The following is a 115,343-nucleotide window of genomic DNA, read 5'->3' on the forward strand; positions in this document are numbered from 1 at the left end:
AGATCAGGTGAAAAAGCTACTCCGAATGTAGGACACGCAATGTTCCTGAAAGACATTCCTATGGGATCTGTAGTTCACAACGTTGAGCTCAACCCAGGAAAGGGAGGAATCCTCGCGAGAAGCGCAGGTTCTTATGCTCAGCTGACAGCGAGAGATAAAGAATACGCAGTTCTGAAATTGCCATCAGGAGAAACAAGAATGGTTTCCATTCACAGCCTGGCAACAATCGGTTCTGTTGGTAACTCTGATCACACGCTTGTTGTTTCTGGTAAAGCCGGTCGCAGCAGATGGTTGGGTCGCAGGCCAAGAGTTAGAGGTGTTGCAATGAACCCAGTAGATCACCCAATGGGTGGTGGTGAAGGCCGTGCCTCAGGTGGTCACCCACGCTCTAGAAAAGGTCTTGCAGCTAAAGGTTTGAAAACCCGTAGCAGAACCAAGAAGTCGAATAAGTACATCATTGAGAGAAGAAAGAAATAATATAGATCATGTCTAGATCACTAAAGAAACCACCATTTGTACACTACAAGCTAAATCAGCGAGTAGAAGACGCACAGACATCCGGAAAGAAGTCCGTGATCAAAACCTGGTCAAGAGCTTCCACCATTACCCCGGATTTTGTAGGACTGACTATTGGCGTTCACAACGGTCGCCAATTCGTACCAGTTTTCGTTACCGAAAACATGGTGGGTCACAAATTGGGAGAGTTTTCTCCAACCAGGACCTTTAGAGGACACGCTGGTAAAAAAGACAAAGGAAAGAGATAAGATAAACCATTATTGAGTCATGGGTGCCAGAAAAAGATTGAGAGCTGAGAAGCTCAAAGAAGAAAGAAAAAACATTGCATTTGCCAAGTTGAATAACTGCCCAACTTCTCCTCGCAAGATGAGATTGGTAGCAGATATCATCCGCGGTAAAGATGTATTCGAAGCTTTGAACATTTTGCGCTTCAGCAAACAAGACGCTTCTTATCGCCTCGAGAAACTTCTCCGCTCGGCTATTGCCAACTGGGAAGCGAAGAACGAAGGTGAGCGTCCAGAGGATTCGGAGCTCGTTGTGAAGCTTGTGAAAGTGGACAGCGCCCGAATGCTGAAACGCCTTCAGCCGGCACCCCAGGGAAGGGCTCACCGGATTAGAAAAAGATCGAACCACGTAACAATAGTTGTAGACAGCGCTAAATAAATTTAGAATGGGACAAAAGACCAATCCAATAGGAAATAGACTCGGTTTCATCAGAGGATGGGATTCGAACTGGTACGGAGGAAGAAACTACACAGATAAGATTGTAGAAGACGATAAAATCCGTGCTTACCTGAATGCCCGTCTGAACCGTGCAAGCATTGCAAAAATCATTATTGAGCGCACACTCAAGCTTGTTACTGTAACGATCAATACCGCACGCCCAGGTGTGATCATCGGTAAAGGTGGGTCTGAAGTAGACAAATTGAAAGAGGAGTTGAAAAAACTCACTAACAAAGAGGTTCAGATTAACATCTTTGAGATCAAGCGCCCGGAGCTCGATGCGAGACTGGTAGCAGATAGCATTGCTCGCCAACTGGAAGCGAGAATCTCTTTCCGAAGAGCATGCAAAATGGCTATGGCCGGAAGCATGAGAATGGGAGCAGAAGGAATTAAGATCCAGATTGCAGGTCGTCTCAACGGAGCAGATATGGCTCGTACTGAGAGTTACAAAGACGGAAGAGTGCCATTGCACACATTCCGCGCTGACATCGACTACGCTATTTCGGAAGCGCACACGACCTACGGACGTATTGGCGTGAAAGTATGGATCATGAGAGGAGAGATTTACGGTAAGAGAGATCTTTCTCCGACTGCAGGACAGCAGAAGCAACGTGGTGGTGGAAGAAAACCTCGCGGAGGAAGAAGAAAATAAAAATAGGACAACGATTATAAAAGCTTAGAAAAATGCTACAGCCAAAAAGGACGAAATTCAGAAAGATGCAGAAGGGCCGCATCAAAGGCCTGGCACATCGCGGTTCGCGTATTGCATTTGGATCTTTCGGCATCAAAACAATGGAAGAAGGTTTTATTACCTCTCGCCAGATTGAGGCTGCACGTATCGCTTTGAACAGATACATGAAAAGGGAAGGTAAAGTTTGGATCCGCATTTTTCCAGACAAGCCGATCACCTCAAAGCCGGCAGAAGTGCGTATGGGTAAGGGTAAAGGTGCTCCAAGTCATTGGGTAGCTCCTGTGAAGCCAGGCCGCATCATGTTCGAAGCTTCAGGTGTACCATTGGAAGTTGCTAAAGAAGCACTCCGTTTGGCATCGCAAAAGCTTCCGGTAAAAACAAAATTTGTAGTTCGTCCAGATTACATCGAATAATAGAATCCGAATATGAAACCAGCAGAACTTAAAGAACTTTCGGAGAGCGATCTTCAGGATAAACTGTCAGAGCAGCGTGCTGCTATGGCCAAGTTGAAGTTCAACAACGCTGTTTCGGGAGTTGAAAACCCGATGCAGATCAGAACCGCCCGAAGAGATGTCGCGCGAATTTTGACAGAGATCAACGCCAGAAAAGTTAACAACGAAAAGGCTGAAAAGTAATTTTTGAGCAATGGAAAAACGCAATCTTAGAAAAGAGAGAATTGGTGTGGTGACCAGTAACAAAATGAATCGCTCGATAGTCGTATCCGTGGAGCGTAAGGAAAAGCACCAGAAGTACGGAAAGTTCTTGAAAAAGACAAAGCGATTTATTGCACACGATGAGGAAGACTCGTGCAATATTGGCGATACCGTAAGAATTATGGAAACCCGTCCATTGAGCAAAAGAAAGTGCTGGCGACTGGTTGAAATTTTGGAAAAAGCCAAGTAATTAAGAGGCTGTAAAATAATAATGCCATGGTACAACAAGAAAGCAGATTAAAAGTAGCAGACAACAGCGGGGCAAAAGAAGTGCTTTGCATCCGCGTGCTGGGCGGAACCAAAAGACGCTACGCCTCTATAGGTGACAAAATTGTAGTGTCCGTTAAGGATGCTATGCCAAGCGGAAACGTGAAGAAAGGAACAGTTTCAACTGCAGTTGTGGTTAGAACAAAAAAAGAAGTGCGCAGAGCAGACGGAAGTTATATCCGCTTTGATGACAACGCTGCAGTACTGTTGAATGCCGCTGGAGAAATGCGTGGTACACGTATTTTCGGACCTGTAGCCAGAGAGCTCAGAGAGAAAGCGTTTATGAGAATCGTTTCATTGGCACCTGAGGTGCTGTAAATAGAAATTAGCGATGCGAAAGAAATTTCATATCAGAAAAGGAGATCAGGTAAGAGTCATTGCCGGTAACCACAAAGGCCAGGAAGGCAAAGTGGTGGAAGTCCTCACTAAGAAGGACCGTGCCATTGTGGAAGGCGTGAACATGATTTCCAAGCACGTAAAGCCCAGTGCTACTAATCCGCAAGGTGGTATCACCAAAACGGAAGCAGGACTACACGTGTCTAACTTAATGGTAATTGATAACCAGGGTAACGCAACTCGCGTGGGAAGAAAACCAGGTGAGAACGGAAAGCTGACGCGTTACTCAAAAAAATCAGGGGAGGAAATTAAGTAATGAGCTATCAACCAAGACTCCGCAAACAGTACGAAGAGGAAATTAGAGCAGGCCTCGAAAAAGAATTTGAGTACAAGAGCCCTATGCAGGTGCCAAAAATCGAGAAGATTTGCATCAATCAGGGACTTGGAAAAGCTGTGGCCGACAAGAAAATGATTGATACAGCAGTTGAAGAACTGACAATCATCTCCGGTCAGAAAGCTGTGCCAACTTACTCTAAGAAGGATATCTCTAACTTCAAGTTGAGAAAAGGGATGCCAATTGGAGCAAGAGTAACACTTCGCGGTGAGAAGATGTACGAATTCCTCGATCGTTTGATCGCTGTTGCACTTCCTCGTACTCGAGATTTTCGCGGTGTGAAAGCATCTGGATTTGACGGAAGAGGGAACTTCACATTCGGTGTGAAAGAGCAAATCATCTTCCCTGAAATCGATTTGGATAAAGTGAAAAATATAACGGGAATGGACATCACCATTGTTACCTCGGCTCCGACCAACGAAGAAGCCAAGGCATTGCTGACAAGTTTCGGATTTCCATTCACCAAAAAATAAAAGAAGACATGGCAAAAGAATCAATGAAAGCCAGAGAGCGCAAAAGACAGCGCATGGTTGAAAAATATGCCGAAAAGCGCAAGCAACTGAAAGAAGAAGGAGACTGGGAAGCACTACAAAAGCTCCCAAAGAATTCATCTAAAGTGCGCCTTCACAACCGCTGTCAACTGACAGGTCGTCCTCGCGGTTACATGCGTCAGTTTGGAGTTTCTCGAGTTACTTTCAGAGAGATGGCGCTGAACGGATTGATTCCTGGCGTCAAAAAAGCCAGCTGGTAAACAAGTAGAATAGAAAGAGAATAATTTATATACATCATGTTTAGCGATCCGATAGCAGATTATTTGACCAGAATCAGAAACGCCCAAATGGCAGGCCATAGGGTAGTGGATATTCCTGGATCAAACCTCAAAAGAGACATCACAAAGATTCTCTTTGACAAAGGATATATCCTTAACTATAAGTTTGAGGATGACAACAAACAGGGAATTATCAAAATTGCCCTTAAGTATCATCCTAAAACCAAGAAGCCGGCAATTACTCGCCTTCAAAGAGTGAGTACTCCGGGTCTGAGAAAATACAGAGGATCAGACAGCCTTCCACGAGTGCTTAATGGCCTCGGTGTTTCCATCATCTCTACATCTAGCGGTGTGATGACTGATAAAGAAGCAAAGGAGTTGAAGGTAGGTGGTGAAGTTCTCTGCTACGTTTACTAAATCATTGAAAAAGCAAGTAAAATGTCTAGAGTAGGTAAAGCACTGATAACACTTGGCGACAAGATTGAAGTTTCAGTAAAAGACAACATCGTTACTGTGAAGGGTCCTAAAGGAGAATCTCAGCAAGAGATTAGCCCAGACATCACTGTGAAAGTAGAAGATAACGAGCTGACTCTCGAGCGCGCCAACGAATCTCAGGAATTGAAAGCAAAACACGGACTCTATCGTGCTTTGATCGCTAACATGGTAGAAGGCGTTTCTGAAGGTTACAAAAAGCAATTGGAGCTTGTTGGGGTAGGATACCGCGCCAAGGTTCAGGGACAACTCCTGGAGCTTGCACTTGGTTACTCACACCCGATTGTGTTTGAGATGCCAAAAGAAATCAAAGTTGACGCCCAAACTGAGAAAGGTAAAAACCCTACTATCACGCTTGAGTCACACGACAAACAAGTGATTGGGCAGGTTGCCGCAAAAATCCGATCTTTGCGCAAACCTGAGCCATACAAAGGTAAAGGTGTACGTTATGCGGGTGAATACATTAGAAGAAAAGCAGGTAAATCTGCAGCAAAATAATAGTTGAGAGATGACAGCACAAAAAGTTGAAAGACGCAGCAAAATCAAAAGGAGAGTTCGCAAGAAAGTTCTTGGAACTTCCGAACGTCCGAGACTGTCGGTTTACCGAAGCAATAAGCAGATTTATGCTCAGGTAATTGACGACTCAAAAGGTGTTACACTGGCTTCAGCTTCTTCGCTGGCCTTTGATGAAAAGGACCGTGGAAACAAAGCAGGCCAGTCTACTGCAGTAGGTAAAGCAATTGCCGAAAAAGCAAAAGCAGCTGGGGTAGAAACAGTAGTCTTTGACCGCAACGGATATTTGTACCACGGAAGAGTTAAATCTTTGGCAGAAGCTGCCCGCGAAGGTGGTCTCAAATTTTAATAAGCAATTACGATGGCGAAAGAAAATAAAATGATCAAATCTACAGACGTTGAACTGAAGGACCGTTTGGTAGCCGTAAACCGTGTGACGAAAGTGACAAAAGGTGGACGTACCTTCACCTTCTCGGCAATTGTTGTAGTTGGAAACGAAAACGGGGTAGTAGGACACGGCCTCGGAAAAGCAAAAGAAGTGGCAGAAGCCATTGCCAAAGGAATTGACGATGCCAAGAAAAACCTGGTTGAGGTGCCAATCCTTCACGGAACTATTCCTCACACTCAAAGAGGAAAGTATGCAGGAGCCAGAGTTTTGCTACGTCCAGCCTCTCATGGTACTGGAGTAATTGCCGGAGGTGCAATGCGTGCTGTGCTCGAAAGTGTTGGGATTACCGATGTACTTGCAAAGTCACTCGGTTCTTCAAACCCGCACAACGTTGTGAAAGCAACTATGCAAGCGCTCAATGATCTTAGAGATGCCAGAGAGATTGCAGACTTGCGTGGAATTAGTGTGTCAAAAGTATTTAACGGATAAAAACACAGCCATGGCTAAAGTATTAGTTACTCAAGTACGTAGCGTAATCAACCAACCTTTGCGTCAAAAAAAGACGATCCAGGCACTTGGTTTGAGAAAATTGAACGTACCTGTTGAGAAAGAATTGACACCGCAGATCCAGGGGATGATCAATAAGGTGAACCACCTGGTAAAGGTGGAAAAGAAGTAAGAAAAGTCATCAATCAGATAACTAAAAAGACATGAACTTAAGCAGCTTGAAGCCCGCAGATGGTGCTGTAAAAAAAGGCAAGCGAATTGGTCGCGGTGAAGGATCCGGAAAAGGCGGAACTTCAACTCGTGGACACAAAGGAGCGAAGTCAAGATCAGGTTACAAATCCAAAATCGGATTTGAAGGTGGTCAAATGCCTTTGCAGCGTAGAGTGCCAAAATTTGGTTTTAAAAACCGTAACCGAGTAGAGTATAAAGGGGTAAACCTCGACACTATTCAGGAATTGGCTGATCGCAAAAAGATCACCGACATTACTCCTGAGATTTTGGTTGAGAATGGAATTGCTCGCAAGAAGGATTTGGTAAAAATTCTTGGACGTGGTGAACTGAAAACCAAAGTCAATGTAACCTGCCATGCTTTTTCTGGCTCAGCCAAAAAAGCAATTGAAGATTTGGGCGGTGAGACAAAAACACTTTAACTAATCCCACTTTACTCTGCATTATGAAAGACTTTATCCAAAAACTGAAAGATATCTGGGCACACGAGGAACTGAGAAAGAAAATCTTGATCACCCTCGGGCTGATCCTGATTTATCGAGTTGGTTCGTTCATCGTGCTTCCAGGCGTGAACTCCGCTGCTCTTGCTAGCAACTCGCAAGCTGGTGGCGGTGGACTCATGGATTTGCTATCACTGTTTACGGGTGGAGCTTTTACCAGAGCCTCAATTTTTGCACTCGGAATTATGCCCTACATCTCGGCTTCCATCATCATGCAGTTGATGGGAATTGCCGTGCCGGCCATTCAAAAGATGCAAAAAGAAGGAGAAAGTGGAAGAAAGAAAATTAACCAATACACGCGTTTCCTGACGATTGCGATCACTTTGGTGCAAGCGCCAGGTTACCTCGCTTCTACAGTTGTAGGTGTTGATGGAGCGGTGCCAAATCCAGATGGCTTTTGGTGGTTCTCTGCAGTGACAATTCTCACTTGCAGTACACTTTTCATCATGTGGTTGGGTGAGAAAATTACAGATAAAGGAGTTGGAAACGGAATTTCGCTTCTGATCATGATCGGTATCATTGCGACATTGCCGCAAGCACTGATCCAGGAAGCTACAAGAACTTCGTTCTACTTCTACATCATCGAAATTGCTGCATTGCTTGTAGTAATTGGAGCTTCAGTTCTTTTGGTAATGGGTGTGAGAAGAGTGCCAGTGAACTCAGCGAGAATGAATATGGGACCAGGCAATATGCCGGCAGGAGAGTCTGCCAGATCATACATTCCGTTGCGAGTGAACAGTGCAGGTGTGATGCCAATCATCTTTGCCCAGGCAATTATGTTTGTGCCTCTTTACTTGCAGAATACTGATACATTCCGCGATAGCGCGGTGATGGCATCTCTTTCTGATTTTAATGGACTTTGGTACAATATCATCTTTGCATTGATGATCATTGTCTTTACATATTTCTATACTGCAATCACAGTGAACCCAAATCAGATTGCAGATGACTTGAAAAGAAACGGAAACTTTGTGCCCGGAGTGAAGCCTGGAAGGCCGACTGCAGAGTTTTTGGATAATATTTTATCAAGAATTACGCTTCCGGGGTCGATATTTCTGGCATTTTTAGCAATTTTGCCGGCCATTGTAATGTCGCTTGGATTGACATCGACTCAGTCCTTTGCAATATTCTTTGGAGGTACTTCACTACTGATCATGGTAGGTGTGGTACTGGACACGTTGCAGCAAATCGATAGTTACTTGCTTTCAAGACACTACGATGGATTGATGAAATCCGGAAAAATGAGAGGAAGAACGTCTTCCTCCGTTAGTGGAATAGCTGGATAAGAAGAAGGGATAGCGCGGAATGGCGAAAGTTTATTACAAGACGCGAGAAGAGATAGAGCAAATAAGAGAAAGTTCTTTACTTGTTGGTAAAACGCTGGCTGAGGTAGCCAAATTAATCAGGCCCGGAGTTACAACTCTGGAACTTGATAAGGTTGCCGAAGAGTTTATTAGAGATCACAATGCAGAGCCTGGATTTAAAGGTTATGGTGGTTTTCCAAATTCTTTGTGTACCTCAGTGAATGATGAAGTTGTCCACGGAATACCTAGTGATAAACCACTTGAAAGTGGTGATATCGTTTCCGTTGATTGCGGAGTGTTGTTGAATGGTTTCTACGGTGATGTTGCATATACATTCCCAGTAGGTGAAATCTCTGAAGAAGTGAGGAAGTTACTTGAAGTAACTAAGGAATCGCTTTTGAAAGGAGTTGAAGTAGCTATCGAAGGCAACAGGCTTGGAGATATAGGCTACACTATTCAGTCTTATGCAGAAGAGCATGGCTATGGAGTCGTTAGAGAGTTGGTTGGACACGGATTGGGACGAGAATTGCACGAAGCCCCAGAAGTACCCAATTACGGTAGGCAGGGAAATGGCATGAAGCTAAAAGAAGGTTTGGTGATTGCTGTTGAGCCGATGATCAATATGGGGAAAAGAAGAGTGAAGCAGTCATTGGATGGATGGACCATCAAAACTGCAGACGGCAAACCATCGGCTCATTACGAACACAACATAGCCGTTGGAAAAGAGAAGGCGGAAGTTTTATCAACGTATGAATTTGTTGAAGAAGTTTTAAAAACGAGAGTATAAATTAAGTATGGCGAAACAAGCGTCAATAGAACAAGACGGAACTATTTTAGAGGCACTTTCGAACGCAATGTTCAAAGTGGAACTCGAGAATGGACACACCATTGTAGCCCACATTTCTGGTAAGATGAGAATGCACTACATCAAGATTTTGCCAGGGGATAAAGTGAAAGTGGAAATGTCTCCATACGATTTGACAAAAGGAAGAATTACTTACCGATATAAATAAGTAACCATGAAAGTTAGAGCATCAATTAAAAAGCGTTCTGCAGATTGCAAGATCGTGAGAAGAAAGGGTCGCTTGTACGTGATTAACAAGAAGAACCCAAAATTTAAACAACGTCAAGGATAAAAAGATGTCACTTGCGCAGTGATTGCGCAGTGCTTAAAAAATAAGTTATGGCGAGAATAGCAGGAATCGATTTACCGAGAAACAAACGCGGAGTAATCGGATTAACTTACATCTACGGAATCGGACGCAGCAGAGCTCAAGAGATCCTCGAGTCTGCAGGTGTTGACGAGAACAAAAAAGTAGAAGAATGGAACGATGACGAGTTGACCAAGATCAGAGAGACTATCTCTGCAATCAAGGTTGAAGGTGCGTTGCGTTCGGAAATGCAGTCTGATATTAAGCGTTTGATGGACATTGGTAGCTACCGTGGCATTCGTCACAGAAGTGGATTGCCACTTCGCGGACAGCGTACCAAAAACAACAGCCGTACCAGAAAAGGACGTAGAAAAACAGTTGCTAACAAGAAAAAGGTTACCAAGTAATCGGTAGTATAATCATATTGCGATATGGCGAAGAATATTAAGAAACAAAAGAAGAAAAACGTCAAAGTGGAAGCAGTGGGCGAAGCTCACATCCAGGCGTCTTTCAACAATATCATCATCTCTGTGTGCAATGCACAAGGCCAGGTAATTTCATGGTCATCTGCAGGTAAGCAGGGATTTAGAGGATCGAAGAAAAACACACCTTACGCAGCTCAGGTAGCTGCAGAAGAATGTGCAAGAGAAGCCTATGATCTTGGACTTAGAAAGATTAAAGTATACGTTAAAGGACCAGGATCAGGACGTGAATCTGCTATTCGAACTTTGCACAACAACGGTGTGGAAGTAACTGAGATCATCGATGTAACGCCAATGCCGCACAACGGTTGCCGCCCTCCAAAGAAACGTAGGGTATAATCACATTTTTTAAAGAAGAAACAACAGTTTAAAATGGCAAGATATACAGGACCAAAGTCTAAGATTGCGAGAAGGTTTAAAGAACCTATTTTCGGCCCGGATAAAGTTTTGGAGAAAAAGAACTATCCTCCTGGGCAACACGGTAACGATCGCAGAAGGTCAAAGCAATCTGAATATTCAATGCAATTGGCTGAAAAGCAAAAAGCAAAATACACTTACGGTATTTTGGAGCGCCAATTTGAGAATATGTTCAAGAAAGCGAACTCAAAAACTGGTATTACCGGTGAAGTGCTTTTGCAGATGTGCGAAATGCGACTCGATAACGTAGTCTTTCGCCTTGGCTTAGCTCCTACCAGAAGAGCAGCTCGCCAGTTGGTGAACCACCGTCACGTACTAGTGAACGGTAAGCTCACTAACATCCCTTCTTTCCACGTAAGAGTTGGAGACGAAGTGGCAATCAGAGAGCGCTCAAAGTCTTTGGAAGTAGTGACAAGCTCACTCTCTCAAAGCAGCAATAAACACGATTGGCTCGACTTTGACAAACAAGAGATGAAAGGTGTGATTTTGGCTTCTCCTGAAAGAGAACAAATCCCAGAAAACATCAAAGAACAGTTGATTGTCGAGTTGTACTCTAAATAATATTTACCCACACTGATATGGCAATTTTAGATTTTCAAAAGCCTGATAAAGTAATAATGATTGATTCGGACGACTTTCACGGTCAGTTCGAATTCCGTCCACTCGAGCCCGGTTTCGGGATTACCGTTGGTAATGCACTGAGAAGGATCCTCCTTTCCTCTTTGGAAGGATTTGCCATCACTTCAGTGAAAATCGAAGGCGTTGATCACGAATTCAGCACCATTAAAGGTGTGATTGAAGATGTTACCGAGATCGTGTTGAACCTAAAACAAGTGCGTTTTAAGCAGCAGATCGAAGGTACAGATAGTGAGAAAGTAGCCGTAACTATCGGTGGACAGGATACCTGGACCGCTGGAGATATCGGTAAATTCACTTCTGCTTTTCAGGTGCTCAACCCAGACCACGTGATTTGCAACATGGATTCTTCTGTGAAGCTCAACATCGAGTTGAATATTGGAAAAGGTCGTGGATACGTGCCTGCTGAAGAAAACAAAACTAGCAACGCTCCGGTAGGAACAATCTTTATTGATTCGATTTTTACTCCGATCAGAAACGTTCGCTACAACATTGAAAACTTCAGGGTAGAGCAGAAAACGGATTACGAAAAGCTCCTCATCGAAATTTCAGGTGACGGTTCAATTTCTCCGAAAGATGCACTTCAAGAGGCTGCGAAAATTCTTATCCACCACTTCATGCTTTTCTCTGATGAGAGGATTACTCTCGACAATGAGGAGAAGGCAGAAACGGAAGAGTTTGATGAGTCTTCTCTCCACATGAGACAGCTTCTCAAAACGAAACTCGTTGACATGGATCTTTCTGTGAGAGCACTCAACTGCCTCAAAGCAGCGGACATCGAATCGCTTGGAGATTTGGTTTCTTACAATAAAAACGACCTGCTCAAGTTCAGAAACTTCGGTAAGAAGTCACTCACTGAGCTAGAGGATTTGGTTGAAAATAAAGGATTGTCATTCGGAATGAATGTGTCCAAATACAAACTTGATAAAGAGTAATTTTAAAGGAATAGGAGAACTCTCTTATTTTAGAACACCTATAGAGCAATGAGACACGGGAAGAAATTTAATCACCTGAGTAGAAAACCAGCGCACCGAAAAGCAATGTTGTCGAACATGGCTTGTTCGCTGATCCAGCACAAGAGAATCAACACTACGGTTGCCAAAGCCAAGGCGTTGAGAAAGTATGTTGAGCCGTTGATCACCAAGTCAAAGCTCGATACCACTCACTCTAGAAGAACGGTATTCACTTATCTCAAAAGCAAAGATGCTGTAACTGAACTGTTCCGCGAAGTGGCTCCTAAGGTTGCTGATCGTCCGGGTGGATTTACCAGAATCATTCGCACTGGGTTCAGACTTGGAGATGCTGCTGAAATGTGCATGATCGAGTTGGTAGACTTCAACGACATCTACACTCAGGAAGAGAAGAAAAAGACGAGAAGAAGCCGAAGAGGTGGAGCGAAGAAGAAATCAACGTCAGGTTCTGCTGAGGATAAAGCGACTTCAGAAAAATCTGAGGAAACTCCGAAAGCTGAAAGCAAAGAGGCCAAAGCAGAAACTAAGACTGCTGAGAAGCCAGCTGAGGAAAAGAAAGAAGCTCCTAAAGCTGAATCTAAACCAGAAGCAAAAGCTGCAGCTCCTAAAGAAGAGAAAGCTGCAGAACCAAAAGCTGAAGATAAAAAGGAAGACGACTCTAAGAAGTCTGAACCGAAAGCAGATGCATCCAAAGAAGAGAAGAAGGATGACAAAAAAGACGATAAGAAAGGTGAATAAATTGATTCTCCAAACACGAAATAAAAGGGATGACTCGCTAGAGTTGTCCCTTTTTTTATGTCCAAACTCCCAATGTGAATTGGACGTGAATAAATTGTCCATTGCCGCTCCTTGCGGGAAATTTTAAGAATTATCTTTGCGTCATGAACGAAAAACACCACCACACACCAGCCGTTTTAGTTCTTCAGGATGGAACTGTTTTTAATGGCTATGCTGCCGGAGCCATTGGCACAACTACCGGAGAAATCGCATTCAATACCGGTATGACCGGCTATCAGGAGATCTTCACAGACCCTTCGTACTACCGCCAGGTTTTGGTGATGGCTACAGCCCACATCGGAAACTACGGTGTGCACACCGATGAAATCGAATCGGACAGCATCAAGATTGCCGGATTGGTAACCAAGAATTACTCGGCCATTTTTAGCCGTGCAAGTGGAGAGTGCTCACTAAACGATTACTTCCTGAGGGATGGTGTCGTTGCAATTTGCAATGTGGATACGCGTGCACTCGTTCGCCACATTCGTCAGAAAGGTGCCATGAACTGCATCATCTCCTCAGAGACTACAGATATCGACAAACTAAAAGATCAGCTCAAAGAAACACCTTCTATGGAAGGTCTGGAGCTTTCTTCTAAAGTAACCTGTAAAGAGGCTTACGAGTTTGGCGATCCAGCTGCTAAGTATCGCGTGGCCGCATTTGACTATGGGACGAAGACCAACATCTTGAGGATGGTAGCAGAACGCGATGCATTCGTCAAGGTTTTCCCGATGAAGGCGACTACTGAAGAAGTGAAGGCCTGGAACCCCGATGGCATTATGTTTTCAAATGGACCTGGTGATCCGGCTTCTATGGCAGACGAGATCAAAGTGGTTGGTGAGTTGATCGATTCTGGAATCCCCTGTTTTGGAATCTGCCTGGGACATCAGCTAATGTCTTTGAGTCAGGGTCTCAAAACTGAAAAAATGTTCAATGGGCACAGAGGAATTAATCACCCAATTAAAAACCTCGAAACTGGTAAGTGCGAGATCACTTCGCAAAATCACGGGTTTGTGGTGAGCAAGTCGTCTGCAGAAGATAGTGACAAGGTGGAGATCACTCACGAACACCTCAATGACCATTCTGTAGCCGGAATCAAGGTGAAAGGTAAAAATGCATTCAGTGTGCAGTACCACCCTGAAGCTGCAGCAGGACCTCACGATTCGCGCTACCTCTTCGATCAATTTATCGAAATGATCGCTTCTCAAACCAAAGAAAAAGTAAGCTAAGAAATGAGTTATATCGCGAAGATCCAGGGACGTCAAATTTTAGACTCCCGTGGAAATCCCACCGTAGAGGTTGACGTTTACACTGAGCAAGGAATAATGGGTAGAGCTGCAGTTCCATCGGGAGCGAGCACAGGAGTTCACGAAGCAGTGGAGCTTCGGGATGGTGACGCTGGACGATACATGGGCAAAGGCGTGATGCGTGCAGTTGATAATATCAACACGACTTTGGATGAAGAGCTCAACGGTGCTTCGATCTTTGAGCAAAACCTGATCGATCGTGCAATGGTTGGGATTGACGGAAGCGACAATAAATCCAATCTCGGGGCAAATGCCATTCTCGGTGTTTCATTGGCTGTGTCCAAAGCCGCTGCTGATACGCTTGGACTTCCACTTTACCGTTACCTCGGAGGAGTGAATGCCAATACGCTTCCAGTACCGATGATGAATATTCTCAATGGTGGATCGCATGCAGACAACGCAATTGACATTCAGGAATTCATGATTATGCCGGTTGGAGCTCAATCATTTTCTGAAGGTTTGAGAATGGGTACTGAGGTTTTTCACACCCTCAAAAAAGTACTGAAAGACAACGGCCACTCAACGAATGTTGGTGACGAAGGAGGGTTTGCGCCAGCTCTAAAGTCGAATGACGAGGCGATCGAATTTGTTTTGACAGCAATCGAAAAAGCGGGCTACAAACCAGGTGAAGACATTCTGATCGCACTTGACGCTGCGAGCTCTGAGTTTTACAACAAGGAGGAAAAAAAATATCATTTCGCTTCAACAGGCGAAAAGCTGACTTCTTCAGAGATGGTGAATTTCTGGAAGGAGTGGGTTGAAAAGTACCCGATTGCTTCAATTGAAGACGGACTCGATGAAGACGACTGGACCGGTTGGCAAGAGCTAACGAAGGCAATAGGCGACAAATGCCAGCTCGTTGGTGACGACCTTTTTGTGACAAACGTGAACAGACTTCAGAGAGGAATCAATGAAGGAATTGCAAATTCCATTTTGATCAAGTTCAACCAAATTGGAACGCTCACTGAAACGATTGACGCGGTAAACCTCGGCAAAGCTCATCAGTATACATCGGTGATCAGTCATCGCTCTGGAGAAACTGCTGATACTACAATTGCAGACCTGGCAGTAGCGCTCAACACAGGCCAGATCAAGACCGGCTCGGCTTCGCGTTCAGACAGGATTGCAAAGTATAACCAGCTTCTTCGAATCGAAGAGCAACTTGGTAAAATGGCTTACTATCCAGGGAAAAACTTCCGATTCGGAAGATAGTTCTGATTCGAACTACTGCTTTACCACTTGTTCCACGAAAAGGAGATTGCCTTTCTTGTCGAATCCACGTACGATGTAGAGACCGGCATTGAGCGATCCAATTTGTAGTTCAGTCCTTGTTGAATCCAGATTCTTGAAATTTCCGATGATCTTGCCCGAAAGATCACTAAATGTTACCACAGAGAGCGTACTTTCAAATTGCACAGTCAACTTGTCGAAAGTGGGATTTGGAAAAATTTCGACCTTGTTTTCGAGGCTGTTTTCTGCAATGCTGGTTAATCCTGTTCGAAATGCCCAGGCATAATCACCGCGTTCTAGGTTTTCAAAATCCAGCCAACCAAATCCATCTGTGCTGGAGCCGGCAGTTTGAGTGGAGTAGCTTTCTACTTCCTCCCACGGTTCTGCAGGGCTGGAGCGGTGAACAACGATTAAGCTATCCTCTGTTCTTCCGCTCTGGAAAAGTGTTTCGAAAAAAGAAGGGTCGATGAACTTGTTGTTTCCAGAGTTGCCGTAAAATTCAATCCTACCACTAGCTACGAGCGACTCAGGAAAGAAGCCATCAATTCTCCAAAAGCGATCGGTGCTGATGTGAAACTCCACTTGAGACTGCTCGGGCTCCGGGGCAACAAAATGATTTTCAACGCGCATCCACAGAGAGTCTCCTGCAGCAAGTTCGTCAACGTCAGCGCGAAATTCTGCATCCGAGAAAGTATCGATTCCCGTATCTCCAATGTGCTTTTCTTCAGCCAAAATGGCCAGACTGATCTTATGATTGAAGTTCAGGAAAACACGGGCTGGCTCAATTGAAGTGTTGATTGTAGTTGTTGTGTACTCACCGTCAGTAATGATCTCAACGGTTTCAGTGTTTCTCTCGTTGTCCATCACAGTCACTGCCAGTGGCACTCCCTGATAGAACTCAGGAGCAAAGTGAAGTTTCTGAGAAATGTGGAGCCCAATTTCCCAACTTTCACCAGCGCTGCTGACCACTGCAGAATCAATAGAAAATTCGGGATAGCCGGGTGCAAAAATCCATCTATCAAAAAACTCAACGATATTAGCATCGGTGTAAGAATCGAAAAAATCGCGCATGTTTTCACTTGAAACATCGGAGTAGGCGTACTCTTCCATAAAGTCTGAACTGGCTTCGAAGAAGTCTTCATCGCCCATGTAGACTCTCAGGGCGTTTGCCACATCGGCTCCTTTGTTGTAAACATGACTTCCGTAAGTGTATTCGTGAGGTATCCCTGAAATGGCGCGGTGCTCTCCACCATCTTGTGTGTGGGCAAAGAGCAAGACATTTCGATGGTTCGACTTTATATATTCAGTGTATTCGGCCTCACCGTAAACATCTTCCAAAAAGACAGCTTCACTGAACGAAGCCATGCCTTCGTTGATCCACATGTCTTCGGCAGTTCTGCAAGTCACCAGATTTCCCCACCAGTTGTGAGCAAACTCGTGAGCCATGAGCGTTTCGTAAGCGAGGCTTCCATCCGCAAAACTCAATGGATAGGCAATGTTTGTTGCATGCTCCATGGCACCACCCGTGAACGGTACGAAAACGTATCCAATGCGATTCCACATGTAAGGCCCGTAACGATTTGTAAAAGATTGAAGGTTCGCCTCGAGGTTCACAAAAGAGTTGGTCACGTTCGCAGCATTCGATTCTGGCGCTGCGAGCATTGCGGGCACTTCATCACCATAAAAATCTGTCAGCAGCTGATTGATTTCGCTGTAGTTGCCAACGGCAATAGAAGCTAGGTAAGAAGGAATTTCGTCATCCATGCTCCAGGTGGTGAGCAAACTATCCTGCCCGACCGATTCAGAGCTGATTTTTTCACCATTGCAAATGGCTGTTTTTCCCTGATCAGTCAGTACGGAAAAAGTGAAAGTAGATCGTTCCACAAAATTATCGAAGCAAGGGAACCAGGCCCTGCCGTAGTTGTGGGGATCAGCTGCGAATCCAACACCGAGATTGAACGCGAAGTTGCTGCTCCAGTAAAAGCCGCCCCAACCTGATGCGTCTTGCTGCGGTTGGCCCTGATAGAAGACCTCTACCTGGCTTTGTTCACCTGCCGACAAATTCTCGGAGAGATCAATTCCCAAAAGGGGAGACTCGTAGTTAAAATCGGCCAACTCTCCATCGAGTAATATTGAGTCTACAGTGAAACCGAGCAAATCAAGATTGAGCCAGTTGACCCCATCAATTACGGCTTCGAACTCGATGAGAGCTGAAGCTTTGAGCGTTTGCTCGCTGAAGTTGGTAAAGTCTAAATCAAGGTGAATTGACTTAAGGTCTATCGTATCGCTCCTGAGAATGTCCGCCTGGGAAGTCGCCATCGATTTGTGGGCATGTTGGTGGCTGCAATTTGCCGAGCTCTGAGCGAAAGCGCTGTTTGTTAATACTGTAAGTAATAAGACTGAGAGAGAGCGAAAAATTGATTCCATAACTTATTTTGCGAATATTTGAAATGCTAAAAGACCGGTAGAATACTGCGATCAAGCACAAGTTAGTGATTTTTCATTATGGAAATTGCTCAGTAGATCCCTCTTAAATTTGCCTGTTTGATAAGGGTTCTGCTGAATATTTATGTCAAAAATGATCGTTCGATTAGGGTATTTATTTTTGCCCTTGTAAAACATTCGATTGGAAAGCTAACTTTTCACTTTAGAAGCAGGTGAAAACTCAGGTTAGCAAGAACAACATCATTTTGAGTTTTTACAGTCTGAAATCCAGTTTATGAAACCATCAACAGAGTTATTCGATCTTATTCACTCGCTAACAAAATCAGAGAAGCGATTTTTCAAGCTTTCTTCTTCGTTGCAGAGCGGTGAGAAAAACTATCTGAAGATTTTTGATGCAATAGACAATCAAGACTCTTATGACGAAGAGGCTATTAAAAAGGACTTTGAGGGAGAGACCTTCATCAAACACCTGCCTTCAGAAAAGAATCACCTCTACAAGCTTATTCTGAAAAGCCTGAGAGCCTACCATTCAGATGACAGCATTAGCTCAATCCTCAAGCAGGAGATAAAAAATATCGAGATTCTTTACAAAAAGGCACTTTTTAAGGAGTGCAACAAGTTTTTGATGAGAGCTAAAAAACAAGCCATTGCACATGAGAAGTTTTATTTTCTCTTTGAATTGATCAGTTGGGAAAAAATGCTCCTGGAAGAAGCTTATGAGGATGGACAGTTCACAAAAGATTTGGATACGCTAATCAAGGAAGAACAAGAAGTGATTGAGAAACTTAGAAACCTTGCGGCCTATCACGTCCTTTACTCGAAAATCAATTATGTTTTCCGCAGTGGCGGATATGTACGAGATGAGGAGGACAAAAATCTGGTGGACGAAATTGCTCAACACCCACTGATTGTAGGGAAAAATACAGCCATCTCACGAAGGGCTGCCACAATTTGTTACTACACACAGGGCTTTTGTCATCTTGCCAATGCAGAGTATGAAGAAGCCTACAAGAAATTTATGAGGGTAAAGGAAATCCTCGATGACAATCCAAAGGTGAAATCTGATCTCAGCAAACGATACACACGAACGCTTAGCAACATTCTCACTTGCCTCATTGATAAAAAGGATTATGAGAAGGCGACTTCGATGATCGAGACCATGCGGAATATTCCCAATGAGAACTCCTCATTCAAGAGCACAGATATTCTTGTGAATATTTTCAAAACTACTTCAATCGCTGAGCTTCAGGTGTGTCTTTTCACCGGCAACACCAAGCAGGGTCTGAAAGTGATTCAGTCGATTATGAACGGCCTCGAAGAGTACGAAGGCAAGCTGCACAAGGAGCAACAACTAAAGTTCTATCACTACATCGCCTATGTTTACTTTGTAGCCGGGGAATACAACCAGTCACTGTTTTGGATCAACAAAGTGCTCAACGATAAGGAGAACACGCTTCGTCAGGATATTTATTCTTACGCTCGTCTGTTTAATTTGGTCTTGCACTATGAACTCAAGAACTACGATCTTCTCGAGTACATTACCAAAGCAACTCAGCGTTACCTACACAAGCGTCAGCGTGACTACGAGTTGGAAAAAGTGGTGTTGGACAATATGAAGAAGTTGATTCGTACCAACAATGTGATCGACAAGAAGGCTGTGTTCTCTGATTTCCAGAAACAGCTTTCGGAACTTATTCAACGTCCTGAGGACATGATCGTGTTTAAGTATTTCGACTTTAGAATTTGGCTTACGAGCAAAATCAACAATTCTACTTTTGCGGAGACGATTAAAAAGAAAGAGTTGGCAGCTTAATTTGGCATCAGATAAGAAACGCAATAAAGAAAGCCACTCCGGTTTCAAACTGGAGTGGCTTTCTTTTTGAATAAAGTTTGATTCTATTTCTTCTCAAGAACGATGAACTCTGTTCTTCGGTTTTCCTGATGTTTTGCTTCTGAACAAGCGTAACGACCTTCAGAACAATCGCAATCGTTTTTCAACTCTCTTTCGCCCATCCCTTCCGAGAGCAATCGGCTTCTGTCGATTCCTTTTGCAATCAGATAGCGCACAACAGCACTCGCTCTTCTTTGAGAGAGGTCATCGTTGTATTCCATTGTTCCACGGCAGTCGCAGTGCGATCGAATTTCGATTCGAAGTCCTGGGTTGTCTTTTAGCTTTTTCACGAGTTGATTCAAATAAGGTTTGGCATCCTCGCGCACAACAGCCTTATCGAAATCCCAGTAGATGTTAGGAACTGCATAGGGGTAATTGTCGAACTTTGCTGATTTATCATCACTTTTTGTAGTGTCGTCCTCATCCGCATCGTCCTCTCCTGAGTCCGATTTATCATCACCGTCATTTTCATTGTCTGCAGTGTCATCATCGCCATCATCAGGGTCAGAAACAATCAACTCTTCCATTTCCAGAACTACCTGAAGTTTTTCATCTTCAGTGATGTCTTTAGTGGAAACGTTGGTACTCACATTGAAATAATCGTCTTTGAGAGCAGTGATTTTGTAATCTTTACCTTGTTTAAGTTCCATTTTGAACTTGCCTTCTGAATCTGTCTTGAGCGTATCCGTAGTCCCGTCAGTGATGTTTTCAATGATCACTGTCGCGTTCTTGAGCGGCTGCATAGATTCTTTGTCGTTCACAAGCCCTTCAACAAAAATGTCCGGATCAAAAATCATGAAGGAATAGATGCGGTCCTGTTTGTCGCGATTAGAACTCAAGTAACCGGTTTGTCCATCTTCGTTAAATACAATCCCAAAATCATCGTAAGCACTGTTGATTGGGTAATCCATGTGAATTGGCGCACTCCACTTGCCATTCTTTTTTACACTGTACAGAATGTCTAATCCACCCAACGACTGCTGTGCATTAGAAGCAAAGTACAGAGTGTCTGAGCCTTTGAGCGTTGGGAAAACCTCATTGCCCGGAGTGTTGATTTTGTCGGTGAGATTTGTCGGAGTCGTCCACTCACCATCCACCATTGTGGACATGAAAATATCCATCTTGCCTCGGGTTCCGTCCATGTTGCTGGAAAAATAGAGTGTATCTCCAGAGTGGTTCAAAGCCGGGTGAGCAACAATAGAATTTTTGTCGTTGAAAGGCAGTGGTTGGGGTTCTTCCCAATTTCCTTCTGCGTTTTTCTTAGTCGAGTAAAGCTGAGGGTTGTTGAAGTTTTCATCTGTAGCAGCCAATTTCCCGCCAGGGTTGTAGTCGCTACGAGTCAAAATCATTGTGTTGCCATCTTCAGAAACAGCTGGCAATGCATCGTGGTAAGATTCATTTATGCCCTCTACTTTTTCGGGAGAAGACCATTTTCCACCTTCGAGTTTGGTGTAGTAGATGTCCAGGTAAGCGAGTTTGTTGTAAGGGTCTTTCTTGGCGCCACCAGAAGCCTGACCGGAAATCAACAAACCGTCATTGTAGTGCACGGGCGAGTAGAAGGTCACCAGGCTCGGAATCATCAATTGATCTACCTGGTAGAGCGTTGAATCCTTTTTCATTTCAGCGATTCTACGGCATGACTCTTTCAACTTTTCAGCTACCACATTATCGCTATCTCTTGATAGAATGCCTTCAAATACATTTTCAGCTTTGTTGTAATTTCCTGTGCTCATCAGAGCGCGGCCATAATTCAGTCTATCCTCATCTGTGATTTTATCGGAAGTCATGGCGTTTTCAAATGCGCCAACGGCCTTTTCGTACTGATTGGTCTGGATGTAGGAATCGGCAAGAAGCAGTCGCTTTTCAGCGTCTGGCCTGGTTTCGAGACCTTTCTCCAGCTTCTCAATTGCCTCGGCATATTTGAGGTTGGCGTGAGCTTCAGCACCTTGTTTCAGATACATTGAAGCGCAACTACTCAGTAGAATCCCGAGAGTTGCCAGAACAAGTATTTGTGAAAATCTCCAGTTCATCATCTATTAAAAATATCTTGGTGATCTTGTTTTTATGTCTACGTTCTTTCCAAAGTCGAAGCCGAGCATGATTTCATGCGACCCGTTTGCGAAATCGTTGATATCAGAAAGAGTGTAATCGTAAGCATACCCAACTCTAAACTGGTTGGTAATGTTGATGTCGAGCATTCCTACAACTGCATCTCCGGTTCTGTAACCAACTCCAAGTCCGATGAAGTTGTTGTAGTAAAAATTGCAGTTGATGTCAAATTCCATGGGCGCAGCTTGTTGATACTTTGCCAGGAATGACGGCTTTATCGCAATCGGTCCGCTGGTTTCAAAAACGTAACCGGCATTCAGGAAAAAGTGCTCTTCGAAAAATGAGCTTTGCGAAGATCCTTCGGGAATGAGGTTGTCATCGGCAGCAATAATTGTTGGAACTGAAACGCCAGCGTAAAACTTGTCGGTGTAGTAATAAATCCCAGCTCCAAATTTTGGAATTGCCTGGTTTTCGATGTTCCCGTTTTGATAAACCGGATCGTTTTCGTCCCAGTTTTGAATTTCATTGAAGTCAGCACTGTACATGCTCAGTCCTGCCCTCAAGCCAAAGGATAGTTTTCCCGCTCCAGTCTCGAGGTGGTAGGCAAAATTAGCCGAGGCCTCGAATTGGTTGGTAATCCCAATTCTGTCGTTCGAAACGATCAGTCCCACACCAAGCTTGTTGTCTGCCAGCGGTCCATCGATGCTCACCAGCTGCGTGCTTGGAGCTCCATCGAAATTGACCCATTGGCTGCGGTGCAGGGCAGAAGCACTAAAGTACTCGTGAGAGCCTGCGTATGCCGGGTTAAGGAACAATCCATTGAACATGTACTGGCTCACCTGAAGCTCTTGCTGAGCTTGCAAGGCCACTGCCATACAAATTCCGGTTGCTATGAGTAATATTTTTTTCATGTCTCTTTTCTTTTAATCGGCATTATCTTCTCAAGTCTACGTAAGTGTTAAGCTCGGTGCCATCTGCGGTGGTAAAGACAGCGAAGTAAGTTCCTTCAGGAAGCTGCTCGCCATCGTTGTTGTTACCGGCCCAGGTGTTGTCGTAATTCTCTTTTTCGTACACTAGATTTCCCCAGCGGTTGAAAATCTTCAGATTATTTTCAGGATAGCGCTCCAGCCCGAGGATCACGAAGAAGTCGTTGAATCCATCTCCGTTAGGAGTAAATCCATTTGGAAGAGTTAGGTCCGAAGGTTCAGTGAGATTTACAATGAACTCGTAAACACAGCCATTCGCGTCTGTCACAGTCAGCGTGTACTGACCGGCAATCAACTCATCTATGTCCAATTGATCGGAAGTGAATCCGTTAGGGCCTGTCCATGAAATGTCGTATGGAGTAGTGCCACCAGAAAGCTCGGTGTTGATGAATCCGTCATTTCCACCGAGAGTGCTGATGTTGTATCCGTTGTCATAGATCGAAACATCAAAGTCAGGCTCTACTGGAGAAGAACCGCCTACACTGAAAGTGAAGTCGTAAACGCATCCGTTGGTGTCTTCGATTGTTGCTGTGTAGTCTCCAAAGCTAAGTCCGGTAATTTCGGTTCCGGTTCCAACTTCGTTTCCTTCGCTATCAGTCCATGTGATTGTTGGATCACCGATGGTGTTTTCTACGATAATTGAAATCGCTCCGTCTGTATCATTTCCGCACTCGACATCAGTAATAGAAGCATCAGCCGTTACCGTTGGAGGTCCGTCAATTGTGATTTCGAGAGACTGGATACATCCTGCAGCATCTGAAACTACAACGTTGTACGTTCCAGCCAAAATATCAGTGAGGTCTTCAGTGTCGGCAGTGAAACCGTTAGGTCCTGTCCAATCGAAATCGAAAGGCTCAGTTCCACCTTCAGTTATCAAATCGATTGAACCGTTAGCCTGACCGCAAGTGGCATCTTCAGAATCAAAGTCGAGTAGGAGTTGATCTGGTTCGATGATGCTAAAGCAGGTGTCCGCCAGACAGCCGTTGGTGTCTTCAAGATCGATGCAGTACTCTCCTTCTGTAAGGTCTGAGATGTAGGTTGTGTCCACAGCACCATTGTCCCAGTCGATGTCCAAATAGTCACCTGTACCACCCATTGGGTTGGCTTCGATGGAACCGTTGGTTTCACCATCACAAGAAATGTTGTTGATCGTAGGATCGAAAGTAATCGGATCCGGCTCCACAACTTCAATCGGCTGAATCAGCTCACACCCGTTGGTGTCAACTACACTCAGCGTGTAAGTTCCAGCGGGAATATCCGTGAGAATCAGGTTGGTTGTGGCAGTGTCTATCCAGTTGATTTCGTAACCCGGTGATCCACCTTCGACAGAAACTTCGAGTGAACCATCACTCAATCCATTACAAGTGATGTTGAATCCATTGTAATCGGACAGCACGGTGTTCACTACCAGTTGGTCTGGCTCTGTGAGCGTGAAGAGTAAGGTAGTGTCGCAACCGTTGTCGTCTGTCACGAGAACTTCGTAATCTCCGGCACAGAGGTCAGATACGTCTTCAGTAAATGCGATTTCGTTGTCTTGTTCATCTCTCCAAACAAAGCTGTAAGGATCAACGCCACCGGTTACAGTTAGGTCAATTGACCCATCGCATGCTCCAAAGCAAGAAATGTTGTCACCGCTTGGAAAGATCGAAACTTCTGAAGTCACTTCAAGAGCTTCGTCCGGTTCTGTTACTGTGATGCAGTCACTGGCTTCACAGCCTTCGCTGTCGGTTACTGTGTAGCAGTATTCGCCAGGGCGTACTTCTGAAGGATCGAAAGTTGGATCTGGGAAGCCATCTACAGTCCACTCACCGGTGTAAGGTGGTGTTCCTCCGGTAATACCGGTGTCGATAGAAACTGTATCTCCCACACAAGGGATTTCAAAAATCGGATTTTCAATTCCAGTAGGAACCGTCAGGTCGACTGTGAATGGCTCCGGTTCTTCAACTTCTACTTCGATTACCGCAGTACAGCCAGAATCGTCAGTAACGGTCAGTTCGTAAGTTCCGGCTGGTAGACCGCCAATTGTGCTTCCTGCATAAGTCCCTTCAGGACCAACCCAGCTGTAGGTGAGTGGATCTGTTCCACCAGTTGCTGAAACTGAAATCGAACCGTCTGAGTCGCCAAAACAGCTTACGTTTTGAATCGCATCTACAGTGATTTGAATTTCTTCAGCTTCATCAACCGTGAAGGTAGTGTCACCTATACAGTTGTTAGAATCTGTTATTTCGAGCGTGTATTCACCAGCACAAAGGCTGTCGAGTAGCAAACCGTCTTCGTTGGTTCCAATCCAGTTGTAGTTGGTGTAAGTGCCGCTTCCTCCTGTTGGAGTAGCATCGATCACTCCATCGCAGTTTCCGTTGCACGAAACAGAGTCGATCACGGCAGTTGCGCTAATTGGATTAGGCTCAGTGAGTGTAATTGTCGTTGTTGCAAGGCAGTTGTTTGCATCGGTCACATCCACGCAGTAGACACCAGCTGGAAGCCCAGTCAGAATTCCACTGTTCGGATCGTTAGGCGCTACGTCATCGCAACCACTCCAATCGTATTCGTAAGGTGCTTCACCGCCAGTTACGGTTGCAGAAATCTGACCATCGTTTTCTCCATTACAAGAAATGTTGAACTCTCCGTCAAACTCCGTAACCTCAATGTTGAGGTCGAGCACTTGAGGAGCCTCAATGAAAATGGAGTCCTGAACCACGCAGCCAGAGACGATGTCAGTTACTTCAATCACGTAAGTTCCTTCAAACAAGTTGTTGATCGTTGGTTGGTTCGATCCAGGGAAGAAAATCGCTGCATTCTCGAGCCACTCTAACTCCAAATTGAGGTCACCCGTTCCTCCGCTAACGTTCGCTGTTACCGAACCATCGTTTTGTCCAAAGCAAGAGGGAGTTTCGATGTCGACAAAATCAATCTCGATTTCATCATTCTCAGACTCAATGGTAAATTGGTTGATCTCCTGGCATCCGGCTTCGTCAGTTACTGAGAGCAGGTAGTTTCCGGGGCAAAGGTCAGTGATGTCTTCTGTGTTTGCCATGAAGCCATCCGGTCCGGTCCATTCCAGGGTGTAGTCACCGGTTCCACCTGTGATCGTTACGTCAATGGCTCCGGTGCAATCTCCAAAGCAAGTCACATCCGTAATTGTTTCTGCGGTGATCGCAATGTCATCATTGGTCGTGAGGTTGATTGTTTCCTCGTAAGTGCAGCCGAGGTCATCAGTCACGATAACCGTGTAAATTCCAGAGTTGAGATTAGTGATGTCTTCTGTGTCTGCAGTGAAGCCATCAGGTCCTGTCCAATCAAAGTCGAACGGAGGAACACCACCTGTTACTGTGATGTCGATTTCACCGATTCCAGCTTCCGGATCAGTACAAGGATTGGGAACAGTTGTGAATGTCAGGTTGATTGCTGGAGGGCAAGTGAGTTCCACTTCATCTGTGAAAACACAGTCGTTGTCATCCGTTACTGTGAGAATGTAGGTTCCGCAAGGCAGGTTGCTGATGTCTTCTGTGAAGTAAGTATCACCAGATCCTTCTTCTTCCCACTGAACAGTGTATCCCGGAGTTCCTCCGTCTATGGTGATGTCGATAAAACCATCGTTTGCATCTGCACAGGACACGTTGTAGGCTCCACTGTGGTAACTAGAAATGTTGTCGTAAGTAACGCTGATTGGTTCGCCCGGTTCGCCAACTACGATTTCTACAGAGTCGGCACTCGTGCATCCGTTGTTGTCGGTTACTGTAGCGTAGAAAGTTCCGCTTGGCAGGTTCGTTGCCACTGGTGATTCGAGATCCGGATCGTGGCTCCAGTTGTAAAAGTAAGGTGTACAGCCTCCGGTGGCGGTGAGTGTAGCCACACCGTTTTGAGCTCCGTTACAAAGCACGTCTACTTGTCCAACGAGCTCTACTGCCAGGGGATCTGGTTCTTCTAATGTTGTTGTCGAAGTGATCGTGCATCCAACTTCGTCAGTAATTGTAGCCGTGTATGTGCCAGCTGAAAGTCCTGTTGCAGTTGGGCCAGTTTGAATCGGATTTGTATCCCATTCGATCGTGTAGTCTCCAACACCACCTATTGGAGTGATTGTAATTTCACCATCGCTACCTCCGTTGCAAGAAATATCTTCACAACCATTGTCGGCAATTTCGATCGATTCAATTTCGAGGAGGTTGCCTTCCACCACATCAACACAAGCTTCTGTGGTACAGCCATCGCTGTCGGTCACAGTCACACAGTAGGTTCCTGTGGCGAGACCATCTGGGTTTTGATCGTTCGAAGTAAAACCATCTGGACCGGTCCAGTCGAAAGTGTAAGGGCCATTTCCATTTCCAACAGTGGTGGTGATGCTTCCTGTACTTCCATCTTCACAACTCACAGGACTTGGTGTTAGGAGAATGTCGAGAGAAGTAACATTTACCCTAATGGAATCCTGTGCTTCACAATCAGAAATTTGAGAAGTAAGTGTGTAAACTGTCGTTGAGTCTGGGCAGACATCCGTTACCAGTGAGTTTGGATCCTGAATTCCCGAGAGCGGAGACCATGAAAAAGTGGCGTCACCTTCTTCCATAGCTACTCCGGTAATTTCGACACATTCACCTGCACAGATTGTCGCCTCATCGGGTACGATATCCACGTTGAGCTCGTCTGCGATGTACAAATTCGTACTATCGAGGATTCCTCCGGCACAAAGTGGATTTTCAAGAAAGAAAGTGATGTATTCGGTTCCTTCGGCCAGTCCATCTGCTATGGCCTCAAGGTCTATTGTGAAAGTTGTTTCATTGGCCGGAATCGTAATCGTGATTGGGTCGTTTTCGTTGCCAGTTCCTATTTGTGGAGTGTAGTCCACTCCGTCAGTAGCGGTACCGCCAACATAGAAAGTGACGTTTTGTGACGAAGGTGTCGCTACATCACGTATAAAGGTTACCGTTCCATCGTTACATCCTTCGATCATGGTGTCAGTTCCACCAGCAGAGGCAGTGAGAATTGTAACGGGATTCGATTCAATTTTCTCTACAAAAACGGCAGAATCGTAAAGCCTGTCCGATCCGTCAGCAATAATGAGTTTGAGGTGATACTCTTCACATGGAACCAGGTTGCCTACTACAGCCTTCAGATCAACTGTGAAACCATCATATTGAACGCCAGATCCAGCGGGGCTTGTGTTGTCGTAAAAATATTGCGAGTTCGTGTTGTTATTTACTGAGTTGATTGCCACGGCTGTGCTTGTTCCGGGAATCAGGGCAATGTTTACATCAGTTCCGATATTCGGTCCGGAGATGTAAAATCCAAAAACGTCATTAAATGGCGAGTCGACCCACTCGTTGTACTCCTCGGAGGCAAACGTGAAATCGAACTTTAATGAATCACCTTGTGGGAAAACATCGAATTCAAAAGTTGTGGCGTCAAAAGTAGTTCTGTCCTGAGCATCATTTAGGAGTTGACTTCCAGGGAAATCATTGTCGTACTCATCGCAGTTCAGACAGTTTGATCCATTCAGTTGTGGCAGTCCGGACTCATCGTTTGGTCCTATCGCATTCATGGCTTTACCAGTGGTGAGAAGGAGACCTTCGCTGGTGCCGATTTCTGTTCCCATAGAGTTGTAGTACCCCCATGAACTGTCGGCTGCTGTTACTTGCGCGTTGTCGATCACCACTCCATCGCCAACTAGGAGTTGAGCAATATCTTGAGGAGTTGTGGTAGGATCCACAATTAATTGTGCGCTCGATGAAGTAAAGCACAGGAGCAGTGCAAATAATGGGAGGACACGAATGAGTAATTTTTGACTCATACCAGAAAATATTTAAGTGTGATTCTGTTCAATTGATTGAGAGTGTTGACAATAGGTGTGATTAGTTTCTTCGAGTTCTAAACTCTTTGCAACGCACCATAAACTTCTCTTCGTTAAAATCGGAAAGAAGCTCAACTTCACTGAGAGCAGTGTTTTTTCTAACCAGATCTGTAAAAGCATCGGCCAGTAGTTTCTGGCTACTGAATGTTCCCACAACCTTTACTTCAAGTACCGAAGCAGGAATGCAAGCTGAAGCAATTTGGAAGCGGCTGTCGCCAGCCACTGCCGACTTCAGTTTGGAGTATTCTTCAACAGATAAATTTTCAATTTCAAAATAGCTCAGTGGACTTTCAGACGATTGTCCAAAGCCTGTGAATACTGATAAGAAGAGTGAGAAAGTGAGTAAGAGGGTGGGAGCTATTTTAACCTTCAGAGTGCCATGCGATTTAACCATCCTTAAAGTAGATATTTGTTTAGTTGTGTTAATATACATTCGGTAGTCTATCTACACTAACCGAATCCGCTGCAAAAGTGCAAAATATATTCGGTGAAACCGGACTAAAAGCAGGTTAAAATCGCATTTTAACCTGTTTAGGGTAAAGGCTTAACTATTTAGTCTGCGCTGCCTTAGGGTTTCATAGAGTAGTATTCCAGCAGCTACCGACACATTGAGCGAAGCAATTTTGCCGCTCATAGGTATTTGTAGCTGGTGTTCTGTATATCTCAATAGTTCAGGGTGGACTCCGTCCTCTTCACTACCCATAATGAGGGCTGTTGGTTGCGTCAGGTCCACCTTGTCGGGTGTTTCGCTGGCTTTTTCTGAAGCAGCAACGATGCTGATTCCGTAATTTTTTAGTGTCTTCAGAGTATCTCTAAGGCTTGCTACCTTACAGACATTCAGCTGCATAAGTGCTCCGGCTGATGTTTTAACTGCGTCTTCATTCAGCTGTGCTGCTCCTTTTTGGGGAATTATCAGAGCATCTACTCCGTGACACTCTGCCGTGCGCGCAATGGCTCCAAAATTTCTCACATCAGTGATGCGATCGAGGATCATCAACAAAGGTGTTCTGCCTTCTTCGAAAACCTGGAGAATCACATTTTCCAAATCTTGAAACTCTACAGGGCTGATGTAGGTGATCACACCCTGGTGATTTTTTTGAGTGATCCTATTTAGCTTTTGTGCCGGAACGAACTGCACGGCAATTTCATGAGCGCGAGTCAAGTTGAGGGCTTCTTTGGCAAGGTCGCCCTGCAGGCCTTTCTGAATTAAAACCTTGTCGATTGTTTTGCCCGCTTCAATGGCTTCGGTCAAAGGTCTGATGCCGAAAAGAATATCTGTTGATTTCATTTGCTGCTTACTGATTGTAGATTCTGCCCGAACGCCAACTCTGCACAGCTCTATCCCAAAAGGTGCGATAAGACATGTCTCTGGCAAGTTCGTAGTGATTGTCGGAAATGGCTTCGCGGTTTCGATTAAAAGTGAAGGAGAGCGAGTTGAGGTTGTTTTCCTCACCGTAGAGCCATTTTTCAAAGTCAGGTCCGCGAAAAATTTTCTTTGGGTTCCCGAAAATGATGTGGATCAAACCACGATCGGTTTTCCACCCCGGAATATGGGAAGTGAAGTAATAATTGGCCTCTTCCACCCGGGTGTAGTAATTTTTAATCAGATCTCTTGCTCTGTCCTTGCTTCCCGCATTCTCCATCCAAAAGGCATCCATTTTGGCTTTCCTTTCTTTGTGGCCTACCATTCCCTCAAATTCCGACTTGGACATGATGTAGCGGCTCACTGCTATCATTTGGTCGAGTTTGCCCACAACAGGGAAATGCTCTGAGTCCACCCAAAGTGAAACGAGTTTGCGATCATTCTCAGGGTTGTGAAACGAAAACAGACCTCGGCTCACCGGAACGATAAACTTGTTGCCAACTTTCTCGCATTGACCGAGTTTCCCAGAAGAGATGTCGATTGGAGGAACCTCAACCATAGAAAAGGGTGGAGGTGGTAGCGGAATTTCTCCTGTGTAGTGATAGTAACGAATATTGTCAGGAGGATTTACATCGCAACTAATGCTGAGCTTCTCTTCTCCGGCAAACCAATTGTGAAAAACAACCTTGTCGCTCTCATCCGAAATGAGAAAAAACTGCGAAGAGTTTTCGGTTTTGTCAACAACAATTTTTTCTCGGAATCGCGCCCCTCGGTTTTGGTCGATTAGCATGATTTCCATCGTGTAGATGGTCCCCATTGGCATGGAAAAAGGAACGAAAGAATTAACAGTTCCCGGTTGCTTGGGATTGCTGGTAAACGACAAGTCCTCCGCATGAGAAGTCAACGCTTGCTCGGCATCGAAGGAGTTGAACAGGCGATACTCGATGCGAATGTTGGCTTCGAATGGCTCGCTAGGATCGGGCCGAGTGAAAAGAAACTGACGCAATTCAAATTGAAAATGCAACTGAGAGCTATCCTGCTGATTGTGATACACCACATAATCGGGATGTGGCATGTCCAAATCGTAGAGATGGTAGCCGTCCTGGTCATTGCGGCTCAGGTTAGAGGTGCTGGCACAACCCGCAACGAATGCTATCAAAAGCATCATTGAAAAAATCTTTGACGTTGTGCCCATGCGTTTCATTCTGCGAGTTTAGTGAATTTTGTGGTTGTGCTGAGGCAAAATCAGGGTAGCCTTTTGGATGCCTGAGCTCCTAATTTCTTCATTTTTTCGGCTCTCGACAACAAGTTTCCTTTGCCATCACCGACTTTTTTCAAAACTGTTTCATGGCTGTTTTGCAGAGCGTTGATTTGATTTCCCATTTTTTGGAGTTCTTCCAGAAGGCTTGCCAGTCGGTCGTACATCAACCCGCCTTGCTTTGCAATTTCGAGTACGTTTTTCCTTTGGTTTTCTTGTGTCCAAATGAAAGAAACGGTGCGCATCGTAGCCATCAGAGTGGAGGTCGTGACCACCACCACATTGTTATCAAGAGCCAGTTGATACAGTGAATCATCATTTCTGAAAGCTGCTGAAAATGCCGGTTCAATGGGGACGAAAAGCAAAATGTAGTCGGGTGACTTCAGCTGTTCGAGTTGTTGGTAGTTTTTGTTTCCGAGCGACTTTATGTGCGTTTTTAGACTCTCGATGTGCTTGTTTAAAAATGTCTTTTCTTCCTCTGCGGTTTCTGCCGAGCAAAACTTTTCGTAGGCTTTGAGCGACACTTTAGCATCGATGATGAGGTGCTTTTCTTCCGGGAGGTGCACCAAAAAATCCGGTTGTTTCCGTCCGTCCTCATCGTTGAATGACGACTGTGTCTCGAAGTGAATTCCTTTTTCCAAACCCGACTTCAGCAGGACTTTTTCGAGTTGCCATTCACCCCAGTTTCCCTGAGCTTTGTTGTCTCCTTTCAGTGCGTTAGTGAGACCGCGTGCATCTTCATCGAGTTGTCGGTTGAGCAAGGTGAGGTTTTTCAATTCCTGGTCGAGTCTGGTGAGTTTCTCAGTTTCGTCCTTGTGCGCTTTTTCAACCTGTTCCTTAAATTGTTTGAGGTGTTCATCGAAGGGTCGGAGCACGTTTTGCAACTGTTCTTTTTCGAGCTTCGCGAGTCGCTCAGATCGCTCTTCCAGAATATTTTGAAAGGCCAGGGCAAACTTTTCTTCAAATTGTTTTTGTTCTTTTTGCAGTCGCTCGCCTTCCGTTTCCAGTTTCGACTTTAGGTTTTCGTTTACTGTATTCGCCTGGGTAAGCAGCTGTTTCAGTTTTGAGTTTTCGCTTGCCAGGTCAGATTTTTCACCTTCTAGTTTTTCCAATCCAAATTCCAGTCGATCGTTGATTTGTTTGGCTGACCTGACAGCGCTCGTAGCCGAAGCAAGTTTCCAGATGAGCCAGCCGATGGCGATCAGAGAAATAAAAAGAAGGGCGATGAGGAAATATGAAATGTCACTCATTTTTTAAAAGAGGTTTACAAATCCGAAATGGACTCTTGAGTTTCGGAATAAAAAAGGATTTTCAAATTGCTGTCCGATAGCGTAGTTGATTGAAAATATTCCTGCTTTAGTTTCGAAGCTGAATCCTGCTCCCACTCCAAACGGATCATCCGATGTGAAAGTGTTTGTGTTGTTGTTTTCGTAGTAGCCGTGGTCGTAGAAGATAGATGCGTAGGAGTTTTCTTCGAGGATGAATCTGAATTCGGCTGTTCCAATGGCATAGAGGTTGGCCTGAATGGACTGTTCAAAAAAGCCTCGCAAAGACTGAATTCCACCGATTCTAAACATCTCGTTTTCAAACAAAGCCTCGCTTTGCAGCCAGCCGGATTGTGTTCCGATTTTAATCGTTCCGCGGCCTCCAATAGGAATGAAGAAATTGGCAAATCCGGAGGTTCTGTACTGCGCCACCGTTTGCTCGGTTGGGTCCTCGCCTTCGTTGTCGGGCTCAAGAGTGTAGCGCTTTTGCCCTGCACTCGCCTGCAGTTCCACCTGCCAGCCTCTCCTCGGGTTGAATCGGTAGTCCAGGTTCTCGCGATGAAGGCCTAGTCCGTAGTAGTTCACCCGTGTGTCCGATAGGCTTTCGAATCCATCTTCAGGGGTGCTGACCTGACTCAACTGGTTGCTGACTTCACGGCTCACAAAAACCTTGTAATAGTCGTACCCCTGAAGTTGGTAAAACACACCGCCTTCGAGCATGAGGTTCGTAAAAGTCGTGTCTCTCCGATAGATATCGATAGCCCCGTCCACGCCAAAGGGAGTTCCGAAAAGAAACGGATACTTGATGTTGGCCTTGAGTGTCTGGGTCTGGGTTTGTAGTTTTTTCCAGTTCAGGTAGAATGTCTCACCGCGCTTCAGGCTATTCACGAGCCGGAGCTCTACATCGCCTGTGAACTGGACGTCACTGGTTTCTTCATCCTGCTGAAGCCCGAGAATTCCGTTAAAAGAATTGGCTGACTTTTCCTCTACGTAAAGAAAAAGTTGGGCATAGTCCTTAAAGAACACCACTTGCGGACTTTTGGTGGTTTTCAAAAAAGGGATTTCACGAATCTTGCCTTCAACTCGCTTCATTTTTTGCTCGTTGTATGGGCTTCCTTTTTGAAGAGCGAGGTAATACCGCAGATACTTTTCATTAATCTCGTCAGTACTTTTCACAACTATGCTGTCGAGTGTGATGAGCTGATTTTTTTCGATTTGAAGATTTGCGCTAATCGATGAGTCGGTTAGTGCTACCTCATTCATGCTCACGGTAGCAAAAGGGTAACCTGAGTTCTCCAGTTTGCTGATGGCCTTTTCATACAGTTCAAGATATTGCTCAATCAGCAGAGGGTTTTTTCTCAGCTTCCGCAGTTCACCATCAAGCCCAAGAGATGAAAAAAGATCTTCCTGAGTAATTTCGATTTTGTTGTATCGAAATGTCGGGCCAAAGAATAAATTTAGGCGAAGGGTGCTATCCTGAGAGGTGGCTGGTAAAGTGTCGACAGAGAATCCAGCGTTCCCACTGAGCAGCGCATCGTTTCTCACTTCGCTCAAATACTTTGAGAGCTGCAAGTCAGACTTGAAAATCGACTGTTCCGCCACCCAGTCCGGATTGTCTGAAGACCATTTGACTCTCACAACGCTCGAGTCGATTTGACCCGTAGCTGCAAGCGAGATGCAAACCAAAGTTGCCAGTAAGAGAAAGATGATATGGAGGTTACGCAAGTCCGGCATTAGCTGATGGCTAAACTAAATTCCTGTCCAAATATTATTGTTGTCAGCTTTAGAAGTTCTTCTCTTTTGAATGTTTTGAGAAATAAAGCAGAGCAACTTTTCGTTCAAGAACAATGTCTCGTTTTAGCAGTTTCAAGCTTTATTTTTGAGGAGTTGTGTGCTTCAAAAAAGTGGTTAACTTGCATTGAATTGGGCATCAGATTAATTTTTACTTTTGCTCTTGACTCCTTTTATAAATTAACTAATGTGATGAAAAAGATTCTAGGTTTCCTCTTCCTTTTAGTTTTCCTTTCTGCCATGGTTGTTTCTTGCGGCCGAAAAGCCAAATGCGCAGCCTACGACAGTGTCCAGCTCGATGAGCTGAATGAATTGAAAGATCAGCATTAATTATTCTTCAAAGTGAATACTCACGTCCTGTTTTACTTCAGGATGAATACTTAGCGCTACCGGACAGTCAATTGCAGCTTTCTTTAACGCTTTCTTTTCCGTTTCACTAAAAGTGCCTTTCACCCGAAGTTCAATTTTAACTTCACCGATCCTTCTCGGATTACTGAGCATAGCTTTCTCAATTTTCGCCTCCATTGCTTCAATTAGGATATTTCTCTTGTTAGCTGTAATACCCATGATTGTGATCATGCAAGAAGCTAAAGAAGTGCACATTAAATCGGTAGGTGAAAAGGCTTCTCCTTTGCCGTGATTATCTTTGGGAGCATCTGTGATGATTTGATTTTTGGAATCACAGTGAGTAGCCTCACAGCGCAATGTCCCCAGGTATTTGACTTGCATATTACTCATGAACTTTGAACTCTTTAAAAGGTTGTAAATTCGTACTTTTGATCGACAAATTAACGTAATAAACTTGATTAGAATTCCCGCTACATTATTGCTGCTCTTCCTGGTACTGAACAGTTTTGGCCAGGACGAAGGGGTTGAGGAGGATGTGAAGTTGATTTACAATTCTCAATTTGCTGGTGGTTTGAGCATTCATACCAACGGAGCGGGAGGTTTTTTCTATCTCGGGAAATACAAGGGCATTAAGAATGTCTGGACCTTTGGGCTCGATATTCTTTACATGAAGCACGAAAAGGAAATTAAGAGCTACAATCCGGTTTATGAAGACTCTCGGGGTTACGTCTACGGGAAGCTCAACAACTTTTACATTTTTAGGCCTACCATTGGTCAAAAACACATCATCACTGAGAAAATAAGGCAAAAGGGAGTTCAGGTCGGGTTTCACTGGCAGGTGGGTCCATCACTCGGAGTTACAAAACCCGTATACCTGGAAATCGGTTATCCGTCAATCCCTTACGACTCGCTGCAGGTGGAGCGTTACGATCCTGAACGTCACGATATTGAACTTATTTATGGCAAAGCCAGTGGATTCAGAGGGCTTTCTGAATTAAAGCTATATCCCGGGGCTTTCGCCAAATTCGCATTCAATTTTGAATACTCGAACGAAAACGACAGAATTAAGGGGATTGAGGTAGGAGTTGCCATGGATGCATACCTTAGGGAAATTCCAATTATGGCAGAAAGTGAAGTGGCCAACAACCGCCAGCTCTTCACCACTTTGTTCCTCAATTTTTTCTTTGGAAAGAAGTATACCGCAAGATGACAGAAACCTTATTAGTAGAGAAAGAAAAAAAACAGCGGACTCCAAAGCCCAAGTGGCTCAGGGTGAAATTGCCTACGGGTGAGAGTTATAAGCAAGTGCGTGACATTGTTTCAGAGCACGGTCTTCACACAATTTGCGAAAGCGGAAACTGCCCAAATATGGGCGAGTGTTGGGGAGCAGGTACAGCTACCTTTATGATTTTGGGAAATGTTTGTACCAGAAGTTGTGGTTTTTGTGCCGTGGAAACTGGAAGGCCGGGAGACGTAGACCAGTTCGAGCCAGCAAAGGTCGCCAAGTCTGTTCACCTGATGGAAGTGAAACATGCTGTGATCACCAGTGTAGACCGAGATGATTTGGCCGATGGTGGTTCGGAGATTTGGGCACAGACGGTTCGTGCTATTCGTAGAAAATGCCCTGAGACAACTTTGGAAACACTCATTCCAGACTTCGGAGGCAAGTGGGAAAACCTTCAGCGCGTTATAGATGTTGCTCCCGAAATAGTCTCACACAATCTCGAGACTGTTCGGAGGCTAACCAAAGAAGTTCGCATTCAGGCCAAATATGACAGAAGTCTCGAGGTACTACGCAGACTGAAGAAAGGAGGGATGAAAACCAAGTCAGGCATAATGCTCGGATTAGGGGAAACGCAAGAGGAAATTGTAGAAACAATGGATGACTTGCGATCTGTGGGTGTTGATGTGATGACCTTAGGTCAATATTTACAGCCAACTCCAAAACACCTACCGGTTCAGGAGTTTATTCGCCCTGAAAAATTTCAGGAGTACAAACAAATTGGTCTTGAAAAAGGTTTTCGATTTGTTGAAAGTGGTCCTCTTGTAAGATCGTCCTATCATGCTGAGAAACACTTGTTTTAAGAAAAGGAGTTTTTGATACGTATATATATCGCGGCATTTGCGAGAAAATCAGTTTTAATGATTTGTTAATTATTGTAAATTGCCGCTCGTTTACTAAATCTGGAGAAAATCTACATTTAAGATGAAATTAAAAAGTTTACTATTTATTTCCAGCGGATTGGCCACAGTGGCTTTGATCGCTATTGTAGCAGCCAACCTCACGGCAGACACAATTAAAGCTAACTACTCAACGCGCCAGGCTCAGGCTTCAGACCAGGGTATCAAAGGAGCTCAGGAGTATTACAAGCTTATCAAATCGAACGTTAACACAGGCGAGATTGAGCCTGAAGATATCGCAGCTACTAGAGAAGCGATTAGAACAACACCCTCAACCAGATCTTCTGCTTCAGACATTAATTGGGTAGAAATGGGGCCTGACAACGTTGGAGGTAGAACCAGAGCCATCGCAGCGGTGGACAATAATACACTCTACGCAGGATCCGTTTCAGGTGGATTGTGGGTTTCCTACAATGCCGGAAACAACTGGGGTCGAGTAGATGGTTTTGGCGGTGCCAGTGGTATTGATGATAACCTCATGGTTTCTTCATTAGCAATTGCTGGAAACGGAGACATCCTCGTTGGAACAGGTTCTAGATTTGAAAGTCCTAACGGTGCCGGAGGAAGTGGTTTCCTCGGTGGGGGGCTTTTTATCTCAAAGGATGACGGTGAAACATTTTCACTAGTAGAAGGAACCCAGCCAACTTTGTTTAATGGAAACTCTGACTGGACATTTATTGAGCAGCTGAGAACTGACCCATTGGACGGTAACAAAGTCTGGATTGCATTCAATGGTGGACTTGGTTACTACAACGTAGAAACAGAAGAACTTTACGACCCAACCGAAGAAGGAGCCCTATCTGGACTTTCTTCAGGTGGAATTGACGACCTTCAGGTGACTCCTGACGGTTCAGTTATGTTGGCGGCCAATCGCTTTCAGGTGGTTTACAGATCTACCGATGGTGGAGAAAACTGGGAAAATATCTCAGCTGGTTTGCCAGGTGGTAACCGTGTAGAGTTGGCAATTTCTCCAGATGATCCAAATTACATGTACGCCTTATTCTCAAATGGTGGAAACATGGGTGGAGCATACGCTTCAACTAACATGGGAGATAGCTGGAATGAAATATGGCCAGCAGGTAATCCAAATTACAACCCGTTTGGAACTAATGGACAAGGGTTCTATGACAATATTGTAATTGTAAAGAAAGGCGATCCAGAAACGGCTTTCTTTGGTGGTGTCACGCTTTGGAAGTGTGGAGCTACCAATCAGCAGCCTGAGCAAATTGCTGCGAACTTTGCATTTGGAACTTCGAACCTCTATGTGCACTCCGATATTCACGAGTTCATGTACACTGATGATGGAACCCTCTACATCGGAACTGATGGAGGAGTATTCAAGTCAAATGACAATGGTCAGACATTTAGTACTTCCAGTAAAGGTTTCAAGACCATTCAGTTCTACGACATTGCGCACTCATCTAGAGACAACGTAATGGGTGGTACTCAAGATAACGGAACACAATACATTCCTAATGATGGAACTTTCCTTTCTGACCTCGAGTCTATTCAAGTTTTGGGAGGTGATGGTTTCGGAACAGAGATTTCAAAAGTTACTGCAGACGATCAGGGTGCTTTCTTCGGAACACTTTATTATGGTGATTTGAGAAGAAGCTACGCACAAGCAGAGCCTTCACAGTTCTACAGTGGAGATCTGGCGACTCTCTTCGCAACAAATGGTGGTGAAGTTGGTCAGTTCTTTACGTGTATCGAACTTCACGAAAACACTAACAACCCGAACTCAGAGCAGTATGTGGTTCTCCAGAACCCTTATGACTCTACTTTTGTGAGTGATGAGCCTACTGACTTTACTGTACTTTCTGAAAATATGGCCATTCCTTACACTTACACACTTCCAGCAGGTGATTCACTTCGCTATTGGGAAGAGCTTGTTCGTCCTGAAGTAATTCTCGATGAGCCTCTAGGTGAATTTGATCCAAACTATTTTTGGCTTGAGTCGCAAATCCTTGCGGAAATTATCGTGGAGTGTGATACTGTCGATACTACTCAAGTAGGGACCGATATTGAAACAGTTCTCAATCCTATTGATTCTTGCTACACTGTCATGACAGGTCCGGATTCTGATACAACACTTTGTATCACTATCGGTTACGATACTACTTTCGTTGAGACTCCTATTTATGAATTCACAGTTGAATGCGATTCAATGTACCGCTATGCTGAAGATGTACAGACGGAAGTGAAAGAGAGAATTCAGGTTCTTGACCCATACACTTCTATGCTTGCTATCGGTTTTCAGGGATCGGCTGGTATTTGGTTGACCAGACAGGGGCTTGATTTCAATACCACACCAGAGTGGTACAAGGTAGTTCCAAGTGTGAGCGGATATGTAACGGACATCGAGTTTACCAAAGATGGTGAGCACATGTTCTACACAACTACAGCCGGACGTCTTTACAGACTTGACGGATTGCAGGATGCCTGGACAGAAGAAGGGTTTGCTAATCTACCTGCCCCGGTTGAAATTGAAACTTCAGGAAACGTTGCTATGGACGTGGCAGTAGATCCAAATGACAACGATCACGTGATTGTTGTTTACGGTAACTACGGTGGTGGCAGCAAAGTTAGACGCTCTACCAACGCAACTTCAGATACTCCTGACTTTAGTAATGTTTGGAGTCTCGACAACCCTGCGCTGAATGCAATGCCAGTATACTCTTGCCTGATTGACGTAACTAATCCAGATCGATACATTGTCGGTACTGAATTTGGTATTTACCTTTCAGAAGATGCTGGTGACAGTTGGGAGCAATGCAACACGGGAGATATGGAAAAAGTACCAGTTTACACGCTTGATCAGCAGATTTATGATAACGAACGCTTTATTGACGCAACCAACTACGGTTTTGTTTATGCAGGAACGCACGGTCGCGGTATCATGAAGACTGAAGACTACGCTATTGTAAATGTGGATGAAGAAGACGGATTTGATTCAGACGATCAAGCCCAGCTTCTAGTGTATCCAAACCCAACGAGCAACAACGCAACTCTTGAGTTTGTTTCTGATGCAGGAGTTAAAGATGCAACAGTAAAAATCTACAACATTAGTGGAAAACTAATGAAGACCATCCGCAAAGGAAACCTTCCTGGAGGTAAAAACTCAGTGAAACTAGATCTCGCTGAGCTTCCTGTAGGAAACTACATCCTGAGCCTCGAAGCTGGCAAAGCTAGCGGAGTTTCTAAGTTTGTAATTATGAGATAAGCTGAGGCTTAAATCAAAATAATTTTAAAGCCGCGCTTTCATCGAGAAAGCGCGGCTTTTTTATGTCTTGTTTGTCGGGTTCTGTTTAAAATGAAATCCGCGTGACTTAAGGAGCGGAAGTAAATTTTTAACTTGCCGGACTTATGAAAAAGATCAAAGTTGGAATCAACGGTTTTGGCCGTATAGGGCGGATGACCGCTCGCCTTATTCTTCAGAGTAATGACCTGGAGTTGGTAGCTATTAATGACACTGCAGAGCTGGAGTCTATGGCTCACTTGTTTAAGTACGACTCGATTCATGGCCAGTGGAAAGGAGCCATTGAAGTAGATTACGAGAAAAGTGTTCTGAGACTTAATGGAAAGCCAATCCAATATTCTCGTGAGAAAAACCCTGGAGATATTTCCTGGGATAGAGCAGGTGCATCAATTGTTGTGGAATGCACAGGCTTGTTTAAGTCAGCCAGCAAAGTGAGGCCTCATCTGTCTGAGTCGGTTAAGAAAGTGATCGTGTCGGCTCCGCCAGAAGACAACAGCATGCCAACCGTTGTGCTTGGAGTAAATGACGAGGTGATTGATTCCAATTTAGAGATCATTTCTAATGCATCCTGTACTACAAATAATGCCGCTCCTCTGCTTCAGCTGGTCGATGAGCTTTGCGAGATCGAGAGCTGCTACATCACCACAGTTCATTCTTTTACTGGTGATCAGCGTTTACACGATGCCCCGCACAAAGATTTGAGAAGGGCACGCGCTGCTACCCAATCGATTGTTCCTACTACAACTGGTGCGGCAAAAGCGCTCACCAGGGTTTTTCCTCACCTGAACGAAGTTATTGGTGGATGCGGAATTCGAGTACCCGTGCCAGACGGTTCTTTAACAGATCTTACTTGCTCAGTTAAAAACACCCTGAGTGTTGCTGAAATCAACGAGGCTTTTAAAGAGGCGAGCAACGGAAGGTATCGAGGAATTGTGGAGTATACCGAAGACCCGGTGGTTAGTGTTGATGTTTTAGGAAACAGTCACTCATGCCTTTTTGATGCTCAGCTAACTTCAGTGATTGGAAAAATGGTGAAAGTTGTAGGATGGTACGATAATGAGATTGGCTACTCAAACCGAATGGTAGACTTGATTCGCAAATTTCACAATGCGTGATTGCTTACTGCCGATAGTTTTTCAGCTCCATTTTCTGGCCGTCAAAAACGCCATAAGTAAAGTGGTCAATCCAGTCACCGAGATTGATGTACTTGCTCTTTTCGTTGAGGTCAATTTCCATCGGAAGATGTCGGTGACCGAAAACGAAGTAGTCAAAGTGTTCTTTCTCTAAAATTTCTCTCGAGTAAATGGCGAGCCATTCGTTGTCTTCTCCAAGAAATGTTTTGTCCTTCTCGCCAGATTGTTTTCTGCTAGTCTTCGACCAAAAGTTGGCCATCCCTATTCCGAAGTTTGGATGTAGTCTGGCAAATAGCCACTGGCAAACCTTGCTGGCAAAAACTTTCTTGATGAACTTGTAGCCGTGGTCACCTGGCCCGAGTCCGTCACCGTGTCCAATGTAAAACTTCACTCCATTCCAGGTTCTTTGAATTGGTTCTCGGTAAAGTTTGACTCCAGTTTCTTCTGGCAGATAGTCAAAAATCCACATGTCGTGGTTTCCGGTGAAAACGTGAACGGGAATACCGCTATCCGTAATCTCGGCAATTTTGCCTAAGAGCCTTACGTGACCTCTAGGAACTGCGTGTTTATATTCGAACCAAAAGTCGAAAAGGTCGCCAACTAAAAAGATTTCTTCCGCGTCTTTTCGGCACTCTTCAAGCCAATTCACGACTTTTTTTTCGCGAGGCAGGCTCTCTTCCTTGTTTGGTGCGCCCAGGTGAAAGTCCGATGCGAAGTAGATCTTTTTGTTTTTGGGCAATTCCATCACGGTGATTCTGTAGCGGGCTTAAAGGTTTTTCCTCGAAATTTTAGTGGCCAAAAACTTCTGCCAGTTTTTGCTCGAGAGAAGCACCTCTAAGTTTTGTAGCAATGATTTCACCTTTTTCATCGAGCAAAATGGTGTGAGGAATACTCGAAATGCCATACTCCTGGCCAGCTGCATTTTGCCAGCCTTGCAGGTCGCTAACGTGGCCATCCCAGGTGAGATTGTCGTTTTCAATTGCCTGAATCCAGCGATCTTTATTTTTATCGAAAGAAACGGAGAAAACCTCGAACCCATCATCCTTGTATTTCTGGTAAGTGCGCACCAGGTTGGGGTTTTCTCTTCTGCACGGCTTGCACCACGAGGCCCAAAAGTCAATCAGCACCACGTTACCGCGTAAGTCTTTCAACTCTTTAACCTGGCCGGTTGGGCCCTCCATTTCGATGTTGGGAGCCATCATTCCGGGTTTGTACTTGCTGTTTTTCTCAGGACGCTCGATTTGTCCGCTTTCGGCCAATTTCTTTTTCTTCTTGTAGCTCTCTATTTGGGTGCCAATCATTTTGTAGTAAAAGGAGTGTCCGAAATCCTCTTTCAATGCATCCTGAACCTTTTCGTAGTAAGCCATGTCTGTGTCGAGGTTGAGTTGAGCGAGTCCCGAAAGGCTTGCTGGAGATCCCATATTGTTGTCGATAAAATCTCTGGCGAAATCGTTTTTCTCAGAAACAATTTCAGTGTAACTCGATTTGATCTGGGCTTTCATTTCATTGGAAACATCACCGTTTTGAAACTCTTTTTGAAGAGAGTCGGTCTGAGCTACAAAATCTTTCATTCTCTGATTGAAGTCGCGCAAGAGTGCCGTGTTTTTGGAGCCTTTGACCTTCTGAGGCATGCTAAAATTTTCCTCATTCGTTTTAATAAAAACAGACTCGCTGCTGTCAGTCAGCAAAATCAGAGTTTTGTCTTCCCCCAATCGCAACCTGTAGTAATCCATTGGCAGATGGTCGGTTCCGTCAATGTAGAAATTCCCTTCAGCGTCTACAGTAGCTGTGTCTACCGGCTGAGGTTTGTTGTCAACGTATTTTTCAAAATATATAGTTTGATCCTCAGCTCCTTCAACCACTCCGCTAATTCCCTTTTTATTTTGATTGGTGCAGGAGGCAAGAAGTAAAGCTGAAATTGAGAAAAATAGAATGCGTTGTATCATTTCGCTGTTTTTTGTTTGAAGCACGAATTTACTGAAGATTTACGGTCTTCTCCAATGTCAGCAATTTTCAGACGTCAGTTTTAAAGTCATTTATGAAAGTCACGATGTGTTCTTCAAACCATTTCATGCAGTCCAAAAGCTGAATTTCAATGGGGATGTAAAAAAGAGGGAGTTCTGATAGTTTGCCTTTTTCGCTGTGGTTTTTCAGTCGCATGGCATCTTTCTCGGTGGTGATGATGCATTTCCGATTGCTCTCCAACTTATCGAAAGCTCTAGTGATCGATCGAATGTCGGCTTTGGTAAAGGAGTGATGGTCGGGAAATTTCTTGTGTACGATTTTGTCAAATTTCCCCTCCAGCTCTGAAAGAAGTGGTGCGGGGTTGGCAATTCCGGTAACCACAACGGCCTCTTCGAAATCTTGAAAATCTTTGTTTTGAAAAACAGCCTTTGGTTTCGCGTAGTGGATCGAAGAAAAAAGCACCTTTTGATGAGGAAGTGGCTTGATTCGATCTGTGATCTGCTTTTTCTTTTCCTCACCAATAAATGGGGGGCACTTGGTTACGATAATGATATCTGCTCTTTTTCGCTGCGACTTATTGTCTCTGAGGTTGCCAGTAGGCAATGGTAAGTCTGAGTAAAATGGACAACTGAAAGAAGTGAGCAGAATGTAAAGTCCGGCTTTCACCTTTCTGTGCTGAAATGCATCATCGAGCAGTATAACATCTGGCTCGGGTACTTGCTTCATTAACATTTTGATTCCGCGTTCGCGGTTTTCGTCCACAGCGATCATTACTTCGCCAAACTTCTCGTGAAATTGAAAAGGCTCATCACCGAGATCGTCAGCGGTTAGGCCCTCGTCAGCCATAACGAACCCTCTGGTTTTTCGACCATAGCCCCTGCTCAAAATGGCGGTGAAATATTCCTGATGAAGTATCCTAACAAGTAATTCTGTGTGAGGGGTTTTTCCGGTTCCTCCGGCAGAAAGATTTCCTACAACAATCGATGGAATCTCCGCCTCGTAGGATTTAATCACTCCCAAATCGAAAAGCTTGTTTCGAACCCAAACAGCCGCACTGTAAAGCATGGCAAAAGGAAGTAAAAACCAGCGAATGACTTTCATTGAGGAATCTGTTTAGGTGCGATAAACATACAAAACCAAACTAAGTTTTAAATTCGCCTAAATTCCAAACCAAGAGAGATGTTATTAAGAGAAATCACCAAAGCACTAAACGAAATTGCACCACTGGCATTGCAGGAAAGCTACGATAATGCAGGACTCATCACCGGAGATCCGCGAATGGAAATAAATGGCGCAGTGCTATGTCTCGATAGCACCGAAAAGGTGATCGATGAGGCCATCTCAAAAGGGGTTAATCTTGTGATCGCTCACCATCCAATTGTGTTTGCCGGGCTGAAGTCTCTTACGGGCAAAAACTATATTGAGCGAACCATTATTAAAGCAATAAAAAATGATATCGCAATCTATGCCGCGCACACCAACTTAGACAATGTGGCAAATGGTGTGAATAATAAGATTGCGGATAAACTTGGTTTGGAAGAAAGGCGAATTTTGGCGCCCATGGGCGGGAGCTTGAGGAAGCTCGCGGTATTCGTGCCGAACGACCATGTGCAAGCTGTCCAGGATGCCATTTTCGAAGCTGGGGGCGGAGCCATTGGCGACTACAGTGAGTGCAGCTTTAACCTAAAGGGCACCGGAACTTTCAAACCTGGAAATGGAACAGATCCTTTCGTGGGCGAAAAAGGCCAGCGACACCAGGAGCAAGAAACCAAGGTAGAGGTGGAATTCGACAGGTGGAAGCAATCGGCAATCATTTCAGCAATGAAAAAAGCGCATCCCTATGAAGAAGTGGCCTATGACATCTACGAGATGAAAAACAGCAATCCGCAGGTAGGAGCTGGAATGGTTGGAGAGCTCAAAGAACCCATGGAATTCAGTTCGTTTTTGAAGTACCTAAAGAATAGTATGGGTGTGTCTGTGATTCGTCACACCCATCCAGTTTCGGAAACTATTAAAAAAGTTGCCGTTTGTGGAGGATCGGGCAGCTTCCTGCTTCCAGCCGCAGTAGGTGCAGGGGCTGATATTTTCATCACTGGAGACTTTAAATATCACCAGTTTTTCGATGCCGATGGCAAGATTGTAATTGCTGACATCGGCCACTATGAAAGTGAACAGTTTACCATCGAACTTTTTGGTGATTTGCTAAAGGAAAAATTTCCTACATTTGCACTCCATTTTACGGATGTAAACACAAATCCCATAAATTATTTCTGAGCATGGCGAAGAAGAAAGCTACGGTAGAGGATAAATTGCGTGCGCTATACGCTTTGCAAGTGATTGATTCTCGAATCGATAATATACGCATTATCAGAGGTGAGCTTCCATTGGAAGTGGAAGACCTCGAAGACGAAATTGCAGGACTCCAAACACGTCTTCAAAAGGTAGAAGACGAAATGGCCGAAATTGAAAAGCAAATTTCCGACAAGAAAAATGCTATCAAGGAAGCCGAAGCGCTCATAAAAAAATACGAAGAGCAGCAAAAGAACGTACGTAACAACCGTGAGTTCGACTCCCTTAACAAGGAAATCGAATACCAGGGATTGGAAATTCAGCTTGCTGAAAAGAGGATAAAAGAAGCTCAGGCTGCGAAAGCCAACAAGCAAGAAGTGCTGGATGCAGCCAAAGAGAAACTCGAAGATCGTCAGAAGGACCTCGAGTTGAAGAAAGAAGAGCTGGACGAGATTGTTGAGGAGAATAAAAGAGAGGAAGAAATCCTTGTAAAGAAAGCTGAACAGGCTGAAAAGGATATCGAAGATCGCTTGCTGAAGGCTTATCAGCGTATTCGCAACGCATCGAGAAATGGACTAGGCATTGTGCCGATCGATAGAGATGCATCTGCAGGGTCTTTCATCACCATTCCTCCCCAAAAACAACTGGATGTTGCAGCTCGCAAAAAGATCATCGTTGATGAGCACAGTGGAAGACTTCTTGTTGATAAAGAATTGGCGGAAGAAGAAACTGAGCGCATTGAGAAAATGCTTGCAAAAGAACTTAAGAAGGCATAGGTGCCTCAACCAAATCATATTGAAAAAGGAAAAGCGGCTCAGGCCGCTTTTTTTATTTCTAAATATTTTACTGTATTAGAGAAACCAACCGACAGTGGCAAGCAGTTGATTCTGTCCTCGATTGTTTTGCACTGGATTTACAAGCTCCGGATCATACAGATCATAACGAGATGTGACTTCTTGACGCGTATATGAGAGGTTAATGTGCATTTTAGTTCCACGGTAACCGATTCCGCCTGAGATAGCGATCACATCAGGATTAGTTGAACTTACATCACTTTCGAAAGGCGACTGCTGGTACATCACACCTCCTCTGATTTTTAGTGGGGGTAGAACTCGCCATTCAACACCAACTCTAACATTGTGAGTACCTCTGTAAACGTCTTTGATGGTAGCGTTTTCTATTTCAAACTCATAGTCATCAACTCGCTCGTCATAGGGGTTTAGTTTAGCCTGACTGTAATCCACATACTCGTAATCTGCACTGATTACCCCTCTTTTTCCCAAAATAAATGCCGCACTACCCATGTATCGGGCAGGAGTTCTTAGTCTGTAGTCAAAGCTTCCGGAAGGTGACCTGTAGTCATCCGGATCTCCAGCCTCATCTTCAAAGTGTGCTGCAAACTCATCTGAGTAGACATCAGTCAGGGTAAGCCAACTAGGAGTGTGAGCCGCTGCTCCAACCCTCAGCCAATTTGAAACTCGATAAATAAGGCCGGCTTTGATGTTAATTCCGCTACCGCTTGTTTCATATTCGTTGGTATGTCGAAAAGATCGTAATGGAGAGGTAGGATCGTCAATTATTTCTCGGTAAGTCCTTTCCTCTTCAAATCTAACTCTTGGAATACCGACAGTCATACCCATGTAGAGTTTATCTCTGAAATTTCCTCCAAAGCTGAGTACAACTTCTCCCATTGACCCGGATCTCTCCACGTCCAGGATTTGTTCTTTTGGAGCGCTACTATTGAAGGCCGGTTGGTACTCACCATCAACGTCTTCTACGGGGTCAATAATATATGTCTCCCAGGCACCTCCTGAGAAAAACGGAAATCTATCTACCAGTTCATCGCTACTGGTGCCATTGGCCTGATTGACATAAGCATCTGCCATGGAGCTTGTGCTGTTAGGGCCTGAAATTGCAAAATGCTGATTGAAGTTTGACTGGTGATTGTAGCCTACAGCAAAAGAGGTTTTGATCCAGTTCACGTCTTCTGGCTCAAATGTCGCAACAAGGCCGAGATTGTTCACATTAAGTACAAAATTATTCTCGGAATTTCTGTTTCCCTCGTAGGTTGACGATGTGATGGTATTGACAAAGCCTGGAGTGAACGTTACTTCTGAACGTCTGTACATCGCAACACCAGCTGGGTTAGTGCTAAGCGTTGAGAAATCTGCACCTAGGGCACCAAAGGCTCCACCCATCCCAACGTATCGCGCTGTTCCTCCGATTCCCGTCCAGGAATATCTGAGTGCATCGATTTCGTTTTGGGCAAAGAGTGGCTGACAAATGCAGAGCACTACAAATGCAATTATGATCTTTTTCATGATTGATGTTTTCAGCTGGTGAATATTCGAGTGATCAGATGTTACCTTCTGCCACCACTGCGTGAGCCGGAAGAACGAGATCCTCCTGTCGAACCACCAGTGCTTCTCGAACCACCGCTAGATCTGCTCGGGGTATAGCTTCCTCCTCTGGAAGACCTTGAAGACCTGTTGTAAGAAGGGCGACTGCTGCCACTGCTCCTGCTCGGACGATTGTAAGATGGCCTGCTGCCTCTCGATGGGGTGCTTCTGCTTCCTCTATCGCGGTAGCTCGGAGTGCTGCGAGATTCAGTTCGTTCACGATAAGTATTCGTTCTGCTTCTTTCCGTACGACTGTCAGTCGTGCGATCTGGTTTGCGATAGTAGTCCGGGCGATTAGTCTCACGTTGAGGTCTCGTTGTCCCAGCTGGTCTGGTTTCTACATCTGGTCTGGTTTCTACATCTGGTCTGCTAGCACTGCTAGGTCGACTGGTTGTGCTTGAGCTAGCAGGACGAGGTTTTCTCTCAACAGCGCTCTCGCGAGTTGGTTTCCATTGATAATATTCCGTTGTGCTATTTGTGGCCATGTCGTTGCTTCCGCGATTAACATTGCCAGATCCAACAGCTGGAGTGCGAGACTCGTAATTCTGAGAAATATCATCTGAGGAATTTTCTCTGGAAGGTTTTACCAATCCATCTTCAGAATTATTCACTGGTCTTTTCTCTGCATAAGCTGAAGGTACATTTCCTTTGTTACCTCTGTCTTTTATTGGTGTTTCTGTTGCATTTCTGACAGCGTAGATGGTTCCACCAGTGTAGTTTGAGTTAACATCCGCATTGCTCGCAATAGGTGTTCTGTGACCGTAGTGATATCCAGTAGCGCCACCGTCATAGTAATTGTGATATCCACTAAAACCATATCCGTAACCGTAGTAGCCGGAATAGAAAGGTGAGTAATAAGTTCCGGCATAAAACGGATCGTAAGGATTCCAAAAAGGAGTGTATGGATTATGGGCACCCCACATAAAGCAAGGTCTGCGGTACCATGAGTAACAAGGCGAGCCCCAGTTGTATCCTACGTTCCAGCCAAAGCTGATATTCCATCCTCCATAGGTAGGTCCAAAGGTGTTGTATGGACTAAACCATGCTGAAGAGTAAACCGGATCGTAAAATCCGTGTCTGGCAAATGGGCTTTGCTGGTATCGGTAGTAGTTGTAATAGTTGTTATAAGTATTGCCAGTACCTCTTTGGTCCGATGCCTGAAGTTGTTCGTTTTCAGCGATCCTTTCTTCACTGTAGTAATCGTCTTCCATGGCTTCTTCAGCTTCATTTTCCGACTCATACTCGCTGTAGCGAGGGCGATCGGCTTCACCTGGCGTATAATAAATGTCGTCATTTTCATAGCCCTCTGCAGTGTAAAGAGCGGAGCCGCAAGAGGAAAGAATTCCGACAATGCTAATTAGAAATATGTAAGTGAAATTTCTCATGGTTTTTTCCTTTCTTTTAGGTGGTGCTAAAGCGATTTTGAGCGTTAGCTCACACAAGCCTAAGATAATAAAATTCCTATTTTTGTGCACCCCTGAAGAAACAATTATTATACCAAAAATCATATGGCGGCAAAGCTTACAAGCAGAGAGAAGGATTACTCGAGGTGGTACAACGAATTGGTGTTGACAGCAGACCTGGCTCAGCACTCCGATGTGAAAGGATGCATGGTGATAAAACCGCATGGCTATGCCTTGTGGGAAAAGATGCGCGATACGTTGGATGTTAAATTCAAAGCAACTGGTCACCAGAACGCTTACTTCCCTTTGTTCATCCCAAAATCGTACTTAAGTAAAGAAGCTGCCCACGTTGAAGGGTTTGCGAAAGAATGTGCTGTTGTAACGCACTACAGATTGAAAGCAGACGATAAGGGTGGTGTTGAAGTCGACCCGGATGCTAAGTTGGAGGAGGAGCTCATAGTTAGACCTACTTCAGAAACAATCATCTGGAACACTTTCAAATCCTGGGTGCAATCTCATCGTGACCTGCCTTTGAAGATTAATCAATGGGCTAATGTGGTGAGATGGGAAATGCGAACGCGACTTTTTCTTAGGACAGCTGAATTTCTCTGGCAAGAAGGTCACACAGCACACGCTACCAAAGCAGAGGCGATTGAGGAAACCGAGCTGATCCTCGACCTTTACGCAAAGTTCGCAGAGGACTACATGGCGATGCCAGTCATTAAGGGTATTAAAACAGAAAGTGAGCGATTTGCTGGTGCTGAAGAAACCTATTGCATTGAGGCCTTGATGCAAGATGGAAAAGCACTACAGGCGGGTACATCTCACTTCCTTGGGCAGAATTTTGCCAAAGCATTTGACGTAAAATACGCAAGTAAAGAAGGTACTCAGGAACTTGTGTGGGCTTCTTCATGGGGTGTTTCCACAAGATTAATTGGTGGTTTGATCATGACTCATTCTGATGATCAGGGATTGGTACTTCCTCCGAAATTAGCTCCAATTCAGGTGGTAGTTGTTCCTATTTATAAAACTGATGAGCAGCGAGCTGCCGTTGCTGAAAAGGCAGCTGAGCTCGTTTCATCACTTTCAGAGCGAGGGATTTCGGTAAAGTTCGATAATGACGACACAAAAAAGCCGGGCTGGAAATTTGCCGAGTATGAAATGAAGGGTGTGCCTGTGAGAATAGCAATTGGACCTCGTGACCTGGAGAATGGAACAGCGGAAGTAGCACGAAGAGATACAGGCGAAAAGGAATCAGTTTCTTTTGATGCAATAGTAGAGCACAGCGCTCAGCTAATGGATACTATTCAATCCAGCTTATTTCAGAAAGCGCTAGACTTTAGAGAAAGTCAAACAAGAGAGGCTAATTCCTACAGGGAGTTCAAAGAAATATTAAAGAAACATGGTGGCTTTGTCAAAGCTCACTGGGACGGGACTGCAGAAACGGAGGAGCGCATCAAGAAGGAAACAAGTGCTACTATCAGATGTATACCTTTGGATAACGACACCGAAGAAGGCAAATGCATTTTGACAGGCGAGCCCTCAAAGCGCAGAGTAATCTTCGCAAAAGCATATTAGTATGGAAAAGGTTCGAAATGAAATAGTGCAGATCGTAGGCGAAAAGTCTGCCTTAAAGCAGGATGTTTTCGATATTACTAAAGCCTATTTTGCAGAGTTTAAGGAGGTGCTTGCAGAGCTAATTCAAGAGCTTCAGGTCAAGTTTGAGTCAGACCCCAGGTTGGAGTTTTACGTTAAAGACAAGGGAGACTTTGAGGCGGAAGTAAAGATTGCTGGAGATATTCTCTACTTTAACATGCACACAAATATTTTCAAGTTTGATGGCTCGCATCATTTATGGAGAAGCAGCTATCTCCGCGAAAACGAACTGAGAGGCTTTGTCGGGACCATTACCGTTTACAACTTTTTGGCAGACAGCATCAAGTATCAGCGCTCCCAGGATCTTGGGTATCTCATAGCTCGAATTTTCATCAATATGGACAATCACTTTTTTGTGCAGGGCAAAGGTAAAATGAGCTTTTTGCACAAAGACTTTTTTGAATCAATCTTGGATAAAGATCACATCAAAAGAATTGTTGATGAGGTAGTTCAGTTCACTCTAGAATTCGACTTGTTTACCCCTCCTTGCAGAAATATTCAGCAAATTTCCGTTGGCCAGATTCAGGAGCGAAGCCAGCAACTGACGGTGGCTACAGGAAAGCGACTTGGTTTCAAATTCGAGTTCGAAGAAGAAAATGAATAATTTTTTCAGGAATGTTTTGCGGAATGAAATTGCTTGCTATATTTGCACTCCAATTTTGAACAATGGCCCGTTCGTCTAGGGGTTAGGACGCCAGGTTTTCATCCTGGTAGCAGGGGTTCGAATCCCCTACGGGCTACATTTAGAGGCGCTTTTTAAGCGCCTTTTTTTATGCCCAAATATTTGAATCTCACCTCGTTCTCCAGAGCAAAAAAATCGCAAACTTTTCACCGAAATTTGCCGTATAGAATGCTGGATAACCCTTTGATCATACTCAGAAATTCGCACTGTCTGAAAGTATTCGACCTTCGGCTGTTAATTCTTTAATGAAGAAACGCGCTCTGTTGTGGTCAATCTTCTTAGTTTTAATTTTCAAACCGAACCACTAAAATGTCTGTTGACTCCGCTACTGCCCATGAGTTCTTTAAAAACTCTCAGGATTATGGTCTGTCTTTTACTTACAGAGGTCCATTCTCCGATGATATCACAAACCGTATTTTGGATATTAGTGAGAATACCATTGCGATCAATCAACAGCTTCCAAAAATCAACAGAAAGGTATCCTTTCTTTTAGTTGAGTGTTTTCAAAACATTGTAAGGCATGGTGAGCATGCCACTAAAGAGTCATTGCAAAAGAAAGACGATGGTGTCTTTAGCCTTAAAAATCTCGGAACAGCCTATTTGATCAATTCAGTTAATCTGGTGAAAGAGGACCAGGTGGAGGATCTTAAGCAAACGGTGGAATCCATAAACAACAAAGACAAGGACCAGCTTAAAGCACTGTACAAAGAGCGTCTGGAGCAAAACTCTCTAAGTGAGAAAGGAGGCGCGGGATTAGGTTTGATCGAATTAGCCAGAAAGTCAGGCCAAAAAATCCTTTATGAAATAGAACCTTGTGGAGGTGACCTCTACTATTTTCATCAACAGATTTTACTTCTAAACGCTGCTGACGATCAGCCAGATAACTACAATCATATCAACACGCTTCGAGAGAAGTACAGAATGATGGAGCGTAGCGATGTAATTTTGGAATACAAGGGCGATTTCTCTCAAAAGTCGGTTTTGCCGATAATCAATATCATAGAAAGTACTTTTGCTTCTGATGCGGGTAGTGTCCGTGTTTTAAAACGACTCATTCATATTCTCGTTGAAGTTCTGCAAAATGTTTCTAAACATGCACTGGAGCAGGATGGGTCCAGAGAAGGTATTTTCATGATTGGTAAAAATGAAAAGGGTGTGTTTCTTCAGGCTGGAAATAAGCTGGATAACAGCAAGCAAAAGGAGCTGAAAGAAAAACTTCTTCAACTCAGAGAGATGAATCAGGAAGAGCTCAAGCAAGCTCACATGAAAAGAATAAAGGAAAGTTTAAATTTGACCGATAAAACTAACTCAGGTCTTGGTTTGATGGAAATCGCTAAAGCCAGTTCCGAGAAAATCAGATTTCAATTTGAGGAGATTGACAAGAACCAGTCCTTTTTCTCGATGCATATAACGGTACAATAATTTAAGCATGGATCAGGAACCACTAATTCTCGAACAAACAGAAGATACTCCTGAAGTACGTCTGGATCCTCAAGCCGGTGTATTCTGTGTCAGAGGCCGATCACTTCCAGAAAATTCGTACCAGTTTTACAAGGACGTCATCAGTTGGATGGAGCAATTTCTCGCTTCAGGTTCAAAAGATAAAGTAAGCTTCTTAATCAACCTCGATTACTTCAATTCGTCTTCAGGTAGGTATTTGCTAGAGCTTTTTTCAATTCTCGAAAAGTCCTCAAAGAACGGTACAGATGTCGAGATAATCTGGGAGGTGGATTCCGAAGATGAGCTAATGCTCGAGAAGGGTGAAGAGTATCGGGAATTACTTTCTGTTCCTGTGAAAATCCAAGAGATCTAAACACGACTCAGTCTTTACTTTTCCAGTGGGAAGTTCTTTTGCCTCTGACTGCAGCTTCAGTTTCTGAAAAACAAATTCTTGCTGTTTATAGTAGCCAGTCTAATCGAGTCTGGTCCCGATCAGCAAAATATCATCGAGTTGAGGTGTTGCACCCCTCCATTCTGTGAGATATTCGTCTAATCGATCTTTAGCTCCATCCGGAGAAAGTTCAGAAATTTCCAGCAACAAGTTTTTGAAACGTTTCTTATTGAGCTTCTTGTTATTTTCTCCGCCAAACTGGTCAATGTAACCATCGGTGTAAAGGAATAGCTTGTCGCCAGGGTTGTAGTCCAACGTCTTACTCGTAAAGTTCGAATCTCCATACAATCTGCCACCAATCGAAAGACAGTCGGCTTTTACTTCTGTAATGTCCGATCCATTCACCAGCATCATGGAGTTGTGAGCACCGGCAAATTCAATTTTCTTGTTGTTGGGGTCAATGATGCAAATGCTCATGTCCATCCCGTCCTGTGCGTTTTCCTCATCGTTATTCTGATGCAAAGAACTCACGATTTCTGTGTGCAGGACATTGAGCATTTCTGAAGGCTCTGTGATTTGCAACTCATTAATCACCTTGTTGAGTTTTGAGTTTGCAATGAGCGACATGAAAGCCCCTGGAACTCCGTGTCCTGTGCAATCTATTGCAGCCATGATTATTTTTTCTTCCTGCTTACTAAACCAGTAAAAGTCTCCGCTCACAATGTCTTTCGGTTTGAAGAACACGAATGACGAAGGGAGTATTCTCCGAATCTCTTTCTCCGGAATGAGAATTGAATTCTGGATCTTTTTAGCGTAGTTGATGCTTGAGATGATCTTGTGGCGCTGCTCTTTGATTTCTTCATTCTGAAGATTGAGCAGTTTGTTTGATTTCTTCTGTTTGAGTAAAAAAGAAATAGACAAAAGGGCAACAATCAGAATTGCGGCAATCACGATTGCAAAGATGATGTTGCGCATCTCTTCGGCAGCTTTGCGCTCAGCCATGAGCCTTTTGTTTTCCGCGAGCTCCTTGTCTTTCTTGGCAGTTTGATATTTGGCATTCAGCTCGTTTATCTGTTCTGCATTATTCACCTTGTTGAGGCTGTCTTTGAGTTCGATAAATCGCTGCTGGCTGATGTAAGCCGCATCGTAATTACCCTGGGCAGCCAGTAGCTTTGCGTTGAGCTCGTAGTATTTTTGAGCCATCTCCCAGTAGTGGTTCTTGCCAGCTATCTCAATTCCTCTTTCCAGATTTTTCTCTGCTTCTCCGTATTTACCAAGCTTTATTTGAATATCGGCCAGCGATAGGACAATGTCGTTTTCATGGGCCAGGTCGTTTTCGCGAATGCCATTGATGAGTGTCTTTTTGAAGTAGAACTCAGCGCTGTCGAGCTTATCCTGCTGATAGAAAATTTCTGCACGAAGATCGTGGGCTGGAGAGATCTCAGGATGAATAGCACGCAAGGTGACGAGAGTGTCGATGTACATCATCGCAGTATCATAAGATGCCACGTCAGCGTAATTGGAAGAGATGTTGTAAAGTGCCGTTCCTTTGCCATCGAAATTATCGAGGCTATCGTAAATCTCATAAGAGGCGATGTACTGCTCGATCGCCTTGCGATGACGCTCGAGCTTGTTGTAGATAACGCCAATATTATTTGTTGTTTGAGCAGCTCCAAGAAGTATTCCTGCTTTCTGAAAGAGGGACTCAGCAGCCTGAAAGTTTTCCAGGCCTTTAAGGTTGTCGCCCTCGAGCACACTTTGAATGCCATAGTAATTGTAGCATTTTGCAGATCCTTCGATAAACTCGGCTTCTTCTGATATATCAAAAGCGCGGTCCACAAAATACAACGCGCTGTCCGGGCTGTTGAAGATAAGTGCTTCTGCAGCTTCTAGCAACGCGAATACCTTAACAGAATCTATCTCAGCTGTATCCGCAACTGCCAGCAAGCTGTCCTGATTCACCTTTTGGCTGAAAGCCGAAGTCGAAATCAGTGCCAGAGCAAAGACAAATAATGATTTGCGTAATAGGTAAGGCATGTGTTTTTTAGGGTGTATGCGAGTTTATCACTACTGTTTACTGACTTGACTCTTAAAAGTTTCCATTAAACCACCTAAATTTGCCCTCACGCTTTGAAGATCTTCGGAAATTATTATATTTGCAGCCTCAATTTTGGAAATAAAAAGGTAAGAAATGGCCAATCACAAATCAGCTCTTAAGAGAATTCGCTCATCTGAGAAACGCAGAGAGAGAAATAAATACTATTACAAAACAGCCAGAAATGCTGCACGTAAATTGCGTGAGTTGACTGATAAGAAGCAGGCTGAAGAGCAAATGCCAGAAGTTTTTTCTATGCTAGACAAATTGGCTAAGAAAAACGTCATTCACCGCAATAAAGCTGCTAACCTAAAGTCGAAGATCGCAAAGCACGTTAACGAGCTGTAAACCCGATCTTTAAAAAGATATTTCAAAAGCCTTCCTCTCAGGGGAAGGCTTTTTTTATGGTATATTGTGGCTCATGAAGCCTTATACTAAAACCACAACCAATGCCATTTCTACCTGGGCAGAAGAAGATCGTCCCAGAGAAAAACTCATGCTCAAAGGCAAGCCCGCACTGAGTGACGCAGAGCTAATTGCCATCCTAATCGGCTCGGGAAATTCCAGTGAAAGTGCAGTTGAGCTTTCGCGGAGAATCCTGAAATCCACCAAGAACAATCTGGATGAACTCGGGAAGCTCACGGTGAACGATCTTTGCCATTTCAAAGGAGTTGGAGAAGCCAAAGCCATTTCTATCATTGCGGCTCTGGAGCTTGGGCGCAGACGCAGATCGGCAATAGCTCAAAGACGACAGAAAATCGAAAGTAGTAAAGATGTCTACGAAATATTTCACGGGCTTCTGGAAGATCTCCCACACGAAGAGTTTTGGGTTTTGCTGCTCAACAGGGCCAACAAGATAATAGCAAAAAGGATGATCAGCAGAGGCGGGATAAGCGGAACAGTAGCAGATCCAAAACTGATTTATTCAGCTGCTCTCGACACCAAAGCATCTTCATTAATTTTGGTTCACAATCACCCGTCCGGAAACATCAAACCGAGTGATGCGGATAAAGCACTGACGCGGAAATTGAAAAGCGCTGGCGAATTTTTAGATTTGCCGGTGTTAGACCATCTAATAGTCACCGGCTCCGGCTTTTTCAGTTTTGCCGATGAAGGGCTGATTTGAATCTAAAGCATGAAGAAAATTCTCACTGTAATTGGGGCGAGGCCTCAAATCATTAAAGCTGCGGCCATCAGCAGGGCAATAAAAAGTCACTTTTCCAACGAGCTTGAGGAAGTGATTTTGCACACCGGACAACACTACGATCAAAACATGTCACAGGTGTTTTTTGAAGAGCTCCAAATCCCACCGGCCGACATTCAACTTAGCGTTGGCTCTGGCAAGCACGGGGAGCAGACAGCCAAAATGATTGCTGGAATTGAGAAGGAATTGCTCGAACACAGTCCTTCGGCAGTTTTACTTTACGGAGACACAAACTCCACTCTGGCTGGAGCTATCGCGGCTTCCAAACTTCACATTCCTGTGGTGCATGTAGAAGCTGGTCTTCGCTCGTTTAATAAATCGATGCCCGAAGAAATCAATCGAATAATGTGCGATCACGTGAGTACACTTCTTTTTTCACCCACCAGACAAGGACTGAATAATCTGTTGAACGAAGGTTTTCAGGAAGACGCAAAAGAGCCATACAACATCGATAATCCCAGGATTTACCACAGCGGAGATGTGATGTATGACAACAGTCTTTTCTTTTCTAAATTGGCAGACGATCGTTCAGAAGTGCTGAAAGATCTGGGTGACGGAGTTGAGGGCTTTATACTGGCTACAGTTCACCGAGACCACAATACCGATGATCCCGCCAGACTTACAAGTATTTTTGAAGCTTTCATTGAAGTATCGGAGAAAAGCGATTTGAAGATCGTCTTGCCCCTTCACCCGAGGACCCGAAAAATGCTCCCTCAAAATTTATCTAAAGAGTTGCTTTCGAAAATAGAGTCTGGAGATTATGTGAAAATGATTCCTCCTGTTTCATTTCTCGATATGGTGATGCTGGAGAAAAAAGCCAGATTGATTATCACAGACTCTGGAGGAGTGCAGAAAGAGGCTTATTTCTTTAAAAAAGGCTGCGTGATTCTCAGGCCACAAACTGAGTGGGTTGAGCTGGTAGAACAAGGCGCTGCAGTAATTGCCGATGCCGATAAAAGAGTAATTGTCGAACGATCACTTGAGTTTCTTAAAGAGTCGGAGAGAGATTTTCCAGAGATTTTTGGAGACGGGCACGCTGCGGAATTTATTTGTAGAGAAATGATCGACCATTTAAGTTAGCGTATGATTCTTATCTACTCCGAGAAAATCGGCAACAGGCTCAGCTACACCTGTAAGGTTATTTTTGAGCTCATCCTTCAGAAGCCCTTCGAACTCACCGATGAGCTCGAAAAGTACGAGGAATACGATGGTGTGAAATTCAATTATTCTAACATTGAGGACTTGCCCGGAATTCAAGTGCTCCCAGTAGGCTTACTCGAAGAGAGAGGAGTAAAAGAACGCAAGGTTGATTATTGCAAATGGGGTGATTTGCCTGCTTTGTTTCCAACCTCTTCTGAGCTTCCAGTGCCGTTTGACTTGTTTTCGGCTTCATTTTATTTGATTTCGAGATACGAAGAATACCTTCCTCACTCCAGTGATAAGTACGGCCGGTTTAAAGCCGAAGATTCCATAGCCAGCGAATACGATTTTTTACAACGGCCGGTGATCGATTTGTGGGCTTACAAGTTGAGAGGGCTTATCTGTTCAATTTACGCATCGGCAAAGTTTCAGGAGCGCGAATACAGATTTATCTCTACCATCGACATTGACAGTGCCTTTGCCTACAAGCACAAGGGACTTGTAAGAACGCTGGGCGGATTCGCCAAAGACATCTCTCAGCTGGACCTTGAGAACTTGACTTCCAGGCTTCGAGCCTTGTTAGGCAAAGACCACGATCCGTTCGATACGTACGAAGAGCTTCAGTTTCTTCACGATGAGTTCGATGTAGAATGCATTTACTTTTTTCTACTTGCCGACTACGGTCACAACGATAAAAATGTGTCGGTAAACAGCCGGCCTTTCCAGTCGCTGATCAAGTCCATTGCAGACCATTCCAGGGTCGGCATCCACCCGGGATTCATGAGTAATTACGAGCCGGATAAGTTGCCAAAAGAGGTGAGCAGACTTTCACAAATTGTGAAGAGGGAAATAACAGTTTCACGCCAACACTTTCTCATGCTTCAATTGCCCAAAACCTACCGCAGGCTCATCAATCTGGATATTAGAGAAGACTACACCATGGGCTTTGCACAGAGTGTTGGCTTCCGGGCCGGGACATGCACACCATTTCCTTTTTACGATCTCGACCAGGACTTCACAACCAAGCTCATTCTCTATCCCTTTGCGGCAATGGATGCCACGCTAAACTTCTACATGGAACTAACACCGGATGAAGCTTATCAGGAACTCTGCAAATTAGTTACGGAAGTGCGTCAAGTGAATGGCACTTTCATTAGTCTCTGGCATAATGAATCACTGAGCGATAAATGGCAGTGGAAAGGTTGGAAAGATCTTTACCAAAGGATGATCATGATTGCGCGGGAGCACGAGTCTGAAGAAGAATAATTGTAGTCAATTTATCGTCCTTTCCGGTTTCAATGTTTACTTTTGGTAGAGAGCAAAATTGGTGAATAGAATACAGCGAGCATGGTACACAACTTAAGCAAGGGCAACTCAATTCTCAATCAATTCATTTCTGAAATTCGCGATGAGACGGTTCAGGGTGATCGCATGCGATTTCGCAGAAATATGGAGCGTATAGGCGAAGTGATGGCTTACGAGATTAGCAAGACGCTCGATTATGAAAAACGAGAAATTACGTCTCCACTTGGAGGAGCTGAAGCCAGTGTACCAAAAGATCACCCGGTTTTGGCTACTATTCTCCGAGCGGGTTTGCCAATGCACCAGGGCTTTTTGAACTATTTCGATAAGGCCGACAATTGCTTTATCTCAGCCTACAGACGCTATCACAAAGGCGGTGATTTTGAGATAGAAATAGAATATATGTCTGGGCCAAATATCGATGACAAAACTCTGATAATTGCCGATCCAATGTTGGCCACAGGCTCGAGCATGGTGCTGGTCTACAAAAATATTCTGCAAAAAGGCAATCCAAAACACATTCATATTGCCACGGCAATTGCCAGTGTTCAGGGGATCAACTACGTAAAAAGCAAACTTCCTGAAAACGTGACAATTTGGGCTGGGGCCATAGATGATGAGTTGACAGCACAAGCCTACATCGTACCAGGACTGGGAGATGCCGGAGACCTGGCATTTGGCGAAAAATAAAATTACTCTTTGCAAGTTCTCGAGATCATCGGCTGGCTGTTGGTGACAATAGTCAAGTTTCTGTTTACACCATCAGCAATGATCGGGTTGGGCTACTCCTTTGTTGAAACTTTTGCCATAACCGCTGTTGGCGCTGCATTTGGCGTAGCCATGTTTTACTACGGTGGCGAGTGGTTTTTTAGCTGGGTGGAGAGTAAAAGAAAATACAACTTTGGAAAACGGAAGTCTTCAGCTGGAAAGAGAAGACTCATTAAGGTAAAGCGGAGTTTTGGCTTGCGCGGATTGGCTCTCATAGCCGGGCTTATCTCAATTCCGTTGGCCTCTCTGCTGGCCGCAAAATACTTTAGGTCCAAAAAGCACACACTCATTATTATGATTGTTTCATTTGTTAGCTGGGCACTTTTGCTTACTGCGATTTCGACCTACATCAAAAACATGCTTTAAACATGAAAAAGTACGATCATCTTTTCTTTGACCTCGATAGAACGCTTTGGGACTTTGAAGCCAACTCAGAAGTGGCTCTCAGAGGATTGTTTGATGTGTTTGAGTTGAGAGGTCGCGGTGTGGAGAACTTCGAAGATTTCCTCAGCACTTACAAGCAGATAAATGAAGCTTGCTGGGCCAAATACCGCATGGGCGAAATGGACAAGGAAACTCTTCGTGTCACTCGTTTTCTCGACACGTTCAAAAAATATGGCCTCGATGATCGAAAGCTGGCGATAGAGTTTGGCGATGGATACATAGCCGAGAGCCCAAGGCAAAAGGGCCTGAAACCAGGAACAATCGAAACGTTGGATTACCTGGCTGAAAAGTACGTACTTCACATCATCACGAATGGATTCAAAGAAGTACAGCACATAAAAATGGAGAACTGTGGACTGACTCCCTATTTTTCAGAAATCATTATTTCAGAGGAAGTCGGGGAGAAGAAGCCTCACCCCAGGGTTTTCAACAGTGCACTTGATCGAGCCAAAACTTCGTCAAAGAGAAGTGTGATGGTGGGTGACGACCTGATTGCTGATGTGGGTGGAGCGAGAAATGCCGGTTGGGACCAGGTATTTTACAATCCCGATGAGGTAAGGCATTCGGAGAATATTACCTTTGAGATTCGTCACCTGAACGAATTGACGAATATTTTGTAGGATTGAGCAAATAATTATCAAGCATGGCAGAAGAACAAAAGAATAAAAAGAACAAAATCAATATTGAACTCACCGAAGAAGCTGCGGAAGGAACTTACTCCAACCTGGCAATTATCACACACTCGACCAGCGAATTCGTTGTGGATTTTGTGAGAGTGATGCCGGGAATTCCAAAGGCGAAAGTGAAGTCGAGAATTGTCTTGACCCCACAACACGCGAAAAGATTGATGAAAGCACTGGGTGAAAACGTAGAAAACTACGAGAAGCAACACGGAAAAATTCAGGAGATCGGATCGAACGATCAGGTAGTGCCGATGAACTTTGGCGGACCTCAGGGGGAAGCCTAAGAAATTATTTCCAGTTTAAAAACTTACCTCTCGCTATTCCCAGCACCTTGCCTTTGAGCATGGTGTCGAGTAGCGGTGAGTTTTTCGATTTGGAAGCCAGGTCTGATGCGGAAAGTGAAGTTTCGCCATTTGGGTCGAAGAAGGTAAGGTCTACCGACTCTCCCTCCTGAATACTCACTGGTGCAAGTCCAAGAATAGATCGTGGATTTTTGGTGAGGGCCAGAATCCACTTTTCCAGATCTATTGACTTTTCGAGTTTTGTGAAAGCCGTGCAAAAGGTCGTTTCGATACTTGAGATGCCGTAAGCGGCATGTTCAAACTCGCGCTTTTTCGCCTCAACGTCTTCCGGAGTGTGGTCCGAACAGATCACGTCAATGGTTCCATCAGCAATTCCTTTTATTAGCGCCTTCACGTCTGATTTTGATCGGAAAGGCGGAAGAACTTTTAGTCGGGTGTCGAAGGACTTTAAGTCTTCGTCTGTGAAATAGAGCTGGTGAGCGCACACACCTGCGGTAATAGCCAGACCATCTTTTTTGGCCTGGCGAATGATGTCAACCGACTTCTCAGTGGAGATCAGAGAAACGTGCATTTTGCCACCGTGATAGCGCAGCAGTTCAATGTCTCGCTTTAGGCGAAGCTCTTCGGCCAGTGATGGAATTCCACGCATACCGAGAGAAACGCTCATTGCACTTTCATGCATCACTCCTCCTGGATTCACTCCGTCATCAAAAGGGAAGCTCATTACCAGCCCATCGAAGTTTCTCGCGTAGTCGAGTCCGCGACTCATCATCTCCGTGCGATTTACCGATCGCTTGTCGTCCGAAAATGCCACCGCGCCTGAGCGGTGCATGTCGTACATCTCCGAAAGATTTTCGCCTTTGCCATCTTGAGAGAGCGTACCGGTAGGAAAAATCCTCACTACATTTTTCTGGGTTTGGTTGATGATGTACTCTACCTGTGCCTTGTGGCTCACTGGAGGGTCAGTAAAGGGAGTGAGGACCACACCGGTGAAACCTCCGTTTGCTGCAGCTTTCATTCCTGATTCAAGGTCTTCCTTGTACTCAAACCCTGGATCTTGAAAATTGGCTCTCATATCAATCCAGCCGGCAGAAACATGCAAGTTGCTGTGAGAAAGTATTTTGTGATCCGACTCATCAATTTTTGCTGCAATCTTTTCGATACGACCTTTGTCGATGAGCAAGTCGCGTTTTTTCAAATGGTATTTTGAACCCGGTTCGACTATTGTTGCTGCTTTGATGAGTGTTTTCATATTGCCGGAAAAATTAAACTTATCGCCTCCAGAATTTTATCAAAATGATTTCTATCGCCAGAAAAATCAGCGCCATGATGATGCAGGATCTCCAAAACTGATTTCCTGCAGATAGCTTTTTCACATTGTTAGCAAGCGTTTCAATCTTACTGTCGATCACTCTAAAGTTCGAGAGACCAAACTTTTGAAGCTCACTTTCAAGATTGCCAACTTCAATCACACGAAGGTTCGACTCGTCTCGCGAGTAGTTGAACGATAGAGTTGAAACCGGTTCTTCAGCAAGCAAGAGTTCGTAGTTGCCGGCAGACGTTACTTGATTTCTAACGTAAATCTCTGTACTCGGCCCTGACTGCCTGTGTTCAGGTATAAACTCAAACTGTTGTTCCTTTTCCCGAACCTTAAAAACCTGATCTCCCGATGGGCGAATGTTTTGAAGTGTGAGTGCTTCGTTTTGCCCAATGGTGTAGTAAATTGGCGGAGTAGGCTGGCTAAATTCAGCAATTCGCAAAAGCGTAGTCACGAACACTGCGTGCTGAGTGAAGTTACTTTCGCTGTTGAGCAAGCTAACGGCACTGGTGTAGAGTTTTCCGTCTCCAACTTTGTAGTAGCTCAGAAAAGAATCTCCTGTTTGAATGGTTAGCAGTGGTTCTTCACCAGTTCTGCTAAGGCGTTGGTAAGGGTAATACTTCTTTACCGAAGGCAGGTCAATGTTTTGCGGGATCTGATCAAAAACATCCTTAAAAATGTAATTGTCAAGATTGATGTCGCTCACCTTAGTTTCAATTGACTTCGCCTCTTGAATAGGGTTGCTGCCCATCGCTCGTAAAAAACCATTGTAAGAATCAATGTCTGCCTCACTGGCGGGGATGAAAAGTGTCGAGCCTCCATTTTTGGTGAACTTTTCAAGTTCGGCACTCATTCCTGAAGACAAGTTGGAAATCTGATTGAGGATGATCAAATCGCTTGCGGCAAATTCACTGTAATCTATGTTTTCTGTAGAAGTTTGCGTGAACTCAAAGTGGTCGTCACCGCTAAAAACAGCTGAGATGTTGTTAGATCGGAGATCTGCTGGTCGCAACTCGAGCACGTTGATCTTCTCTTTGATCTTGTAACTAAAGTAGAACTTGTCGTCAAAAACTATTGGATGGTCCTGGAGGGTGACCACTCCAGATTTCAGGCCGGGCTCATTGTTGGAAAACACGAGAGAAGTGTCGGTTACATCACCGGGTGTGGCATTAAAACTCCCAAGTGCCTTCTGCGTTCCGTTGATCGTTAGCGTTAGCGGGACATTGTCCACCGACTGGCTCAATGTGTTTTTGATGCGGATGTTGAGCTTTTCAGATTGGTTAACCTGCTGAATTGGACTCGAAAACCAAAGTGAATCGATGTAAATATTTGCTACTCGCTCAGCTTGCGTAGGAACAAAAACCACATCCAGTGTGGTGTCATTTTCCAGGCTGGTCAAATCAGTAGTAGATTCCTGCAAGTCGGAAATAATATAGCTCGAGAGCTCTGAGTCCGGAGCCGTCTGTAGCATTTCTTTTTGCCTCGAAATTGCCTCTGAAGTTTTTCGGGTTCGTGGCGAAATTCCAATTTCCTCAATCAGTTCGATCATCTCATCCTGATTGTAAAATCTTTGGTGACGGCCTTCGAACTCGTTGGTCAACAGCTGAAACTGATCGGTAGCGGAATAAGACTCTACAATTTCCAGAGCTTTATTTTTTGCCACCTGCAGCAATGGGCCTTCTTCGTTTTCAGCTTCCATGCTAAAGGAGTTGTCGATATAAATCGAAACAGCCTGATTGGCGGCCACTCGCTGATTTTCCGTCTCCTGGATGTAAGGCTGAGCAAAAGCAAAAACGATAAATGTAATCGCCAAAATTCTGCTGATGAGAATTAAGATGTGCTTGAGGCGCGACTTTGACCGCGTTTCAATCTTCACCTCTTTCAAAAAACTGATGTTGCTAAACTTCACTTTTTTGAACCTGCGAAAATTGAAAAGATGGACGATGATTGGAATGGCAACTGCCGAGAGGGCGTAGAGTATTTCCGGGTATAAGAATTTCATCAATCGACAAAGATAGATGAATTTTAAAAGGATGCATCCAAAATATATTAATCCTCAAAACAGGTGTTTGACGAGCGAGAGTTCACACATTTTGGGGCAAATGATCCACATCCTTCAAAGTTGTTGAAAATTGTCGGCAGTGAGAAAAGCCGCGAAGCGACAGGAGTTTCAGAGTTGCTTCTATCAATTGGAACAGTTTTACCACTGAAAGGGAAAAAACTGAATTGTTATGAAGAAGACATTTGTTATATCACTAATCGCCTCTTTTTTACTACTAACCTCAGCACCAGCAGCACTTGCAAGTGGAGGTGAAACAGAACCAATCGATCGTGTGAGTAGAAATGAAGTGAAGGAAATGACTAAGGAAGAGTCTCAGGCACGAGTTGAAATGCTCACAGAGAGATTGAACGAAATCAAGAGTATGGATCTCGATGAATTGTCGTGGAATGAGCGAAGAAAACTCAAGAAGGAAGTGCGCATCATTGAAAGAGAAATGAAATTGCAACAAAACGATACGGGAATCTACATTTCAGGAGGTGCACTTGTAGTAATCCTAATTTTGCTAATTCTCCTGTAGAATCACAGTCACAAATGCAATTTAAAGCCGGATGTCATGCTGAACTTGATTCAGTATCTATCCGGCTTTTTTTATGATCAAAATTCTGCTTTGTGTGCGAATCGTTTTCTTTGCAAAATGAAAAGAGCTGAGCTGCGCGAATTCCTGGAGAAGAAAGTCGATGAGTACAACACGCCCCGACTTATTGGCTACGATCCGATTTCCATACCGCATCGTTTTTCGAAAAAGGAAGACATTGAAATCAGCGCTTTTTTGGCAGCAACTATCGCCTGGGGTCAGCGCAAGACGATCATCAGGAATGCTAATTTTCTCATGGAGCGGATGGAGGAGCAGCCGCATCAATTTATCAGTCAGTTCGAGTTGCCCGACCTCGAACGCTTTTCTGGATTCGTACACCGCACTTTCAATGAAGTTGACCTCCGACACTTTCTGATTTCTCTTCAAAATATTTACAGACAACACGGAGGACTTGAGTCCGCCTTTTACGGTTTTGATGGCGTTTCTCAACTTTCTGGCAGAGAAGCGATCCTTCGATTTCGCGAGTTGTTTTTTCAGGTGAGTCACGAAAAGCGAACTGAAAAGCACGTTTCTGATCCGGCTCGGGGCTCCTCAGCAAAACGACTAAACATGTTTTTGCGTTGGATGGTTCGCAAAGACAGTCGAGGTGTCGATTTTGGAATCTGGCAAAGCCCATCGATGAGTGGACTTTCTATTCCGCTGGATGTACACACCGGAAGGGTGAGTAGAAAACTTAAACTTCTAAAACGAAAGCAAAACGACTGGAAAGCAGTTGCTGAGCTCGATGAAGCTCTTCGCAAACTGGACCCCGAGGATCCGGTAAAGTACGACTTTGCACTTTTTGGGCTCGGTGCCTTCGAAAAATTTTAAGTCTGATCTTCTTTTCACAAATAATTAATCTCAGTAATTTAAATCTGGCAAGATTCTCGAATCTTTAGAGGCCTGTTTTTAGTAAAAAGCTGCTATTGAAATTGATCTGTAATGGCTGTAGCTGGCTTTGAAACTGTGCAAGTAAAATTTGAAAATGATTGACTATCAAAGGTTAGTGTGGTTCTTTGTGGTTCCACTCCTGACATTCTTTTGTATTCCAACTTCAGTTTGTGCCCAGCAAGACTCGAGTTTTTCCGGTCGGATTCAGGTCGGAAACCTGCTTGGAGATGCTGATTTTCGCTACAAGTTGGTGAACAACGACACGGTGCTGAGCGGCCCTTTCGCTATGCGCGGATCCAACCTCGATCAGTTATCGGCCTCGCAGTTGGGTTACTATTCATTCAATGGAAAATTTGAGGACAATCTTCCGGTAAACAATTGGAGAATCGAATTTGGGCAATACGCTGCTGCTGGCGGTGCTGAACTCATCGATTACCTGTTTCAACTGAAAGTTAGCGGAACGCAGCACATCGCAACTGGCGAACTCGCTGAAGGTGTTCCTGATGGTGAGTGGAGTCACTCGATTTTTCAGGTTGAAAACTCGGCAACGGTCGAACAGGTTTTCAAAAGCCAAATGAGTTTTGAAAAAGGCATCCCAGCGGGAAGCTTCCGACTTTCTGGTGATGATCTCACGCTATTGGGAATGTTCGGAACGGACGGGTATGCGGATGATGAATGGGCGCTCAACTTCGAAAATATTCCCGGAACGATGGAATACTGGACTTTTGTGGATGGGCGACTCAGCAAAATAGAAGTTTTGCAAACAGGGAGTTCTAAAACAATTTCGGTCTACCCGGAAAAACTGGAAAATCCCAAAACCATCCATCTCGGTCCGCAGTTTTTTGAAATTCTCAAACTGCAACACATTCTGACCAATAAGACCTTCGTGAAGTTTGAAGGTGGCATGTCTAAACTGATGGCTGAAAATAACCGCTTGTATCAGCGGGTTGACAGCTTGTTTACCAGCCTTAGCGATGCGCGTTTCATGCCTGTTTTCAAGGTGAAGGTGAAGCACTATCCTCTTACCAAAGCAGAGCTGGTAGAGCTCGACTCTCTCGAAAGCCGACTGGAAAAAATGCAGAGTGAAATTGATGCGCTCAGCGAAAATACCCAGCTCAACATTTTGAAGCACTCTGACGAAGAGGTGCGGTTTTATCTTTCCACACTTTCAAAAATTCAATCAGAATGGCTCACACCACTCTCGAGGATTGACGAGTACAGGAAAGACAGTACGCTGGAATTTTTGCCACGAGAATACTTGCTTCGTGTGCTCATGGCTGGAGCTCCTTCTCCAGAGCTGAAAGTTGAGTACGACTTTCAGGACAGTCTGCGAAGTAGAGTCTTCGAAGGAGCTGAGCTGTCAGATCTCGACTGGCAGATTGAAGGCCTCGAAGCGGCCGATCAGTTTTCGCGCTACGTTCACCAAAGTGTGACTCTAATTGCGGATACACTCCAGAAAAAAATACAGGAACAACAGCGCGAGAAAGAACTGGTGAAGTTGGAGGACGAGCTGATGTTGAGAATTTCTGAATTCGAGCAGTTCATCGATTCTCTTCAGGGCGAGGCCTCTGGCGATCTGGGCGAGTTGATAGGTAGCTTGAAACGCTCAGCAAACAAAGAGCTCAGCAAGTATTCCTCCATCGAAAACGTTTCGTCCAGGCCAGCACAGGCAACCGAGCTAATCGCGTGCATCGATCAGATGGAGAAGCTCGCATTAACGCTTTTGAGGTATCCTGAAAGAGATAGGGAGATAGAACAAGCTTACACAGATGAGGTGTGGAATCCCTTCACGAGTACCACCATGACAGAGCAAGTGAAAAGGCGAATCACCGAAGCTTATGAGAACGTGCTAAAACCTTATTTCTTCAATGAAGTCAAAAACAACCTCAATTGCCAGAATGCAGAAAACTGGAAGAAGCGAATTGATGTGACTCACAAGAGGATGCTGAAGCTGAGCGAGAGTAATACCTCACGGGTAGAGCGCAAGCTCAAAAACGAAACTGATCCAAACGTAGTGATGCAGCTACTCAATATTTCAATTAAGTAAGCTATGCAACTGAGTAAATTTAGATTATTCGGGAAATTGCTCCTGGCAATAGTTTTTGTTGCGGGCTTTGGATTGGTTTGGAGTCCGCTAAAGGCCCAGGATGGGGAATTGCCGGACGAGTCGCAATTTGAGCCGTCAAAAACGCGACTTTGGATCAACAACTATGGCAACATCCGACTGACGGACAATCTTTTTTGGATCGCTCAAACGCACTTGCGCAGACAGCAAACGGATGACGTGCCTTTTGTGGGGCAGATGGCGCAGGTCTACAACAGACATGCAATTAGCTATTTGTTTTCAAAGAGTTTTAATGCGAGCCTTGGTGGTGTACTCCGCGTGAATTTCAACACTAATCGATCATCATCGGATCAGCAGAGAGCCAATCTCGAGTGGCGCATCTGGCACGAGTACCAGTTTGCTGTGCCCGTAAGCCGCGCCATGATTTACCACAGAATTCGACTAGAGCACCGTTGGACAAGAAACTTTGTGGAAGGCAGTGACTACACTTTTCGCAATCGCTGGCGCTACATGTTCAACATGAAAATTCCGATCAACAAAGCTGCGCTGGCACCCGAAACTTTTTACATCGCTCCGGAAGCAGAGCTGATTATGCAAAGTGGAAAAACGGTGGTTGACAGTCCGCTAGAAGACCTGCGACTTCACACATCCTTTGGTTACATCCTAAATCCCCGGCTCACTTTTGCTGCCGGATTGATGTACTCCATGGGGCAGGAGCTTTACAACGGAGGGATTTACAATCAGAAGTGGACGGTGAGGCTCCACATGTATTTTTCTCCCGATTTTCGCAAAGTGAAAAACAAGCTTCCAGCGGTTCACCTGATGGAATAAACGTAGAGTTTTGTTGGTAAGAAGCAATAACTTGAATCGAAGAGGAGATAATTGAATAATGAAGAACAGAAAGACACTTACACTCATCATTCTTGTCATCATTTTCTGCGCTGCGGCACTCTTTTTCTTTGTGAAAAGTCAAAGATTGTCGGATGAAGTAGCTCGCAAAACCGCGGAAGTTGAGGAACGCCAGGAGTTCGTGGACTTCACAAAAATGCTTTCGGCTCAGGATTCTCTTTTGCTCAGAGGCGAGTATCAGGAGGCTATCAGATTTTATCAATCGGAAATGACTGATGCCGATGAACAGCAGAAGACCGCTTTGGCGATTCGGATAGAAATCGCCCGGGAGCTCATGAGAAAGAACGAAAGTGTTGATGCTACAGAAGCCGAACTGGCCAATCAGCTGCAGGCCAAAACTGATCAGCTCACTGCTGTAGAAGATAGTCTAACAGCGCAATCTGAAGCACAGGGTCAAAAAATCGACTCGCTTAGTTTTGCTCTCGAAAAGGCGCAAATGCGACAGGCAGATTTGGAACAGCAAGTGAAAACCAGGCCGGAAAGGGAATACCTCACTTTCACAAGCTCAAAAGGAAACGATGTCCATTACATCGGAGGGGTGGAAAGTGGCAAAGCCAACGGTGAAGGGGTTGGCCTTTGGTCTACTGGCAGTCGTTACCGGGGCGAGTGGAAAAACAACGAACGCCACGGTGAAGGCACGTTTCACTGGCCGGATGGCGAGCGCTACGAGGGCGAGTTCAAAAGCGATAAGAGACACGGCAAGGGAAGCTACTTCTGGAGCAATGGCGAATCGTTTGTCGGCCTGTGGAAGAATGACAAAAGAAACGGCAAGGGCACTTTCTACAATGCCGATGGCAAAGTAGTGGCCTCCGGAATGTGGGAAGATGATGAGCTTGTAGAAATGCAGGAGCAGTGAAACTCTAACCTCTCACTTTCCCTTCTGCATTTAGTTCAAAAGAGCTCCAGATTTTGTCTTTTAATTCTGTGATGCCTTTACCCGAAACGGAAGAAATAAAGATCGTTTCTACTCCTTCGGGAAGCTCGGCTTTCATTTCTCCGATCAATTCCTCATCGAGCATGTCGCTTTTGGAAATGGCAAGCAGGCGCTTTTTATCGAGCAGTTCGGGGTTGAACTTCTCTAGCTCATTGAGCAAAATCTGGTACTCTTTGGCGATGTTGTCGCTGTCAGCTGGTACCAAAAACAGCAGTGTGGCGTTTCTTTCGATGTGTCTCAAAAAGCGGTGGCCGAGACCTTTTCCTTCGTGAGCGCCTTCAATTATTCCTGGAATATCGGCCACTACAAACGACCTGTTGTCGCGGTAGTTTACCATCCCCAGGTTGGGAGTGAGAGTAGTGAAAGGGTAGTTGGCGATTTCCGGCTTGGCTGCGCTGATTACCGAAAGGAGCGTAGATTTTCCGGCATTGGGAAAGCCAACAAGTCCCACATCGGCCAGCACTTTTAACTCGAGCACTTTCCAGCTTTCCGACCCGTCTTCTCCGGGCTGGGCAAATCGGGGTGTTTGAAAAGTCGAAGATTTAAAGTGGTCGTTTCCGAGGCCACCTCGTCCGCCTTTCACTAAAATGTGTTCCTGGCCGTCCTCAGTGATTTCCACATCCACTTCACCCGTTTCAGCATCTTTGGCCAGCGTGCCCAACGGTACTTCAATGATTTCGTCTTTGCCTTCCGCACCAGTGCTTCGGCTTCTTCCTCCGCCTTCGCCATCATTGGCAATCACGTGCTTTCTGTACTTCAGGTGCAGCAATGTCCAGAGCTGGCTGTTGCCGCGAATGATCACGTGACCACCGCGACCGCCATCTCCGCCATCGGGACCACCTTTGGCATTTAGCCTGTCGCGATGAAGGTGGGCCGAACCGGCACCGCCTTTTCCAGATCTGCAGCAGATCTTTACGTAATCGACAAAGTTTGAATTCATTCCTTGAGTTATGACTTGCTTTCTTCGACAGCTTTGAAAAGCCTTTGGGCAATTTCATCGATGCTGCCAACGCCATCTACGGCTTTAAATTTCCCTTGCTTGCGATAGTGCTCAGCTACGGGAGCAGTTTCTTTTTTATAAACGTCAATGCGATTTTGAATCACGTCTGGATTGGCATCGTCAGGGCGGCCGCTGGTTTTAGCGCGCTCCATGAGTCGGGTTTTCAACTCGTCTTCTTCAACTTCCAGAGCGAGCATCACCTTGATCTCATCGTTTCTCGATTCCAAAAACTCATCAAGCGCTTCGGCCTGAGCCACAGTTCTCGGGAATCCATCAAAAATGAATCCGTTGGAATCTTTGGCCTTGTTTACCTCAGCCTGCAACATGCCAATGGTAACATCGTCTGGAACGAGTTCACCTTTGTCCATGTAGCTTTTGGCTAAATTTCCCAGTTCAGTTCCACCTTTGATGTTCGATCGGAAAATATCTCCGGTAGAAAGGTGAACGAGATCGTACTCCTGAACCAGGTTTTCGCTTTGTGTTCCTTTGCCCGCTCCCGGAGGGCCAAATAAAATGATGTTCAACATTGCTCTGTCTGTTTATTCTTCAACTTTTTGATAAATGGCATTCAACTCGCGGCCGAGCCCGTTGTAGTCGAGGCCGTAGCCAACCACAAACTCATCCGAAATTTCCATGCCCAGGTAGTTGATTTTTCGTTTTTGATTATAAACTTCCGGCTTTAGCAATAAGCTGGAAATTAAAATTTTCTCGGGTTTCTGCTGCTCCAGTAGAGCCAAAATTTTCTCCAATGTGTTTCCGGTATCCACGATGTCTTCAACTACAACTACCGTTCGTCCGGTAATGTCAGCATCAAGCCCGATGAGTTCATTTACCACCTCAGTAGATTTGGTGCCCTGGTAGCTTCTCATTTTTATGAAAGAAAACTCGCAGGCCAGGTCCATTTTTGTGACCAAATCGGCAGCGAGTCTAAAAGCACCGTTGAGCACCGGTAGAAAAATTGGAGTTTGATCGCGGAGGTCTGTAGTCATTCGATCGGCCATCTCTTTAACACGCTCCTGCACCTCGCTTTCGGAAATAATTTCCCGAAAGCGCAAATCGCCCAACACTACATCTTTGATTTCCTCCATATCTTAAAAATCGCTGCGAAGGTAATTGATTTTGTCCGACTGAAGAGTAGCCCGCATGGCAGAGCCGTTAGCAATGCTTTTTTACTAAATTCGCAATCCGTTTTAAACCCGAAAAAAGATTAGACAGACCATGGATTACGATGTGATAGTACTCGGCAGTGGACCGGGAGGATATGTGGCCGCCATCAGAGCTTCGCAACTCGGACTCAAAACTGCAATTGTAGAGCGTGAGTCGCTCGGAGGTGTTTGCCTCAACTGGGGCTGTATCCCTACAAAAGCTTTGTTGAAAAGCGCCAACGTGTTTGACTACATCAACCACGCAGAAGATTTTGGAATCAAAGTGAGCTCTCCGAAAGTGGATTTTGGAGGCATGATAAAAAGAAGCCGCGAAGTTGCCGGAAGCATGAGCAACGGTGTGCAGTTCTTGATGAAAAAGAACAAGATCGATGTGCACATGGGCGAAGGAAAAGTGCTGAAGGGAAAGAAAATTTCCGTGAAGGGCGAAGATGGGAAAACCAAAGAGCTCTCTGCTGAGCACATCATTGTTTCTACAGGAGCGCGCTCTCGCGAGTTGCCATCTATGAAACAGGACGGCAAAAAAATTATCGGTTACCGCGAAGCAATGACACTCGACAAGCAGCCTAAGAAAATGGTTGTTGTTGGATCAGGTGCTATCGGATCTGAATTCGCTTACTTCTACAACTCTATTGGTACCGAAGTAACCCTCGTTGAATACATGGACAACGTGGTTCCTGTGGAAGACGAAGAAGTTTCAAAACAACTTGCACGCTCCTTCAAAAAGCAAGGCATCAAAGTGATGACCAGCTCCGAAGTGACAGAGGTGGACACTTCTGGAAAAGGATGCAAGGTGAAAGTGAAAACCAAGAAAGGCGAAGAAACCATCGATTGCGATGTGGTTCTTTCTGCAGCCGGAGTGGTTTCAAACATCGAAAACATCGGTCTTGAGGATGTTGGCATTGCCACAGACAAAGGGAAGATCATGGTCAACAAATACTACGAAACCAACATCCCCGGTTACTACGCCATTGGCGATTGCGTTCCCGGTCCGGCTCTGGCTCACGTAGCTTCTGCCGAAGGGATTACCTGCGTGGAAAAAATCGCTGGTGAAAACCCCGAAGGACTCGATTACAACAATATTCCGGGTTGTACTTACTGCTTCCCAGAAGTGGCTTCTGTGGGCTATACAGAAAAACAAGCCAAAGAAGAAGGCTACGAAATTAAAGTCGGGAAATTCCCGTTCTCAGCTTCTGGTAAAGCCAAAGCAGCCGGTCACTCTGATGGATTTGTCAAATTGATTTTTGACGCCAAATATGGAGAGCTCCTCGGTGGGCACATGGTTGGGTACAACGTTACAGAGCTAATTGCGGAAATTGTAGCGGTGAGAAAACTCGAAACCACGGGCCTCGAGCTGATCAAAACTGTTCACCCACACCCAACTATGAGTGAAGCGGTGATGGAAGCTGCAGCTGCGGCTTACGATGAGGTAATCCACCTCTAGGAGGGAGAGCCTAATAAAACTTTGAAAAGCCTCGGTTCTGCCGGGGCTTTTTTTATTGCCCTGAAGAAGCAAACTCCTGCAACTCAGCCAGCGAGCTTGCCACTTTTTCTTCCCACTTTTGCTGTGCTTCGCGATTGAGGCTGTGGTCGGTTTCTTTGTCGTAAAGTGTTTGCATCGCTACCATTTCTTCGTAGATGTTGTCGTAAAGATCCTCGAGCTCTTTGGCGAGTCCGCGTTTCATAAATTCTCCAATCGGCATCTCGTATTCCTCCATTGCTTTTCGCATTTTTCTGGCGTGTAGCTCGGTGATGTCGAAGTGGAGCTGTTCGTGGCGCAGCAGGTAGTCTTTTTCAAAACCTTTTTGCACCCACGATTTTGACGGGATAAAGTAGCACTCCACATCAATTTCGATCATGCCGTCTTTCGTCTCCACGTTGTAGCGAATTCCCGAGAAGGTAAGTGCCCGGTAGCCAAAGCCCTGATCTTTTCGCGGCTCAAAGTTGCTCCAGGTGAGCGGCCGGCTCTCCGACCAAGAGATGCGCTCCTGAGCCATGCCGTAGAAGCTTGAGAAGCAAATGATGAGTGCTGTAATTATTCGTTTCATTCAGAGAGCTGTAGATGATTGAGAGAACAAATAAAACTCATTTTTGTCAGGTTTTGTTTTCCGAAAACAGATCCCTTCGGTGGCTGTCTGAAGCCATTGTTTATTTTTATACCCGTTCAACGAGCCGAAAATTATGCGGATACTCCTTTTATTCATCTTAATCTTTTCTTCTCTGCTCACTTCTGCGGCAAAGGTGGATAGCTTGATACAGCAGCTCGAGAAGGAAGACAGGCTCGGAAAAAGATTTAACCTTCTCAATAAAATTTCTGACGAATACAGTCACACTGATCTTGAGAAATCTACTCACTACGCACAGCGATGGTTTGCCGAAGCAGAGGCGGCAGGTAGTCAGGTTCACATGGGGAGAGCGCTTAGTCGCTACGGAGATATTTTGCTTCACAAAGGGAGGAATGATTCTGCACTTGCTGTGTTAAAGCAATCCGTAGAATATCTTAAAGAATACCCAGACTTGTTGGGGCTCTATCAGGCGAAGATCATTTTAGCCCGGGCTCACAATCAAAAGCTACAATACTACCAATCGATTGAGCAGTTAAATGAGTGCATTCAATATCTGGAGAAACACAAGGGTGAGAATAAACACTATGAAATCATCCGCGGCAACGCTCACTTCGAGAAAGGTAAAGTATTCGACTTGTTGGGAGAAAGCGAAAAGGGCATCCCACATCTCCGAAAAGCGCGAAAGATTTATGCGGAGCAAAACGACCTCGAAGGATTAGCCAATACCCTGATGCTCATCGGTGGATTTCACTACAATCAACAACACTGGGATTCTGCAGTCCACTATTTTTCTATGTCAGACAGCATCTATACGGAACAAAACTGGCAGCGGTACCAAATCACAACAACCAACAACATCGGTTCCGTTTACCTGGAAAAGGGTGAACTCGACTCGGCAAAGGTGATGTTCGAAGAAGTGCTTGAGCAAAGTGAAAAATATGGTGATCTCAATGCTTTGTGTTTAGCAATGAACAATCTGGCGGAAGTCTACCTCAGAAAGGGTAATCTCGACAAGGCGATTGAATTGAGTCAAGAGTGCGTTGAACTCGTAGAAAACAGGAGGGTTGATAATCCTTACAGTCTGTTGCCCGCCTACTCAGTGCTTTACGAAACTCACAAAGCCAAAGGAAACTACGAACAAGCGCTGGCCTTTTTTGAAAAGCACAAGGCGATGAACGATTCGCTACGCAGTGAGAAAAACATAACCGACATTTCCATACTCGAATCGAGAATCAAAGCCGAGCAACAATCCGAAGAAAACAGACTGCTAAAGAAAAACCTCGAAAAGGAAAGGGAAGTTGTGGATCTGCAGACCGCAGCGTTAATGTTGATCCTGGTTTTAGTGATAGGCTCTGTGGTGGCTCTGATTTATTTCAGAAGAAGCAATCGGAAGCTCGAGGAAAAATCCGTTCGGCTCGAAGAAGAATCCACCAAGCTGGAAATTGCAGTGGACGAAATCAATCACATCAACGACAATCTGGAGAGCAAAATTCAGGAAAGAACTGCGGAGCTTTTGCAGGCCAACAACCGGCTTCAGGCTTCAGAGAGAAAAGCGAGGTTGAGTGAGTTCACCATCGAGTCGTCCGACTTTGCTGTTTTTTGGATCAACTCTCGCGGTCAGTTTATTCGCACTAACGAAGCCTGCGAGCTGCTCATGGGCTACGATCAACGCGAATTAAAAACTCTGCGTGCGCACGATATTTACGCTCAGGAAGACATGCCGGGCTTTTCGAAGTATTGGTCAGTTGTGAAGTCAGAACGCTACTATCCCTGGGAGCTCAAGTTGAGAAGAAAAGACGGTGAGGAAATTTGGGTTGAGACTTTTTCGCACTACATCACTTTTGATAACGAAGAATACATCTGCGGTTTTGCCAGGGATATCTCTGATCGTAAAAGCCGACAGGAGGAAATAAGCAGAAGATATCAGTTTGAATCGCTGATTGCGAGGATCTCTAACAGGCTCCTCAAGCTGCCTTCTGGAGAGGTGGAAGTTGCCATCAAAAATGCGCTTCAAGAAGTCAACGAAGTGCTAAAGAGCGACAGAACTTTTGTGACGATCCTCAGCAGCGATCGCAAAAAGTATCGCGTAGCCATAGGAGAGGGCACACCAAATGAGAAACTCAGCGACATGATTCGAAGTGGAAAGCCCATACCTTTCAAAGGGTCGTACATTCCTGAACAACTCGAAAAAGACGAAGTAGTGGTCTTTAAGGATGTCGAAAAGCTGGGGACGAAGTACAGCATTGAAAAAGAAGTTCTCAATTCGCAAGGTGTGCGCTCGTTGATTTTGGTGCCGGGATCCATCAAAAACGAAATCTATCTGGCCATTGGCGTTCACATGCTTCACGAACCTCGGGAATGGAGTTCTGATGAGGAAAACTTGCTTAAAATCATTGGTGAAATGCTGGCATCGGCACTGGCCAGAAGTGAAAAAGAGGTGTCGTTGAGAGAAAGTGAGAGGCGATTGAAACTCGCTTTGCAGGCCGGGAATGAAGCGATCTGGGATTGGGACATGGAAACGAATGAAATGTTTACCAGTGAGGAATTCTACTCTTTAATGGGTTACGATGAAGAAGAGTTTGATCACACCGTAGATCATTTTATCTCCACTATCTATGAGCCAGATCAGAGGCTGTTTAAATCTGTTTTTGAAAATTTCATTTCGGGTCGTCAGGACACGTATGAGTTGAATTATCGCGTAGTTCGAAAAGATGGAGATTTGATGTGGGTTAATTCCAGAGGGATTGTAAAAGATCGCTATCCGAATGGAAAACCTCGTGGAATCACAGGAACGTTAACTGATATCACTGAGCGAAAAACCGCTGAGATTGAACTCGGAAGGCTCAATCAAAGATTGGAAAACCTGATCGATAATCTGCCTGGTATCGTCTACCGATCAAGAAATGACGATCAGTGGTCGATGGAGTTCATCAGTAACTCGGTAGAAGACATCACAGGCTACAAAGCTGAAGAGTTTACTTCGCAGGAAAACCCTCGTGGATGGCGCTCAATCATTCATCCTGACGATCAGGATTTTGATAGCGAAGAAATTATCAAATCGCTTGAAGGCTCAGGTAAATATCAGTATACCTACAGGGTGATCGCCAGGAATAATGAAATAAAGTGGTGTCTCGAGCAAGGAGTTGCCATCAGAGATGATCTCGGTAGAATTGTAGAATATGAAGGCTACATCATTGACATCACCGATAAGATGAAAGCGGAGGATAAGATCATCGCGACCGTTCTGGAAACTGAAGACAAAGAGCGCAGGAGGATTGCCAAGGAACTGCACGACAGTCTTGGTCAAACGCTTACAGCCGCATCGCTAAACATTAATTCAATTAAAAAGGAAATCCCAAAGCTCAGCGAAAACCTGCAAGTGAAGTACAACAAAACGCAGGAGCTCCTTCGTCAGGCCATACGCGAGAGTAGAGATATTTCACACAACATCATGCCCAAAGACATCGATGATTTTGGTTTCATTCTCGCCACGCAAAGCCTCATGGATGGACTTTCAGACGCTACCGATGTCGATTTTCAATTCTACGAAAACCTCAATGGAACGCGACTTCCGGGCTTTGTGGAGCTCAATCTCTTCCGCATCACTCAAGAGGCGATCAACAACTCGCTGAAATACGCGAATGCAAAAAATATCACGGTTCAACTAATGAAACACGATGATATGCTTATACTTACGGTTGAAGATGATGGTAGAGGTTTTAATCTCGAAAGTCTCAAAAAAGAAACAACCAGCCTCGGGATTTCTAATATGCGCAACCGCGCCAATGCCATGAGTGGAGAATTCACCATTGACAGCAGTAAATCCAGAGGAACAATAATTACAGTTCAAATATCTTTGCAAAATGAGCAAGTCCCCAATTCAACTGTTTTTAGTAGATGATCACGAAATCGTGAGAGACGGCATTCGCTCCTATCTCGAAGATGACGAACGCTTTGGTTTGGTAGGTGAGGCAGCAGATGGAGAGGAAGCTTTGAAAAAACTCGAAGAGCTCGATAAAATGCCCGATATCGTTCTCACAGATATCAGCATGGAGCCAATGGATGGGCTCGAACTTAGCAAGAGGCTCAGGCAAAAACGCCCCGAGCTAAAAGTTGTAGTGCTCAGCATGCTCAACGAACACCAATACATTAGGCACATCCTCGAAACGGGGATTGAGGGATACGTGCTCAAAACTGCCGGTGAAGAAGAGCTCAAAGCGGCAATTCTCAAAGTTTACGATGGTGGAAACTACTTTAGCCAGGATGTAACCAAGACAGTGATGGAGAGCATCGCAGGCAAAAAGAACAAAAAAGAAAGTCGCTTTGGAGTGACGATTCCACTCACCGATAGAGAGAAAGAAGTGCTCAGCCTGATAGTCAGAGAATACAGCAATTCAGAAATAGCCGATGAGTTGTTTATCTCACCTCGCACGGTGGAGGCGCACAAAAGAAATCTGCTCGAAAAAACGGGATCGAAAAACATTGCCGGTCTGGTGCTTTACGCCATCAACAACGACATTATCTAAACACGCTGATCTGCTGGTCGTTCCGTGAGGCAATGTTATACGTAAATCACGTATTTTATCAAAATAGGTTTATTGCATAAAATCAGAACAGCCTCTGGCGGTACCTTTGTTCTTGTAAAGTTGTAAATGTGCAGAAGTACAAGAAGTGCCCAATACACGAGAAATAAAAACTATAACGATTGTATCTAACAGCTCGGATTTGATTGTACAAACTCTGGCGGAGATTATTCCGTCATCGTTTTCGGTCAACACCGAGCGTTATTCTTCCATCAACTGGGACGAGGCTGCTACAAATTCCCTCCTCGCTTCGCCCGATTGCCTGATAGTTGATCTGATGCTCGACTTTCAGAAGTTCTCAGAGATCACTAGAACCCTGAGGAACATCAATCCCAGTGCAAAGATTATTGTAGTTGACGACTACAGTAGCCTTGCTTTTGTGAGGCAAACGAGTGGTTTGGACTGGATTGATTCATCTCTTAACATTTCCGATTTCCCGGAAAGCATTGAGGGAGAATTAAAAAAAAATAAAACGGCAGATAGTATCAATCACCTCTTCGGGAAAGTTGGTGAAAGACTGAGAAACCTGTCGATTGACTGAGCCTGTACTTCGAGCAACTTAAGCTGAAAAACAAAAACTAAAGAATTGACACGAGTAATGAACCAAATTAGCGTAGGGTCGCACCTTGAGAATGAAAATGATTCGAGAAAAATCAATTTCATCTATCTGCTCGATAGCGATTCGATTATTAACTACATCAACAGAAAGCTGTTTCAAAGCATTGACTCACAGCTTGAGGTGATGGAGTCGCACAACCCAAAGTCCGCTCTGGAATTTCTCAAAGACAATCCAGGACAAACCCCGGATCTTATTTTGCTTGATTTGGACTTGCCATTCATGAGTGGCTGGGAGTTCATTGATGCTTGTCTGGATTCAGGGATAGAAACCCGCTTCTTTTTGCTCAGCAACGAAATCACTTCAACAGAGATTCAAAAGGCTAAAACTATTCCTCAAATCGTGGGGTACACCGAAAAGCCTCTTCTGTCGGAAGGTGTGGAGCAAATTTTTGCCCGTCTCAACTAAGGGATCCAAAGTGCCTCGTAAATTTGAGGCATGAATCAAAAAACAGATTTATTAGTGCTTTCTGCAGAAGTGGAGAGCGCACTAAAAGAGAACCGTCCGGTGGTGGCACTAGAATCCACCATCATTTCTCATGGGATGCCTTTTCCTGAAAATCTAAAAACAGCTCAGGCGCTGGAAGATATAGTAAGAGCCGAAGGTACCGTGCCCGCTACCGTTGCGGTAATGGACGGAAAGCTCAGAGCAGGTTTGTCTGAAAGTCAGCTTGAACGACTGGCGAAAGAAGAGGACGTTTTGAAACTGAGCCGCTTCGATTTGCCATTGGCCATTTCACAAAAAAAGACCGGAGCAACTACAGTCGCTGCGACCATGATTGTGGCCCGCATGGCGGGAGTAAAGTTTTTCGCAACAGGTGGCGTGGGAGGCGTGCATCGCGGAGCGGAAAAAACTTTTGATGTCTCTGCTGACCTCACTGAGCTCGCCCAAACTGAAGTAGCGGTGATTTCTGCCGGAGTAAAATCAATCCTCGACATTCCAAAAACATTAGAGAAACTCGAGACCCTGGGAGTTCCGGTTATCGGCTTCCAAACTTCAGTGTTTCCTGCTTTTTACTCCAGAGAGAGCGGAGTAAAAGTACCCATTCGATTAGATTCGACTGATGAGGTAGTTTCTTTTCTAAAGGCAAAATGGGGCATGGGGCTCCGTGGAGGAGCTCTAATCGCCAACCCGATCGCTAATCAAAATAGCCTCGACAGAGAATTTATCGAGCCAAAAATCGAAGAAGCAATTGCGGAGGCTGAGAAGAAGGGAGTTTCCGGAAAAGAACTTACGCCATTTTTGCTCGATCGTATCGAAAAAATTACCAGAGGCAAGAGTCTGGAAGCCAACATCGAACTGGTAAAGTCCAATGCTCAGCTGGCAGCAAGGCTCGCTGTTGCGTACTCAAAGTGACTTGCCAGGTGTCGCTTTGATCGGAAGACGAAAAAAACCATTGGCACGGCCAATTGTTGAATTTTAAATTTTGTCGATTAAAAGTATCTTTGCAATCCTTTCGAAAACGAATTCCTATGGCAAAAGAACAACCATCTACAGCGGAAAATACAGCTACAGAAGAACAGTGGAGAAACGAACTCATCAACGACTACAGGCTGGCGTGCATCAGCCGCGAAGCTTCGTTGCTGGGTAGGAGAGAAGTGCTGACCGGAAAAGCCAAGTTTGGCATTTTTGGAGACGGAAAAGAAGTCGCCCAAATCGCCATGGCAAAGCAGTTCAAGAACGGTGATTTCCGCTCTGGTTACTATCGCGATCAAACATTTATGATGGCGATCGACATGCTCAATGTACAGCAATATTTTGCCGCCCTCTACGCACAAACCGATGTGCACGCTGAGCCGACCTCTGCCGGAAGACAAATGGGAGGTCACTATTCAACCAGAAACCTGAACGATGACGGAAGCTGGAAAAACCTGATGGAGAAGAAAAATTCTTCAGCAGACGTTTCGCCAACTGCAGCCCAGATGCCGCGACTCCTCGGACTGGCGCAAGCCTCAAAAGTTTACCGGGAAAACAAGGACTTGCACAGCTTCACCAATTTCTCTGACAAGGGAAATGAAGTAGCTTTCGGAACGATAGGCGATGCAAGTACTTCCGAAGGTTTGTTTTGGGAAACGGTGAACGCGGCCACAGTTTTGCAAGTTCCAATGGCGCTGTCAGTTTGGGACGATGGCTATGGAATTTCTGTTCCTAAAAAATACCAGACAGCCAAAGAAAGTATTTCGCAGGCCCTGAGCGGGTTTGACGTAACTGACGATGGTCTAAAGGGACTCAAGATTTTCAAGGTAAAAGGTTGGAACTATCCGGAGTTGGTAGCGACTTACGAAGAGGCGATTGCCTACTGCCGCGAAAGTCACGGACCGGTTTTGATTCACGTTGAGGAAGTTACTCAACCTCAGGGACACTCCACAAGTGGTTCTCACGAGCGCTACAAGTCAAAAGAAAGACTCGAGTGGGCAAAAGAATACGACTGCATCGTCAAGTTCAAAGAGTTTATTCTCATGGAAGGCGCAGCGAGCGAAGATGAACTTGAGAAAATTGAGAAAGAGTCGAAGAAATTTGTGCGCCAGGAGCAGAAAGAAGCCTGGAAAAATTTCACCACTCCTATAAAGAAAGAACTGGGAGAGGCCGTTGAGTTGATCAACAAGCTGGCAGCTGTAAGTGACAATCAGCCTTTTGTGGAGAAAGTTGGCAAAGAGCTGAAGTCGGCCATGGATCCGATTCGAAAGGATATTTTCAATGCCGTTCGGAAAGTAATTCGACTCACGAGAAAAGAACAGTCGAACGAAAAAGATACACTTATCACCTGGCTTCAGAACAGACTCAAAGAAAATAGAACGCGCTACAGCTCACACCTCTATTCGGAAAGCGAAGAGCGCGTGCTCAACATCGAGCCGATCCCTGCCGAGTATCCAGATGAGCCAGAGGAAGTAGACGGACGCATTGTTCTGAAAAAGAACTTCGAAAAGATTTTTGAGAAATATCCAGAGGTGCTCACCTTTGGCGAAGACACCGGAAAAATCGGTGGAGTCAACCAGTCGATGGAAGGCATGCAAGATAAGTTTGGCGAGCTGAGGGTTGCCGACACAGGAATTCGCGAAGCTACCATCGTAGGCCAGGGAATTGGAATGGCTATGAGAGGACTTCGCCCAATTGCCGAAATCCAATACCTCGATTACCTCTACTACGCGCTTCAAATCATGCGTGATGATTTGGCAACGGTTCAGTACAGGACACACGGTGGTCAAAAAGCTCCGCTGATTGTTCGTACGCGTGGCCACAGACTCGAAGGAATCTGGCACTCGGGTTCTCCAATGGGAGCCATCATCAACAGCCTGAGAGGAATGCAGGTTTGCGTACCGAGAAACATGGTTCAGGCTGCTGGAATGTACAACACACTTTTAGCATCAGACGAGCCGGCTTTGGTAATAGAATGCCTCAATGGATATCGCAGCAAAGAATCATTACCGAGCAACCTCGGTGAATTCCGTGTTCCGCTGGGACAGCCGGAAGTTGTTAGAGAAGGAACCGACATTACTGTGGTTTCTTACGGAAGTACATTCAATATTTGCCAGCAAGCAGCTCAGGAGCTTGAAGAAGCTGGAATCTCTGCAGAGCTGATTGATGTGCAAACGCTCTTGCCATTCGACATCAATCACACCATTCGCGAGTCGATCGCCAAGACGAACCGCGTCATTTTTATCGATGAAGACGTTCCCGGAGGTGCTTCGGCTTACATGATGGATCAGGTAGTGAATGGCCAAAAAGCATACTACCTGCTCGATTCTGAACCGAGAACGCTTTCTGCCCAGCCGCACTTGCCGGCTTACAGCACCGATGGCGATTATTTCTCCAAGCCTAGCCTGGACGATATTTTCGAAGCGATTTACGGAATGATGCACGAGGCTAATCCACAGCAATTTCCAAAACTCTACTAAGCCATGATTGAATTTCACATCCAGGGCGAGTACATCGAATTGATCAAGTTATTAAAGGCACTCAACCTCGTGTCTTCCGGTGGGGAGGCTAAATCTGTTGTAGAGGATGGCCTTATTCAGGTGAATGGCGAAGTGGAAACGCGAAAGCGTAGAAAGCTAAAGCCGGGAGATCAGGTAGAATTCGAAACTCACAAAATTGCTCTAATGGAGCAGTAGCACTTTTAGAAAGTCATCTTAGAAAATTAAAAAAGGAGCTCAATCGAGCTCCTTTTTTCTTATGCGTGCATAACAAACAATTTTTATATTAGCAGGGAATTAATCCTTAACTTTAATCACTCTCGTTAATCCTCTTTGTATGTTCAAAACGTTCAGGTTTGTTTTCCTGTGTGCACTGATGGCATTTTTTAGTAGTCAGCTTTTCTCTCAGGGAACGGTGGAAGGAACAGTGATAGATGAGCAAACCGATGAACCGATTTTTAGTGCGAACGTCCTGGTGAAGGGATCCACACGTGGGGTCAGCACCGATTTTGACGGTAAGTTCTCACTCCAGGTAGAGTCTCTGCCTGCCGTCATTTCCATTTCATTTATAGGATATAAACAGAAAGAAATTACGGTTCAGGAATACCGCAAAGACTTGGTGGTAAAACTTGTGCCTGATCAGGTGATAATGGAAGCAGCCGAGGTGGTTGGTGAGCGTATTTCGGAACGGCAGAAACAAGCACCTCTCACAGTGGAGTCGCTGGATGTAATTGCGATCAAGGAGGCACCGAGTGGAAATTTCTACGAAAGTTTGGGTAACCTTAAAGGTGTGGATATTACCTCGGCCAGTTTGGCTTTTAAGGTGATCAACACTCGTGGGTTCAACTCCACTTCTCCTGTTCGGTCTCTCCAGCTGATTGACGGAGTGGACAATCAATCTCCGGGACTAAACTTCTCTCTGGGGAACTTCCTGGGGGCATCCGATCTGGACCTGATGCGAGTAGACATCATCGCTGGAGCAAGTTCTGCATTTTATGGCCCGGGCGCATTCAATGGTGTAATTAACATGACTACCAAGGATCCGTTTCAGTTTCCGGGTTTTGCGTTCCAAATGAAAATGGGAGAGCGAGCACTTTTTGAGCAGAGCTTTCGCCTTGCAGAAGTAATTAAGGATGAAGAGGGCAATGACAAGTTTGCTGTGAAAGTCAATTTTTTCTGGATGAAAGCAAACGACTGGGAGGCGACAAACGATAACCCAACTATTGATTCTGAACACGGAAAAGACAATCCCGGAGGCTATGATGCCGTGAACCGCTACGGTGATGAGGATCTCGTGGGAGGAAATAGCTACGATCTATCGCCCAGTCAGCGTCTTGAGTATCCAGGACTTGGCACTTTCTACAGAACCGGCTACTGGGAGAGTGATGTAGTGAACTACAACACCAACAACCTCAAAACCAATGTCGGATTCTATTACAAGCCAACGGATGAGACCGTTCTCAACTACACGCTTAACTACAGTACTGGTAACACCATCTATCAGGGGGATAACCGCTATGCACTTCGTGGAATCCAGTTTTGGCAGAACAAGATTGAGTTTAAAAAAGAGGATCAGTTTTTTATCAGAGCTTACAGCACACAAGAGGATGCTGGTGATACCTACGATGCGGTGGTGACAGCATTCGAAATGCAAAATGAAGCGAAGGGAACACGAAACTGGAACACCGATTATTCAACCTACTGGAAGCAAGTGATTGTCGACATGATAGAACAGCTTCCCGGATACGGTGATATTGAGGATCAGTATCCGCGACCGCAGTTTAATGATTTCGACTCAGCCGAAGAATTTGCTGCAGCTTACCAGGCTTGGATTCCCGTATTTAACGATGCCGTTGCCAATTTGCTAGCGCAGTACCCCGATCAACTTCAGGCTTTTCACGACATGGCGCGAGACAATGCTGACAATCAGGTTGCTCTGCTGAGCAATCATCCACTTTACGAGCCCGGAACACCGGAATTTGAAAGACAATTCAACAGTGTCACAAGTCGCTACTTTAATGAAGGCGGTTCGCGTTTTTACGACCGAAGCGCACTCTACCATGTTCATGGTGAATATGAATTTCATCCCGACTGGCTCGATATAAAAATTGGAGGAAACACGCGCTGGTACCGCCCAGATTCGAGAGGTACTATTTTTAGCGATACGCTCGAGTATCAATATCAAAATGGCGAACCAATTGACAGCGCCTATCGCCAAATCAAAAATTTTGAGTACGGAGTTTATCTTGGACTGGAAAAGGAATTTCTCGAGGATCGACTAAAGACGAACTTTTCTATCCGAATGGATAAAAATCAGAATTTCGATTACCTCTTTTCACCAGCTCTTTCAGCGGTCTACACTGCTGATAAAAACAACATTTTCAGAGCGACATTTTCATCAGCTATCAGAAACCCAACACTCGCTGATCAGTATCTGTTTTATGATGTAGGGAGAGCAATTCTGCTAGGTAACGTAGATGGAATTTATGCTGCCGGAAATGATTCTCTTGTTACCGTTGAATCATTTGGAGATTATCTCAACTCTCCGAGCTTGTCTGAAGGTGTCTCTAAACTGGAATACTTCAACGTGCCTGCCATTCGCCCTGAAAAAGTGAAAACCATCGAGTTGGGGTACCGCGGTACACTCTTCGAACAGCTTTACATTGACTGGGCAACTTACTTCAGCTGGTACGATGACTTCATCGGCTACAACATTGGAATTGACTTAACGCTCGATAATCAAACGTCATTCCCGAGTAGCGTTCAGGTTTATCGCCTGGCGGCAAATGCCCGCGACAGAGTTACGACCATGGGAACCAGCCTGGGGCTCAACTACTACTTTAAGCGGTATACACTTTCCGGTAACTATTCATTCAACAGACTCGACTTGCAGGGATCTGACGACCCGATTATTCCTGCATTCAACACGCCTGAGCACAAATTCAATCTCGGCCTCAGCGGCCGTGACATGACCTGGGGAAACTGGAAGGGAATGGGCTTCGGTGTAAACTACAAATGGGTTGATGGATTCGTATTTGCAGGAAGTCCGCAGTTTACCGGATTTGTTCCCAGCTACGATATGGTCGACTTTCAGGTCAACAAAAAGCTTGAGAAATACAATGCGACTATTAAACTAGGAGCTTCCAATGTTTTTGGAATAAAACCACTTTTTGAAGGTGGTCCTGATGCAGTGAAAAACGCACTCGACAACAGAGTGATGCAGGTGTTTGGCGGTCCGTTTATCGGCAGACTGGCATATTTCTCCATCCTCTTCGAAATCGATAAAAAATAATTGTACTTTAAATGTGAAATAAAAACCCAATCTAAGATGAGAAAAATTATACCCTTGATGAGCGCTGCACTGCTCCTTTTGTGTGCTACCAACTCCAACGCTCAGCGCTATGAAGAAGAAGTATTTGATTACGATGAGCTCGTAATTCAGACTGACATTACTTATGGAACTAACATTGATTTCTTGACTTCTGACTTTAGTGACAATGCTCAAACTCAGGCTGATCTAACAGAGATTCAAACAGCTATTGCCATGGGAAATCCAATTCCCGCTGAGTACTACAATCCAGCTGATGCAACAACAAATGTGAAGGTAACTGACATTAAGTACGATTTGTACATGCCAGATCCAGAGATTGATGATGTGACTGAAAGACCTGTAATCATCTATGTGCACACCGGAAACTTTCTTCCGCCAATCATCAATGGAGGAATTACCGGATCGAAAAATGACAGCGCTGCTGTAAACCTTTGCCGCCAGTGGGCCAAGCGTGGTTTCGTTGCAATCTCCATGGACTACAGAAAGGGATGGAATCCAATTTCTCCAGATCCTGACGTAAGACGTGGAACTCTTTTAAATGCCGTTTATCGCGCTATTCAAGACAACAAGCAAATGGTTCGTGTACTTCGTGAAGAGGCCGACAATGGAAACCCTAAAGCTATCGATGCAAACAAGGTTGCACTTTACGGACAAGGGTCTGGAGGCTATGTGGTTTGCGCTTACATGTCACTTGACCAGGAGGCTGAGTTGAACCTAGATAAATTCATCGACTCAAACACGGGTATGTCTTATGTGAATACCGATCAAGTTGGCGAAATCAATGGCCTTGGTGGTGCGCTTAACCTTTACCAGGACAACGGATACACTTCAGAAATTCAGTTTTCTGCCAATGCCGGTGGAGCACTTGCCGACAACAGCTGGTTGCAAGGTGGGGAAAACCCGCACGTAGCTCTTCACTGTGTTAGAGACCCATTTGCGCCATTCGGTACAGGTGACGTAATTGTGCCTACAACAAACGAAGTTGTTGTTGAGGTGGATGGTAGTAATGTTTTCATTCAGGAAATGAATGACCTTGGAAACAACGATGTTTTCGCGAGCTTTCCACAAGACAACGATCCTTACACACAGCGCGCTCGTTCGCTCTACGGTGAAACAGTAGATTACATCTATCCAGCGCCAAATGACGAGATCACTATCAATTCTGATCCAGAAGGGCTTTTCCCTTTCATGTTACCGATCAATGAGACCAACGTATTCTTGAACGAAGGTCACCCATGGGACTGGTGGGATTTTGAAACGCTTGAAGCTTACGTTGATCAGTTGAATGCTGCAACAGGAAGTGATTACAATGCTACTCAGATTCACCAGCAGGCACTTGCCGGAAACCCAGGAATGGGACCAGACAAAGGACTTGCCTACATCGATACTATTCAGGGATACATGATTCCGAGAATGTTGCTTTCAATGGACATTCCTCTTTCGTTGGACGAGACAGAGAAAGAAATTTACGGAATGACAGTTTATCCAAACCCTTCGATTGATCAATTGACAATCACTTGCGAAGGTCTGATGGAAGAAATGGTGATCTACAACACGCTCGGAGCGATTGTAGCTCGCGAGCAGCTTTCTTCAACTCGCAGCAAGCAGATTTCTATAGCTGACCTCGAGAGCGGACTTTACACAGTGCGCATCAAAGCTGGAGATAGTTATATAAGCAGAAAGTTCCTGAAGAAGTAACAGTCTTTTTGAATGAAATTATTTGTGTCTGAAAGCAATGTCAGACGCTTGCACTAAAATGTTCGAGTTCGAGGCTTGTGAAGCTTTGAAAAGCAAGGAGTTTACTATTGTAAATGACTGTTTTCAAAGCGAGCATAACGAGGAAATCGGACATTATAGAAAAGCATAAAAAGGAGGGCGGGCCGCTAGCGGCCCGCCCTTTTCTATTTTGTAAGCAATTCTCACAAGTTGATTAGTTCAGTGGCAACGGTTTAATCACTCCATCAGGGTTTACCAAAATGTACTCCTTGCGATATTCAACTTTTGGCTCCGGCTCTTTCTTTTCTTTTACAGGCTTTTCGCGGTAGTACTGTAGCTCAATGCTGTAGGTGAATTGAACCACGGGCTCCACTGTTTCTGGTTCGATGACAATGTCGTAGCCCTTGTAGGAAATTTTGTTGTAAAACTGCGTTGTTGGCTTGCGAGCTTCTTTGAGCTTTTCGTTGCTCAGCTCGCGCTCAAAAGCGACATTTCCAAAAGCACGGTATGACTGGTAGCGCTCAAGAGGGAAAATCACATTCTGACTTTCAGCAATTCCGCGCCATTCATCTTCGAGGTTAACCCCTAGCTTTTTGTACTGCTCTACTTTCTCTTGAATTTGAGCAGTGGCCCGCTCGCGGAGGGTATCGTAAATCTTTTCGATGTCTTTTACCATGTAGTCGACTTTTACCAAATCGTAGATTTCGTGGATGGCGGCCGCAGTCACAATCTTGTCGAGCTGTCTCGGATCAGTGAACTTGATGTGGATGTTCTTTTGAATTTCGAATCCTCTCGGAACTTCCGTATAGCTCTTACTGAAGAGCCTTTTAGAGACTTCCACCTCGTAGACTGGTACCATGGAAAGCATGTCATAGACAAAGTTTTCTTCTGAAATTCCAAGATCCATTACATCAGCCTGGAAAGCATCTAGTTTTTCGCTCATCAATGAATCTGCTTCACGAGCTGAGTTGCCCAGTTGAGTGAGGTGAAAAATAGCGAGATAACTCTCAGCCTGCACGTTGTACAAGGCGTTGATTTTGAAACTCACCATGTTTGGATTTACCGCCTGGTGAGGGTTCACGTAAGCCTGGTTCTGCTGTTGCCAGCGATTAGATTGATTGTAAATGAGATTTCCGGCAACCTGAGCAGAAAGCTGGGAAGTGAAGAAAATGAGAGTCAGGATTGAGAGTACAATAATTCTTTTCATGAGATCAATTTTTTGATTATTTGAAAAGGCTGTACAGGCGGAGTTTGGTTCCGTTCATTATCACTGTAGGTAATTAAGTAGATTGAGGTAATTGAGGTAACTAAGTATCCTCGATCAACGAGATGCCCCTCAATACTCAAACTTCAACTCAAACTGCCAGGTTGAATTATCAGTTATGAGTTGTTTCCAATTAGCAATTCAGTGCAGAGGTCTAAAACCTTTTGAACAGAGTTGCGGAGTATCAACGAAAACATCCCACCACAAATCGTCCTTTCGAAGACGGTCGTCCTGAACTCGCTTCAGGACCTCACTAAACTCAACTTGATAGTTCTTCAAAGCAAGTTGGCCTCCCCAACCGTAATCTCAATCCACCCACTCAACCACAAAAAAAAAACTCCGCTACAGCACTGGGCCGTAGCGGAGTTTCAAATTTATTGGAAGCTGACTTCCGGGAGAATTATTTTTTCACCGGAGCACCTGGTGAAGCTTGTTTCACCGGAGCGTTGCTGTTGTCAGCGTTGTTTTCAACTTTTCCTTTGATACGAACGATTTTTGTAGGCTCATTTTCAGCATTCGATGTGATCGTTACTGATTTGTTGATAGGCCCGATGCGGTTCGTGTCGTATTTTACCTTCACGGTAGAAGTTCCACCTGGAGGAATCGGAGTTTTTTCGCACTGTGGCACTGTACATCCGCAAGATCCTTTACACTTAGAAATGATCAATGGCTCAGTACCAGTGTTTGTTACTGTAAATTCGCAAGTGCCGTCAGCACCTTTGTTGATGGTTCCGTAGTCGTGTACGTCTTTGTCTACCGAGATAGCTGGTCCGTTAACAACTTCGTTTTGCGCCATCAGAGCAAAAACTCCTGCAAAAACAAATGCGAGTGATAAAATTACTTTTTTCATTATGCTAAATTTTAGATGGTTTTCGATTATTACCATTCCAAAAGTAATGCGATTCTCTCCGATGAAATTGTATTTAACAAGTCTTTAACAGCTGACAATGGCAGTGTGTGGTTTGATGTTGCGATTTTCCCTCTTCCTTTCCTATGCCGCCAATGCTGAGTTTGCTAAATTTGCCAACTTAAATGCGAAGCGGCACAATGCTGTTGCGTTCGCCTCTTTTTTGAGAAACCAAACCAGAACACATTCCGCATGGAAATTCCGAGTAAGTACGACCCTTCGAAAACCGAGTCCCGCTGGTACAACTTTTGGCTGGAGAACAAATTTTTTAAATCCACCCCCGATGAGCGCGAGCCCTACACGGTAGTGATTCCTCCGCCAAACGTAACCGGTGTGCTCCACATGGGACACATGCTCAACAACACCATTCAGGATGTACTGGTGCGCAGAGCCCGAATGAAGGGACTCAACGCTTGCTGGGTACCGGGCACCGATCACGCATCTATTGCCACAGAAGCAAAAGTGGTGCGTAAGCTCCGCGAAGAAGGCATCAAAAAGTCGGACCTCTCTCGCGAGGATTTCATGGAGCACGCCTGGGAATGGACGCACAAACACGGTGGAATTATCCTCGACCAGCTCAAAAAACTCGGAGCGAGCTGCGACTGGGACCGCACGCGCTTCACCATGGATGAAAAGTACTACGAGAGCGTAATCGACACGTTTATTGACCTCTACAAAAAGGATTTGATCTACCGTGGCGAGCGCATGATCCACTGGGATCCGGTTGCGCTCACTGCCCTTTCGGACGAAGAAGTGATCTACAAAGAGGTGAACTCAAAACTCTACCACGTGCGCTACAAGGTTTCTGGAACAGAAGACGAATGGCTTACAATCGCAACTACTCGTCCTGAAACGATTTTGGGTGATACAGCAATCTGCATCAACCCCAAAGATGAGCGCTTTACGCACCTGCATGGCAAAAAGGCAATCGTTCCTCTCGTGAATCGTGAAGTGCCGATTATCCTCGATGAGTACGTTGACATGGAGTTTGGAACGGGGTGCTTAAAAGTGACTCCGGCTCACGATCCCAATGATTTTGATCTCGGACAAAAGCACGATCTGGAGATCCTCAACATCATGACTCCAGACGCAAAAATGAATGAGGAAGCTCAGCTCTACGTGGGCGAAGATCGTTTTGAGGTTAGAAAAAGAATTGAAAAAGATCTCGACACTGCCGGTCACCTGGTGAAAGTGGAGGAGTATGAAAATAAAGTTGGCTTCTCCGAAAGAACCGATGCGGTGATCGAGCCGCGACTTTCTTTGCAGTGGTGGGTGAAAATGAAAGAGTTTTCGCAACCTGCCTTTGAAAATGTGATGAACGACAACATCAAGTTCTACCCGGAGAAATTCAAAAACTCCTACCGCAACTGGATGGAGAACATCAAAGACTGGTGCATCAGCCGCCAACTCTGGTGGGGACACCAAATCCCGGCCTACTACTACGGAGATGGAGCTGATGATTTCGTTGTTGCCAAAACTGCCGAAGAAGCTCTGGAACTAGCGCAAAAGAAATCCGGAAACGCCAACCTTAAAGCAGAAAACCTGCGTCAGGACGAAGACGTGATGGACACCTGGTTCTCTAGTTGGCTGTGGCCGATTTCTGTGTTTGATGGTTTCTATTCTGACGAGGAAGTGGACTATTACTATCCGACAAACGACCTGGTGACGGCTCCTGAAATTATGTTCTTCTGGGTAGCCCGAATGATTATTGCCGGTTACGAGTACCGCAATGAAAAACCATTTGAAAATGTTTACTACACGGGAATCGTTCGAGACAAGCAGGGAAGAAAGATGAGTAAATCGCTCGGGAATTCTCCCGATCCGATTGAGCTCATGGAGCAGTACGGTGCCGATGGAGTGCGAGTGGGAATGCTGTTGACATCACCTGCCGGAAACGACCTTCCGTTTGATGTGTCGCTCTGCGAGCAGGGAAGAAATTTCGCAAATAAAATCTGGAATGCTTTCCGCCTGGTAAAAAGCTGGGAAGTGAAAGATATCGATCAGCCAGACTCAGCTAAAACAGCCATCGAGTGGATGGAAGCGAAGTTTAATGCAACCCTCGATTCGATCAATAAAAACTACGATCAATTCAGAATTTCTGATGTACTAATGAGTGTCTACAAACTCATTTGGGACGACTTCTGCTCATGGTATCTCGAAATGGTGAAACCGAAGTACGGTGAGCCAATTGATGCAAAGACGCTCGAAGCTACGGTTCAGTTCTTTGAGAAAATGCTGAAAGTGCTTCATCCGTTTATGCCTTTTATCACAGAAGAAATCTGGCACTACCTCCGCGAAAGCAATGACCCTAAAGATGCTTTGATCGTAGCTTCCTGGCCAAAACTTAAGGATTCTGATTCTGCTCTTCTCGAGGAGTTTGAGAAAGTTCAGGAAGTGATCGGTAACGTTCGCAACATCCGCAAACAGAAAAACATTCCGAACAAAAACGAGCTCGAACTGAAAGTGAAGCTCAACAACAAGCTCAAGGGAGACTACGATTCTGTGATTGCGCACTTGTGCAACATCAGCACAATTGAGCAGGTAGACGAGAAGATCGAAAATGCGTTTTCTTTTATCTCCAACGGGAACGAATATTTCATTCCATTTAGCGAAGAAATTGACGTAGAAGCGGAGAAAAAGAAAATCGAGGAGGATCTGAATTACACCAAAGGCTTTTTGAAATCGGTAGAGAAAAAGCTCTCGAACGAGCGTTTTGTAAACAACGCACCTGAGCAGGTTGTGGCTGCCGAAAAGAAAAAGCAGAGCGATGCCGAAGCCAAGATCAAAATCCTGGAAGAGAAGTTAGAAAGCTTGAATTAGTCTTAGACGTTTCAGGACTTTTGGAAAATCCTGAATTTCGCGTTGACACTTTTCGCAAGGAAGTATTTTGTAGAAGTGGACAGAACTCCAAGTCCGTACTTCACGCTTCGTTTGAAATTGATAGACGAAGAATCATCGGAGTACCTTGTCGGGCAAGTGATCTCTGCCATTTCAAATCCTTCGAATGCAATTTGAGCGAGCATCTGATTGTCGAAAACGAAATCGTCTGAATTGGCATTGTAATCAATTGACTTTAGCACATTGGCCGAGAAAGCTCGGTAACCAGTATGATACTCAGATAGTTTTTGGTTCATCAAAATATTTTGACTGAGAGTCAACACCCGGTTGAAGAAGTACTTGTAGGCAGGCATTCCTCCGCGAAGTGCTCCCTTGCCCAAAATTCTGGAACCCAGCACCACTTCGTAAACATCGTTGGCAATAAGAAAGCACATCGAATGGATGAGTTTGGGAGTGTATTGATAATCCGGGTGGAGCATCACCACGATATCAGCTCCGAGCTTGAGCGCTTCGTTGTAGCAGGTTTTCTGATTTCCTCCATAGCCCAAATTCTCCTTGTGTTCAAAAATATGTTTTATGCCAATCTCTCTTGCCCGGTCTACAGTGCGATCGCTACTGCAGTCGTCAGTTAGGATAACATCGTCTACAACGTCAAATGGAATTTCGTTGTAGGTAGACTCGAGAGTTTTGTCCGCGTTGTACGCAGGAAGGACAACGATGATCTTTCTGCCGTTTATCATTTCTTTAAAGTTTGGTCGCCAGAGACTTATCGATGTGTTGCTGAGAGCTGGTAAGTTTCAAGGCTTAAAATTCATTTGGTGCCCCAAAACTATCCAATTTTATCTTTAATTGAAGTTTCGCTGCAACTTGCTTTGCATCATTGTGGTGAAGGGATTTCGCCTGGTTTTATCAACGAGTAAGAGATTCGTCTTTCGATAGTTAATAAACATCTTTGTCCACTAATGCCTTATTAAAGCAAGCACAAAATTCAGAAAGCAAATGAATCGAATCGCACTTGTAACCGGAGCAAATAGAGGAATCGGAAAAGAAATCTGTCGGCAGCTGGCCGAGAAGGGATTCACTGTGATTCTCACCAGTCGCTCTGAAGAAAAGGGTAAAAAGGCTCTTGAGGAAATTAATCAATCGTCAACAGATCTGCACTTTCATCAACTCAATGTCACCAATGAAAACAGCCTCGCTAGTGCAGTGAAATTTGTAGAAAAGGAATTTGGCCGACTCGATGTGCTAATTAATAATGCCGGAGTTTTTCTTGACAAGGGTACAGAACCTGAAAATCTCGATCCTGACCTGCTCACTAAAACACTTGATGTGAACACAACCGGTGTTCTAAAGTGCATTCAAAATTTTTTGCCGCTGCTCAAAAAATCAGAAAACCCAACTATCGTAAACATGTCCTCCGGCATGGGCACCTTCGCCAAGATGACAGGAAACGCGATAGCTTACAGAACCTCGAAAGCTGCTCTGAACGCGATGACCGTTGTTTTTGCAGACAGCCTTAAAGAAGATGGTATCCGCGTGAACGCGATGAGCCCCGGTTGGGTGCGAACTGACATGGGAGGACAAAGCGCCAACCGCAGTTTGGCCGAAGGAGCCGACACAGCTGTGTGGTTGGCCGAGCAACCCAAAGATGGCCCTACCGGCAAGTTTTTTAGAGATCGAACCGAATCTGAATGGTAATGAACGCAGAACAAATCTTTCAAATCGTAAACCTAATTGCGCTGATCGCGTGGCTTGGGCTATTATTCTTTCCTCGCTGGAAAGTGACTCAGATTGTAGTAATCTCAGGTTTGGTGAGTTTGATCTTCGCCATCGTCTACCTCCTGCTTTTTATTTCCAGCGTTGGCGGTGCTGGTTTCGATCCGGAGTCTTTTCAAACTTTAGAAGGACTGAGTTCAATGTTTGGCAACCCCAAAGCTGTGTTGGTCGGCTGGGTGCACTACCTGGCTTTTGACTTATTCGTGGGAATGTGGATTTCTGAAGATGCTCACAAAAAGAAAATCGCTCACTGGAAAGTTTTTATTCCATTGCTCTTCACTTTCATGGCCGGGCCTATTGGGCTCTTGCTCTACTTCGTGGTTCGAGCCTTGTCAACCAAAGAAATCATTCACAAAAACTTCTGATTTTCTACGATGCTTAAATTTCTCCAAACAAAAGCTTAACACAGATAATTTTAACCGATTTTCGAATCGGAATATTTTTGACCGTTATTGCCCCGGCAAACTATTGGAGAAATGGCTACGAAAAAGAAAGAAGAATTTTTCGATCGTGAGATCAGTTGGCTTTCGTTCAACGAGCGAGTGCTGCAGGAGGCAAACGACCCAGACGTTCCGCTGATCGAACGAGTCCGTTTCCTCGGAATTTTCTCCAACAACCTCGATGAGTTTTTCAAAGTGCGAGTGGCCACAATTAGAAGACTGGCGATGTACAGCAAGCGCACTAAAACTCCGCTTGGGCACAGCCCGGAAGAAATTCTCACTCAGATTCACGACACTGTAGTGGCCCAGCAAAAGCGACACGAGCGCATTTTTCGCCACCTAGAAGGTGAGCTCGATAAGCAGGGCATTTTTATTCGAACTGAAAAGGAACTGACCAATAAGCAGAAGGCTTTCGTCAACGACTACTTCAACGATAAGGTGCGACCGCTTCTCGTCCCGTTGATGGTAGATCGAAAATCAAAATTCCCAGCTCTTCGGGATGGAATCATCTATCTTTCGATTAAGCTTTGGAACGAAGAAGAGAAGAACGTAAAGTACGCATTGATCGAGCTGCCGGATTTGCCCAGATTTGTGGAGTTACCAAAGTCTAAAGGCAATCACTACGTGATGTTTTTAGATGACGTAATTCGCTTTAAGCTCAAAAAGATTTTTCCAATTTTTGAGTTTGATCACATCGAAGCATTTACCATAAAGATCACTCGAGATGCTGAGCTCGACATTGATGAAGACATCTCCCAGGGATTGATTGAAAAAATGTCGAATAGTATTGCCAAAAGAAAAAGAGGCGACTATGTCCGATTTGTTTACGACAAAAATATTCCAGACGACTTGCTTGACTTCATCCTCAAAAAGATGAAGGTCTACGACATGGAAAATGTGATTGCCGGTGGGAAATACCACAACAAACGCGATCTCATGAGCTTCCCTGACTTTGGTAGAAGTGATCTAATCTTTCCGAAGCTACCGGCACTTGCCCAAAAAGACCTCAAGGGCCAAAGCAGTTTGCTTTCGGTGATTGAGAAAAAGGATGTGCTATTGCACTATCCGTATCAAAATTTTGGCAACATCATCGATTTACTTCGTGAAGCTGCCATCGATCCACATGTGAAAAATATTCGAATCACGCTTTATCGTGTGGCTGAAGACTCGAACATCATCAATGCGCTCATCAATGCCAGCAAAAATGGGAAGAAGGTAACAGTGGTGGTAGAGCTGCAGGCGCGATTCGATGAGACCAACAATATTTACTGGTCGAGCCAATTGCAGGAAGCCGGAGTGAAAGTGATCTTTGGTGTTCAGGGATTGAAAGTTCACAGCAAGCTGTTTCTGATTACCAGAAAGGTTGGCAACAAGAAAACTCGATTTGCGCACATCGGAACGGGGAACTTTCACGAGAAAACCGCCCGAATCTACAGCGACATTTCCCTTTTGACCTCGGATAAGAAGATTACCAACGAGGTGAAGAAGATTTTCAACTTCTTCGACAGCAACTTTCAGCGGGGCATTTTCAAGCACCTCATTGTTTCGCCCTACAGTACGCGCAGGAAATTTATGGCGCTCATTAACAAAGAGATCAAAAGGGCAGAGAAGGGCGAAGAGGCATGGATCGATTTGAAGCTCAATAATCTGGTAGATGCCGGAATGATTCGCAAGCTTTATGAAGCCAGCCAGGCCGGAGTGAAGGTAAGGGCCATTGTCCGCGGAATTTGCTCGTTGATTCCAGGAGTCAAGGGCAAGAGCGAAAACATTCAGGTGATCAGTATCGTAGGCCGTTTTCTAGAGCATTCGCGCATAATGGTTTTCTCGAATGGTGGCAGTCCGCTCTATTTTATTTCTAGTGCAGACTGGATGACCAGAAACCTCGATCACCGCATTGAGGTGACAGCACCAGTAAGCGATCCCGAGCTGCAACTGGAGCTCCGCGACTACCTGGACATTCAGTTTTCGGACAATGTGAAGGCGAGGCTTATCGATCGCAAGTTGCAAAACCACCACGTGAAGCCGGGTGAAGGCGAAAAGGCGGTGAATTCCCACAGAGAGGTCTACGAATATTTCAAAAAGAAGCTCGATTAGTTTAACTTGCCAGCAAACGAAAAGTGATAGAATTTGAAGTTTGCTGCAATAGATATCGGATCGAATGCCGTGCGGCTCCTCATCGAAGAGGTTCACGAACACGGGGATCAATATCACATCCAAAAAGTTTCTTTTACACGTGTTCCACTCCGATTGGGTGACGATGTGTTTCAAACCGGTAAAATATCGGATGCCAAAATCCAGCAGCTAATCAAAACAATGAAGGCATTTTGGTATCTGATGGACGTGCACAGCATCGAGCACTTTAGAGCCTGTGCCACCTCGGCCATGCGAGAAGCCGACAACAGAGAAGAAATTCTGGAACTAGTACAGCAAGAGGCTAACCTCGAAATCGAAGTCATTGATGGCAGAATGGAGGCGGCTCTAATTTTCGGAAACTTCAAAGTCTCCAACATTGAGAAGGCGAAAAACTATCTCTACATTGATGTGGGCGGGGGAAGTACCGAGCTCACGCTCATCAAAAATGGGAAACGCGCAGAATCGCGATCGTTTCGCATTGGTACCGTTCGGATGCTGATGGGAAAGGTGAAAGACGAATGGTGGGGCGATGCGGAAGCGTGGGTGAGCAAACTCATGAAAGAAGAAGACAACGTCACGGCCATCGGGACGGGTGGAAACATCAATAAAATTCACAAGGAGGCCGGAAAGAAATCTTTTGCAGTGATCAGACCCAAGGAAATCAAAGCGGTCTACAACTACATGAAAAAGTACAGCTTTGAAGAGCGAATCTACAAGCTGAAGCTCAAGCCAGACCGCGCTGATGTGATTATTCCCGCGGCAGAGATTTACATGAATATGATGAAGTATGCCGGGATAAAAGAAATGATCGTCCCCAAAGTAGGCCTCTCAGATGGAATCATTTTGTGGCTTTACAAACGCTGGAAGAGAAGTCAGAGAGCTACTGCCGAAGGGTGATCTATTTCGTATCCGGCTTTTTCTATCACTTTGCGGGCTCTCCCGGGATAATCAGTGATGATGTTCGTTACTCCCAGATCCAATAGGTTTTTTATCGCTGTCGAATCATTCACGGTCCAGGCTGGTAGCGCCAGGTTGTGCGCTTCACAATATTTCACTGTAGCCTCGTCAATGAGCACGTGCTCTGGGCTATAGCCAAAAGGCTTAAAACTCAAGCTGTCTAAAACCGCACTCAGAGAGACATCCTTTTCTTCGTTGAGAGCAATGAGTGGAAGTTTCGGATCAAGCTTGTTTAGTTCCCTGAGTATTCGAAAGTCGAATGACTGAATAACTGCCCGGTCCTCGATTCCAATTTCTGTAACAGTTTGATGAACGACAGCTGCAAATTCTTCAGGTGCGGGATGAAAAATTCCATCGTCTTCCTCATCGCTTTTCACTTCGATGTTGAAGTAGGGCAGGGGAAGGTCGTTTTTTTGACAATGCTCGTTTACCGCAGCGACAACTTCCGAAAGCAATGGCTTGAAAGTTTTGATTTGTCTTTGCTCCAAAAATCGAGGGTGGATGAAAGTGCCACAAATATACTTTTGGGCAGAATCTGCCGACATTTTATAAATGTTCAGGGTTTTTTCTTCCTCCTCCTCAATGATGCTGCCGTCAGGTTTCAGGCAGACTTCGGGGTGCATGTAAGCTTCATGCGAAACCAATACTTTTTTGTCAGCTGTCAGCACCACATCCATTTCCAGAGCCGTTACGCCCAGGTCAACAGCTTTCAAAAAAGCCGGGATTGTATTCTCCGGAAGCAGTCCCCTGCAGCCTCGATGTCCTTGTAGAGTGATTTTCACCGTCTCTTCTTTTTCTTTTTTCATTTCGGAAGCGCAGCCACCGATAGTTGTCAGGATCGACAAGCAAATTAGTCCAATCCCGATTTTGCGGTTCATAACTTCTGGCTCAAGTATGATTCAACTTCACGAACACGCTCAGGCTTCAAAATGATTTCGCCTTTCTCGTTGAGCAAAAACATGGTAGGTGTGTTAGTAACCCGGTAAGTTTTTGCAGTTGGCGATTCCCAGCCTTTCAGTTCCGAAACATTTTTCCAGGGAATACCTTTTTCTTCGATTCCTTTTTTCCAGCTTCCTTCGTTTTGGTCAACCGAAAAGCCTACCACTTCGAAACCCTGATCCTTGTACTGGGCATAAGTCTGTTTCAACTCTGGAATTTCAGCTTCGCACTTGTGACACCAAGATGCCCAAAAGAAGATGAGTGTGTAATCGTTTTTATCCACTACATCGTAAAGATTCAGACTCCCGCCACTGGCTGTTGGTGCTGTGAAATCTTTCGGCTTGTGGCCTACCTGAAGTCTTTGAATTCCCTCAGCTTTAGAAGCCAGCACATCGCTCAGGTCCGCTCCGCAGGTTTCTTCATTGATGTAGTTATCCAAAATGTAGAGGCTCAGATGCTCCATGCCCGAAGAGTAAAAACCTTCCATCATGGTGTAGAGCACGTACTCCAAAACCCGATCGCTTCCAGCCTCTTTTGCTTTGTTCACGATGAAATCGATGCTGTTCAGAAAACCGTTGTCTGTGCCACCACTATGCTTGCGCATAAAATCCTGAATGCGTTCCTGGAGCACAGGCGAGTGAATGAAAGATTCGTCAGAGAAATCGATGTCGTTCCAGTAGTCTGATTTTGAAGTTGGGTTTTCGCTCTCCATGTGAGCGGCAACCTTGGCGGTGAAAGTATCCGGGTTTTCACGAACGATTCGCGCTCTCAGATCTTTGATTTCGTACTCTTTGGCCTGTATCTCATTGTCTGAATTTCCCCCTTTTCTTCTTAGCGATCTGATTTGACTTTCCAGACCTCTCAGTTTCAAAGAGTATTCTTTCCAGGCAGCGTTGTCAGCAGAATTTTCCGTTCTTAAATTGCGAACAGAATTCCCCGTGAAATTGAGTGTCACCTCGTCTTCTTTAGGGTTGACAATGAAGTCAGCACGATTGGCGAGCTCGAATCCAACACTGTAAATTCCAATTCCAAGTTCTTTTGTCCCAAAGTTGAAGGTTTTGTTCTCAACTTTCGCACTGTCGATCAGGTAGCCATCTTTACCTTCAGTTTCGTAGAGGTAAATTTTGTTTTGCGGAGGAGCACTAGTAAAGCTTCCGCTGATTTTTATGTCACCGCTAATATTACCTATAAAATCCTTTGGAGCGCTCTGAGAGGTTTGGCTCACCGCCATTTGCTCTTGTTCAACTCCTTTTTGTTCGCGGCTTTTCTTTGAATTTTCCGCTGAGTCGCAACTGCTGAAAGACGCTACTGTCAGTAGCATGAACAATACTTCTCTGATCATTATTTACTGTTTTTATGGAGTCGTCAAATATAGCGAATTCAATACTTTCGCTCGTCAGGACCGCAAAAGCCAAAAAAAGAATAACCTCATAAACTGGGTGCATGAATCAGGAAGAAGCAGTGAAAATATTTCAGCTGGATGATGTATTTGATCGGGATGATATGCAAGATGCCTACGAGGAGTCTTTCTTTTCTACCCGGGATTATTTTCTGAAAAATACGGTTGTGCCTCAATTATTCATCAGCCGTTTGCAGCGGCTCAAAAAATTTGAAGAGGCTTTTTGCTTTCTTTCAAACAAAAACTTTGGGTGGAGTGAGCCAAAGCTAAAAACACCACCTGGACTTGAAGAAGCGGCAAAAATGCTTGGCCTTCATGACAATTCACTCGAACGGTTGCTCAAATCTTATGAAGTTGCACTCACTGAAAAAAGGATGTTTTTGGCTCAATCCTGGACGATTCCCGAAGTAGTCAAAAACACTCTTCAGGTAGTAGAAGTGCAGCAAGCTTATCACGTGCTTTTTGAAAAACTTGGAGAGGCTGAACTTCACAATTCCCAGCTAGATCTTGATGAAGTGAAGGCTTCGCAACAGGTAGATTCTGGCTTGCTGCTGCAGCAGATGAACAAGAGAGATTCCAGTGAGAGTGATGAAATCGAATTTCAAAAATTGCTCGCACGGGAGGTGGCAAGAGTGAAGAAACTGAATCGTCTTTTGAAATCCTCGTCCGATGTTAAATGAGATTTGCTTAGCTTCATGGCTGGTAATTAAAGAAAACTCAAAGCCATGAAACTGACTCTTACGCTTATTTCGATTTTTTTTACTTCCCTGGTTTTTTCACAACAGGATTATACGCTCTATCAAACAGGTAGTGAAACGGATGTGGAGACAACTCCAAGCTTTGGATTGGTGCTAATGGGCGGAGCTACTGAGAGCGACAATGCCATGCGATGGTTTCTGGATCGCGCCAATGGAGGGGATGTAGTTGTTATCAGAACTTCAGGGTCTGACGGCTACAACAATTACCTGTACTCAGAGCTCGGAATTGAAGTGAATTCAGTGAGAACAATCGTGTTTGAGAACGCAGCGGCTTCCGAAGATCCCGATGTTATTGAGATGCTGGAAAATGCTGAAGCCATTTGGCTGGCCGGAGGCAATCAATGGACTTACTACGATTTTTGGAACGAGTCTGCTGTGGAAGAAACACTTATTGACCATATCGAAAATGGCGGAGTGATTGGTGGAACAAGTGCGGGGATGGCCGTTCTCGGAGGAATCGATTACGTGGCTCAGTTTGCTTCGGTTACTTCGGATGAAGCGCTAAATAATCCATTTTCGACCAACATCACCTTAGAAGACGATTTCGTGACGCCACCTTTCATGGACGGAGTAATCACCGATACGCACTACGATAATCCCGACAGGAAAGGACGACACGTTGCATTTTTGGCACATGCCATGGCCGCTTTTCAGGTTTATCCAAAGGGAATCGCTAGCGAAGAATACACGGCTGTTTGTGTGAATGACGAAGGACTGGCTCGCGTTTTTGGTGAATATCCGGAGTATGAAGATTACGCTTACTTCATCCGACTGCGATGCGAGACTCCAAACGAGCCAGAGGTGGCTGTTGGAGATATGCCACTGATTTGGAACCTCGGAGGAGATGCACTCAAAGTTTACAAGGTGCCCGGCACACTGGAGGGCGATTATTCATTCAATCTGACAGACTGGGTGACTGGCACTGGTGGAGAATGGCAAAACTGGTGGGTAGTGGAAGGAGAGCTCAATATCGAAGAAAATACCGAAGAACCCGGATGCCCCGTAGGTATTGATGAGAGAATTTCTGAGACCGCTAAGCTGGAAATATATCCAAATCCTGCGATCGAAAATGTTACCGTGAAAGCTAGCGAAAAGAGCGAATTTCAAATTTATAGCCTGCATGGAAAAATATTGAAAACCGGAAAACTCTTGCCGGGAGAAAACCTATTGGATCTAAGTGGCCTTAGCTCGGGTGTTTACTTTCTGAAAAGCACAGAAAGTAGTCAGGTGATAGTTATCCGCTAGCTTAATTATTCATAGCGAAGAGCTTTAATCGGATCTAGTTGAGCAGCCTTTTTCGCGGGGTAGTATCCAGAAATCACACCTACTATAAAGCACAGAAGTATTCCTCCCAGAAGCCACAGCCAGGGAACTGTAAATCCGGCCTGTATTAGAAGAGCAACAATATTCCCGACAACCAATCCGAGGATCAGGCCGAAGAACCCACCGATTTGACCAATGACAATTGACTCAATCAAAAATTGTTGACGGATGGTTTTGGCACTTGCTCCAAGCGCCTTTCGAACTCCAATTTCCCGGGTTCGCTCGGTTACCGAAACCAGCATGATGTTCATCAAGCCGATGCCTGCACCGAGCAGTGTGATCACGCCAATTATTGTAGCGATAATAGTAACACTGCTGATAGCTCCAATCACAGAGTTGACGAGCGAATCACTTTTCCTGATCTCAAAAGACTCCTCGGAGCCGATTGGGTCTTTTCGAACTATTCGCCACAAGCCTTTGGCATCACTGATGGCGTCATCAAGATCTTCAGCATTTGCCACCGAAACATTCACAGCGTAGGAAGTTCTTGGTGTGGCAAAAATCTTTTTCACGTTTCGCACTGGCACAATCACTTGCCTGTCTGACTGCATTCCAAAAGTATTTCCTTTACTCTGCAAAATGCCGATCACCTCGTAGCGATAACTACCTATGTGAACTCCTTTTCCCAAAGCGTTAACGGCAGAACCATCGAAAATGTCGGTTACGATGTCTGCACCGAGAATGACCACGTTACTGCCCGAACTCAATTCGGAAGAAGAGAAATTTCTTCCCTGATTCAATTCATAGCCAGAAAGCGACAGGTACTCGTCATCCCCGCCAACCACTCTAATGTTTGGGTTGGTCTTTTCTCCACGATGTTTTACTGTGGCCATTCCAGCTGCTACAGAAGAGACCGATACTTTTGCGTCAGCTTCATAAGACTCTTTGAAATTCATAGCCTCTTCAAAAGTAATTGGAGGATAAGATTTCTCCTGGGTGCCGCTTCTTCCTCCTCTGAATGAAGAGTTTTTTTGCTGGACCGTAAAAGTATTGCTGCCAAGCATTGAAAACTCATCAGTAATTTTTGTCTTAACGGCTTCAATGGCTGTGAGAATACCCACTAGCGCCATGATGCCAATAGCAATAATCAAGACGGTAAGAATTGCTCTTAGTCTTTGCCCGCTAATCGCCCTCAGCGCAATTTTGATATTTTCAAGGGTTTTCTTATTCATGGTATCCCGGAGGTGACCAAAAGTAAGGCTTTGGCACAAAAGGAATGGGAGGAAAAATCCCAAAAACAGTCAATACAAACACACAGAGGCCTCATTAGCTTACCATGATAGAGCTAATTTTGTTAATTTCGCGTCACCTCAAAAATCAGTAAACACAGAAGAAAGATTATGGCATTTGATATTGATATGATCAAGGAGGTTTATGACAAACTTCCAGGACGCATCGAGAAAGCTAGAAAGCTTGTAGGTCGTCCGCTAACACTATCCGAAAAAATTCTTTACACCCACCTTTGGGAAGACACTTCGGAACCTTACGAAAGAATGAAGTCTTACGTGAACTTTGCTCCAGACCGTGTGGCAATGCAAGATGCGACAGCCCAAATGGCGCTTTTGCAATTCATGCAAGCTGGTAAGGCAAATGTTTCGGTTCCGTCTACTGTCCACTGCGATCACCTGATTCAGGCGAGAGTGGGTGCAGATGCCGATTTGCAGGAAGCAATCAACAAAAACAATGAGGTTTACAACTTCCTTTCTACTGTTTCAAACAAATACGGAATTGGATTCTGGAAACCTGGAGCTGGAATTATACACCAGGTAGTTCTCGAAAACTACGCTTTCCCTGGAGGTATGATGATCGGTACAGATTCTCATACTCCGAATGCCGGTGGACTTGGAATGCTCGCCATTGGTGTGGGTGGAGCCGATGCAGTGGATGTAATGGCCGGAATGCCCTGGGAGCTCAAGTTTCCTAAAATGATTGGCGTGAAGCTGACTGGAAAGATGAGCGGTTGGACTTCTGCCAAGGATGTGATTTTGAAAGTTGCTGGAATCCTCACTGTAAAAGGTGGAACCGGAGCCATTGTAGAATACTTTGGCGAAGGAGCACGTAGCCTTTCTTGTACAGGTAAGGGAACCATCTGTAACATGGGTGCCGAAATTGGAGCGACCACTTCAACATTCGGTTACGATGAAAAAATGTCGGAATACCTCCGCGGAACAGAACGTGCCGATGTTGCTGATGAAGCAGACAAGGTAAAAGAGCACCTTACTGGTGACGATGAGGTTTACAACAACCCAGAAAAATATTTTGACGAAGTAATCGAGATCAACCTTTCTGAACTCGAACCACACATCAACGGGCCTTTCACTCCGGATTTGGCAACGCCAATCAGTCAATTTGCAAAAGCAGTGAAAGACAATGGTTGGCCACAAGAGCTCGAAGTTGGACTAATTGGATCTTGCACAAACTCATCGTACGAGGATTTGACGCGAGCTGCTTCTTTGGCTCAGCAAGCTGTAGATAAAAAGCTCAAGACAAAATCAGAATTCACCATCACTCCAGGATCGGAGCAGGTGAGGTTCACTGCAGAGCGCGATGGCATTCTCGACACATTCGACCACATGGGAGGAGTAGTTTTGGCCAATGCTTGCGGACCCTGCATCGGTCAGTGGGCGCGTCACTCTGACGACCCAAATCGCAAAAACTCGATCATCACTTCGTTCAACAGAAACTTTGCGAAGCGAAACGATGGTAACCCCAATACACACGCTTTTGTAGCTTCTCCTGAATTGGTGACGGCTATGGCAATTGCGGGTGATCTCGCTTTCAACCCACTTACCGATACCCTGACAAACGAAGATGGTGAGGAAGTTAGATTGGATGAGCCTAAAGGTGTTGAAATGCCGGCAAAAGGCTATGCAGTTGAAGACTCAGGTTACCAGGCTCCTGCAGAAGATGGTTCGGGCATCAATGTAGAAGTGAAAGATGGATCTGAAAGATTGCACTTGTTGACGCCTTTTGAGCCATGGGATGGAGAAAATCTCACGGGTGTGAAATTGTTAATCAAGGCGAAAGGGAAATGCACAACCGACCACATTTCAATGGCAGGTCCCTGGTTGCGTTTTCGCGGGCACCTCGATAACATTTCGAACAACACACTCACTGGTGCAATCAACGCTTTCAACGACAAAGCAGATAGCGTGAAGAGCCAGATCACAGGAGAATACGACTCTGTGCCAAATACTCAGCGCGAGTACAAGAAAGAAGGAATCCCTACAATAGTGGTTGGAGATCACAACTACGGAGAGGGATCTTCTCGCGAGCACGCGGCCATGCAACCTCGTCACCTCGGAGTGAAAGTTGTTTTGGTAAAATCATTTGCAAGAATTCACGAGACGAACCTAAAGAAACAGGGAATGCTCGGAATTACATTCGCCAATGAAAGCGACTATGATTTGATTCAGGAGGACGATACGTTCAACTTCGTGGATCTAAAGGATTTCGCTGAAGGCAAGCCTTTGACAATCGAGATCGTTCACAAGGACGGGTCGAAGGACACCATCAAAGCGAACCATACTTACAACGCTCAACAAATTGAGTGGTACAGAGCAGGTTCAGCACTGAACATGATCCGCCAGATGAATAAGTAAGACGAAAGTCACTAAGTAAAATAGAAAAGGCCGATTCACTGTGAATCGGCCTTTTTTTATGAGAATTTTAATGAGTTCTCAATTGAAGTAGTAGATCCCTGTGAGCGCAATATAAGAATAGGCATCTCCGCCAAATTGAGTTCCTGAAGTGTCTCCACCGGAACCTACGTATTGGTATCTTAATCCAATGGAGTAATATCCATCAATCGCATATCCAACTTCTCCTGCTGCACTCCAGTTGTAGCCTGTTTCTGCGACTCCACCTGTAGTGCCACCAGCAGTTTCAATTTCTTCAGTAGAGTAATAATTTAGATGCATTCCTGCTTTAACACCTCCAAAGAAGCCGTAGCCAACTCCGTTAGGATAATAGCTCAAACCTATTTGCAGAGGAAATTGAATGTAACTATTAATAAATTCTTTGAAGTCGTCTTGAATCAGGTAAAAGTTTATTCCTGATTGCCCGGTGAAACTCAACTGATCAGTGAGGACCTTGTCATTTCTCAATGAAATTCCAAAACCTGAACTAGTTATGTCAGCAAGATCACCCATGGGAACGGCAATTTCGACACCACCACCAAGTAGGTTTTCCTGAGCAGAAGACTTGTGAGAAAAAGAAAGGAGTGAGATTAGTAAACTTAGGATAAGGCAAAGCTTTCCATACTTCATAATTAATAAGGTTTTAAAGGTTAGAAAAGTGGCAAGCTATAAAAACCCCAGGAACATAAAAAAAGCCGGCACATTGGCCGGCTTTGAAATTATAGAATGAGAAGTCTCTTAGAAATGAAATGCTCCGGTTAGTCCGATGTAGGAGAAAGTATCTGACTCCTGACCAGCTTCTGCGTCTTCAGCAATAAAAATCATTTGATAGCGAAGAGAAGCTGAAATTTGATCTGTAACAAAAAGCCCTAGCTCTGGAGCAAGGCTTAAATCAAAGTCAGAATTGGTTTCACCTTCAGTCGTAGTGCCGAATAATTCTATATCCGCAGTTTTTGTGGCGGTGATGTGGCCACCGACTTTGAGACCAACGTATATTCCCTGTCCAACTTCATCCAGGAAGAAGCGTCCGCCTACTTGAAGAGGAACTTGAAGGTAGTAATCAAAAAAGTCACTGACTTCATCGTCCAGCAAATAAAAGAGGAGACCAGAGCTCGCATGTAGACTAAGCTGGTCGCTTACAGCCAGGTCATATCCAAGAGCAGGACCTAGTCCAAGAGTTGTTGCATCTCCGAAATCACCTAGGGGTACAGCGATATCGAGTCCTACGGTTCCGAAACTGTCTTGAGCCTGAACATTGTTTGGTATTGCGAATACAGCGAATGCTGCAATCATAAAACTTAAAGCTAATTTTTTCATCGTAATTAATTTTTTTGATTATGGTATTCAGCTTTCAATTTAGGATTATTTTCTTAATCTATTCCATAATCAATTGAGACTCTTATTGAAAAAGAGTGTTAATATCTATTCCTTGATGTAGTCAGTGTTACTTGACAAAGTGAAATTTAACGTTTACAACTTCGTTGCATTGGTCTTCCGAAAACTTCATTTGAGATAGTTTCTTAATCACATGTTGCTTGAAGCTCTCGTCTGAAGCGTTTACCTGGAGAATGTTTACGGTTCCGCATGGCTCCACAATGAAACTGACCAGCACAAGAGCTTTGTCGTGTTGTGGAGTGAGTCCCGAAGGGTAAGTCATGCGGTTAACCACAGCTTTTTTTATGTCATCCGCAGCTGGGTCGGAGCTTGCAAAAGCTGTTGCGTTTAGTGTCAAAAGGGCGGTTAGTGAGAGCACTGAAACTAGATTTCTAAAAACTTTCATGTCCTGTAATTTTTGTTTTTAATTTTCGATGCAAATTTGAGTCAGTACTTTGATCTTCGCATTGTCAGGACTTCAAGAGTAAATTACTGTTAGTTTACTGTCAGGTTATCGAATTGACCACACATTTATTCATTGTTAATAGCATCCATTGAAAGCAGGAAAAGCAACTTCTTACGAAGCAATTGAGCTAAGTGATCAACGCTTGATACTCCACCACTGGCGTGCTTTGTATTGGCAAGAAGAGAGATTGTTGGTAATTAGCGATCTGCACGTGGGAAAGTCGTCTCACTTTAGGAAGAATGGACTGCCAGTACCCAGGGAAGTAGGCCGAACGAATTTTTGGAGACTGTCAGGCCTCATTCTGGACTTTCAGCCCAAAGAGGTGTTATTCCTGGGGGATTTGTCCCACAGTCATCACAATAATGAATGGAATGATTTTGTAGACGTGAGGAAAAATTTCGATAAAGTTATTTTCTCTCTTGTGCCAGGTAACCACGATTTGCTCGAGCTTGCAGACTATCAAAAGGCAAACATTGAATTATTGCCTGAAGTCCATGAGCGTGGTCCTTTCTACTTTTCTCACGATGAAATTCCTTCAGAAGATCTACCTTCAGAAGTCATAAACATTTTTGGACACATTCACCCTGGAGTTAGGATGAGGGGTGGCGGCAGACAGTCACTGAGGCTTTCTTGCTTTTACCAAAATGAGAAGCACTTTGTGATGCCGGCTTTTGGTGACTTCACAGGCAAGCACCTCATTCGTCCGAGAAAAGGAAGTAGTGTTTATGTTGTCACAGAAGAGTCGGTGATCACTGCTCAGTGAGGTCGGTCTTTTTAATCAAGATTCCTCTTAGGTATTTGTACTCTACAATGGGTTCGCCTTTTTCATTGTAGTCGTACATGGTACCATTTTCAGATCCATTTTGATAGTGCTCGATTGATTTTCGATTACCGTTTGGCCAGTAGTAGATCCAGTCTCCGTGTTCCTTGCCATTTTTGAAGTGGCCCACATAGTCGAGTTGACCGTTTTCATAATAGAGCTCTTCTTTTACGCGGTCGTGCTCTGGGCCTACAGTGTAGACGACCACATACGGGTTTCCGTTATCGTGGCGCCTCACAATATGTTTTTCGGGTTCGCTCGATTGAGCAAGAGAAGCAATTCCGATTAGAGTAGCTAACAGGGTGTTTAGAAAAGGCATAGTAAAATCGTTTCAATCTTAATTCACGATTACTTACGGCCTTTCACCAAAATTGTTCGAATAATGAATTAGAAAAGAAGATTAGTTTTGAGGAGTAACAGTAAAGTCACCAGAAATATTCACTGGAAATCCTGCTGGTTGACCATTATCGAGAATCCTTCTGACGTTCACATTGAAGTTGACAGATTCTGTACTGCCAAAAAATGATGGCTGAACCGTGATGACACTTGAACTGTCGTAGGGCATTGTTCTATAACGCTTAATTTCAGTTCCTGCCTCAGAAATTCTGACATCTTCAACTCTAACTTCTACTGTGTCTGGTTTTGGTATGAAAAAACCTACTTGCTCAAGTGGAAGTGGAGTTACATCCATGATTTCAATCTCAACATTCAAATTGTGGGTGATATCCATGCTCGGGTTTTCACCTCGAATGTCCGCAGTCAGATAATACTTTCTCGAATAGTCAAGGGTATCTATTGGAACTATATAATTGGCATCAAGAAGGGCTGAGCCTGAACCAGTCCAATTGACATTTCCACATCCACAAGTATAGCCAGCTGGTGGCAAGGCTTCTTCCTCTTCTTTGGAACAAGACGTGAATAAAACTGCTGATAAGAGTAGCACAGATAGAAAGGTAAAGTATCTCTTCATGTCGACATTTAGTTTAGGACTCCGAAAATTACTCAAAATCCGGGTATAATAAATACTTCTTTCGTACAAGTTTGAACTTTTCTAATTCCTCTTGCCACGATTTTCGGATATCTTCTACACTCGTGCCAGCCATGATTTGTTGCTTCAGTGCATCGTTGCCGGCAAGTTTATTGAAAAATGATTCGCTGGTGAAGAACTGATCTTTTTGAGGGTAGTTCTGGTAATATCCTACAAGCCAATCGAGATAGAGCTCGCGAGAAGTGAAAAAATAAAAGCTTCCAAACTCTTTCAGGTTACTGCCAGAGCAGACTTGATTTTCGTACTTCGGATTTTCTACCACTCCAGGTATTTTTTTGGGAGTAAAAGAAAAGCTCCCAAGCTCGTTCTCCGGATATCCCACAACCTGAAATGGCAAGTCAGTGCCTCTTCCGATGCTCACTTTTGTGGGCTCAAAAAAGCAAAGCGAAGGGTAGAGGTAGATCGACTCCATAGTGGGTAAATTTGGTGATGGTTTCACAGGCAGCCGATACAAATCGCGATGTTCGTAATTCTCACAAGTCACAACTTCCAGCTTACATTGAATTTCGCCTTTTAGCCAGTTTTCCCCATTGATCATTTCGGCCAACTCACCCACCGTGAGCCCATGCACCACAGGAATTGGATGCATACCGACAAATGATTGAAATTCCTCATCGAGAACAGGTCCGTCTACGTAAAAACCGTTTGGGTTTGGTCTATCCAGCACGATCACTCTTTTCCCGTTTTCGGCAGCGGCTTCCATCACGTAGTGCATGGTGGAGATGTATGTGTAAAATCGAGCGCCCACATCCTGAATGTCAAAAATCAGTACGTCCACATCCCCCAGCATCTCATCTGTTGGCTTCTTGTTCGAGCCGTAAAGTGAAATCACAGAGAGGCCAGTTTTTGAATCCTTTCCACTCTTCACTGTTTCACCCGCTGCCGCATTTCCCCTGAATCCGTGTTCTGGTGCAAACACCTTTACCAGGTTCACTCCTCGAGAAAGGAGAGTGTCGACAAGATGAGTTTGGTTGACAAGCGAAGTTTGGTTGGCTACTACAGCTACCCTTTTATCCAAAAGTTTGGGTAAGTAGGCGTCCATTCGCTCAGCACCGACTACAATTGTAGTGTCGTATTCCAGGTCATTTACCTTTTGGGCTTTGGAAGAATCGCATGCTAAAAGCGATGCGAGTCCAAAGATTATTAGGAGAAGTACTGTGGTTTGTGTTTTCATCTTGTAACAAATATATGCGATTGACAATCCTTCTTGGGCAATGAAAATCTTATTCTACTTTTACAAACTCAATATTCCAAAGAAGATTCTGATTTGAAGAAATTCCAGTTTACACGTTTTATCGGTTCCAGAGTGTTGCGTGGCAGTGACGAAAAGCGCTTCAGCCGCCCGATTATCACCTTGGCAACCATCAGTGTAGCATTGGGAATTGCTGTGATGATTTTGGCGGTGTCCATTGTTCAGGGGTTTCAACAAGAGGTGCGAGAAAAAGTGGTAGGCTTTGGGTCGCATATCCAAATTTACGATGCCAACGACAACATTTTGAAGGAAACCAGTCGTGTGGAAACCAATCAGAGTTTTTATCCGAGCATCGACACTATTGAAGGTATTCGACACATTCAACTTTTCGCTATCAAACCTGGGATCATTGAAACCAATGACAATTTGCAGGCAGTGATTATTAAAGGTGTTGCTGATGATTTCGATTGGTCATTTTTCGATGATAAACTGGTCGAAGGCGAGAAAATATCGATGCAAGAGGAAGGCAGCTCAACCGATATTATGGTTTCTTCTTACATCGCAAATCGACTGGAAATTGAGGTAGGGCAAAAAGTGACGATGTACTTTCTTCAGGATCGATCAGATATTCTTCCACGGGCTTTTCGTGTGAAAGGCATCTATGATACAGGCCTTGAGGAATTTGATCAGAAGTTTGTTTTTATCGACATCAATCACATTCGCAAAATCAACAATTGGGGTATTCAAGCCGAGTGGCGCGTTGCACAATCGTGCGAAGGCGGGAAGTTTGAAATTGAGCCACTGGCTTTTGGTGGAGATGGCGAGTTCTCTTTCGGATATCCAAATGACTCATTGACTGGCGAAGGGCCTTTTTCGGTTTGCCTAAAGAGCGATACTTCATTCACTGTTGTGGTAAGTGATCAATCGGAAACCTTGCCCGACACGGCTACTGTGCATTTTGATGTTCCCGAAAAGTTTGAAGGAAATTGCGCCTGCCAAAATGTTGTTTCGTCTACTCAAACCTCAGGAGGTAGCTACAAATACTACACTGGAGGCTTCGAAGTTTTGATAGATGATTACGAAGATCTATGGGCGATGAGCGACACTGTGTTCTATCGCAAAGACTCATTTTACCTCAATGCCACAACAATCGTTGAGCGGCATTCAGAAATTTTCAGCTGGCTCGAGATGTTGGACATTAATGTGGTTATCATCATTGTTCTGATGATTATCGTGTCTGTGATCAACATGACAAGTGCATTGCTGATCATAATCCTGGAGAGAACCAACATGATTGGAGTGCTCAAGGCATTTGGTATAGACAATTCGGGAGTGGTAAGAATTTTTCTCTACCAGGCTGCTGTGGTTATTGGCCTTGGATTGGTGATCGGAAATATTATCGGTATCGGCTTTGGCTGGCTTCAAAAAGAGTACAGCATCGTAAAGCTAGATCCTCAAAACTATTACGTGTCATCAGTTCCGGTCAATCTCGACTTTTCAGAAATACTTTTTCTGGATTTTGCAACGCTCGCCATTTGCCTGGTTTGCCTCATTCTGCCAGCGCTTTACGTTACGCGCATTAGCCCGGTGAAAGCTATTCGATTTGACTAGCCCTTCGCCTAAAACTTCAAGATAAAGAATATTTGAACTGGGATATTGAAATCAAAAGCTTCGGTGGTTTCAGAGCTTTCATCTTCTGCCGTATCTTCTAAAGTGACCTCACCGTTTTGTCTAATAGTGGTCACTCTCTTAAAGTCAAAGCTCGAGTCAATTTGTGAAAAGCTGTAACTGGCTTCAGTGCCAACTAGTATTCGTGGAGTGATGTAGAAAAGCAAATTTGCACGCAGAGCTGCCCCAAGCATTTCTTCGGAAGTTTTAGTTTCAGTCACAGTAGAGTCCGTCTGGAAAGGAGATTCATTAACTGTGATTGTCTTTGAAGAAACATCTCTATTTCCAAAATTAAGATCAAGACTGTAGCCGATTTCCAGTAACTTGTTTAATCTAAACTGCTGTCCTACTCCAAGTCGAAGGTCAAGATCTGAGCTTCGGGTAACGAGATTGTCTTCGTTTTCAGTGTTACTGCTGCTAAATCCAAAGCCAGAGGAAATTGTCAGGTTTGAACCATTGAACCTAAGTGTGTAATTCAATAAGTATGGACTCTCTACTGAGGGCACGGTTGAAAGACTGAGTATTTGACGTAAAAGTGGATTGGCCTGAAACGACACAAAATGATCCACTTGCTTTTCCTCGGCTTCGGGGTTTTCAGTACCTGGTGAATCAGTTTGGGCTACGCTGATCAATGAACAGATCACGACAGCAATGGAAAGTAAAGATCTTCGCATTGTGGGACTGGCTTTAAAGTTTTGTTCTGGTGTACTTTGACGATGTGTTTATTGCTCCTGAAATGGGTTCGAATACTTCGGGTCAGTGACCATGTCATAGTCAGTGAGCGTTTTCAAAAAGGCAATTAGAGCTGCCTTGTCTTCGCTAGGAATGTTTAGCACCTCCGGCTGTCCATTCTGCATGAGTCTTGGATCAAGTGTCGAACTGTTGACTACCCCTGTGCTGTAGTGATCTATTACCTCTCCAAGAGTTTCAAATCTGCCGTCATGCATGTAAGGAGCAGTGAGTTCGACATTTCTCAAGTTTGGGATTTTGAACTTTCCGTGATCTTGTGGGTTACCCGAAACATCGGCAAATCCGGGGTCCGTAGTTTGTAAATCCAGCCCAATATTTACCATTTCTCCAAAAGCGGCTGTTGTAGGATCATAGCCAAAAGGTAGCTGAAGTTGGTGACAGCTTCCGCAGTCGTAGTCACCAAAAAACAAATCCTGACCACGCATCTCCATTTCACTAAACGAGTTTTCGAGAGTATTTAGGTTAACATCAAATTTCGATTTGTTCGACTCAATACTACCTACAAACCCAGCCAGTGCTTCACTGATTTTGTCCACAGTAATTTCGGGACTTCCGTATGCATTATTGAAAAGTTCTTCGTAGTAGCTCACAGTTCTCAGTTTATCTACCAAATCCTGAGGAGAGCGCATCCCCATTTCAATTCTGTGAGTGATGGGTTTTAAAACTAAATTTTGCAGATCGGTTTCACTTCCATCCCAAAAAAGAGATTGACCGCTAGTGAAAATTCCAAACGTATCACCGTTCAGGGCGCCCATCAAATTTTGGATGGGAGGAGAGTTTCTTGAAGTCTTCAAATTCTCGAATCCACCGCTAAACTGATCGTGGTCCGAAAAAGCGAGTTCTTGTTTGTGGCACGAAGCACAAGAAATACTGTTGTTTACCGAAAGTGATTTGTCGTAAAATAAAACTCGTCCAAGATATCCAACGTTTTTTGATACTGCCAGATAATCGTAGTCAGGCGGTGTTAAAGACAGCTTCGTCTTGCTCACCTTGGGTGTCAACTCCTCTCGGGAGCAGGAAACGATTAGCGTAATTGATAGAAAAATGGCGATGACTGACAGGATAGTTGTTTTCATAAGGTGAAAGTTTGAGGTTAAATTACTCCATTTAGCTCAGAATCAAAAATGGAGGCTTGAACAATGTTCCATTTATTTCGTTCCAACGGAATTTGAACGAGGCTAGTTCTCGTGGTTTTTGTCCGCTTTTCCCAGCGAAGATTTTACCT

Annotated in this window: 108 protein-coding genes, 1 tRNA gene and 1 pseudogene (1 of these 110 cut by a window edge); 74 read left to right on the forward strand and 36 right to left on the reverse strand. The window is 44.7% G+C overall.

The features are described from left to right. From rplB to eno, 28 genes and pseudogenes are all read left to right on the forward strand, one after another. Positions 1–477 carry the 3' portion of a 50S ribosomal protein L2 gene (gene rplB, locus ABHV44_RS06745; RefSeq protein WP_459073906.1) on the forward strand. Its footprint begins 348 nt before the window's first position, so only the last 477 of its 825 coding nucleotides appear in the window; its start codon lies off the left edge, out of view; its stop codon occupies positions 475–477. An 8-nt stretch (positions 478–485) separates the two neighbouring features. Beyond that, positions 486–764, forward strand: a complete 279-nt coding sequence (rpsS, locus tag ABHV44_RS06750) for a 30S ribosomal protein S19 (protein ID WP_459073907.1) — start codon at positions 486–488, stop codon at positions 762–764. A gap of 19 nt (positions 765–783) precedes the next feature. Next, positions 784–1,179 (forward strand): 50S ribosomal protein L22, encoded by a 396-nt coding sequence (gene rplV / locus ABHV44_RS06755; RefSeq protein WP_459073908.1) that lies wholly within the window; start codon positions 784–786, stop codon positions 1,177–1,179. Between the two features lie 7 nt (positions 1,180–1,186). Continuing rightward, the gene (gene rpsC, locus ABHV44_RS06760; protein ID WP_459073909.1) at positions 1,187–1,891 is read left to right on the forward strand and encodes a 30S ribosomal protein S3; all 705 of its coding nucleotides are present in this window, start codon (positions 1,187–1,189) and stop codon (positions 1,889–1,891) included. 32 nt (positions 1,892–1,923) lie between these two features. Beyond that, positions 1,924–2,343: a 50S ribosomal protein L16 gene (gene rplP / locus ABHV44_RS06765; protein ID WP_459073910.1), complete on the forward strand. Its 420-nt coding sequence runs from the start codon at positions 1,924–1,926 to the stop codon at positions 2,341–2,343. Between the two features lie 12 nt (positions 2,344–2,355). Next, positions 2,356–2,565: a 50S ribosomal protein L29 gene (gene rpmC, locus ABHV44_RS06770; RefSeq protein WP_459073911.1), complete on the forward strand. Its 210-nt coding sequence runs from the start codon at positions 2,356–2,358 to the stop codon at positions 2,563–2,565. A gap of 10 nt (positions 2,566–2,575) precedes the next feature. Next, entirely contained in the window at positions 2,576–2,833 is a 258-nt protein-coding gene (gene rpsQ / locus ABHV44_RS06775; protein ID WP_459073912.1) for a 30S ribosomal protein S17, read from the forward strand. Between the two features lie 26 nt (positions 2,834–2,859). Further along, positions 2,860–3,228 (forward strand): 50S ribosomal protein L14, encoded by a 369-nt coding sequence (gene rplN / locus ABHV44_RS06780; RefSeq protein ID WP_459073913.1) that lies wholly within the window; start codon positions 2,860–2,862, stop codon positions 3,226–3,228. Between the two features lie 13 nt (positions 3,229–3,241). Next, positions 3,242–3,562 (forward strand): 50S ribosomal protein L24, encoded by a 321-nt coding sequence (rplX, locus tag ABHV44_RS06785; RefSeq protein WP_459073914.1) that lies wholly within the window; start codon positions 3,242–3,244, stop codon positions 3,560–3,562. Beyond that, positions 3,562–4,113, forward strand: a complete 552-nt coding sequence (gene rplE, locus ABHV44_RS06790) for a 50S ribosomal protein L5 (protein ID WP_459073915.1) — start codon at positions 3,562–3,564, stop codon at positions 4,111–4,113. Before rplX ends, rplE begins: the two co-directional genes overlap by 1 nt. Before the next feature lie 8 nt (positions 4,114–4,121). Beyond that, positions 4,122–4,391 carry a 30S ribosomal protein S14 gene (gene rpsN / locus ABHV44_RS06795; protein WP_459073916.1) on the forward strand — a complete coding sequence of 90 codons (270 nt, stop codon included), beginning with the start codon at positions 4,122–4,124 and terminating at the stop codon, positions 4,389–4,391. Between the two features lie 36 nt (positions 4,392–4,427). Then, the gene (gene rpsH / locus ABHV44_RS06800) at positions 4,428–4,826 is read left to right on the forward strand and encodes a 30S ribosomal protein S8 (RefSeq protein WP_459073917.1); all 399 of its coding nucleotides are present in this window, start codon (positions 4,428–4,430) and stop codon (positions 4,824–4,826) included. Positions 4,827–4,847: 21 nt separating this feature from the next. Further along, positions 4,848–5,399: a 50S ribosomal protein L6 gene (rplF, locus tag ABHV44_RS06805; protein ID WP_459073918.1), complete on the forward strand. Its 552-nt coding sequence runs from the start codon at positions 4,848–4,850 to the stop codon at positions 5,397–5,399. A gap of 10 nt (positions 5,400–5,409) precedes the next feature. Then, entirely contained in the window at positions 5,410–5,763 is a 354-nt protein-coding gene (rplR, locus tag ABHV44_RS06810) for a 50S ribosomal protein L18 (protein WP_459073919.1), read from the forward strand. Positions 5,764–5,775: 12 nt separating this feature from the next. Continuing rightward, positions 5,776–6,291: a 30S ribosomal protein S5 gene (gene rpsE, locus ABHV44_RS06815; RefSeq protein ID WP_459073920.1), complete on the forward strand. Its 516-nt coding sequence runs from the start codon at positions 5,776–5,778 to the stop codon at positions 6,289–6,291. Between the two features lie 10 nt (positions 6,292–6,301). Beyond that, on the forward strand, positions 6,302–6,481 hold the full coding sequence (gene rpmD, locus ABHV44_RS06820; protein WP_459073921.1) for a 50S ribosomal protein L30: 180 nt from the start codon (positions 6,302–6,304) through the stop codon (positions 6,479–6,481). Between the two features lie 31 nt (positions 6,482–6,512). Then, positions 6,513–6,959, forward strand: a complete 447-nt coding sequence (gene rplO / locus ABHV44_RS06825; RefSeq protein ID WP_459073922.1) for a 50S ribosomal protein L15 — start codon at positions 6,513–6,515, stop codon at positions 6,957–6,959. 23 nt (positions 6,960–6,982) lie between these two features. Next, positions 6,983–8,323, forward strand: coding sequence for a preprotein translocase subunit SecY (gene secY / locus ABHV44_RS06830; RefSeq protein WP_459073923.1), 1,341 nt, complete (start codon positions 6,983–6,985; stop codon positions 8,321–8,323). Between the two features lie 19 nt (positions 8,324–8,342). Beyond that, on the forward strand, positions 8,343–9,128 hold the full coding sequence (gene map, locus ABHV44_RS06835; protein ID WP_459073924.1) for a type I methionyl aminopeptidase: 786 nt from the start codon (positions 8,343–8,345) through the stop codon (positions 9,126–9,128). 7 nt (positions 9,129–9,135) lie between these two features. Continuing rightward, positions 9,136–9,354: a translation initiation factor IF-1 gene (infA, locus tag ABHV44_RS06840; protein ID WP_459073925.1), complete on the forward strand. Its 219-nt coding sequence runs from the start codon at positions 9,136–9,138 to the stop codon at positions 9,352–9,354. Positions 9,355–9,360: 6 nt separating this feature from the next. Next, positions 9,361–9,477 (forward strand): type B 50S ribosomal protein L36, encoded by a 117-nt coding sequence (gene ykgO, locus ABHV44_RS06845; RefSeq protein WP_015361145.1) that lies wholly within the window; start codon positions 9,361–9,363, stop codon positions 9,475–9,477. Positions 9,478–9,524: 47 nt separating this feature from the next. Next, on the forward strand, positions 9,525–9,899 hold the full coding sequence (gene rpsM / locus ABHV44_RS06850) for a 30S ribosomal protein S13 (RefSeq protein WP_459073926.1): 375 nt from the start codon (positions 9,525–9,527) through the stop codon (positions 9,897–9,899). A gap of 24 nt (positions 9,900–9,923) precedes the next feature. Beyond that, on the forward strand, positions 9,924–10,313 hold the full coding sequence (gene rpsK / locus ABHV44_RS06855; RefSeq protein ID WP_459073927.1) for a 30S ribosomal protein S11: 390 nt from the start codon (positions 9,924–9,926) through the stop codon (positions 10,311–10,313). Positions 10,314–10,346: 33 nt separating this feature from the next. Further along, positions 10,347–10,952, forward strand: coding sequence for a 30S ribosomal protein S4 (gene rpsD / locus ABHV44_RS06860; RefSeq protein WP_459073928.1), 606 nt, complete (start codon positions 10,347–10,349; stop codon positions 10,950–10,952). A gap of 17 nt (positions 10,953–10,969) precedes the next feature. After that, a complete protein-coding gene (locus tag ABHV44_RS06865) occupies positions 10,970–11,962 on the forward strand; it encodes a DNA-directed RNA polymerase subunit alpha (protein WP_459073929.1) in 993 nt (330 codons plus the stop codon). A gap of 48 nt (positions 11,963–12,010) precedes the next feature. Next, a pseudogene (rplQ, locus tag ABHV44_RS06870) lies at positions 12,011–12,535 on the forward strand (50S ribosomal protein L17); the annotation flags it as partial. A 344-nt stretch (positions 12,536–12,879) separates the two neighbouring features. Continuing rightward, positions 12,880–14,004: a glutamine-hydrolyzing carbamoyl-phosphate synthase small subunit gene (gene carA, locus ABHV44_RS06875; protein WP_459073930.1), complete on the forward strand. Its 1,125-nt coding sequence runs from the start codon at positions 12,880–12,882 to the stop codon at positions 14,002–14,004. A 3-nt stretch (positions 14,005–14,007) separates the two neighbouring features. Beyond that, positions 14,008–15,294, forward strand: coding sequence for a phosphopyruvate hydratase (gene eno, locus ABHV44_RS06880; RefSeq protein ID WP_459073931.1), 1,287 nt, complete (start codon positions 14,008–14,010; stop codon positions 15,292–15,294). Positions 15,295–15,306: 12 nt separating this feature from the next. Here the strand turns inward: eno and ABHV44_RS06885 are convergent, their stop codons facing one another. After that, positions 15,307–17,631: a M1 family aminopeptidase gene (locus ABHV44_RS06885; protein WP_459073932.1), complete on the reverse strand. Its 2,325-nt coding sequence runs from the start codon at positions 17,629–17,631 to the stop codon at positions 15,307–15,309. A gap of 400 nt (positions 17,632–18,031) precedes the next feature. Between ABHV44_RS06885 and ABHV44_RS06890 the strand changes: the two genes are divergently transcribed. Further along, the gene (locus tag ABHV44_RS06890) at positions 18,032–19,570 is read left to right on the forward strand and encodes a hypothetical protein (protein ID WP_459073933.1); all 1,539 of its coding nucleotides are present in this window, start codon (positions 18,032–18,034) and stop codon (positions 19,568–19,570) included. An 83-nt stretch (positions 19,571–19,653) separates the two neighbouring features. On the opposite strand, the gene ABHV44_RS06895 is transcribed toward ABHV44_RS06890, so the two are convergent. From ABHV44_RS06895 to ABHV44_RS06930, 8 genes are all read right to left on the reverse strand, one after another. Next, the gene (locus tag ABHV44_RS06895; protein WP_459073934.1) at positions 19,654–21,681 is read right to left on the reverse strand and encodes an OmpA family protein; all 2,028 of its coding nucleotides are present in this window, start codon (positions 21,679–21,681) and stop codon (positions 19,654–19,656) included. A gap of 3 nt (positions 21,682–21,684) precedes the next feature. Continuing rightward, positions 21,685–22,608 (reverse strand): PorP/SprF family type IX secretion system membrane protein, encoded by a 924-nt coding sequence (locus tag ABHV44_RS06900; protein ID WP_459073935.1) that lies wholly within the window; start codon positions 22,606–22,608, stop codon positions 21,685–21,687. Between the two features lie 22 nt (positions 22,609–22,630). Then, entirely contained in the window at positions 22,631–28,465 is a 5,835-nt protein-coding gene (locus ABHV44_RS06905) for a choice-of-anchor L domain-containing protein (RefSeq protein ID WP_459073936.1), read from the reverse strand. A gap of 61 nt (positions 28,466–28,526) precedes the next feature. Further along, positions 28,527–28,919 carry a hypothetical protein gene (locus ABHV44_RS06910; protein ID WP_459073937.1) on the reverse strand — a complete coding sequence of 131 codons (393 nt, stop codon included), beginning with the start codon at positions 28,917–28,919 and terminating at the stop codon, positions 28,527–28,529. 150 nt (positions 28,920–29,069) lie between these two features. Next, entirely contained in the window at positions 29,070–29,813 is a 744-nt protein-coding gene (rlmB, locus tag ABHV44_RS06915; RefSeq protein WP_459073938.1) for a 23S rRNA (guanosine(2251)-2'-O)-methyltransferase RlmB, read from the reverse strand. Between the two features lie 7 nt (positions 29,814–29,820). After that, complete coding sequence (locus ABHV44_RS06920) at positions 29,821–31,056, reverse strand: GWxTD domain-containing protein (RefSeq protein WP_459073939.1); 1,236 nt, start codon at positions 31,054–31,056, stop codon at positions 29,821–29,823. Between the two features lie 77 nt (positions 31,057–31,133). Then, positions 31,134–32,396: a DNA recombination protein RmuC gene (locus ABHV44_RS06925; protein ID WP_459073940.1), complete on the reverse strand. Its 1,263-nt coding sequence runs from the start codon at positions 32,394–32,396 to the stop codon at positions 31,134–31,136. Between the two features lie 3 nt (positions 32,397–32,399). Further along, positions 32,400–34,145, reverse strand: coding sequence for a BamA/TamA family outer membrane protein (locus tag ABHV44_RS06930; RefSeq protein ID WP_459073941.1), 1,746 nt, complete (start codon positions 34,143–34,145; stop codon positions 32,400–32,402). 249 nt (positions 34,146–34,394) lie between these two features. Here ABHV44_RS06930 and ABHV44_RS06935 point away from each other — a divergent pair, with 249 nt between their 5' ends. After that, positions 34,395–34,532, forward strand: coding sequence for a hypothetical protein (locus tag ABHV44_RS06935; RefSeq protein ID WP_459073942.1), 138 nt, complete (start codon positions 34,395–34,397; stop codon positions 34,530–34,532). On the opposite strand, the gene ABHV44_RS06940 is transcribed toward ABHV44_RS06935, so the two are convergent. Further along, complete coding sequence (locus tag ABHV44_RS06940; RefSeq protein ID WP_459073943.1) at positions 34,533–34,931, reverse strand: OsmC family protein; 399 nt, start codon at positions 34,929–34,931, stop codon at positions 34,533–34,535. It lies immediately after the preceding gene. Positions 34,932–35,004: 73 nt separating this feature from the next. On the opposite strand from ABHV44_RS06940, the gene ABHV44_RS06945 reads away from it, so the two are divergent. From ABHV44_RS06945 to gap, 4 genes are all read left to right on the forward strand, one after another. Further along, positions 35,005–35,760 (forward strand): hypothetical protein, encoded by a 756-nt coding sequence (locus ABHV44_RS06945; protein WP_459073944.1) that lies wholly within the window; start codon positions 35,005–35,007, stop codon positions 35,758–35,760. Beyond that, complete coding sequence (gene lipA / locus ABHV44_RS06950) at positions 35,757–36,635, forward strand: lipoyl synthase (RefSeq protein ID WP_459073945.1); 879 nt, start codon at positions 35,757–35,759, stop codon at positions 36,633–36,635. Before ABHV44_RS06945 ends, lipA begins: the two co-directional genes overlap by 4 nt. Positions 36,636–36,756: 121 nt before the next feature. Further along, entirely contained in the window at positions 36,757–39,954 is a 3,198-nt protein-coding gene (locus tag ABHV44_RS06955) for a T9SS type A sorting domain-containing protein (protein ID WP_459073946.1), read from the forward strand. A 143-nt stretch (positions 39,955–40,097) separates the two neighbouring features. After that, positions 40,098–41,105, forward strand: a complete 1,008-nt coding sequence (gene gap, locus ABHV44_RS06960; protein ID WP_459073947.1) for a type I glyceraldehyde-3-phosphate dehydrogenase — start codon at positions 40,098–40,100, stop codon at positions 41,103–41,105. A gap of 4 nt (positions 41,106–41,109) precedes the next feature. Here gap and ABHV44_RS06965 read toward each other — a convergent pair whose 3' ends face one another. The 3 genes from ABHV44_RS06965 to lpxK form a co-directional block, all read right to left on the reverse strand. Next, positions 41,110–41,868: a UDP-2,3-diacylglucosamine diphosphatase gene (locus ABHV44_RS06965; RefSeq protein WP_459073948.1), complete on the reverse strand. Its 759-nt coding sequence runs from the start codon at positions 41,866–41,868 to the stop codon at positions 41,110–41,112. Between the two features lie 43 nt (positions 41,869–41,911). Then, on the reverse strand, positions 41,912–43,069 hold the full coding sequence (locus ABHV44_RS06970) for a thioredoxin-like domain-containing protein (protein ID WP_459073949.1): 1,158 nt from the start codon (positions 43,067–43,069) through the stop codon (positions 41,912–41,914). A 67-nt stretch (positions 43,070–43,136) separates the two neighbouring features. After that, positions 43,137–44,189 (reverse strand): tetraacyldisaccharide 4'-kinase, encoded by a 1,053-nt coding sequence (gene lpxK, locus ABHV44_RS06975; protein WP_459073950.1) that lies wholly within the window; start codon positions 44,187–44,189, stop codon positions 43,137–43,139. 78 nt (positions 44,190–44,267) lie between these two features. Between lpxK and ABHV44_RS06980 the strand changes: the two genes are divergently transcribed. Then, a complete protein-coding gene (locus ABHV44_RS06980) occupies positions 44,268–45,362 on the forward strand; it encodes a Nif3-like dinuclear metal center hexameric protein (RefSeq protein ID WP_459073951.1) in 1,095 nt (364 codons plus the stop codon). A gap of 2 nt (positions 45,363–45,364) precedes the next feature. After that, the gene (locus ABHV44_RS06985; RefSeq protein ID WP_459073952.1) at positions 45,365–46,153 is read left to right on the forward strand and encodes a zinc ribbon domain-containing protein; all 789 of its coding nucleotides are present in this window, start codon (positions 45,365–45,367) and stop codon (positions 46,151–46,153) included. A 75-nt stretch (positions 46,154–46,228) separates the two neighbouring features. Here ABHV44_RS06985 and ABHV44_RS06990 read toward each other — a convergent pair whose 3' ends face one another. Then, positions 46,229–47,698: an OmpP1/FadL family transporter gene (locus tag ABHV44_RS06990; protein ID WP_459073953.1), complete on the reverse strand. Its 1,470-nt coding sequence runs from the start codon at positions 47,696–47,698 to the stop codon at positions 46,229–46,231. Between the two features lie 41 nt (positions 47,699–47,739). After that, a complete protein-coding gene (locus ABHV44_RS06995; protein WP_459073954.1) occupies positions 47,740–49,161 on the reverse strand; it encodes a hypothetical protein in 1,422 nt (473 codons plus the stop codon). A gap of 123 nt (positions 49,162–49,284) precedes the next feature. On the opposite strand from ABHV44_RS06995, the gene proS reads away from it, so the two are divergent. The 5 genes from proS to ABHV44_RS07020 all read left to right on the forward strand — a co-directional run bounded on the left by proS (position 49,285) and on the right by ABHV44_RS07020 (position 53,330). After that, on the forward strand, positions 49,285–50,757 hold the full coding sequence (gene proS / locus ABHV44_RS07000; RefSeq protein ID WP_459073955.1) for a proline--tRNA ligase: 1,473 nt from the start codon (positions 49,285–49,287) through the stop codon (positions 50,755–50,757). 1 nt (position 50,758) lies between these two features. Continuing rightward, positions 50,759–51,439, forward strand: coding sequence for a hypothetical protein (locus ABHV44_RS07005; RefSeq protein ID WP_459073956.1), 681 nt, complete (start codon positions 50,759–50,761; stop codon positions 51,437–51,439). Positions 51,440–51,503: 64 nt separating this feature from the next. Next, positions 51,504–51,575 (forward strand) — tRNA-Glu (locus ABHV44_RS07010). Positions 51,576–51,826: 251 nt separating this feature from the next. Beyond that, the gene (locus ABHV44_RS07015; RefSeq protein WP_459073957.1) at positions 51,827–52,939 is read left to right on the forward strand and encodes a SiaB family protein kinase; all 1,113 of its coding nucleotides are present in this window, start codon (positions 51,827–51,829) and stop codon (positions 52,937–52,939) included. Positions 52,940–52,946: 7 nt separating this feature from the next. Further along, a complete protein-coding gene (locus tag ABHV44_RS07020) occupies positions 52,947–53,330 on the forward strand; it encodes a DUF1987 domain-containing protein (RefSeq protein WP_459073958.1) in 384 nt (127 codons plus the stop codon). 99 nt (positions 53,331–53,429) lie between these two features. On the opposite strand, the gene ABHV44_RS07025 is transcribed toward ABHV44_RS07020, so the two are convergent. Continuing rightward, entirely contained in the window at positions 53,430–55,385 is a 1,956-nt protein-coding gene (locus ABHV44_RS07025; protein ID WP_459073959.1) for a SpoIIE family protein phosphatase, read from the reverse strand. A 154-nt stretch (positions 55,386–55,539) separates the two neighbouring features. On the opposite strand from ABHV44_RS07025, the gene rpsT reads away from it, so the two are divergent. The 8 genes from rpsT (at position 55,540) to ABHV44_RS07065 (ending at position 61,268) form a co-directional block, all read left to right on the forward strand. Next, complete coding sequence (gene rpsT, locus ABHV44_RS07030) at positions 55,540–55,791, forward strand: 30S ribosomal protein S20 (protein WP_459073960.1); 252 nt, start codon at positions 55,540–55,542, stop codon at positions 55,789–55,791. 73 nt (positions 55,792–55,864) lie between these two features. Next, positions 55,865–56,569, forward strand: a complete 705-nt coding sequence (gene radC, locus ABHV44_RS07035) for a RadC family protein (RefSeq protein ID WP_459073961.1) — start codon at positions 55,865–55,867, stop codon at positions 56,567–56,569. 9 nt (positions 56,570–56,578) lie between these two features. Beyond that, positions 56,579–57,727, forward strand: a complete 1,149-nt coding sequence (gene wecB / locus ABHV44_RS07040) for a non-hydrolyzing UDP-N-acetylglucosamine 2-epimerase (RefSeq protein WP_459073962.1) — start codon at positions 56,579–56,581, stop codon at positions 57,725–57,727. 3 nt (positions 57,728–57,730) lie between these two features. Further along, positions 57,731–59,053 carry a polysaccharide deacetylase family protein gene (locus ABHV44_RS07045; protein ID WP_459073963.1) on the forward strand — a complete coding sequence of 441 codons (1,323 nt, stop codon included), beginning with the start codon at positions 57,731–57,733 and terminating at the stop codon, positions 59,051–59,053. 81 nt (positions 59,054–59,134) lie between these two features. Beyond that, positions 59,135–59,779 (forward strand): uracil phosphoribosyltransferase, encoded by a 645-nt coding sequence (gene upp, locus ABHV44_RS07050; RefSeq protein WP_459073964.1) that lies wholly within the window; start codon positions 59,135–59,137, stop codon positions 59,777–59,779. Positions 59,780–59,788: 9 nt separating this feature from the next. Then, positions 59,789–60,223: a hypothetical protein gene (locus ABHV44_RS07055; RefSeq protein ID WP_459073965.1), complete on the forward strand. Its 435-nt coding sequence runs from the start codon at positions 59,789–59,791 to the stop codon at positions 60,221–60,223. Positions 60,224–60,225: 2 nt separating this feature from the next. Further along, positions 60,226–60,921, forward strand: a complete 696-nt coding sequence (locus ABHV44_RS07060) for a YjjG family noncanonical pyrimidine nucleotidase (protein WP_459073966.1) — start codon at positions 60,226–60,228, stop codon at positions 60,919–60,921. 23 nt (positions 60,922–60,944) lie between these two features. Further along, entirely contained in the window at positions 60,945–61,268 is a 324-nt protein-coding gene (locus ABHV44_RS07065; RefSeq protein WP_459073967.1) for a DUF3467 domain-containing protein, read from the forward strand. Positions 61,269–61,272: 4 nt separating this feature from the next. Here the strand turns inward: ABHV44_RS07065 and ABHV44_RS07070 are convergent, their stop codons facing one another. Beyond that, the gene (locus ABHV44_RS07070) at positions 61,273–62,538 is read right to left on the reverse strand and encodes a dihydroorotase (protein WP_459073968.1); all 1,266 of its coding nucleotides are present in this window, start codon (positions 62,536–62,538) and stop codon (positions 61,273–61,275) included. A gap of 19 nt (positions 62,539–62,557) precedes the next feature. Further along, a complete protein-coding gene (locus ABHV44_RS07075; protein ID WP_459073969.1) occupies positions 62,558–64,606 on the reverse strand; it encodes a BatA domain-containing protein in 2,049 nt (682 codons plus the stop codon). Between the two features lie 229 nt (positions 64,607–64,835). On the opposite strand from ABHV44_RS07075, the gene ABHV44_RS07080 reads away from it, so the two are divergent. From ABHV44_RS07080 to ABHV44_RS07100, 5 genes are all read left to right on the forward strand, one after another. After that, a complete protein-coding gene (locus ABHV44_RS07080; RefSeq protein ID WP_459073970.1) occupies positions 64,836–65,183 on the forward strand; it encodes a hypothetical protein in 348 nt (115 codons plus the stop codon). A gap of 117 nt (positions 65,184–65,300) precedes the next feature. After that, the gene (locus ABHV44_RS07085) at positions 65,301–66,071 is read left to right on the forward strand and encodes a TIGR02757 family protein (protein WP_459073971.1); all 771 of its coding nucleotides are present in this window, start codon (positions 65,301–65,303) and stop codon (positions 66,069–66,071) included. Positions 66,072–66,225: 154 nt separating this feature from the next. Further along, positions 66,226–68,178 (forward strand): hypothetical protein, encoded by a 1,953-nt coding sequence (locus ABHV44_RS07090; protein ID WP_459073972.1) that lies wholly within the window; start codon positions 66,226–66,228, stop codon positions 68,176–68,178. A 3-nt stretch (positions 68,179–68,181) separates the two neighbouring features. Next, the gene (locus tag ABHV44_RS07095; RefSeq protein WP_459073973.1) at positions 68,182–69,027 is read left to right on the forward strand and encodes a DUF2490 domain-containing protein; all 846 of its coding nucleotides are present in this window, start codon (positions 68,182–68,184) and stop codon (positions 69,025–69,027) included. A 58-nt stretch (positions 69,028–69,085) separates the two neighbouring features. Beyond that, positions 69,086–69,961, forward strand: coding sequence for an MORN repeat-containing protein (locus tag ABHV44_RS07100; protein ID WP_459073974.1), 876 nt, complete (start codon positions 69,086–69,088; stop codon positions 69,959–69,961). A gap of 4 nt (positions 69,962–69,965) precedes the next feature. Here the strand turns inward: ABHV44_RS07100 and obgE are convergent, their stop codons facing one another. Genes obgE through ABHV44_RS07115 form a run of 3 tightly spaced genes read right to left on the reverse strand, consistent with a single transcriptional unit; the run spans position 69,966 to position 72,127 of the window. Continuing rightward, positions 69,966–70,979 carry a GTPase ObgE gene (gene obgE, locus ABHV44_RS07105; protein WP_459073975.1) on the reverse strand — a complete coding sequence of 338 codons (1,014 nt, stop codon included), beginning with the start codon at positions 70,977–70,979 and terminating at the stop codon, positions 69,966–69,968. An 8-nt stretch (positions 70,980–70,987) separates the two neighbouring features. Next, positions 70,988–71,566 (reverse strand): adenylate kinase, encoded by a 579-nt coding sequence (locus ABHV44_RS07110; RefSeq protein ID WP_459073976.1) that lies wholly within the window; start codon positions 71,564–71,566, stop codon positions 70,988–70,990. A gap of 12 nt (positions 71,567–71,578) precedes the next feature. After that, positions 71,579–72,127, reverse strand: coding sequence for a phosphoribosyltransferase (locus ABHV44_RS07115; protein ID WP_459073977.1), 549 nt, complete (start codon positions 72,125–72,127; stop codon positions 71,579–71,581). Positions 72,128–72,257: 130 nt separating this feature from the next. On the opposite strand from ABHV44_RS07115, the gene lpdA reads away from it, so the two are divergent. Beyond that, on the forward strand, positions 72,258–73,646 hold the full coding sequence (lpdA, locus tag ABHV44_RS07120) for a dihydrolipoyl dehydrogenase (protein WP_459073978.1): 1,389 nt from the start codon (positions 72,258–72,260) through the stop codon (positions 73,644–73,646). 52 nt (positions 73,647–73,698) lie between these two features. Here the strand turns inward: lpdA and ABHV44_RS07125 are convergent, their stop codons facing one another. Continuing rightward, a complete protein-coding gene (locus ABHV44_RS07125) occupies positions 73,699–74,250 on the reverse strand; it encodes a DUF922 domain-containing protein (RefSeq protein WP_459073979.1) in 552 nt (183 codons plus the stop codon). A 133-nt stretch (positions 74,251–74,383) separates the two neighbouring features. Between ABHV44_RS07125 and ABHV44_RS07130 the strand changes: the two genes are divergently transcribed. The 9 genes from ABHV44_RS07130 (at position 74,384) to ABHV44_RS07170 (ending at position 88,410) form a co-directional block, all read left to right on the forward strand. Further along, a complete protein-coding gene (locus ABHV44_RS07130) occupies positions 74,384–78,169 on the forward strand; it encodes a PAS domain-containing protein (RefSeq protein ID WP_459073980.1) in 3,786 nt (1,261 codons plus the stop codon). Continuing rightward, positions 78,132–78,794, forward strand: coding sequence for a response regulator transcription factor (locus tag ABHV44_RS07135; protein WP_459073981.1), 663 nt, complete (start codon positions 78,132–78,134; stop codon positions 78,792–78,794). The genes ABHV44_RS07130 and ABHV44_RS07135 overlap by 38 nt, the downstream gene beginning before the upstream one ends. A 199-nt stretch (positions 78,795–78,993) precedes the next feature. Continuing rightward, positions 78,994–79,392 carry a response regulator gene (locus ABHV44_RS07140; protein WP_459073982.1) on the forward strand — a complete coding sequence of 133 codons (399 nt, stop codon included), beginning with the start codon at positions 78,994–78,996 and terminating at the stop codon, positions 79,390–79,392. A gap of 57 nt (positions 79,393–79,449) precedes the next feature. Then, on the forward strand, positions 79,450–79,875 hold the full coding sequence (locus ABHV44_RS07145; RefSeq protein ID WP_459073983.1) for a response regulator: 426 nt from the start codon (positions 79,450–79,452) through the stop codon (positions 79,873–79,875). 30 nt (positions 79,876–79,905) lie between these two features. Further along, positions 79,906–80,823: a pseudouridine-5'-phosphate glycosidase gene (locus tag ABHV44_RS07150; protein WP_459073984.1), complete on the forward strand. Its 918-nt coding sequence runs from the start codon at positions 79,906–79,908 to the stop codon at positions 80,821–80,823. A 116-nt stretch (positions 80,824–80,939) separates the two neighbouring features. Next, entirely contained in the window at positions 80,940–83,363 is a 2,424-nt protein-coding gene (locus tag ABHV44_RS07155; RefSeq protein ID WP_459073985.1) for an alpha-ketoacid dehydrogenase subunit alpha/beta, read from the forward strand. Between the two features lie 3 nt (positions 83,364–83,366). Next, complete coding sequence (locus ABHV44_RS07160; protein ID WP_459073986.1) at positions 83,367–83,579, forward strand: RNA-binding S4 domain-containing protein; 213 nt, start codon at positions 83,367–83,369, stop codon at positions 83,577–83,579. Positions 83,580–83,718: 139 nt separating this feature from the next. After that, a complete protein-coding gene (locus tag ABHV44_RS07165; protein ID WP_459073987.1) occupies positions 83,719–86,673 on the forward strand; it encodes a carboxypeptidase-like regulatory domain-containing protein in 2,955 nt (984 codons plus the stop codon). Positions 86,674–86,709: 36 nt separating this feature from the next. Next, the gene (locus ABHV44_RS07170; RefSeq protein WP_459073988.1) at positions 86,710–88,410 is read left to right on the forward strand and encodes a T9SS type A sorting domain-containing protein; all 1,701 of its coding nucleotides are present in this window, start codon (positions 86,710–86,712) and stop codon (positions 88,408–88,410) included. A 232-nt stretch (positions 88,411–88,642) separates the two neighbouring features. Here the strand turns inward: ABHV44_RS07170 and ABHV44_RS07175 are convergent, their stop codons facing one another. Further along, positions 88,643–89,635: an SIMPL domain-containing protein gene (locus ABHV44_RS07175; RefSeq protein ID WP_459073989.1), complete on the reverse strand. Its 993-nt coding sequence runs from the start codon at positions 89,633–89,635 to the stop codon at positions 88,643–88,645. Between the two features lie 457 nt (positions 89,636–90,092). After that, positions 90,093–90,542: a DUF1573 domain-containing protein gene (locus ABHV44_RS07180; RefSeq protein WP_459073990.1), complete on the reverse strand. Its 450-nt coding sequence runs from the start codon at positions 90,540–90,542 to the stop codon at positions 90,093–90,095. Positions 90,543–90,791: 249 nt separating this feature from the next. Here ABHV44_RS07180 and ABHV44_RS07185 point away from each other — a divergent pair, with 249 nt between their 5' ends. Continuing rightward, positions 90,792–93,419: a valine--tRNA ligase gene (locus ABHV44_RS07185; RefSeq protein ID WP_459073991.1), complete on the forward strand. Its 2,628-nt coding sequence runs from the start codon at positions 90,792–90,794 to the stop codon at positions 93,417–93,419. Positions 93,420–93,430: 11 nt separating this feature from the next. Here ABHV44_RS07185 and ABHV44_RS07190 read toward each other — a convergent pair whose 3' ends face one another. Beyond that, entirely contained in the window at positions 93,431–94,177 is a 747-nt protein-coding gene (locus ABHV44_RS07190; RefSeq protein WP_459073992.1) for a glycosyltransferase family 2 protein, read from the reverse strand. 259 nt (positions 94,178–94,436) lie between these two features. Here ABHV44_RS07190 and ABHV44_RS07195 point away from each other — a divergent pair, with 259 nt between their 5' ends. The 4 genes from ABHV44_RS07195 (at position 94,437) to ABHV44_RS07210 (ending at position 98,683) form a co-directional block, all read left to right on the forward strand. After that, positions 94,437–95,135 carry an SDR family oxidoreductase gene (locus tag ABHV44_RS07195; RefSeq protein WP_459073993.1) on the forward strand — a complete coding sequence of 233 codons (699 nt, stop codon included), beginning with the start codon at positions 94,437–94,439 and terminating at the stop codon, positions 95,133–95,135. Beyond that, positions 95,135–95,578: an ABA4-like family protein gene (locus tag ABHV44_RS07200; RefSeq protein WP_459073994.1), complete on the forward strand. Its 444-nt coding sequence runs from the start codon at positions 95,135–95,137 to the stop codon at positions 95,576–95,578. The genes ABHV44_RS07195 and ABHV44_RS07200 overlap by 1 nt, the downstream gene beginning before the upstream one ends. A gap of 111 nt (positions 95,579–95,689) precedes the next feature. Then, positions 95,690–97,747 carry a polyphosphate kinase 1 gene (ppk1, locus tag ABHV44_RS07205; RefSeq protein WP_459073995.1) on the forward strand — a complete coding sequence of 686 codons (2,058 nt, stop codon included), beginning with the start codon at positions 95,690–95,692 and terminating at the stop codon, positions 97,745–97,747. 33 nt (positions 97,748–97,780) lie between these two features. Continuing rightward, entirely contained in the window at positions 97,781–98,683 is a 903-nt protein-coding gene (locus ABHV44_RS07210; RefSeq protein WP_459073996.1) for a Ppx/GppA phosphatase family protein, read from the forward strand. Here the strand turns inward: ABHV44_RS07210 and ABHV44_RS07215 are convergent. Next, on the reverse strand, positions 98,659–99,621 hold the full coding sequence (locus ABHV44_RS07215) for a glycerophosphodiester phosphodiesterase family protein (protein WP_459073997.1): 963 nt from the start codon (positions 99,619–99,621) through the stop codon (positions 98,659–98,661). The two genes, ABHV44_RS07210 and ABHV44_RS07215, sit on opposite strands and share 25 nt — an antisense overlap. Then, positions 99,618–101,024: a peroxiredoxin family protein gene (locus ABHV44_RS07220; RefSeq protein WP_459073998.1), complete on the reverse strand. Its 1,407-nt coding sequence runs from the start codon at positions 101,022–101,024 to the stop codon at positions 99,618–99,620. Before ABHV44_RS07220 ends, ABHV44_RS07215 begins: the two co-directional genes overlap by 4 nt. A 101-nt stretch (positions 101,025–101,125) precedes the next feature. On the opposite strand from ABHV44_RS07220, the gene ABHV44_RS07225 reads away from it, so the two are divergent. Both ABHV44_RS07225 and ABHV44_RS07230 read left to right on the forward strand, forming a co-directional pair. After that, positions 101,126–101,761, forward strand: coding sequence for a hypothetical protein (locus ABHV44_RS07225; protein WP_459073999.1), 636 nt, complete (start codon positions 101,126–101,128; stop codon positions 101,759–101,761). Positions 101,762–101,806: 45 nt separating this feature from the next. Then, positions 101,807–103,084 (forward strand): T9SS type A sorting domain-containing protein, encoded by a 1,278-nt coding sequence (locus ABHV44_RS07230; protein ID WP_459074000.1) that lies wholly within the window; start codon positions 101,807–101,809, stop codon positions 103,082–103,084. Positions 103,085–103,089: 5 nt separating this feature from the next. Here ABHV44_RS07230 and ABHV44_RS07235 read toward each other — a convergent pair whose 3' ends face one another. Then, positions 103,090–104,334, reverse strand: coding sequence for an ABC transporter permease (locus ABHV44_RS07235; protein WP_459074001.1), 1,245 nt, complete (start codon positions 104,332–104,334; stop codon positions 103,090–103,092). A 168-nt stretch (positions 104,335–104,502) separates the two neighbouring features. On the opposite strand from ABHV44_RS07235, the gene ABHV44_RS07240 reads away from it, so the two are divergent. Next, positions 104,503–106,764, forward strand: a complete 2,262-nt coding sequence (locus ABHV44_RS07240; RefSeq protein WP_459074002.1) for an aconitate hydratase — start codon at positions 104,503–104,505, stop codon at positions 106,762–106,764. Between the two features lie 78 nt (positions 106,765–106,842). Here the strand turns inward: ABHV44_RS07240 and ABHV44_RS07245 are convergent, their stop codons facing one another. The 3 genes from ABHV44_RS07245 to ABHV44_RS07255 form a co-directional block, all read right to left on the reverse strand. Further along, entirely contained in the window at positions 106,843–107,430 is a 588-nt protein-coding gene (locus tag ABHV44_RS07245) for a hypothetical protein (protein WP_459074003.1), read from the reverse strand. A gap of 108 nt (positions 107,431–107,538) precedes the next feature. After that, on the reverse strand, positions 107,539–108,093 hold the full coding sequence (locus tag ABHV44_RS07250; protein WP_459074004.1) for an outer membrane beta-barrel protein: 555 nt from the start codon (positions 108,091–108,093) through the stop codon (positions 107,539–107,541). Between the two features lie 151 nt (positions 108,094–108,244). Continuing rightward, positions 108,245–108,580: a hypothetical protein gene (locus ABHV44_RS07255; RefSeq protein WP_459074005.1), complete on the reverse strand. Its 336-nt coding sequence runs from the start codon at positions 108,578–108,580 to the stop codon at positions 108,245–108,247. Positions 108,581–108,728: 148 nt separating this feature from the next. On the opposite strand from ABHV44_RS07255, the gene pdeM reads away from it, so the two are divergent. Continuing rightward, positions 108,729–109,403: a ligase-associated DNA damage response endonuclease PdeM gene (pdeM, locus tag ABHV44_RS07260; RefSeq protein WP_459074006.1), complete on the forward strand. Its 675-nt coding sequence runs from the start codon at positions 108,729–108,731 to the stop codon at positions 109,401–109,403. Here the strand turns inward: pdeM and ABHV44_RS07265 are convergent. From ABHV44_RS07265 to ABHV44_RS07275, 3 genes are all read right to left on the reverse strand, one after another. After that, on the reverse strand, positions 109,390–109,779 hold the full coding sequence (locus ABHV44_RS07265) for a toxin-antitoxin system YwqK family antitoxin (RefSeq protein ID WP_459074007.1): 390 nt from the start codon (positions 109,777–109,779) through the stop codon (positions 109,390–109,392). The genes pdeM and ABHV44_RS07265 overlap by 14 nt on opposite strands. Positions 109,780–109,860: 81 nt before the next feature. After that, the gene (locus ABHV44_RS07270; RefSeq protein WP_459074008.1) at positions 109,861–110,430 is read right to left on the reverse strand and encodes a hypothetical protein; all 570 of its coding nucleotides are present in this window, start codon (positions 110,428–110,430) and stop codon (positions 109,861–109,863) included. Between the two features lie 28 nt (positions 110,431–110,458). Continuing rightward, a complete protein-coding gene (locus tag ABHV44_RS07275) occupies positions 110,459–111,682 on the reverse strand; it encodes an exo-beta-N-acetylmuramidase NamZ family protein (RefSeq protein WP_459074009.1) in 1,224 nt (407 codons plus the stop codon). Positions 111,683–111,775: 93 nt separating this feature from the next. Between ABHV44_RS07275 and ABHV44_RS07280 the strand changes: the two genes are divergently transcribed. Next, on the forward strand, positions 111,776–113,311 hold the full coding sequence (locus tag ABHV44_RS07280; protein ID WP_459074010.1) for an ABC transporter permease: 1,536 nt from the start codon (positions 111,776–111,778) through the stop codon (positions 113,309–113,311). 8 nt (positions 113,312–113,319) lie between these two features. Here the strand turns inward: ABHV44_RS07280 and ABHV44_RS07285 are convergent, their stop codons facing one another. Next, on the reverse strand, positions 113,320–114,042 hold the full coding sequence (locus tag ABHV44_RS07285) for a hypothetical protein (RefSeq protein ID WP_459074011.1): 723 nt from the start codon (positions 114,040–114,042) through the stop codon (positions 113,320–113,322). A gap of 48 nt (positions 114,043–114,090) precedes the next feature. Further along, a complete protein-coding gene (locus ABHV44_RS07290; RefSeq protein ID WP_459074012.1) occupies positions 114,091–115,194 on the reverse strand; it encodes a cytochrome-c peroxidase in 1,104 nt (367 codons plus the stop codon). Positions 115,195–115,343 lie beyond the last annotated feature (149 nt).

It is taken from the genome of Halocola ammonii (assembly GCF_049334165.1).
Taxonomy (GTDB): Bacteria; Bacteroidota; Bacteroidia; order Flavobacteriales_D; family Sanyastnellaceae; genus JBEGHD01.

Excerpts from the sequence above, each read along its gene's own strand:
- rpsS (WP_459073907.1), top strand. The coding sequence starts at position 486 with ATGTCTAGATCACTAAAGAAACCACCATTTGTACACTACAAGCTAAAT.
- rplV (WP_459073908.1), top strand. The coding sequence starts at position 784 with ATGGGTGCCAGAAAAAGATTGAGAGCTGAGAAGCTCAAAGAAGAAAGA.
- rpsC (WP_459073909.1), top strand. The coding sequence starts at position 1,187 with ATGGGACAAAAGACCAATCCAATAGGAAATAGACTCGGTTTCATCAGA.
- rplP (WP_459073910.1), top strand. The coding sequence starts at position 1,924 with ATGCTACAGCCAAAAAGGACGAAATTCAGAAAGATGCAGAAGGGCCGC.
- rpmC (WP_459073911.1), top strand. The coding sequence starts at position 2,356 with ATGAAACCAGCAGAACTTAAAGAACTTTCGGAGAGCGATCTTCAGGAT.
- rpsQ (WP_459073912.1), top strand. The coding sequence starts at position 2,576 with ATGGAAAAACGCAATCTTAGAAAAGAGAGAATTGGTGTGGTGACCAGT.
- rplN (WP_459073913.1), top strand. The coding sequence starts at position 2,860 with ATGGTACAACAAGAAAGCAGATTAAAAGTAGCAGACAACAGCGGGGCA.
- rplX (WP_459073914.1), top strand. The coding sequence starts at position 3,242 with ATGCGAAAGAAATTTCATATCAGAAAAGGAGATCAGGTAAGAGTCATT.
- rplE (WP_459073915.1), top strand. The coding sequence starts at position 3,562 with ATGAGCTATCAACCAAGACTCCGCAAACAGTACGAAGAGGAAATTAGA.
- rpsN (WP_459073916.1), top strand. The coding sequence starts at position 4,122 with ATGGCAAAAGAATCAATGAAAGCCAGAGAGCGCAAAAGACAGCGCATG.
- rpsH (WP_459073917.1), top strand. The coding sequence starts at position 4,428 with ATGTTTAGCGATCCGATAGCAGATTATTTGACCAGAATCAGAAACGCC.
- rplF (WP_459073918.1), top strand. The coding sequence starts at position 4,848 with ATGTCTAGAGTAGGTAAAGCACTGATAACACTTGGCGACAAGATTGAA.
- rplR (WP_459073919.1), top strand. The coding sequence starts at position 5,410 with ATGACAGCACAAAAAGTTGAAAGACGCAGCAAAATCAAAAGGAGAGTT.
- rpsE (WP_459073920.1), top strand. The coding sequence starts at position 5,776 with ATGGCGAAAGAAAATAAAATGATCAAATCTACAGACGTTGAACTGAAG.
- rpmD (WP_459073921.1), top strand. The coding sequence starts at position 6,302 with ATGGCTAAAGTATTAGTTACTCAAGTACGTAGCGTAATCAACCAACCT.
- rplO (WP_459073922.1), top strand. The coding sequence starts at position 6,513 with ATGAACTTAAGCAGCTTGAAGCCCGCAGATGGTGCTGTAAAAAAAGGC.
- secY (WP_459073923.1), top strand. The coding sequence starts at position 6,983 with ATGAAAGACTTTATCCAAAAACTGAAAGATATCTGGGCACACGAGGAA.
- map (WP_459073924.1), top strand. The coding sequence starts at position 8,343 with ATGGCGAAAGTTTATTACAAGACGCGAGAAGAGATAGAGCAAATAAGA.
- infA (WP_459073925.1), top strand. The coding sequence starts at position 9,136 with ATGGCGAAACAAGCGTCAATAGAACAAGACGGAACTATTTTAGAGGCA.
- ykgO (WP_015361145.1), top strand. The coding sequence starts at position 9,361 with ATGAAAGTTAGAGCATCAATTAAAAAGCGTTCTGCAGATTGCAAGATC.
- rpsM (WP_459073926.1), top strand. The coding sequence starts at position 9,525 with ATGGCGAGAATAGCAGGAATCGATTTACCGAGAAACAAACGCGGAGTA.
- rpsK (WP_459073927.1), top strand. The coding sequence starts at position 9,924 with ATGGCGAAGAATATTAAGAAACAAAAGAAGAAAAACGTCAAAGTGGAA.
- rpsD (WP_459073928.1), top strand. The coding sequence starts at position 10,347 with ATGGCAAGATATACAGGACCAAAGTCTAAGATTGCGAGAAGGTTTAAA.
- ABHV44_RS06865 (WP_459073929.1), top strand. The coding sequence starts at position 10,970 with ATGGCAATTTTAGATTTTCAAAAGCCTGATAAAGTAATAATGATTGAT.
- carA (WP_459073930.1), top strand. The coding sequence starts at position 12,880 with ATGAACGAAAAACACCACCACACACCAGCCGTTTTAGTTCTTCAGGAT.
- eno (WP_459073931.1), top strand. The coding sequence starts at position 14,008 with ATGAGTTATATCGCGAAGATCCAGGGACGTCAAATTTTAGACTCCCGT.
- ABHV44_RS06885 (WP_459073932.1), bottom strand. The coding sequence starts at position 17,631 with ATGGCGACTTCCCAGGCGGACATTCTCAGGAGCGATACGATAGACCTT.
- ABHV44_RS06890 (WP_459073933.1), top strand. The coding sequence starts at position 18,032 with ATGAAACCATCAACAGAGTTATTCGATCTTATTCACTCGCTAACAAAA.
- ABHV44_RS06895 (WP_459073934.1), bottom strand. The coding sequence starts at position 21,681 with ATGATGAACTGGAGATTTTCACAAATACTTGTTCTGGCAACTCTCGGG.
- ABHV44_RS06900 (WP_459073935.1), bottom strand. The coding sequence starts at position 22,608 with ATGAAAAAAATATTACTCATAGCAACCGGAATTTGTATGGCAGTGGCC.
- ABHV44_RS06905 (WP_459073936.1), bottom strand. The coding sequence starts at position 28,465 with ATGAGTCAAAAATTACTCATTCGTGTCCTCCCATTATTTGCACTGCTC.
- ABHV44_RS06910 (WP_459073937.1), bottom strand. The coding sequence starts at position 28,919 with ATGGTTAAATCGCATGGCACTCTGAAGGTTAAAATAGCTCCCACCCTC.
- rlmB (WP_459073938.1), bottom strand. The coding sequence starts at position 29,813 with ATGAAATCAACAGATATTCTTTTCGGCATCAGACCTTTGACCGAAGCC.
- ABHV44_RS06920 (WP_459073939.1), bottom strand. The coding sequence starts at position 31,056 with ATGATGCTTTTGATAGCATTCGTTGCGGGTTGTGCCAGCACCTCTAAC.
- ABHV44_RS06925 (WP_459073940.1), bottom strand. The coding sequence starts at position 32,396 with ATGAGTGACATTTCATATTTCCTCATCGCCCTTCTTTTTATTTCTCTG.
- ABHV44_RS06930 (WP_459073941.1), bottom strand. The coding sequence starts at position 34,145 with ATGCCGGACTTGCGTAACCTCCATATCATCTTTCTCTTACTGGCAACT.
- ABHV44_RS06935 (WP_459073942.1), top strand. The coding sequence starts at position 34,395 with ATGAAAAAGATTCTAGGTTTCCTCTTCCTTTTAGTTTTCCTTTCTGCC.
- ABHV44_RS06940 (WP_459073943.1), bottom strand. The coding sequence starts at position 34,931 with ATGCAAGTCAAATACCTGGGGACATTGCGCTGTGAGGCTACTCACTGT.
- lipA (WP_459073945.1), top strand. The coding sequence starts at position 35,757 with ATGACAGAAACCTTATTAGTAGAGAAAGAAAAAAAACAGCGGACTCCA.
- ABHV44_RS06955 (WP_459073946.1), top strand. The coding sequence starts at position 36,757 with ATGAAATTAAAAAGTTTACTATTTATTTCCAGCGGATTGGCCACAGTG.
- gap (WP_459073947.1), top strand. The coding sequence starts at position 40,098 with ATGAAAAAGATCAAAGTTGGAATCAACGGTTTTGGCCGTATAGGGCGG.
- ABHV44_RS06965 (WP_459073948.1), bottom strand. The coding sequence starts at position 41,868 with ATGGAATTGCCCAAAAACAAAAAGATCTACTTCGCATCGGACTTTCAC.
- ABHV44_RS06970 (WP_459073949.1), bottom strand. The coding sequence starts at position 43,069 with ATGATACAACGCATTCTATTTTTCTCAATTTCAGCTTTACTTCTTGCC.
- lpxK (WP_459073950.1), bottom strand. The coding sequence starts at position 44,189 with ATGAAAGTCATTCGCTGGTTTTTACTTCCTTTTGCCATGCTTTACAGT.
- ABHV44_RS06980 (WP_459073951.1), top strand. The coding sequence starts at position 44,268 with ATGTTATTAAGAGAAATCACCAAAGCACTAAACGAAATTGCACCACTG.
- ABHV44_RS06985 (WP_459073952.1), top strand. The coding sequence starts at position 45,365 with ATGGCGAAGAAGAAAGCTACGGTAGAGGATAAATTGCGTGCGCTATAC.
- ABHV44_RS06990 (WP_459073953.1), bottom strand. The coding sequence starts at position 47,698 with ATGAAAAAGATCATAATTGCATTTGTAGTGCTCTGCATTTGTCAGCCA.
- ABHV44_RS06995 (WP_459073954.1), bottom strand. The coding sequence starts at position 49,161 with ATGAGAAATTTCACTTACATATTTCTAATTAGCATTGTCGGAATTCTT.
- proS (WP_459073955.1), top strand. The coding sequence starts at position 49,285 with ATGGCGGCAAAGCTTACAAGCAGAGAGAAGGATTACTCGAGGTGGTAC.
- ABHV44_RS07005 (WP_459073956.1), top strand. The coding sequence starts at position 50,759 with ATGGAAAAGGTTCGAAATGAAATAGTGCAGATCGTAGGCGAAAAGTCT.
- ABHV44_RS07015 (WP_459073957.1), top strand. The coding sequence starts at position 51,827 with ATGTCTGTTGACTCCGCTACTGCCCATGAGTTCTTTAAAAACTCTCAG.
- ABHV44_RS07020 (WP_459073958.1), top strand. The coding sequence starts at position 52,947 with ATGGATCAGGAACCACTAATTCTCGAACAAACAGAAGATACTCCTGAA.
- ABHV44_RS07025 (WP_459073959.1), bottom strand. The coding sequence starts at position 55,385 with ATGCCTTACCTATTACGCAAATCATTATTTGTCTTTGCTCTGGCACTG.
- rpsT (WP_459073960.1), top strand. The coding sequence starts at position 55,540 with ATGGCCAATCACAAATCAGCTCTTAAGAGAATTCGCTCATCTGAGAAA.
- radC (WP_459073961.1), top strand. The coding sequence starts at position 55,865 with ATGAAGCCTTATACTAAAACCACAACCAATGCCATTTCTACCTGGGCA.
- wecB (WP_459073962.1), top strand. The coding sequence starts at position 56,579 with ATGAAGAAAATTCTCACTGTAATTGGGGCGAGGCCTCAAATCATTAAA.
- ABHV44_RS07045 (WP_459073963.1), top strand. The coding sequence starts at position 57,731 with ATGATTCTTATCTACTCCGAGAAAATCGGCAACAGGCTCAGCTACACC.
- upp (WP_459073964.1), top strand. The coding sequence starts at position 59,135 with ATGGTACACAACTTAAGCAAGGGCAACTCAATTCTCAATCAATTCATT.
- ABHV44_RS07060 (WP_459073966.1), top strand. The coding sequence starts at position 60,226 with ATGAAAAAGTACGATCATCTTTTCTTTGACCTCGATAGAACGCTTTGG.
- ABHV44_RS07065 (WP_459073967.1), top strand. The coding sequence starts at position 60,945 with ATGGCAGAAGAACAAAAGAATAAAAAGAACAAAATCAATATTGAACTC.
- ABHV44_RS07070 (WP_459073968.1), bottom strand. The coding sequence starts at position 62,538 with ATGAAAACACTCATCAAAGCAGCAACAATAGTCGAACCGGGTTCAAAA.
- ABHV44_RS07075 (WP_459073969.1), bottom strand. The coding sequence starts at position 64,606 with ATGAAATTCTTATACCCGGAAATACTCTACGCCCTCTCGGCAGTTGCC.
- ABHV44_RS07080 (WP_459073970.1), top strand. The coding sequence starts at position 64,836 with ATGAAGAAGACATTTGTTATATCACTAATCGCCTCTTTTTTACTACTA.
- ABHV44_RS07085 (WP_459073971.1), top strand. The coding sequence starts at position 65,301 with ATGAAAAGAGCTGAGCTGCGCGAATTCCTGGAGAAGAAAGTCGATGAG.
- ABHV44_RS07090 (WP_459073972.1), top strand. The coding sequence starts at position 66,226 with ATGATTGACTATCAAAGGTTAGTGTGGTTCTTTGTGGTTCCACTCCTG.
- ABHV44_RS07095 (WP_459073973.1), top strand. The coding sequence starts at position 68,182 with ATGCAACTGAGTAAATTTAGATTATTCGGGAAATTGCTCCTGGCAATA.
- ABHV44_RS07100 (WP_459073974.1), top strand. The coding sequence starts at position 69,086 with ATGAAGAACAGAAAGACACTTACACTCATCATTCTTGTCATCATTTTC.
- obgE (WP_459073975.1), bottom strand. The coding sequence starts at position 70,979 with ATGAATTCAAACTTTGTCGATTACGTAAAGATCTGCTGCAGATCTGGA.
- ABHV44_RS07110 (WP_459073976.1), bottom strand. The coding sequence starts at position 71,566 with ATGTTGAACATCATTTTATTTGGCCCTCCGGGAGCGGGCAAAGGAACA.
- ABHV44_RS07115 (WP_459073977.1), bottom strand. The coding sequence starts at position 72,127 with ATGGAGGAAATCAAAGATGTAGTGTTGGGCGATTTGCGCTTTCGGGAA.
- lpdA (WP_459073978.1), top strand. The coding sequence starts at position 72,258 with ATGGATTACGATGTGATAGTACTCGGCAGTGGACCGGGAGGATATGTG.
- ABHV44_RS07125 (WP_459073979.1), bottom strand. The coding sequence starts at position 74,250 with ATGAAACGAATAATTACAGCACTCATCATTTGCTTCTCAAGCTTCTAC.
- ABHV44_RS07130 (WP_459073980.1), top strand. The coding sequence starts at position 74,384 with ATGCGGATACTCCTTTTATTCATCTTAATCTTTTCTTCTCTGCTCACT.
- ABHV44_RS07135 (WP_459073981.1), top strand. The coding sequence starts at position 78,132 with ATGAGCAAGTCCCCAATTCAACTGTTTTTAGTAGATGATCACGAAATC.
- ABHV44_RS07145 (WP_459073983.1), top strand. The coding sequence starts at position 79,450 with ATGAACCAAATTAGCGTAGGGTCGCACCTTGAGAATGAAAATGATTCG.
- ABHV44_RS07150 (WP_459073984.1), top strand. The coding sequence starts at position 79,906 with ATGAATCAAAAAACAGATTTATTAGTGCTTTCTGCAGAAGTGGAGAGC.
- ABHV44_RS07155 (WP_459073985.1), top strand. The coding sequence starts at position 80,940 with ATGGCAAAAGAACAACCATCTACAGCGGAAAATACAGCTACAGAAGAA.
- ABHV44_RS07160 (WP_459073986.1), top strand. The coding sequence starts at position 83,367 with ATGATTGAATTTCACATCCAGGGCGAGTACATCGAATTGATCAAGTTA.
- ABHV44_RS07165 (WP_459073987.1), top strand. The coding sequence starts at position 83,719 with ATGTTCAAAACGTTCAGGTTTGTTTTCCTGTGTGCACTGATGGCATTT.
- ABHV44_RS07170 (WP_459073988.1), top strand. The coding sequence starts at position 86,710 with ATGAGAAAAATTATACCCTTGATGAGCGCTGCACTGCTCCTTTTGTGT.
- ABHV44_RS07175 (WP_459073989.1), bottom strand. The coding sequence starts at position 89,635 with ATGAAAAGAATTATTGTACTCTCAATCCTGACTCTCATTTTCTTCACT.
- ABHV44_RS07180 (WP_459073990.1), bottom strand. The coding sequence starts at position 90,542 with ATGAAAAAAGTAATTTTATCACTCGCATTTGTTTTTGCAGGAGTTTTT.
- ABHV44_RS07185 (WP_459073991.1), top strand. The coding sequence starts at position 90,792 with ATGGAAATTCCGAGTAAGTACGACCCTTCGAAAACCGAGTCCCGCTGG.
- ABHV44_RS07190 (WP_459073992.1), bottom strand. The coding sequence starts at position 94,177 with ATGATAAACGGCAGAAAGATCATCGTTGTCCTTCCTGCGTACAACGCG.
- ABHV44_RS07195 (WP_459073993.1), top strand. The coding sequence starts at position 94,437 with ATGAATCGAATCGCACTTGTAACCGGAGCAAATAGAGGAATCGGAAAA.
- ABHV44_RS07200 (WP_459073994.1), top strand. The coding sequence starts at position 95,135 with ATGAACGCAGAACAAATCTTTCAAATCGTAAACCTAATTGCGCTGATC.
- ppk1 (WP_459073995.1), top strand. The coding sequence starts at position 95,690 with ATGGCTACGAAAAAGAAAGAAGAATTTTTCGATCGTGAGATCAGTTGG.
- ABHV44_RS07215 (WP_459073997.1), bottom strand. The coding sequence starts at position 99,621 with ATGAACCGCAAAATCGGGATTGGACTAATTTGCTTGTCGATCCTGACA.
- ABHV44_RS07220 (WP_459073998.1), bottom strand. The coding sequence starts at position 101,024 with ATGATCAGAGAAGTATTGTTCATGCTACTGACAGTAGCGTCTTTCAGC.
- ABHV44_RS07225 (WP_459073999.1), top strand. The coding sequence starts at position 101,126 with ATGAATCAGGAAGAAGCAGTGAAAATATTTCAGCTGGATGATGTATTT.
- ABHV44_RS07230 (WP_459074000.1), top strand. The coding sequence starts at position 101,807 with ATGAAACTGACTCTTACGCTTATTTCGATTTTTTTTACTTCCCTGGTT.
- ABHV44_RS07235 (WP_459074001.1), bottom strand. The coding sequence starts at position 104,334 with ATGAATAAGAAAACCCTTGAAAATATCAAAATTGCGCTGAGGGCGATT.
- ABHV44_RS07240 (WP_459074002.1), top strand. The coding sequence starts at position 104,503 with ATGGCATTTGATATTGATATGATCAAGGAGGTTTATGACAAACTTCCA.
- ABHV44_RS07245 (WP_459074003.1), bottom strand. The coding sequence starts at position 107,430 with ATGAAGTATGGAAAGCTTTGCCTTATCCTAAGTTTACTAATCTCACTC.
- ABHV44_RS07250 (WP_459074004.1), bottom strand. The coding sequence starts at position 108,093 with ATGATTGCAGCATTCGCTGTATTCGCAATACCAAACAATGTTCAGGCT.
- ABHV44_RS07255 (WP_459074005.1), bottom strand. The coding sequence starts at position 108,580 with ATGAAAGTTTTTAGAAATCTAGTTTCAGTGCTCTCACTAACCGCCCTT.
- ABHV44_RS07265 (WP_459074007.1), bottom strand. The coding sequence starts at position 109,779 with ATGCCTTTTCTAAACACCCTGTTAGCTACTCTAATCGGAATTGCTTCT.
- ABHV44_RS07270 (WP_459074008.1), bottom strand. The coding sequence starts at position 110,430 with ATGAAGAGATACTTTACCTTTCTATCTGTGCTACTCTTATCAGCAGTT.
- ABHV44_RS07275 (WP_459074009.1), bottom strand. The coding sequence starts at position 111,682 with ATGAAAACACAAACCACAGTACTTCTCCTAATAATCTTTGGACTCGCA.
- ABHV44_RS07285 (WP_459074011.1), bottom strand. The coding sequence starts at position 114,042 with ATGCGAAGATCTTTACTTTCCATTGCTGTCGTGATCTGTTCATTGATC.
- ABHV44_RS07290 (WP_459074012.1), bottom strand. The coding sequence starts at position 115,194 with ATGAAAACAACTATCCTGTCAGTCATCGCCATTTTTCTATCAATTACG.